Here is a 112,363-nt window from a genome sequence, read left to right as displayed (position 1 = left end):
CGCCGAGGGGCTGCCCGTCCTGGCCACCGTACGGTCCTGGGCGTCCGTCGGGGTGGACCCGGCGGAGACCGGGCTCTCACCGGTCAAGGCCATCCCCAAGGCGCTCTCCCGCGCCGGCCTCACCACCGCCGACGTCGACCTCTACGAGATCAACGAGGCCTTCGCCTCGGTGACCGTGGCCGCCGTCCGCCGCCTCGACCTCGACCCCGACCGGGTCAACGTCAACGGCAGCGGCTGCTCGCTGGGCCACCCCGTCGCCGCCACCGGTGCCCGCATGCTGGTCACGCTCGTGCACGAACTGCGGCGCCGCGGCGGCGGCATCGGCGTCGCGGCGATGTGCGCCGGCGGCGGGATGGGCTCGGCGATGGTCGTGGAGGTGCCGGTCCCGTAGCGCACGTCTCGGCGCCGCGGGTCCGGCGTGCTCACCCCAGCGCCGCCGTGACCTGCGGCAGATCGAGCGTCGTGCGGATCCCGGGAGCCGCCGCGCACACGAACGGCACGGCGTTGACCGCCCGGTGCGCCGTGTACGACGGGGACACCTCGGCCATCCGGTCGAGCGGCACCGGCAGCCTGACGCCGACGTCCAGCGGGGTGTCGCCCTCGACCGTGAGATGCCAGCCGGTGTCGTGCAGGTCCCAGGCCGGGTCGAGGTCCCTCGTGCAGTACCAGGTGGCACGGAAGCGCAGGAGCGGACGGCCCGCGCGCAGCCCGGTCACCGTGAGCCGCTGGGCCGCGACCGAGCCCGCGGCCAACTCGCCCGCCGCGATGCGGACACGGCTGCGCGCGGTCGACAGCTCGCCGGTCGGTTCGAGGGAGTCGAGCGGCAGCCGCAGGGCGTCCGCGACCAGCCGCAGCGACGGGCCGAAACTGGTGCGCGCGTGGGACAGCCGCCGCTCGTCGAACGCCGCCGGTGCGCTGCCGAAGCCCATCACGCCGAACAGCAGCTCGGGGGACGGCCGCCGGGACAGGTCGGCGTACTCGTCGATGGTGAGGAGATCCAGGCGGCGTGCGAGGGACGTCAGCACGAGCGGCACCGCCTCGGTGATGAACCCGGGGCTGCTGCCCGTGCTGTGGATCGAGGTGCCGCCCCGCTCGCAGGCCTCCGCCACCTGCTCGCGGACGACGGGATCCATGCTGCCGGGGTGGTGGAACTCGCCGCGCGTGGTCACCACGTTGGCGCCCGACGCCAGCAGCCGGCACACCTCCTCGACATCGCACCGCAGCGGCATGTACAGCACGCAGTCGGCACCCAGGGCCAGGACGTCCTCGACGTCGTGGGTGGCCCGGACGCCGGTCGGGCCGCTCCCGCACAACTCGCCCGCGTCGCGGCCCGCTTTGGCCGGCGTGTGGACGTACACGCCGGCCAGGGTCAGGCCCGGGTGCTCGACGACGGCACGCAGTGAGCGGGCGCCGATCGTGCCGGTGGCCCACTGGACCACCCGGTACGGCGTCACGGCGCCTCCTTCGTGAAGCGCAGCAGGGCCTCCTGGGCGTAGGACGCGACGAGGGTGCCGTCCTCGGTGAGGACGTCGCCCCGGCCGAAGCAGCGGCCGTGCGCCAGGAGCGGGCTGTGCTGCCGCAGCAGCAGCCAGCCGTCCGCGCCGAACGGGCGGTGGAACCAGACGGTGTGCGAGGTGACCGCGGAGGTGAACGCCGTTCCGGAGTCGTGCTGGGTGACTCCGGGCACCGGGCGCAGGGCGGTGCCGATGAGCGTGAGGTCGGTGGCGTAGGCGGTGAGTGCCGGGGCCAGGTCCGCCTCGGTGGCCGGGGTGCGCATCCACACGTCGAACTCGGGGGGTTCGGGTGCGGCGGTGTCCAGGTCGGCGGTGGTGCGCGTCTCCCAGGGGATCGGGTGCAGGTCCGTGCGGTGTTCGGGGCCGGGCAGGGCGGGCACGGCCGGGACCGCCTGCCGGGCGGGGCCGTCCTCCGGGACGTGCAGGGACACCGACGCGGTGGCCACCACGCCCCTGGGCTGCCGGGCGACGATCGTCAGCGCGGCGAAGGAGGCCCCGTCGTGGTGGCGCCGCACCTCGTAGCGGACGGGTTCCTGCGGGCGGCCCGCCCGCGCGAACAGGGCGTGCAGGGACTTCACGCTCTTGTCCGGGCAGCCGAGCTGTGCCGCCCGGACGAACTGGGCCAGCAGCTGCCCGCCGAACAGGCGGTGGTAGCCGAGTCGTTGGTTGCCCGCCTCGTAGACGGGACCGGTCTCCTCCTCGCGCCCCCTCAGATCGAGGCAGTGCAGGAGATCGTCCCAGAGTTCACTCACGGCAAGTGGCATGCCAGCGAGGGTAATGGAAATATTCAGATGTGAGAATGTCGCTCTCGTGATGGGTTCCCCCGGGCCGGCCGCCGGTGCGGCGGCCGGCCCGGCTCGGACTAGTCCTCGCCCGTGATCCCGTTCGCGCAGTAGTCCCAGATCTCGTCCGCGGTCAGCGGATGCGCCGCGTCCTGGGCGCTGGACTGGGCGTTGAACATGACGGTCTGCATGGTCAGCGCCGCCACCCGCTTGGGCTTGAAGCCCGAGCGCAGCAGGTTCGCGTCCTCCAGATCCTGCATCAGCTCGGTGAACAGCGCGAGCAGCGGAGCGTTCGCGACCCGCATCTCGGCCGGGTGTGACATCAGCAGGCGCAGCGCGAAGTCGGTGAACAGCGGCTGCTGCTGGGTGGCCAGGTCGGGGCGGGAGCTCTCGAACAGCTCCTGGACGACCACCCTGAGCCGGTCCAGGGGGTCGGACTGCCCGGCGGCGAGGGCCCGCAACTGTTCCGCGGACTTGCTCATCGCGTCCTCGAACAGCGCGAGCAGCAGCTCGTGCTTGCCGTCGAAGTGCTGGTAGAAGCTCCGCAGTGACTGTTTGGAGCGGTCGACGACCTCCTGCACGGTGAAGTCGGTCGTGCCCTTCTCCGCCATGATCGCCTGGGCCGCGTCGAGGAACCGCTCCACCCTCTGTTCGGCCCGGCGTTTCGCCGCCTGGGTGGAGCGCTCCACGGCGCGCTGCTTCCAGGCCGGTTCCTCGGTCGGGGTGCTCACGGGCTGATCCGCCTTCTGTGCCATGGGAGAACATTACTGCACCGCATCGGGAAGCGGTCGATGCCGAGTCTGGACAGCACCGGAGATATGGAGAAGACTGCTGATTGCCAATTCGGAGAATGACATTCTCGTCAAGGAGGCTGTTCGTGGCATGGGGCGTGCAGGGGGCGGCACCGGCAGGGGTCTTCGTGCGCGGAGGCGCCGATGCTGTTTGAGTTCGACGCCGAGCAACGGCTGTGGCAGGACACCGTGCACAAGGCCGTCCTCAAGGAGTGCCCGCCGGCGCTGGTGCGCGCGGTGGCCGACGACGGCGCCGACCCGGCACCGCTGTGGCGCGGTTACGTGGACCTCGGCTGGACCGAGCTGACCGATCCGGCCGACGCGGTCGAGCTGGCGATCGTCCTGGAGGAGCTGGGCCGGGCCACCGACCCCACGCCCTACCTGGCGACGCTGACCCAGTTCGCCCCGCTCGCACCGGAGTTCGCCGACCCCGCCCGGTCCGGCACCGCCGTCCACTCGGGCGTCACGGCGACCCCCGCCGACGGCGGCTGGATCCTGGAGGGCACCGCCCGGCACGTACTCGACGGCGACCGCGCCGACCGCCTCGCCGTGGTCACCGACGCGGGCGTCTTCGTCGTTCCCGCCAGCGCGGTGACCGCCGTACGCACCCCGGCCTTCGACCCCGTCCTGCACCTCGCCGAGGTCACCCTCGCCCGGGTCCGGGTCGGCGCGGGGGACCGCAGCAGCGCGGACCCGGCGCGCGCCCGCCACCTCGCCCTGACCGGCATGGCCCTGACCATGGTCGGCGCCTGCCGCCGGGCCCTCGACCTGGTCCTCGACCACGCCCGCACCCGCCGCCAGTTCGACGCCCCCATCGGCTCCTTCCAGGCCGTCCAGCACAAGGCGGCCGACATGCACGTGGCCGTCGAACGGGCCCGCGCCCTCGCCTACTTCGCCGCCCTGACCCTCGCCGAGGACGACCCGCGGCGCCCGCTCGCGGCCGCCATGGCCAAGGCGTCGGCCGGTGAGTGCCAGGCCCTGGTGTTCCGTAACGCCGTGCAGTTGTTCGGCGCGATGGGGCACACCTGGGAGAACGACCTGCAGTTCGCGATCAAGCGGGCCAAGGCGGGCGAGCTGATGCTGGGCGGGGCCACCGAGCACCGGGCGTCCATAGCCGAACAGTGGGCTGCCGGGGGAGTGTCATGAGACTGTCCTTCGACGACGAGGTCGAGGCCTTCCGCGCCGAGTTCGCGGCGTTCCTGGCGGCCAACCTGCCCGCCGAGGCCGAGGCCGCCGAACGCTCCCGCTCCACCGCGCACCTGCCCGAGTGGGCCAGGCGCTGGCAGCGCCTCCAGTTCGACGAGGGCTGGCTGCTGCCCGGCAATCCGCCCGAGTTCGGCGGCCGGGGCGCCACGGTCATCCAGCAGTACGTGCACCGCGAGGAGCTGTCCCGGCGCCGCATCTGCCACAGCTTCAACCCTCAGGGCGTCGGCATCATCGCCGCCTCCCTGCTCTCCTTCGGCACCGAGGAGCAGAAGCGCCGCTGGGCCGTGCCCATCCTGCGCGCCGAGATCACCGCGGCCCTCGGCATGAGCGAGCCCGGCGCGGGCTCCGACCTCGCCTCCCTGCGCACCCGGGCCGAACGCGACGGCGACCACTTCACCGTCAACGGCCAGAAGGTCTGGACGTCCGGCGCCCACGACGCCGACGTGCTCCTCGCCTTCGTCCGCACGGACCCGGACGCCCCCAAGCACAAGGGCATCAGCGTCCTGCTCATCCCCACCGACACGCCTGGCGTGACCCGCCGCCCCTTCGCCTCCTACACCGGCCCCGACGACAAGGACTTCAACGAGGTCTTCTTCGAGAACGTCAGGGTGCCCGCCGAGAACCTCGTCGGCCCCCTCAACCAGGGCTGGCGGGTCGCCAACGGCTCCCTCGGACACGAGCGCACCCTGATGTGGCTGGGCGAGGCCGAACGCCTGGAGGCCGTGGCACACGACTTCCGGCCCGCCGGCGACCTGCAGAAGGACTGGTACGCCACCCTGCTCATGGACCTCCAGGCGCTACGGCTGCTCGGTTCGGCCGCGCTCGCCCGCGCCGCCCGCGGCGAGCAGGACGTACCCGCGCTGTCCGTGCTGAAGGTGTTCGGCTCGGAGGCGGCACAGCACGCCCTGGAACACGTCCTGGAGGCGTCCGGCCCGGACGGACTGGTCCATCCGGCAAGGACGGCGCCGTACTTCCACATGAGCTTCGACGACGACTCCGCCAGCTGGTTCAACCGCTTCGCCCGCAGCTTCGGCGGCACCATCGCCGGCGGCACGTCCGAGATCCAGCGCACGATCATCGCCGAGCGGGTGCTCGGTCTGCCCCGACGCTGAGGAGAGGTCCGTGCACATCCTGTACGAGGTGAAGGACGGCATCGCCACTCTCACCCTCAACCGGCCCGAGGTCGCCAACGCCCAGAACGCCGCTCTTCTCGACGAGCTCGACGCCGCCTGGACACGGGCCGCCGAGGACGAGGAGGTGAAGGTGATCGTGGTGCGTGCCGAGGGGAAGCACTTCTCCGCCGGGCACGACCTCAAGGACCGCTGGCCGGGCCCCGACGAGATCACCCTGGAGTGGATCTACCGCGCCGAGAACCGCCGGTACCTGGAGTACACACTGCGCTGGCGCAATGTGCCGAAGCCGTCCATCGCCGCCGTGCAGGGCCGCTGCATCGCCGGCGGGCTGATGCTGTGCTGGCCCTGCGACCTGATCGTGGCCGCCGAGGACGCCCTGTTCTCCGACCCGGTCGTCACCATGGGCATCGGCGGCGTCGAATACCACGGGCACACCTGGGAACTGGGCCCCCGCAAGGCCAAGGAGATCCTGTTCACCGGCCGCCCGCTGACCGCCGAGGAGGCCGAGAAGGTGGGCATGGTCAACCGGGTCGTCCCGCGCGCCGAGTTGGACACGGCCACCCGGGAACTCGCCGAACGCATCGCCGCGATGCCCGCCTTCGGGCTGCGCCAGGCGAAGCGCGCCGTCAACCAGACCCTGGACGTGCAGGGCTTCTACGCCGCGGTCCAGTCCGTCTTCGACGTCCACCAGACCGGACACGGCAACGCGCTGAGCGTCAGCGGCTACCCGATCCTGGCGAAGCTGGACGAGATGAAGGAGAAGCTGCGCTAGTGCCGCTCGGCCAGGCTCTGGGTGCCGAGCACCGAGATCAGCGCCAGCTTCTCGGCGTCCTCGGTGCCGGGCTCGGCCGAGTACACGAGGATGTGCAGGTCCTGCTCCTCGATCCGGAGCTGGTCGCAGTCCAGGGTCAGCAGGCCCGCCTGCGGATGCTCGATCGTCTTGCGCGAGGCCTCGAGCCGGCCGACGATCCCCGCGTCCCACAGCTCGGCGAACCGCTTGCTCCCGGCACGCAACTCGGCGATCAGTCGATGCAGTTGGCGGTCGCCGGGATAGCGGGCGGCCGTGGAGCGCAGCTCGGCGACCATGCCGGCCTCGAAGGCGCGCCGTTCCTCCGGGGTGTGCCGCACCCGGGTCGGCCAGTCCAGGAAGTTCCGCCACACGCCGTTGCGCTGGAAGCCGCGCAGCTGGGACGGGTCGCCCATCAGCGCCGCGTACATCGGGTTGGCCACCAGCAGGGTCATGGCCGCGTCGGAGACCGCCACCGGAGTGCCGGCCAGCCGGTCCAGCAGCCGTTGCACGCTGGGCGTGATGTACCCGGGCACCATGTCCGGACCCGGCGGCACCAGTCCCGCCAGCCCGAACAGATACCTCCGCTCGTCGGCGGAGACCCGCAGTGCCCGGGCCAGCGCCTCGACGACCTGCACGGACGGATTGGCCGCCCGGCCCTGTTCGAGGCGCGTCACGTAGTCGACCGAGATGCCGGCCAGCAGCGCCAGCTCCTCGCGCCGCAGCCCGGCCGCCCGCCGCTGGCCGCCGGCCGGCAGCCCCGCCGCGTCCGGGGCGACGCGGTCCCGCCAGCGCCGCAGCGCCTGCCCCAGTTCCGTCGCCGTCATGCCCCCAGTCAACACCGTCTGCCGTCGCCGTGCCTGGTACCGGCAGTCATAGGCTGCCGGGTCCGCCACACCACCCTTACCCTGGTCAGCGCGTTGAACTGCTCTGTGCGCACCCACTGGGTCGAATTTTAAGGGGGGTGGCCACCCGGCGCACTGGGCCATGCCGCAGAGCATCGGCACCATCCGGCGGGGTGGTTTGCCCAGAGCTCTCACCGATCGGCCGTATGACCCCACCTATCTTCGGAGCGTAGTCGATTGGCTACGTTGAGTGAAAGGGGATCAGGGATGCGTCCGACGTCCATGGGCCGGCTGGCGGCCGTCGCCTCTACGGGCCTGCTGCTGGCCGGAGTGGTGAGTGCCGGATCGGCTCAGGCACAGTCCGCTGCGCAGGCGCGGTACCCCGGTGGGCTCGTCACCTACTCGATCGAGTTCTCCAACCCTCAGGAGAAGGACGACAACAACCTGCCCGAACCCTACGGGCGGGTCTTCGTGAAGGACTTCGGCCCCCGGCAGACCACCCTGTGGGAGCACCCGGACCTGGACATCAACACCCCCACCGTGCCGCGCTACCCCGAGGCCGGCGTCACGCACAGGTTCGCCGACCACCTGATCACCGAGGTGTGCGCCTACGTCGGCGAGGACGACACCGGCTACAACGCCGACGACATCCTCGCCCAGGGCTGCGAGCTCTTCCACGGCCCCGGTGCGTACACCATCCCCGGCCCGGACGGAGAGGTGACCGTCACCGTCCACCACATCAACTGATCCCCTCGGCGCAGGGATGCCCTACCCTCTGCCCGGGGGTGGGGCACCCACCCATCAGCTCGTCGACGTCCTGCCAGATCGAAGTTCCGAGACGCTGGCCGCTTGGCTCCGTGACCATGCCGGTGCCGAGGTCGTGTGCCGGGACCGGGCGAGCGCCTACACCCGTGCCGTCAAGGAGGCCGCCCCTGGCGCCACTGAGGTGGCTGATCGCTGGCACCTGCTGCGCTACCTGTCTCTCGCAGTCGAACGGGTCTGCCACGAACACCGCGCCTGCCTGCGGAAATACGCTGAACAACGGCGGCAGGCTCAACCGCGGCAGTCCGCCTTGGAGCTCGTGCCGACCACGCTGATCGTGGACCGGGTCCGACGCCGACACGAGGTGATCAGCAGCATGGTCGAGACCGGCTGCCCGATCAGTGAGATCGCTCGCCGTCTCGGACTCGACCGCAAGGCCGTCCGCCGTTACCGCGACACCGACTTCGACGTTCTCCTCGACTCAGCCCGCGACCGGCGGAACGTGCCCCTCGACCGCTTCAAGTCTTACCTCCAGGCCCAGTTCGCCGCCGGCCACACCAACGCCAAAGACTTGTACGACCAGATCTGCGAACGCGGCTTCTCCGGCGGCTACTCAACGCTCTCCCGCTACGTGCGAACACTGCGCGAGGGCTCCGCCGTCCCTGCCCCCGCACCGATCCCGAGCCCACGCACCATCAGCGGATGGATCATGCGGCCACGCGAAAAGCTCTCACCTCGTCAAGCCGCTGAGTTGGAACGCGTCCGGCTGGCATGCCCGGACATCACCGAAGCGTGCAATATCGCCCGTGCCTTCACCGACCTGGTCCGAAACCGCCGGGGCCATCTGCTCACCGAGTGGATCCGCCAGGGCGAACGATGCGGTCAGCGGTCGATCCGGTCCTTCGCCGGCTTCCTCCGTCAGGACCTTGACGCCGTCACTGCCGGACTTACCCTTGCCTACAGCTCGGGCGTAGTCGAGGGACATGTCTGCAGAGTCAAGCTCCTCAAGAGAAGCATGTACGGTCGCGCGTCCTTCGCGCTCTTGCGAGCTCGCATCCTGGCACGGCCCTGACCTCGGCTTTCATGAGATCGCTGCCAGAACCCTGAATGGCCGGCTCTGCTCGCCCCCCTCGCTTGGTTGAGATTTCAACCGCGGGTAGGTCCCGGTGGAGCGGCGTGGCCGCCTTCTGCTCCGCAAAAGGCGGACAACTCCCGTACAGTGCACGGTAATCTCGGCGAGGTGAATGGTCTCGCACCCATCGGTCCACCGGAGATCCTCGCTTCGCTCGGTGTGTCCTTCCGGCTGCAGGAGCACCCTGACGCGACCGGTCCGGTGGAGGCCTGTGCCACGTTGGGCGTTCCGTTGGAGCGAACCGTCAAGACCTTGGCATTCGTCACCCCCGAGGACCGTCTCCTGCTGGCGGTGCTGCCCGGCCATGCGCGGCTGCGGTACGGCGCCCTCGCCCGCGCGACCGGGATCCGCCGAGGCGACCTGTCTCCCGCCGATGCCGGGCGGCTGGCGCGGGCGGGGATGCAGCCGGGCGGGGTGTGCCCCGTGTCCGCGGACCGGGCTGCGGTGGTGGTGTTCGACTGGACGGTCAGCAGCCTGGGACGTGTCCACTGCGGCAGCGGTCGGCCCGGCAGCAGTATCGAGATCGAGGCGGCGGAGCTCATGGCTGCCGTCCCAGGGGCCGCTACGGCGTCGATCGTCGACCTCCCGGCGGACGGGCCGACATGACGATCATCCGCTCGGCTACGCCCTCGGACGCCGACGACATCTACCGTCTGCTGAGCGGGTTCGTGACGAGCTACCGGCCCGACCGAGCGGTTTTCGACGAGGCCACGTTCCCCCGGATTATCGAGGCCGCCTCGGACGGCAGCGCCGAGTTCCTGGTCGCCGAGCAGGACTCGTGTGTGGTCGGGTACCTGCTTGCGCTGCGGATACCCACCCTGTTCGCCGGCGGAACGATCCTCGAACTGCTCGAACTCACCGTGGCCGAGCCACAGCGGGGCCGCGGTGCGGGTTCTGCGCTGATCCGGGCCGCACAGGCAAAGGCCCGGGAGGCGAAAGATGTCGAGGTGACCGTGCCGACCCGCAGAGCGGCCGATTTCTATCGCGCTCTGGGGTTCCACGAGACCGCCGTTCATCTCAAATGGTCCATCACATGATCGGGAATCTGTCGACCAACCGGCCGGGCGAGACGGGGAAGCCATGCAGATCCAGGGGGCGACGGCACTGGTGACCGGCGCGAACCGGGGACTTGGGCAGATGATGGCCCGGCTGTTTCTGCAACGCGGCGCACACCGCGTCTACGGTGGGGCCCGCGACCCGCGGTCAGTCCGCGAGCCCGGCGTGATACCGGTCCGCCTCGACATCACCGATCCCGCTCAGGTAGCCGCGGCGGCCGAGACGTGCTCCGACGTGACCTTGCTGGTCAACAACGCCGGCGTCCTTACCGACAGCCCCCTGCTGGCCGCGCCCGACCTTGACGCCGCCCGCGCGGAGATGGAGGTCAACTACTTCGGCACGCTCGCCATGTGCCGCGCCTTCGCCCCGCTGCTCAAAGGCAACCCGCCCGGCGCCATCGTCAACGTACTGTCCATCGCGAGCTGGTTCACCAACCCTGCGATGGGCTCCTACAGCGCTTCCAAGGCCGCCGCTTGGGCCCTGACCAATGGGATTCGCGGTGAACTCCACGGCACTGGCGTCCTCGTCATCGGCGTGCACTGCGGATACATCGACACGGATATGGCCGCCCATGTCACCGGTCCCAAGAACACCCCGGAAGCAATCGCCGAGCAGACGTTCGCCGCCGTCGAAGCGGGTCGGACGGAAGTCCTCGCCGACGAACGCACCCGGCAGGCCAAGGCAGCCCTGGGACTCACTCCCGGCACAACAGCTTCCGCCCGGCGCCCGTAACACCCCCTCGCAACGGCGTCCCCCGCCACGGACCACCGAGAGGAGAGGCGGAGAAACTTCACGAGATCGCTGACAGCACCCTGAACCTCCCCACCAGATGCTCGGGGCAGCCTCAATGTTGCTCGGCTTCATTCCCCGGGCAAACCATGCGGGCTGGTGCAGGGTGCGCGAGTCATATCGCGTGAGCGAGTCCAAGGCGCTCTTGCGGGCCCAGTGTTGCTGGGCACACTTGAGTCGGCGCCGCCTGCTGGACGGAGTGCACGAGGACGGGGCCCATCCGTCCGGCGCGAGGCCAGTATCAACGACGTACCGATCGAGGAAGTCGACCTACAGCTCCGGGAGTAAGCATCCCGACTCCGGGAAGGGAGGTGAGCGTCGGCACGGGAGCAGGGGGATTCCGCAGTATGCGCTATTACGTCTATGTCTCGGACGTCAAGCTCAACCTGCTCCTCGGGCAGATTCCTCCCAAGCGGCTGTCCCGGTTCGCGGCCGAGTTCAAGATCGACCTCAAGCTCGTCAGTATGACCGTCCAGACCGGGGCGGCACCCGAAGCCACCAGGTATCAGCGGTTGGCTGTCGTCGAGCGCGCTATTGAACGGGACGAGGATGTATCAGGGCTAGAGGAGCCCTCTGCCTGGTTCCGGGGGCGGCTCGGGCTCCGTTCGATGATCTACGGCGACGAGTCAACCGGGCTGCTGTTATTCACAGGTGCGTGGCAGGGGACAGTGATCGCCCTGATCGGGTCGGCGCACCATCTCATCGGATCCGGGGCGGCTCCCGAGGCGGTCCCGATCGGCTACTCCGGGTCGATGCTCCCGACGCTCTTCACCCTCCTCGAGCGGGACCAGGCGGAATGGGACGACCGTCACCAGGTCCAGGAGTCGAACTCTCCCCTCACTCGGAGTGCTCGTCCGTCCGACCAGGATTCGCTGCGGCAAGTCATCGGCTGCGCCGACCAGATCACGGGGCCGAGCCAGGAATGCGAGTTCCTCGCTCGGCGCCTCCTGGTAGGGGCGACGCAGGATCCCAACGGCCGGCCCGTCAGAGTACTCATCGGCACACCCCTCTATGTCGCGCTCTCCGGGGAGGGCCAGTGAGCGCGCACCGCCGGCCCGAAAACCGCGCGGTTTCCAGAGCCGGCCGGCAGAGATTAATCGTGTTGCCGCAGGCCGACGTCGCGTTGATGCGGCTCCACCAGGATATCGACGGCCTCTGCCGGACCCTCGAACGCGCCGACAGACACACCGCGCAATACGCGGCAGAATTCCTTTCTGACATCGGCGGCCGGACAGCGGCGGACGCCCTACTGAGGTGCCTGCAAGACCCTGCCGAGCACCCACTGATCGTCGAGACCGTCGCCCGGTGCCTGGGACAGTTGGGTGAGCGGCGCGCCGTACCTGACCTGATCGCCGTCCTGCGCCGGGGCGGCTCACCCCGTGAGGCGGCGGCCCGGGCGCTCGGCGACATCGGTGATCCACGCGCAGTACAGCCGCTGCTCGACATGCTGGTCCCCTACACGCCCTGCTGGAGGGCGGTGCTGGGCGCTCTCGCCGGCATCGGAGACGCCAGCGCCGTCCCGGGCCTCCTCGCAGTGCTGTGGGACCTGCTACCCAGGGCCGACAGTTCCCGGGACGACGGCCTTGGAACCGAGGCGGTACGCACGCTCGGCCGTTTGAGCTCCGCACGGGCGGCAGCGGCGCTGGACTTCCTGGTCGGGACGGGCACGATGCCGTCGGAACTGCGCCGGGCCGCTGCCGAGGCCCTGCGGCAGCTCGACCTCACCAGCGTGAGAGGCTACGGCCGCCCCACCTTCGCCGAAGCCGCCTTGGGCGACCCCGACCAGCGGATCTCCGAAGCGATCGCTGAGGTTTTCGCCAGCACCCCGTACGGGCTCCGGCACCTGCGGTGGTTGGTTACAAACGCCGATCCGGCTGTGCGCGCCAGCGTCTGCCTCGGCCTCGGCACGCAGGGCGATCCGGAGGACCTGCCCGCCCTGCGGATCCGATTGAGCGAGGACCCTGCCCCAACCGTGCGGCGTGCGGCGGCGCACGCGATCGCCCGGATCGGTGGTCACGAAGCCATGACGGCACTGGTCGGGGCACTGACCGACGACGAGATTGATGAGAACCTTGCGCACGCACTGGCCGCTCTGCAACCTTCGCCCGCACTTTGGCTGTTGACCCTGCTCACCGACGGAACGAACCAACAGCAGCGTGGCGCGGCCACGGCACTGGGCCTGCTCGGCGACCGGCGCGCGGCGCCCAAGCTCCTCGACCTGCTCACCGAGGCCAGGACCCTACCCGTACGGACCGCCGCCGTGGACGCCGTGGGCCGCCTTCGTCACCTGCCCGCCACGGCACCCCTGATCGGACTGCTCACCGACCCAGAGACCCCTGGGCGCCTCCGGGCCCGCGCAGCCTGGGCGCTCGGGCAGCTGGGCACCCCCGAATCCGAACCGGCGCTGAGGGAAGCACTTGGCGAACCGGTCGAGTCGATCCGGCTGCGCGCGGCCGAGGCTCTCGGCAGGCTGCCCGGCTCGCCTCAAGCAGTGGAATCGCTCACGCAGGCCGCCACCGACCGCAGCCCAGACGTCCAGGCAGCCGCACTGCAAGCCCTCCGAAACCACGGTGCCACCGCCCGCCCTGCCCTGCGTATTCTGCTCGCCACCGCCGTGGGCCAGCTCCGCACGGATGTGGTGTCGTTGCTCGCCCGATGCGCAGACATAGCCGACCTTGACACCCTGACGGCCATCGCCGTCGAGGACGACACGCAGGCCGCGCTGCACGCGGTCGACGGTATTGCGCGATTGTGTGACCCGCGCACGGTCAACGCCCTGTGCCGGATCATTGAGCGTCCGGAGAAACTGGGTTCCACACCCATCCGGGACCTCCCCGGAGCCGCTCTGCGTGGGCTCTCCCACATCGACGACCCGGCGGCCGCCCGCGCCGTCCTGAAGTACTACATGTCGGACGTCGGCTACCTCTCGCACGACGCAGCTCGTGAAGCGGTCAACACTCTCGCTGGCCGAGCCGGCTCCGCCTGACCGAAGGCATATCCGGGGTCTTCGGACAGATCAAGCGAGCGGCATCGGCTCATCACGTACTCACGGCTAATCCCACCTCCCCACTCGCTTGAGAGCCGGATCAAGTGGGGCGAGGAATACGGGTGCCCGTTTTCAGGAAGCGCCATCAACGTCGGCTCGTACGGGTGGCGGTGTCCGAATGCGGCCGTCGGGGTCAGGGACACGAACGAACTGGCCCGCAGCGAGGCGACCAGCACCAGCCGACAGACCTGGACCCTGGACGCGGCACAGCGCCAGGCGGTCACTGACGTGGCCGGCGTCCTGGGCGCCACCACCTCGGCGAGCGGTTCCGTCACCCTCCAGCTGGCCGACCTGCACGGCGACATCGCGGTGACCCTGGCCACGGCCACCACCACCGCGACCGCCTACTCCTACGACGAGTACGGCAACACCACCAACACCTCGCGCTACGGCTGGCTCGGCACCGCCCAGTGGGCCAGTGACACCCCCACCGGTGTCACGCTGATGGGCCAGCGCCTCTACAGCCCGGAGATCGGCCGCTTCCTCCAGACGGACCCCATCCAAAACGGCAGCGCCACCGCACACGATTACTGCAACGGTGACCCGGTCAACTGCACCGACATCAATACGTCTCTTCGAGTGTACGAGGGGATCCAGCATCAGCAGAGTTGGTCTCAGGTCCTCCTCAAGATCGCGATAGGAGCGATATTGGTACTGGTGGCCCCCGTGATAGTCCTCCTCGTGATCCGAGCACGGAATCGGAAGAAGAATTCAAGCCCTGCACTTGATGACGATGGCATAGAGACGTCGCTTCTTGACGATGATCGGCATCACGGTCCGCCGCCTGATTCGAAAATCCCCCGTCCCGTGTCCGTAGCCGCTGGTCAGGCAGCTCCTTCTGCTTGGAGGGTCACTTGGTAGCCGAGTTGGTCAGCACGGACGTACCTTCCCCGGCCGGTGCTGCGAACACCGGTCTTGCTCGGTGACCTATCGATCAATCACCCGGGAAGGTACGTCCTTCCCGGACTGATCCGCAGGTTCTGAGCATTGCTCACCCGCTGACTGTGAAGCATCCTGATCTGATTGGTCTTCCCGCTCGAGCGCGGTTCTCCTGCCTGACCCCCGCGGTGTCTGCGGGCGAACGAGGCGCACGTGTCACCGCTCTATCTCACGCCGAGGCCCCGTTTTAAAAGTTCGTTGAACTCCCGTGTGTACAGGTCGACAACAGCTACCGTGTCGACGTGCAGTTGCTGAACCATCCCGTGCGTCTGAGGATCGAGAAACGGGGTGAACCGCGCCTGGTGTGCCGGAATTCGCTCATCCAGATAGTGGGCTTTTCTTCGCATTTCATGCGGAAATTGAAAGAGTCTCTGTGGGCTGAGGCACATAGGTGCCCATGGAGGTGGAATGTTCGGTAGTTCCGGCATGAGGGGACGCCATGGCACTTCTGGGGTGGCACCCGACAGGGCCGGTTGCAGGCGGAAACCGGCTGCCACGTAGGGGTTGCAAAAGTTCGTCAGGCCAGCCTGGTACGAGTTTATTTGGCTCAGAAGTGCGGCGTTGAAGGTGGCATCTCCGGTGAGTTTGCTAGCTAACGCCACAGCCGCGGCTCCGACGACCGCACCCCCCAAACCGACCAGCGCAACAGGGATTCCTGAGTCAGCCACCCGCCCCCCTACGGTCATCGCTTGGAACTGATTGTGCACATGCCACAGCTGTGGGGGAAGAGCGACGAATGAGGGCAGACCTTGGAGTGTTGCTCGTGGACATCGAGACCTACCTGATCATCCGCGGCGGCCCCGTTCGTAGGGTGACGGTACCGATGGCTATTTCGAGGGCGTGCACGCCGCAGATGCCCGTCGTCCCTGCGGGTCAGACACGCAGGGACGACCGCCCGGCTTGGCTCGTTTGGCACTGCGGCCGTGAAGGGCCGGCGTGCCGTTCCGGTCTGATGTGCCGCGTCGGTTGAGGCATGGGCGTGAGAGGGCGGCGGCGCGTCCTGCGTGCCGCCGCCCCTGTCCCGCGTCCGGCCTGGTCAGTTGCTGAAGTAGAAGTAGTTCCAGGTGCCGTATGTGGTGGTGTTGACGTTGTCGCCCGAGGACGGGTCGATGTAGGAGGTGCGCACCCGGGCGCGTATGCCCGAGGTCCCGGGGTGTCCGAGGTTGACGACGGACTTGCCGTTGGTGCCGAGGGAGAAGTACTCCGAGTCCGTGGTGTACCACTTGCCGCCTGAGTAGACCTGGAGGTCCAGGCGCTCCTTGCGGCCCTTGTGGTAGGTCATCGTGGTGGTCAGGACGGCGTCGGTGTTCTTGTGGTAGAAGCGGTACCGGGTCGAGCCGATCGTGCCGGTGCGGTAGTACTTGGACAGTGAGCTGGCGGTTTTCACGTGTGCGTAGGCGGTGGACTTGACGGTGCGGCCGGCGTAACGGGCGTCGCCCTTGAAGACGGCGGTCACGGCGGTGTCGCGGGACATGGTGACGGTGGCGGAGAGGTTGCCGTGTGCGTCGGTCTTGCCGGTCTTGAGGAGCTTGTTCGGCTTGTCGCTGCCGTAGGGGTCGGCCCAGATCTCCACCGTGCGGTTGCTGTAGGTGGTGCCGAGGTGTGCGGTGAAGACGACGTTCTTGCCGTAGGCGTAGGTCTTCTTGTTGTTGGTGAGCGTCAGGGCGGGCGTGGCGCGGGGGACGGTGACGGTGTCCGAGGCGGATGCCGGGGTGTGCGCGGCGTCGCCGGCGTAGGTCACCGTGTAGCGCACCTTGCCGCCGGCGGGCGGCGCGTCGGTGAAGGAGAAGGTGCCGTTCGCGCCCAGCGGCCTGGTGCCGAGCGACTTGCCCGAGGGGGACAGCAGGTCGGTGCGCGTGACGTTCAGTGGTGTCCCGGCGGGCACCTGCAGACCGGCCGTGAGGGTGCCCTTGACGGTGAGCGCCTTGCCGCGCGTGCCGGTGGCCGGGGCGTCGACGGTCAGCTTCGTCACGTACTTGCGCGGTTCGGTGACGGTCTGCAACTGTCTGAAGTCCGTCGTTCCGGTCAGCACGAACAGCTTCGTGCCGTCCGCCGACCAGGCCGTCGAGTGCCCGCCCCACGGCATCCACGAGTCCGACAGGTTGCGGACGCTGGCCGGGGCGTCGGCGCCGCCGGGGAAGACGTAGGTGTCACCGGTGTTCTCGGTGTCGAGCGAGGTCGCCGCGACCGTGCCGTCCGGGGCGACGCTGACGGTCTCCGACTCGCTGTTGACCGGGTACTCGTGCACCTCCTGGAGGTCGGAGAGCCGGTATTCGACGACCGCCCGGTGCCCCTGCCCGACCACGAGGACCGATTGGCCGTCCGGCGTGAGCGCGGCGTCCCGGTAGAAGCCGCCCTCGTTCGCGGTGACGCGGATGACCGGAGTGCCCGACGACACGTCGTAGACGACGATCGGCCCGGTGCTGATGCCGCCGTCCAGGGCGACCAGGGTGTCCGGGTTCGCCGGGTCGGCGTAGAGCATCGGCGTGCTGGCGAAGTCGTGGGCGCCCGCGAGGTCGAGGGTGACGGTGGCCGGGTCGGCGGTCAGGTCGACCTCGCCGAGTCCGGAGTCCCACTGGTCGCCGTAGCCGAACCAGATCCGGCCCTCGGTGAGGGCGATCCGGCGCGGCGCCGTGCCGGCGCCGGTCGGGTACTCGGCGGTCTGTGCGAGCGTCGCGGTGTCGAACGCGACGATCTTGTCCGCTCCGGTGACCGCGGCGTACAGGGTGCTGCCGTCCGGGCTCAGCTGGAGGTCGGACACCTGGGGCAGGCCGGAGAGCTTGCTGAGCACCTTACCGTCGTAGCCGACGACGGAGATCGTGTCGTCGCCGCTGATGTAGAGGTGCTGGTGGGCGCCGTCGACGACGGTGTCGTTCACGGTGCCGACGCTGATCGGCACGCTGGTGTCGGCGGCCGCCGGGCCGGCCGTCGCCAGCACCGCGGAACTGAAGAGGGCTGCCGTCGCGACGGCAGCCGGAAGTGTGCGGATACGCACGGTAATTGAAACCCCCCAACGACGTGCGGCCGCTGTGTGCGGCCGCTACCGGCCCTGCAGCCGGTGAGCGAAGGTTAGGCCACAGCTCCGACACCCCACCCAGCACCCTCGGTTCTGCGCTTGACAGACCGGTGCGACGGCTCACTTCGTTCAGCCTGGCTCTCGCTTGGACGTCAGATGTCCCCGCTGGTCAAAGCTCTAACTCGTCGACGCGCCTGGTCAATCGGGGGCGGCATCTACTGAGGATCCCCAGCGCGTCGACGTGAGACATCGCACTCATAGGGTGCGGTGGTCCGCCCATGCCAGCGGTGAAGTCGACCGTCATCGGAGACGTACTACCTCGTGCACCCGAGGTGACGCCTCCCGTGACATCGGCCGATCAAGGGTTGCTTCCTGCAAGATGGCGTTGGAGGTCGAGGTGGCGGAACTGGTACACCGCTCCTGCCTGCCGTAGTACACCTCGCTGCTCATGTGCGTCTTCTAGGAATTTCATGAACCGCCAGGGCACACATCCTCGTGCGGCCAGGTGGATCCGCGCTTCCAGGTACTCCATCCACACCGACCGTGCGAGGCCCAGCATGAATCCGACAGGGAGGCCCAGAGCCAGCCCGAACGGGAGCACGATCGCAAGTGAGACCAGAACCCCCTCCGCCGTGAACCCCCACCAGAGAGCAAGACGTCGTCTCATTTGGAGTGCTGGGTATTCTGCACCGTGTGGTGATGGTCGAGCGCATGGTGCCGGACGAACTGTGGGACCTGTTTCAGCGAGTGGTCCCACCCGCTCCTTCAAGGCCGCAGGGCGGCGGCCGACGCCGGTACGGGGATCGTGAGGTGCTGGCCGCGATCATTTTCGTGGCTACGACGGGCTGCACCTGGCGGCAGCTGCCGCTGGTCTTCGGCCCGTCGGGGCCGACCGCGCACCGGCGCTTCACCGAGTGGACCGCCGCCCGGGTCTGGGCGAAGCTGCACCGCCTCATCCTCGACGAGCTGGGCTCGCGCGGAGATCTGGACTGGTCGCGCTGCGCCATCGACTCGGTGAACATGCGGGCCCTGAACGGGGGGACCTGACAGGTCCGAATCCTGTAGACCGGGGCAAGAAAGGCTCGAAGATCCACTTGATCACCGAGCGGACCGGTTCACCCCTCTCGATCGGGATCTCCGGCGCGAACCTGCACGACAGCCAGGCACTCGAGCCGCTCGTGCGCGGCATCCCGCCGATCCGATCCCGCCGCGGCCCGCGCCGACGACGGCCCGCCAAGCTGCACGCCGACAAGGGCTACGACTACGACCACCTGCGCCGATGGCTGCGCAAGCGCGGCATCCGGCACCGCATCGCCCGCAAGGGCATCGAGTCCTCCACCCGGCTGGGCCGGCACCGCTGGACGATCGAGCGCACGATGTCCTGGCTGGGCGGCTGCCGCCGTGTGCACCGCCGCTACGAACGCAAGGCCGAACATTTCCTGGCCTTCACCGCCATCGCCTGCAGCCTCATCTGCTACCGCAGACTCGCCAAATGAGACGTCCTCTAAGGCCCGCTAAAACCAGCGGTGGTGTCCGGAACCGACCTCCCATCGGTGCCAGCGAAGCCTCCAGGATTGCCGTCCTGGGGGCTTTCGTGCGCTCTGGCAGCGGTCAGAGGCAGGCGTCCCCATCGCGGCTCGACCCGAGACGACCGGAGGCCTGTCAGAGTCGCCACCCTGGATCCGTACCGGGCAACGCCGGTCGCTCAAGGGGCAGTTCGGGAGGCTGATGCCTCTGACTGCCTCTGAGCGACCCGGGTCGAACCGGGGTCGAATCAGAGTGTTTTCCTCTGACTGCCTTCGATCGCCTCTGCAACCCGACCTAGCAGGTCGCAGCCGATTCAGCCTCAGTAAGCCCAGGTCAGAGGGGTGCGTCGGTAGTACCGGCAGTCCCAGGAAGAAGGGTCTGCTGGCTGACCCATCGGCTGGGGCGCAGGGTGGAGACATGACGACAACACTGATCACCGGAGCCAACAAGGGCATCGGGTACGAAACCGCCCGCCAGCTCATCGCCGCAGGTCACACCGTGTACGTGGGAGCCCGGGACGCCGGGCGCGGACGCCGGGCCGCTGGGGAGCTGGGCGCCCGGTTCGTCCTGCTCGACGTCACCGACGACGCCTCCGTGGAGGCCGCGGCCAAGACCGTGGCGGCCGACGGCGGACTCGACGTCCTGATCAACAACGCCGGGATCGAGAGCAGGACCCCGGACAACAGCGTGCCCACGGCCGAGACCGTCACCGCCGACCAGATGCGCAACACCTTCGAGACCAACGTCTTCGGTGTCGTCCGCGTCCTGCACGCCTTCCTGCCCCTGCTGCAGCGTTCGGCCGCGCCGGTCGTGGTCAACGTCAGCAGCGGCCTGGCCTCGCTGACGGCCCTCTCCGACCCCGACCACCCCGCCCACTTCTACCCGGGCATCGCGTACCCGACCTCCAAGACGGCGGTCAACATGCTCACCGTGCAGTTCGCGAAGGCGTTCCCGGCCATGCGGATCAACTCCGTCGAGCCCGGCTTCACCAAGACGGACCTGAACGGCAACACGGGCACGCAGACCGTAGAGCAGGGCGCCGAGATCATCGTGCGGATGGCACAGATCGCCCCGGACGGACCGACCGGCGGCTACTTCGACGTCAACGGACGGCTGCCCTGGTGAGTCGCGGCCGACGGGGGTCTGCGCCCCGGTGAGTCGCGGCCGACGGGGGTCTGTGCCCCGGTGAGTCGCGGCCGACCAAGGCCTGTGTCCCGGTGAGTCACAGCTGAACCAGCCGGGGCGCGGTGCCCTTCGCCCGCACCAGCGCCCCGGCCTCGCGCGTCAGCTCCCGCGTGCTGCCGAGGAGTCCGTCCAGGACGAGCGCCCGGCGGACGTGCCGGTGCAGCGGGTGCTCGGCGGTGAACCCGATCCCGCCGAGCACCTGCTGGCAGTGCCGGGCCGCGGTCAGCGCCGCCTGCCCGGCCGCCGCCTTGGCGAGCAGCGACCCCAGGTCGTCCCCGGCCGCCGCGAGGGCGGCCTCGGCACCCTCCAGGGCGACCAGGGTCTCCGCGAGCCGGTGCCGCACCGCCTGGAAGGCGGCGAGCGGACGGCCGAACTGGACCCGGTCCAGCGCATGCGTCCGGGCAAGCCCCAGCATGGCGTGGCCGCTGCCGAGCAGCCACCAGCCGACCGCCCGCCGGCCCGCCGCGAGCGGTACGGACGCCCTGGTGGAGTCCGGCCGCAGCAGCAGGTCCGTGGCCGCCTCCGGGCCGTCGGCCGGCACCGGTCGCAGCGGCAGGTCCTCGTCCAGTGTCCGGCCCGTGGCCGCCGCACCCCGCTCCCACACCACCCACGAGCCGCCGGTGTACGGCAGTCGCGCGGTGCCGCCGCCCGGCCGCCCGGCGGCCGTGAGCACCACGTCGTTCAGCACCGGGGCGTGCGCACCCGTCTCGCCCAGCAGCCGGAACACCGTCGGTAGGGCCACCTCCGGGAACTCGGCCAGCAGTTCGGCCCAGCCGAGCCCGGCCAGAGCGGCGTCGAGGGCGGCGCCGGAGGCCGTGCTCGTCATCGTCTTGCGCAGGGTCTGCGCGAGCAGCTCCACCTCGGCGTTGTCCACGGTCACTCCCTCCCCAGGTCCAGGAGCCGGCGGGCGATGATGTTGCGCTGGATCTCGGCGGTGCCGCCGTAGATGGTGGCCGCCTTCGCGTAGAGGTACTCCGACCGCCAGGGCGTCCCGGTCAGCTCCACAACCCCCGGCAGCAAGTCCCGAACCGTCTCCAGGAGTTGCTGCTCGGCGGTGGCCAGCAGCACCTTGTCGACCGAGGTCTCCGGGCCGAGCCGGACCCCGTCCGCGAGCCGGCGCTGCGTCGCGTGGGAGCGGCAGCGGACGGTGTGCAGGGCGAGGTAGGCGGCGCCGAGGGCCGCGTCGTCCGGGACCTCGGTCTCGGCGAGCAGGCGGTCGAGACGGGTGTAGAGGTGCGCGATGCGGTGCCAGAAGCAGGTGGAGCGCTCGTGCGGGAGCAGGTCCATCGCCAGGCGCCAGCCGTCGCCGGGGCGGCCCAGCATCCGGTCGGCGGGCACGGTCACGTCGTCGAAGAAGACCTCGGCGAACTCGTCCACGCCGTGCATCGTGCACAGCGGCCGCACGGTGATGCCGGGGGTGTCCATGTCGACGAAGAACGCGGTGATGCCCTCGTGGCCGGGGGCGGTGCGGGTGAGCAGGACACAGCGGGCCGCGTACTGGGCGAGGCTCGTCCACACCTTCTGGCCGTTCACCACCCAGGTGCCGTCGTCCCGCGGCGCCGCCCGGGTGGTGAGGGAGGCCAGGTCGCTGCCCGAACCCGGCTCGGAGAAGCCCTGGCACCACTGCTCCCGGCCGCTCAGCAGCAACGGGACCATGTCCGCAGCCAGTTCGGGACGGGCGTACGAGACGAGGGTCGGGGTCAGGACCTCGACCATCGAGTAGATGCCGGGCTCCGCGAGTCCCCGGGTCGCCACCTCCTCGCCGAGCACCGCCCGGAGCACCGCGGGCCCGCCGAGGCCGCCCACCTCCGGCGGCCAGCCGTACCGCATCCAGCCCGCGTCGAACAGGGCCCGGCGCACCCGCGCCAGCTGGGCGACCTGGGCGTCGAAGGAGTGGTCGGGGCCGGGGGAGAGGTCGTTGTCGTCCAGCCAGGCCCGCAGGGCCGTGCGGAAGTCCGCCGCCGTGGTGAAGGCGCTCATCCGGCCGGGCGCTGATACGCGTGCGGGCGTCCCGAGTCGTGTGCGCCGCTGCGGCGGATGAAGGTCATCGACCGGGTGCGCAGCCGCCAGCCCTCGGCGGTGCGCAGGTAGGTGTCGTCGTAGTAGCCGATGCGCAGGTCGTGGGTGGCGTGGTCGACGAAGCACAGTGGCTGGGTGCCCCTCGCCGTGTCGCCCGACAGTTCCACGGCGGGCGTACCGGTGAGGAACAGCCCCTTGGGGGCGGCCGCGACCAGCGCCGGGAACTCCGCGAGGGGGTACGTGTCGCCGAACGCGCTGTAAGTGCCGTCCGGTGTGAAGACCGCGAGCAGTCCGTCGATGTCGCCGCGGGTGATGGTCACCGCGTAACGGGCGAGGAGCTGCTGGATCTCCACGAGATCTTCGGTGGCGTCGGCGGTGGTGTGGTCAGTGGTCACGGGCCCGCCTCCTTTCCGCACGCTCGCGCGCGTCGTGTTCGGGACGGATGCCGAAGGCGTTGAAGGCCATCGCCATGAGGGCGTAGGTCCCCACGGTGAACACCAGGTCCATCAGCTGGCGTTCGTCGAGGTGCTCGGCGAGGGCGGCCCAGGTGCGGTCCGAGACGTCGGAGCCCTCTTCCAGCTCGTCCACGGCGTCAAGAACCGCGCTCTCCAGCGGGTCGGCCGCCTTGCCCTGTCCTGCCGCCTCGACCTCGGCCTCGGTCAGGCCGGCCTGCTGGGCGGCGTAGAAGTGGTGCGTCCACTCGTACGCGCAGTCGCGGCGCCTGGCGATCCGCAGGATGACCAGTTCACGCAGCCGGGCCGGCAGGGTCGAGCCGACCAGGAGGTAGGTGCTGTACGGGAGGAAGGCTGCGGTGAGGTCCGGGTGCCGTACGAGAGTGGACATCGCGCTGCCCGCCGCCGCGGCGTTGCGCATGCTGCGGGGAAGCAGGGCGGAGAGCACCTCGCGGGTGCGGTCGTCCCACTGGTCGTCCGGCAGCGGAGGCAGACGAGGCGGCATGCGGGCTCCCTCGGGCACAGGATCTGTGAAGTCGCGATCTTGAATTGCGAGAATGCTGTTCTCAATTCTGAGTTTCAGATTTCCACCTGGTGTGGCCCCGCGTCAACCGTCAGGCGCGCAGCTTGCCGAAGTCCCAGCTGGCGATCCGCTCCGGGCGCAGCCGCAGCCAGCCGTGCCGGCCGTCGTACCGGAAGGTTCCGCCGCCCATGTACTTGTCCGCGAAGAGGCGCTCCGGATCTGTGAGTTCGGCCACCTGGCCGCCCTTGCGGGGGGTCTCGCCGACGACCTCGGCCCGGCCCAGCAGCTCGACCCCGCGCAGTCGCAGGAAGTCGAAACCGCCGTCGTCGACCAGCACGCTGAGCCGTGGGTCGCGGCCGAGGTCGGTCCAGCGCTGGCTGTGCGTCAGCGAGTTGAGCCAGAGTGCCGTTCCGTCCCAGACGAACCAGAGGGCGCCGTTGTGCGGATGGCCGCCCGGGCCGACGGTCGCCACCCGGCAGACGGGCTGGGTGCGGAGAAAGGTGTCCCGCTCCCCTTCGTTCATGGCGATCGCGGTTCCCCTGCGCTGACCGGGCATGATTCCTCCCACTCTCGCGTGAATGCCTAATTCTCCTGCGCGACAGGTTGCTTCTCATCTAGCGAGAAGCTACTTTCCACCGCAGGCAGGGCCGTGGCAACAGGACCTGTGACACCCAGAAGAGATGGGGAGCCGTGAGTCTTTTCCATGAGGACCGGCTGTTGATCGACGGAGATCTCGTACTCGCGGGACGCAGCTTCGAGACCGTCGATCCGTCCACCGGGAAGGTGCTGGGGACGGCATCCGACGCGGACTCCGGCCATGTCGATGCGGCCGTCGCCGCCGCCCGCCGGGCGTTCGACACGACCGGCTGGATGCGCGACCGCGACCTGCGGCTGCGCTGCCTCCGCCAGCTCCACGCCGCGCTCCACGCGCACCGCGAGGAGCTGCGCGACCTGACCATCGCCGAGGTGGGCGCCCCCCGCGCCCTCACCCACGGACCCCAGCTCGACGAACCGATCGAGATGGTCAGGTACTACGCGGACCTGCTGGAGCGTTACGAGTTCTGCGAAGAGCTCGGCACCGTGGAGAGCCGGGGACGGCGGCACCGCCGCTGGGTGGAGAAGGAGGCCGCCGGAGTCGTCGCGGCCATCCTGCCGTACAACTTCCCCAACCAGCTGGCCCTCGCCAAGCTCGCCCCCGCACTCGCCGCCGGCTGCACCGTCGTGCTCAAGGGCGCCCCCGACACCCCGTGGACGACCCTCGCGCTCGGCCGGCTCATCGCCGAGGAGACCGACATCCCCGCGGGTGTCGTCAACGTCCTCACCTCGTCCGGCCCCGAAGCCGGCGAACTGCTCACCACGCACCCCGGCATCGACATGATCACCTTCACCGGCTCCACCCCGGTCGGCAAGGCCATCATGTCCGCCGCCTCCGCCACCCTGAAACGGGTGTTCCTGGAGCTCGGCGGCAAGTCCGCGATGATCGTGCTCGACGACGCCGACCTCGCGAACGCCGCGATGTTCGCGGCCTTCAGTATCTGCTCGCACGCCGGCCAGGGCTGCGCACTCACCTCACGCCTGCTCGTCCCGCGCGAGCGGCACGACGAGATCGTCTCCCTGGTCGCCGCCATGCTCGGCAAGGTCCGCTACGGCGACCCGGCCGACCCGGCCACCCACATGGGCCCCCTGATCAGCGAGAAGCAGCGCACCAAGGTGCACGGCATGGTCGAGCGGGCCGTCGCCGCCGGCGCCCGCCTGGTGACCGGCGGCCGCCCCGCCGACCGCGAGGGCTTCTTCTACGAGCCCACGCTGCTCGCCGACGTCGACCCGGCCGCGGAGATAGCCCAGGAGGAGGTCTTCGGACCGGTGCTCGCGGTCATCGCCTACGACGACGAGGACGACGCCGTCCGGATCGCCAACGGCACGGTGTTCGGCCTGTCCGGCGCGGTGCTCGGCGCCGACGACGAGCGGGCCACCGCCGTGGCCCGGCGGATCCGCAGCGGCACGTTCAGCATCAACGGCGGCAACTACTTCGCCGCCGACGCCCCGTTCGGGGGGTTCAAGCAGTCCGGCATCGGCCGGGAAATGGGTGTTGCGGGGCTGGAGGAGTTCCTCGAGCTCAAGACCTTCGCCGTGCCGGCCGGTTGACCGTCGGCGCTCAGCAGTTCGGGGACACCACCGAGGAGGAACCCCGTGAGAGTCCATGCACTTCCCGCCGTGCTGGCGGTGACCGCACTGCTGGCCGTCGCCGGATGCGGCGGCCACAGCGGCTCCGGCGACACGAGCGACGGCGGCGCGACCCCGACGAAGGCCGCAGAGCAGGCCGCGTCCGGAGACTTCGGAGACCTGAAGAAGGTCTGCGGACCGGGCACCGCCAAGAGCGCGCCCGCCCAGGGCGTCACCGCCGACTCGATCGACATCGGCGTCTTCTCCGACGTCGGCTTCACCAAGAACTCCGAATTCGCCGACACCGCCAAGGTGTTCACCTCCTGGTGCAACGCGGCCGGCGGCATCAACGGCCGCAGGCTCGTGGCCACCACCCGCGACACCAAACTGACGCAGGTCCGCCAGCAGATGCTGGACGCCTGCAAGCAGGACTTCGCCCTGGTCGGCGGCGGCGCGGCGCTGGACGCCCTCGGGGTGCAGGACCGGCTGAACTGCCTGCTGCCCGACTTCCCGGCACAGGTCAGCCAGATCCAGAACAACGGGTCCGGCCTCCAGCTGAACGAGACCGGTGGCGCCTCCTACGCTCGCTACGAGGGGTACTACTCCTGGGTGCTGAAGCAGGGCTACCCGGCGTCGGCCGCACATGTCGGGACGATCGGCGGCGACTCTCCGGTGACGAAGGTCATCAACGCCGAGTCCCAGGAGACGCTGCAGGCCTCCGGAGCGAAGATCGTCTACAAGGACCTCTACCCGGCGGGCGGCGTCTCGGACTGGACGCCCTACGCCCAGTCGATCAAGAGCAAGGGCGTCAAGGGCCTGGTCTTCAACGGCGACTTCGCGAGCCTGGCCAAGCTGGAGCAGGTCCTGACCGGAATGAACTACAGGCTCGACTGGATCGACGCCAACAACAACGCCTACGGACCGGCGTTCCTCCAGCTCGCGGGCAAGTCCCTCGCCGTCCAGAACAACCTGGCCGATCTCGGCGGTGTCCACCCGCTGGAGAAGGCGGCCGACAACCCCGCCACCGGGCAGCTGGTCGCCCTGTTCAAGAAGTACGACCCGAACGCGCAGATCACGATGCCGGGCATCCGCGGCTTCGCCGCCTGGCTGCTGTTCGCCAAGGCGGCCTCCTCCTGCGGCGACGACCTCACCCGCAAGTGCGTCTACGAGGCCGCGGCCAAGGAGAACGCCTGGACGGGCGGCGGACTGCTGGCCCCCGTCGACCTGTCCCAGCAGGACGCCCCGCTGAAGTGCTTCAACGTCGAGCAGGCCACCCCCAAGGGCTGGCAGCCCGCCGCCTTCGAGCCCGACAACGGCGCCTACCGCTGCGACACGCCCCCGTACAAGCTGAAGGGCAGCTACGGCAAGCCCCTCACCCTCGCCGACGTAGGCAAGAGCATGAGCGATGTGAAGTAGATGGAGCAGTTCCTGACCTTCGGGATCGTCGGACTGAGCACCGCGGCCGTCTACGCGGTCATCGGCAGCGGCCTGGTGCTCACCTACGTCACCACCGGCGTGTTCAACTTCGCGCACGGCGCGGCGGGCATGCTGGCGGCGTTCTGCTACTGGCAGTTGACCGTCGGCTGGGGCTGGCCGGTCCCGGTGGCCCTGGCGGTGGTGCTGCTCGTGCTCGCGCCCGCGTTCGGTCTCGCCGTCGAGCGGGTCCTGATGCGGCCCGTGCAACGGCTCGGCGAGGCCGAACGGCTGGTGATGACGGTGGCGCTGCTCAGCGGCGCCATCGCCGCCGCCCGCTGGATCTGGGACCCCGACGTGCCCCGGCCGCTGTCGGTGTTCTTCGCCGACAAGCAGCCCTTCCACCTCGGCCCTGCCACCCTCACCTGGCACCAGGCGATCACCATGGCCGTCGCGGTGGCGGTCGCCGCCGGCCTCTGGTTCCTGCTCAACCGCACCCGTACCGGCGCCGAGATGCGCGCCACCGTCGACGACCGCGCCCTGGTGCGGCTCACCGGAGCCGACCCGGTCCGGGCGAGCCGCGTCGCCTGGATCCTCGGCACCCAACTCGCCACGATCGGCGGCATACTGATCGCCCCCACCGTCGCCCTGGACGCCTCCCAGCTCTCCCTCCTGATCGTCAGCGCCTACACCGCGGCCGTCTTCGGCCGCCTGCGCAGCCTGCCGCTCACCTTCGCCGGCGCGGTCGTCGTCGGCTGCATGGAGAGCTACCTCGCCGGCTACCTCCCGCAGAACCCCTACCTGCCCGGCCTGCGCCTGGCGGCCCCGGCCCTGCTCCTCTTCCTCGCGCTGCTCCTGTTCCGCCACCCGGGCCTGCGCCACCGCGACCGGCGGCTGGTCCAGGTCCCGGCACCCGGCCTGCGCGGCACCGCCGTCTTCGCCGCCGCGACGGTCGTGGCCGGGGTGGTACTGGCCACCGTCCTCGACGAGGCCGACCTCGTCAGCTACGGGCCGGTCTTCTCCCTCGGCATCGTCGCCCTGTCGTACGTCCCGCTCGCCGGGTACGCCGGGCAGATCTCCCTGTGCCAGCTGAGCATGGCCGGTATCGGCGCCGTCGTGTGGGGACACCTCGGCGCGCACGGCGAACTCTGGGCGCTGGCCGCCGCGATCGCCGCGTCCGGCGCGGCCGGGGCGCTGATCGCGGTGCCCGCGCTGCGGTTCTCCGGCGTCTACCTGGCGCTCGGCACGGCCGCGGTCACGGTGGTCCTGGACCGGTGGATCTTCACCCTGCCGGCCTTCCACCTGTTCGGCCTGCGCATCTCGCTGTTCGACCAGGGCTCGGTGGACATGAGCGGCCCCGACCTGTTCGGCCTGCACCTCGACTCCGCCGCCGACCTGACCGTCCTCGCCGCCGTCTGCCTCGGCCTCGCCTCCCTCTCCGTCGCCCGGCTGCGGCGCAGCGGCTTCGGGCGGCGCCTGATCGCGCTGCGGGACAGCGAGGCCGCGTACGCGACGCTCGGCGGCAACCTGCTGGTGACCAAGGTGGCCGTGTTCGCGCTGTCATCGGGCATCGCCGGACTCGGCGGCGCCCTCTACGGCATGCAGCAACGCGCCGTCACCGCCGAGCAGTTCAACCTCGTCGCCGGACTGCCGATCTTCCTCGTCGCCGTCATCGGCGGCCTCGGCGCGGTCGGCGACGGCCTGTTCGCCGGCACCGCCTACCTCGGCCCGAACGCCCTGACCGGTGTGGCCTCCTGGACGCAGAACATCGTCACCGTCCTGCCCGCCCTCGCCGGGATGGGGCTCGGGCACAGCCCCGAGGGGATCGTGGCCAGGTTCCGCCGCCAGTGGGAACCCCTCGGCCGGGACCTCGCCGCCCTGCCCGTGCTGCTCGGCGCCCTGGCCCTGGGCTGGGTGCTGCGGCTGACCGGCGCGATCGGCGGCCGGACGTTCCTGATCGGAGCGCTGGCCGCCGGGTTCGCGCTGCGCGCCTGGGCCGCCGCCCGCCAGGCCCCGGAGGCCGAGGCGGACGTACCGGTCGAGTGGTGGGGCGTTCGACGGCCCTGGCGGCCCGAGGACGGGGAGGTGCTGACCCGTGCCACTGCTGGACGTTAGCGGCGTCACCGTCACCTTCGGCGGCAACCGCGCGCTGGACGGGGTCGGCATGAGCGCCGACCGGGGCCGGATCACCGGCCTCATCGGGCCCAACGGGGCCGGCAAGAGCACCCTGTTCGACGTGGTGTCCGGGCTGCGCCGGCCCGCGGCGGGCTGGGTCGCCCTCGGCGGCCGGGACGTCACCCGTCTCGGCCCCGCCCGGCGCTGCCGGCACGGACTGGCCCGCACCTTCCAACGCCTCGAACTCTTCGGCCGGCTGAGCGTCCGCGACAACCTCCTCGTCGCCGCGGAACTCGGCCCCGACCGGCGGCGGGCGGCCCCGGTGGCCGACGGCCTCCTCGACCGGCTCGGCCTGACCGGCATCGCCGACACCCCCGCCGACAACCTCCCCACCGGCGTCGCCCGCCTCGTCGAGGTCGGCCGCGCCCTGGCCGTACGGCCCGCACTCCTGCTCCTCGACGAACCCGCGGCCGGACAGGACGGCGAGGAGACCGAACGGTTCGCCGCCCTGCTGCGCTCGCTCGCCGCCGAAGGCACCGCGGTCGTCCTCGTCGAACACGACATGGGGCTGGTCATGGGCGTCTGCGACGAGGTGTACGTGCTCGACCTCGGCAAGGTCATCGCCGCGGGACCGCCCGAGGTGATCCGCAACGACGAGACGGTGCTCGCCGCCTACCTGGGGGACGTGTGAACGCTCTGCTCGAACTGCGCGCCGTCCGCGCCGCCCACGAGGGCATCACCGTCCTGCACGGCGTCGACCTGAGCGTCGGCGCCGGGCAGGTCGTCGCGCTGCTCGGCCCGAACGGCGCCGGCAAGACGACCACGCTCCACGTCGCCGCCGGACTCCACCCGCCGCGGTCGGGGCAACTCCTGCTCGGCGGACGGGACATGACCGGTGTGGACCCGCGTGACCTGGCCCGGGCCGGGGTCTGTCTCATCCCCGAGGGACGCGGTGTCTTCCCCAACCTCTCGGTGCGCGACAACCTCCTGATGATGACCTTCACCGGCCGCACCCGCCAGGAGATCGAGGAGGTCGCCTACGCCCGCTTCCCGGTCCTCGGCAAACGACCGGGCCAGGCGGCGGGGACGCTCTCCGGCGGCGAGCAGCAGATGCTCGCCCTCGCCCGCGGCCTGGCCACCGACCCGGCCGTGCTGCTCCTCGACGAACTGTCCATGGGACTCGCCCCGTTGGTCGTCTCCCGGCTCTACGAACAGGTCGCCGAGATCGCCCGGCAGGGCGTCGCGGTCCTGGTCGTCGAGCAGTTCGCGGCCGCCGTCCTCGGCATCGCCGACCACGCCGCCGTCCTCGTGCGCGGCCGCATCGAACGCCAGGGCCGCCCCGACGGCGGGCTGCGCGACGAACTGTCCGCCCTCTATCTGGGGAGTTCCGCATGACATCCACCGAGCCGGCTCCAGACTCCCGTGCGGACCGGTTCGTCCGCGAACTCGCCGACCTCCGGATCCCCGACCCGGCCGCCACCCGCGCCGGCCTCTGGCTGCGCCTGGGTGCCGCCCTGATGACCGTCGGCCTGGTCCTCGCGGTCTCCGCGTACGTCGTCTCGCACAACACCCAGAACCCGCTCGACCAGAACGACGCCCTCGCCCTCGGCCTCGGCGGCATCGCGGCGACGGTCGTCGGCGCGGCCCTGTTCCTGCGCTACTCGCTCACCGGCTTCCTGAGGTTCTGGATGGCCCGCCAGTCCTACGACCTCGCCGTGCTCGCCGACCGCCTGTCGGAAAGGGACCTGAACCATGACCTCACCAGCACCGACGCCGCGCCCCGGTGACCAGCTCGCCAGCACGGTGTGCGGCACCCGGGTCGTCGTGGTCCGCGCCCCGGCGGACCGGCAACCGGCCCTGACCTGCGGCGGCGCCCCCATGACGGCCGCCGCCGACGCCCCGCCCGCCCCGCCCGCGGACGGCGCCCCGGTCACCCTCCTCGGCAAGCGCTACGTCGACGCCGACGGCACCCTCGAACTGCTCTGCACCAGCCCCGGAACCGGCGAACTCGCCTGCGACGGCGTCCCCATGACCCTCAAGGCCGCCAAACCCCTTCCCGCCTCCGACTGAACGCGCCTCCAGCGAAAGGGACCGCGCATGAACAAGGACGACCTGATCCTCATCAGCGTCGACGACCACGTCATCGAGCCGCCCGACATCTTCGTGAACCACCTGCCGAAGCGGTATCTCGACGACGCGCCCAAGCTGATCCACCGCGAGGACGGCAGCGACGTGTGGCAGTTCCGCGACAACACCGTCGGCAACGCCGCGCTCAACGCGGTCGCTGGCCGCCCCAAGGAGGAGTACGGCCTCGACCCGCAGGGCATGGACGAGATCAGGCCCGGCTGCTACGACGTCCACGAACGCGTCAAGGACATGAACGCGGGCGGCGTGCTCGCCCAGATGAACTTCCCGTCCTTTCCCGGCTTCTCGGCCCGCATGTTCGCCACCGAGGACTCCGACTTCTCGCTCGCGCTGGTGCGGGCGTACAACGACTGGCACATCGACGAGTGGTGCGGCTCCTACCCCGGCCGCTTCATCCCGATGGCCCTGCCCGCGATCTGGGACGCCGAGGTGTGCGCCGCCGAACTGCGCCGGGTCGCGGCCAAGGGCTGCCACTCCATGACCTTCCCCGAGAACCCGGCAGCGCTCGGCTACCCGAGCTTCCACGACCCGTACTGGAACCCGGTGTGGCAGGCCGCCTGCGACACCGGCACCGTCCTGTCGGTGCACATCGGCTCCTCCGGCCGCCTGGCCATCCCGGCCGTCGACTCCCCGCCGGACGTGATGATCACCCTCCAGCCGATCAACCTCGTCCAGGCCGCCGCCGACCTGCTCTGGTCGCGCACCCTCAAGGACTTCCCCGCGCTGAAGATCGCCCTCTCGGAGGGCGGCACCGGCTGGATCCCCTACTTCCTGGAGCGCGTCGACCGCACCTTCGAGATGCATGCCGCCTGGACCCTCCAGGACTTCGGCGGCAAGCTGCCCTCCGAGGTCTTCCGCGAGCACTTCCTGACCTGCTTCATCACCGACAAGCTCGGCGTCAAGCTGCGCCACGACATCGGCATCGACAACATCTGCTGGGAGGGCGACTACCCGCACAGCGACTCCCTGTGGCCCGACGCCCCCGAGCAGCTGCACGGCGTCCTCACCGAGTGCGGGGTCCCGGACGCGGACACCGTGAAGATCACCCACGAGAACGCCATGCGCTGGTACTCCTTCGACCCCTTCGCGCACATTCCGCGCGAGCAGGCCACGGTCGGCGCCCTGCGCCGGGCCGCCGACGGGCACGACGTCAGCATCCGGCCCCGCAGCCGCCAGCTCAAGGAACCGGTCGACAAGCTGGAGGCCTTCCGGCAGCGGGCCCGCGCGGCCGTAGCGGCGGCGAGCAAGTAGTGGCACAGGACAACGAGCTGTTCGACCTGACGGGACGCTCGGCGCTGGTCACGGGAGCCGCGGGCGGCATCGGCGCCGCCGTCGCCCACGCGCTCGCCCGGGCCGGCGCAGCCGTCCTCGTCACCGACGTCGACGCGGCCGCCGCGGCGGCCGTCGCCGGGAAGATCACGGCGGCGGGCGGCACCGCCGACAGCACCGGACTCGACGTACGGGACCGGAGGGCCGCGGAGGCCGCCGTGGACCGGGCCGCCGCCCTCGCCGGCGGGACCCTGCACATCCTGGTGAACAACGCCGGCGTGACCGCGCCCGCGATGTTCCCCGACCTCGACGAGAACGCGTTCCGCCGGATGCTCGACATCCACGTCCTCGGCACCTTCACCTGCTCCCAGGCCGCCCTTCCGTTCCTGCCGACGGACGGCACCGGACGCATCGTCAACGTCACCTCGTCGGCCGGGCTCGTCGGCACCCTCGGCCAGGTCGACTACTCGGCGGCCAAGGCCGCGATCATCGGCATGACCAAGTCGATGGCCCGGGAGCTGGCCCGGAGACAGATCAAGGTCAACGCCCTGGCGCCGCTGGCCGCCACCCCCATGACCGAGACCATCCGCACCCATGAGAAGTTCGCCGCCACCATGCTCGCCCGCATCCCGCTCGGCCGCTGGGCCGAGCCCGAGGAGGTCGCCGGGGCCTTCGTCTTCCTCGCCTCGGACGCGGCCTCCTTCGTCACCGGCCAGGTCCTGCCGGTCGACGGCGGCCTGGTGATCTGATGACACCGGGACCTCTTTCCGGGGTGACGGTGGTGGCCCTGGAACAGGCCGTCTCGGCGCCCCTGTGCACCCGGGTCCTGTGCGACCTCGGGGCCCGCGTGATCAAGGTGGAGAACCCGGACGGCGGCGACTCCGCCCGCCACATCGACGACGTGGTGAACGGCCTGGCCGCCCACTTCGTGTGGACCAACCGCGGCAAGGAGTCCGTCGCCCTCGACCTCAAGTCCGAGGCGGGGATGGCGATCCTGCACCGGCTGCTGGACCGCGCCGACGTCCTGGTCTCCAACCTCGCCCCGGGCACCACGGCCAAACTCGGCATCGCCCCCGACGACCTCGCGACCAGCCACCCCGACCTGATCGCGGTGGAGATCGACGGTTACGGTCCCGGCGGCCCGCTCTCCCACAAACGGGCCTACGACCTTCTCGTCCAGGCCGAGTCCGGGGTCTGCGCCATCACCGGCCATCCCGGCGCCCCGGCGAAACCGGGCCCGCCCATCGCGGACGCGAGCACCGGCCTCTACACCGCGCTGTCCATCGTGGCGCTGCTGTACGCCGGTGAGCGGCGGGGGGAGCGCGGCGGCGCCGTCGCGGTGAGCCTGTTCGACACCATGACCGAGCTGATGGGCTACCCGCTGACCTACACCCGGCACTCGGGCGAGGAGCAGCAGCCGATCGGCATGAGCTCGCCCGCCGTCGCCCCGTACGGCGCCTACCGCACCGCCGACGGGCACACGGTGGTCCTCGGCACCATCAACGACCGCGAATGGCAGCGTCTGGCACGGGAGTTGCTGGAACGCCCGGACCTGGCCGACGACGAACGCTTCCGGACCAACCCCGACCGCGTCCGGCACCGAAGCCTGCTCGACGCGGAGATCGGCGCCTGGTGCGCCCGGCACGACCTCGCCCACGTCCAGCGGCGCGCCGACGAGACCGGCATCGGCAACTCCCGCTACAACACCCCGGCCGACGTCCTCGCCCACCCGCACCTCGCGGCCCGCGACCGCTGGCGCACCACCGACACCCCCGCCGGACCGGTACCGGCCCTCCTGCCCCCGCCGGTGATCGCCGGGTACGAGCCCCCGATGGGCGCCGTACCGGCCCTCGGCGAGCACACCCGGAAGGTGCTGGCCGAACTGGGCATCACCGCAGCCGAACCGGGGGACGCCACGTGACCGGTGACCCCGTACTGCTGTCCGGCGACAGCGGCGGCGTACGGACGCTGACCCTCAACCGCCCGCACCGCAGGAACGCCGTCGACCGCGAACTGTGGGCGGCACTGCGCCGGGCCCTCACCGAGGCCACCCACGACCGGACGGTACGGGCGCTGGTGCTCACCGGCGCCGGCGGGGCGTTCTGCTCCGGCGCCGACCTCACCAGCGGCGCCGCGGACCTCCGGCACCCGCTCGACAAGGTCCGCGACCTCAACGAAGTCGCCGTCCTGCTGCACGAGTTGCCCATTCCCACGGTGGCCAAGGTGGACGGGGTGGCCGTCGGCGCGGGCTGGAACCTCGCGCTCGGCTGCGACCTGGTGGTGGCCACACCGGAAAGCCGGTTCTCGCAGATCTTCACGCGCCGCGGGCTCTCCCCGGACTGCGGCGGCACCTGGCTGCTGCCCAGGCTCGCCGGCCTCCAGCAGGCCAGGAGACTCGCCCTGCTGGCCGAGACGATCGACGCCGAGGAGGCCCGGTCGCTGAACCTCGTCACCTGGGTGGCGCTCGCCGAGGAGATCGACAGGTTCGTCGCCGACCTCGTCGACCGCCTGGCGGCCGGACCGCCGGTCGCCCTCGCGCAGACCAAGGCACTGCTCAACGAGAGCACAGGCCGCACCCTGCGCGAGGCGCTCGCCGCCGAGGCCCGCGCGCAGGCGGTCAACTTCGCCTCGCCGGACGTGACGGAGGCCTACGCCGCGTTCGCCGGGAAACGCGAGCCGCGCTTCACCGGCCGCTGGTTCCGACAGCCCCCTACGGAGGACCCGTCATGCGCGAAGCAGTGATCGTCGAGGCCGTCCGCACACCGGTGGGCAGACGCGACGGCGGCCTGTCCGGCGTGCACGCGGCCGACCTCTCCGCCGTGGTCCTGACCGCCCTCGCCGAGCGCACCGGCCTCGACCCGGCGCTCGTCGACGACGTCGTGTGGGGCTGCGTCTCCCAGGTCGGCGACCAGTCCAGCAACATCGGCCGGTACGCCGTCCTCGCCGCGGGCTGGCCCGAGACCGTTCCCGGGACCACCGTGAACCGGGCCTGCGGATCGAGCCAGCAGGCCCTCGACTTCGCCGCGCAGGCCGTCATGTCCGGCCAGCAGGACGTCGTCGTGGCCGGCGGCGTCGAGGTCATGAGCCGGGTGCCGCTCGGCTCGGCCCGCGCCACCGGGACGCCGTACGGCCCCCAGGTCCTCGCCCGCTACCACGACTTCTCCTTCCACCAGGGCATCTCCGCGGAGAAGATCGCACTGAAGTGGGGCTTCACCCGCACGCGGCTGGACGAGTACGCGGCGCTGTCCCACGAGCGCGCCGCCGCGGCCCAGGACAGCGGCGCCTTCGAGGCACAGACCGTGCCGGCGGCGGGGGTGAGCGCCGACGAGGGGATACGGCGCGGCACCAGCGTGGCGAAGCTCGCGGGGCTGAAGCCGGCCTTCCGCGACGACGGGGTGATCCACGCCGGCAACGCCTCCCAGATCTCCGACGGCGCCGCGGCCCTCCTGGTCACCACACCGCAGCGGGCCCGGGAGCTGGGGCTGACCCCGCTCGTGCGCTACCGCGCGGGCGCGGTGGTCGGCGCCGACCCGGTCCTCATGCTGACCGGCCCGATCCCGGCCACGGAGAAGGTGCTCGCCAAGGCGGGCGTCGGCCTCGCCGAAGTGGGCGTCTTCGAGGTCAACGAGGCCTTCGCGCCCATCCCGCTCGCCTGGCTCGCCGAGACCGGCGCCGACCCGGCCCTGCTCAACCCGCTCGGCGGCGCCATCGCGCTCGGGCATCCGCTGGGCGCGTCCGGCGCCGTCCTGATGACCCGGATGGTCCACCACATGCGCGACCACGGGATCCGGTACGGACTGCAGGCCATGTGCGAGGGCGGCGGCACGGCCAACGCCACCCTCGTCGAACTCACGTCCTGACGAAGGGGTTTCGGTGCGCCGAGAGATCTACACACCCGACCACGAGGAATTCCGCAAACTGGTCAGGGAGTTCGTGGCCAAGGAGGTGGTCCCGAACCACGCCTCCTGGGAGCGGGCCGGCCGGCTGCCCCGTGAGATCTTCGAACAGCTCGGCTCGCTCGGCGTGCTGGGCATCGCGATCCCCGAGGAGTACGGCGGCGCCGGCCTCGACGACTACCGCTACAACGTCGTCCTCCAGGAGGAGGCGGCCCGCGCCCTGGTCACCCTGGGCACCGTACGCACCCAGCTCGACGTCATCCTGCCCTACTTCCTCGCCTACGCCGACTCCGCGCAGCGGCGGCGCTGGTTCCCCGGCCTCGCCGCCGGCAGTCTGCTGACCGCGGTCGCCATGACCGAACCCGGCACCGGGTCCGACCTGGCCGGCATCCGCACCACGGCCGTACGCGACGGCGACAGCTACCTCCTGAACGGCGCCAAGACCTTCATCACCGGAGGTCTGCTCGCCGACCTGGTGATCGTGGTCGCCCGCACGTCGAGCGACCCCGCCGACCGGCGCGCGGGACTGACGCTGCTGGTCGTGGAGGACGGGATGCCCGGGTTCACCCGGGGGCGGGTCCTCGACAAGATGGGCATCAAGGTCCAGGACACCGTCGAGCTGGCCTTCGACGACGTACGCGTCCCGGTGGCGAACCGGCTGGGGGAGGAGGGCGCCGCCTTCGGCTACCTGGGCCACAACCTCCCGCAGGAGCGGATGACGGTGGCGGTCGGCTCGGTCGCGCAGGCGCGGGCCGCGCTGGACACGACGCTCGAGTACGTCAGGGAGCGCGAGGTCTTCGGCAGGACCGTGGCGTCCTTCCAGAACACCAAGTTCGAACTCGCCGCCGTCGCCGCCGAGATCGAGGCCGCCCAGGCCATGCTCGACCGCGCCGTCCTCGACCTCGTCGAGGGGGAACTCTCCGGCGCCGACGCGGCGAAGGTGAAGCTCTTCTGCACCGAGATGCAGGCCCGAGCCGTCGACCGCTGCCTGCAGCTCTTCGGCGGCTACGGCTACATGACGGAGTATCCGATCGCCCGGCTGTACGCCGACGCCCGGATCACCCGGATCTACGCCGGCACCAGCGAGGTCATGAAGGTGATCATCGCCAAGTCGCTGGGGCTGTGAGAACACGTCCGGGAAGGCGAGAGCGCCGCGGCCGCCGGGAGCGGCCGCGGCGCTCAGGTGGTCACTTCCCGTAGGGCGTCGTCTCCGCCAGGTCGGCGGCGGACTTCATCAGCTGCAGCACCATCGGGCCGAACGCCTGCAACTTCTCGTTGTCACCGGCTCGTTGGAAACCCTGTTCCAGGACGATGGCGAGCTTCCACTGGGCGAGGACGTCGTAGTAGTCCATGTCGTCGACCTGGCGGCCGGACACCTCGGCGTAGCGCTGGATCAGCTGCCCGCGCGAGGGCATGCCGAACAGGTCGACATAGGACGCGGTGGCCGCCTCGGGGGCGCTCGTGTCCTCGGGCCAGCCGCGGAGCATCCAGGCGAGGTCGAGCTTGGGGTCGCCGACGGTGCCCATCTCCCAGTCGACGACGGCGGCGAGCCGTGCCGGGCCGCCGTGCCGGAACATGACGTTGGCGAACTGGTAGTCGCCGTGCATCAGGCCCGGGACGTAGTCGAGCGGCCGGTGACCGCGCAGCCAGGCCGAGGCCTCGTCGAAGCCGGGCAGCTCACGGCCCTTCACCCGCTCCAGGTAGCGGGTCCAGCGGTCCACCTGGCGCTCGTGGAAGCCCTCGGGGCGGCCCAGGTCCTCCAGCCCCTTCGCCCGCCAGTCCACCCGGCCCAGCAGGGCGGCGCCCTCGGCCAGCTGGTACGCCAGCCCCGCCCGCGCGGCCAGGTCCGTGCCGAACGGGTCCGGCCAGCCGCGTCCGCCGGTGGTGGACATGGGCGACCAGCCGTCGACGAACTCCATCAGGTAGAAGGTGCGGCCGAGGACGGCGGTGTCCGTGCAGACGGCGATCGCCTCGGTGTGCGGGACGTCCGTGCCGTTCAGCGCCGCGGTGATCCGCCACTCCCGAAGGATGCCCTCGTCGCGGGCGGCCGGCGCGGTGGGCGGCGGGATGCGCAGGGCGCAGTGCAGTTCGCCGCGCCGGATCTCGTATATCTCGTTCTGCGCGCCGCCCGAGACGTACCGCTGCTCGACCGGCTCGCCCTTGCCGGGCAGTGCGGACTCGTCCAGCCAGTCGGCCAGCCGCTCGACGTCGATCACCGGGCCTCCGTCTCCGGGGCCAGGAACTCCGCGTACTTGGCCCGCGCCGCGGCCAGCCGCGTGGGCAGGTAGCCACTCGGCCACAGGTCCTCGCTGGGCCTGTGGTCACGCAGCACCTGCCGGGCGACGGTCACCTTGTGCGCCTCGGTCGGACCGTCGGCGATGCCCAGGACGCTGGCGCCCAGGAGCATCCGGAACAGCGGCATGTCACCGCTCACGCCGAGGGCGCCGTGCACCTGGATCGCGCGGTGGGCGACGTCGTGCAGCACACTCGGCAGCACGACCTTGATCATCGCGATGTCCTTGCGGACTCTGCGGTAGTCGTTGTACTTGTCGATCTTCCAGGCGGTGTGCAGCACGGCCAGCCGGAACTGCTGGATCTGGGCCCACGAGTCGGCTATGTGGCCCTGCACGAACTGCTTGTCGGCCAGGACCGTGCCCTGCGTGTGCCGGCTCAGCGCCCGCTCGCACATCATGTCGAACGCCTTGCCCGCGAGCCCGATCGTCCGCATCGCGTGATGGATCCGCCCGCCGCCGAGGCGGGTCTGGGCGATGACGAACGCCTGCCCCTCGCCGCCCAGCAGCGCGTCCCGGGGCACCCGTACGTCCTCGTAGTGCACCAGCGCGTGAGAACCCCGTTCTTCGGGCTCACCGGCCAGCGCCACGTTCCGCTCGATGACGATCCCGGGCGTCTCGGCCGGGACCAGGAGCATCGACATGCTCTTGTACGGGTCCCCGTCCGGGTCGGTCACGGCCATGACGATGAAGAAGGCGGCCGTTTTGGCGTTGGACGAGAAGTACTTCCAGCCGTTGACGACCCACTCGTCCCCGTCCCGTACCGCCCGGGTGGTGAACTCCTTGGGGTCGGAGCCGGCCTGGGGCTCGGTCATCGAGTAGCAGGAGAAGATCTCGCCGTCGAGCAGCGGGCGCAGGTAGCGCTCCTTCTGCGCCGCCGTGCCGTAGTGGGCGAGGATCTCCGCGTTGCCCGTGTCCGGGGCCTGGCAGCCGAACACGATCGGCGCCCAGGAGGAGCGCCCCAGGATCTCGTTGAGCAGGCACAGCTTGACCTGGCCGTGTCCCTCACCGCCCAGGTCGGGGCCGAGGTGGGTCGCCCACAGGCCGTGCGCCCGCACCTCCTTCTTGAGGGGGTCGAGGACCCGGCGGAGGGTGTCGTCGGGCGGGGTGAACTGCAGGCCGTCCCACAGGAGGTCGAGGGGCTCGACCTCCTCGCGCACGAACCGGTCCGCCCAGTCCAGCTGCGCCTGGTAGTCCGGCTCTGTCTCGAAGTCCCACGGCATTGTGTCTCCTTCCGGCGGATGTCAGAATAACGTTCTCGTGGATGAGAACACAATTCCCTCGTCGCGGAACGCGACTTCTGACGACGTGCCGGACCGGCCTCCGGACGGCATCGCCGACCGGATAGCCCAGCGTGCCCTGGCCCGCCGCGCCGACCAGTACGCCGACGAGGTACGGGCCCTCCTCGACGCGGCACGTGCGGTCATGCGCCGCCTCGGCACGACGGCACGCCCGCGCGTCGCCGACATCGTGACGGCGGCCGGACTGTCCAACGAGGCCTTCTACCGGCACTTCCGGTCCAAGGACGCCCTGGTCGCCGCGATCATGGAGGACGGCGCCGAGCGGCTGTGCGGCTACATCGCCCATCAGATGGCGAAGGAGCCCACGGCGCGGGGCAAGGTGCGCCGCTGGGCCGAGGGCGTCCTGTCGCAGGCGATGGACCCCGACACGGCCGAGACGACCCTCGCGGTCATGTGGAACGCCCAGAGCGTGGGGGAGGGGTTCCTCGCCGGGCCGCCCTCGATCGCCGGCCTGCTCGCGGACCTGCTCCGCGCGCCGTACACCGAACTCGGCAGCACAACCCCCGACCTGGACGCCGCCCTGGCCGCCCACGCCGTGGTCGGCCGGCTCGCCGACCACCTGTGGCGGCGGACGCCCCCGACGGGCGCCGACGTCGAGCACATCACCCGCTTCTGCCTGCGCACGGTCACACCCGAAGGAGCGTGAGAATGAAGCCGACCGATCAGTTCCATGTCGGCCTCGTCGTCGACGACATCGCCGCCGCGGCGGCCGAGTTGACGGCCGTGTTCGGCCACCGGTGGTGCGAGGAACTGGGCGCGCCCGCCCGGGTGAGCCTGCCCGGCGGCGACGCGGTCCTCGACCTCAGGTCGACCTACTCCATGTCCGTGCCCCGGGTGGAGCTCGTCCGGAGCGTCCCGGGCACCCTGTGGCAGCCGGCCGCCGACTCCGGCATCCACCACCTCGGCTACTGGTCCGACGACGTGGCCGCCGACTCCGCCGAGCTGGCCCGGCGCGGTTACGCGTCCGAGGCCGTCGGCCGCCGCCCGGACGGTACCCCGTACTGGGCGTTCCTCCACGGCGAGGCCGGCCCGCGCATCGAACTGGTGGCCCGCACGCTCCGGCCCGTCCTGGAGCGGTACTGGACGACAGGAAGGAGGCCGTCGTGACCGTCGAGAAGGAGGCAGGCCCTATGACGAGCGTGGGAATCGTGACCGGAGCCGGGCGCGGCATGGGGCTGGAGTGCGCGCGGCGCCTGGTCGGCACGGTGGACCGGCTGCTGCTGGTCGACCTGGACGAGAAGACGGTTGCCACGGCCGCGGAGGACCTCTCCACCTCCCCGCACGCGACCGTCGTGGAACCGCACACCCTCGACATCACCGACCGCGACGCCCTGGCCGGCCTCGCCGCCCGGGCCCGCGAACTGGGCACCCTGCGCGCCGTCGCCCACGCCGCCGGCATCTCGCCCACCATGGCCGACTGGCGCCGCATCCTCACGGTCGACCTCGTCGGCACGGCCCTGCTGGCCGAGGCCCTGCGCCCGCTCTTCACCCGGGGCACGGCGATGGTGTGCTTCGCGTCGATGGCGGCCCTGTTCGGCGACACCGAGCCGCGGCCGGCGACCGAGGCGGCCCTGGCGGATCCGCTCGACGAGCACTTCCTCGACCGCATCCGGGAAGCCGTGGGTCCGGACATCGAGGACCCCGGCATGGCCTACACGTGGGCCAAGCGCGGAGTCCAGCGCTTCGTGCAGCGGGAAGCCGTGCGCGTCGGAGCGGCCGGGGCCCGCGTCTGCTCGGTCTCACCCGGCGTCGTCGCCACCCCGCAGGGGCGTCAGGAGGCCGAACACCACCCGTCGATGCGGGCGCTGGTACGGCAGTCCGCCCTCGGCCGCGAGGGCCGCCCCGGGGAACTGGCCGCCGTCGTCGCCTTCCTGCTCTCGGACGAGGCGTCCTTCCTCACCGGCACCGACATCCTGGTCGACGGCGGGGTACGGGCTGGCCTGGCGGCACGCTAGCGGCACCGGGGCATGACTCCCGGGCCGGGGGAGCCCGACTTGCCTCCTGGTGAAGGCGAGTCGGGCGAAGCCCCGGCCGTGTTCACTCGGCGTCGGTCGTCCGTGGGGCGAACCCGGCCACGATCACGGCGTTGGTACGGGCGGCCGCCTGCCGCAGCGACTTCGCCTTCGCGTAGGCGGCCGACTCGTACCATGCCCGGGCCGCCGCCACGGACTCGAATTCGAGTACCACGGTCTGGTCGCCGTGCCAGGCGCCCTCCAGAACCTGCGGACGGGGATCCGCGGCCAGCACGGCGGCGCCGCTCTCGGCGATGGAGAGCCCGGCCGCCCTGCCGTAGGCGGCCATGCCGGCGGGGTCGTCGACGGCCTCGGTGAAGATGACGTAGCCCTTCGGCATGGCGCTCCTCGGCGTCAGGTCACGGTGATGGCGTGCTCGGGGCACAGGGCGGCGGCCGAGCGGACCGCCTCCTCGTGCTCGGCGGGCACCTCGGGTGTGTCCGCCACGGCGTAGCCGTCGTCGCTCAGGTCGAAGACCTCGGGGCAGACCGAGCAGCACACCCCGTGCCCGCGGCAGCGGTCGTCGTCGACGGTGACCTTCATCGGGCCGTGCTCCACTCCAGGTCGAGGTGGGTGAGGCCGCGGAGGATGAAGGTGGGCACGTACTCGTAGCGGCGGGCGTTCGCCGGGCCGTGCACCCGCTCGGCGATCCTGATGTCGGACGTGAGGTCCAGCAGCCGTTCGAGGGTCACCCGGGCCTCTGCGCGGGCGAGCGGCGCGCCGGGACAGGTGTGGGCGCCGCGGCCGAACGCGAGGTGGCGGCGGACGTTCGGACGGCCGACGTCGAAGGTCTCCGGGTCCTCGAACTGGCGCGGGTCGCGGTTCGCGGCGCTGTTGAGCACCATGAGCGTGGTCCCGGCCGGGATGTCGACGCCGCCCACCGTGGTCGGCACCTTCGACAGCCGGAAGTCGCCCTTCACCGGGCTCTCGGCCCGCAGCGTCTCCTCGACGAAGTTCGGGATGCGGTCGCGCTCGGTGCGCAACAGCCGCTGGAGCTCGGGGCGTTCTGCGAGGATCCTGAGCGCGGAGCTGAGCAGCCGGACGGTGGTCTCCTGGCCGGCGGCGAACAGGTTGGCCGCGACCCGGACGACGTCGATGACCTCCGGCGTCGAACCGTCCGGGAAGGTCGCCGTCGCCAGGCCCGTCAGCACGTCCGCGCGCGGCTCGCGGCGGCGCTCCTCGATGTATGCGGCGAAGCGGCCGTAGAGGAACTCCAGCGGCGAGTGGTGCAGGGTGTCGTCGCCCGTGCTGCCGATGCCGCCGCCGTCCTGCGGGCGGCGCTGGAGCCGGTCCATGAACTCCTGCTGGTCCTCGCCGGGCACCCCGAGCAGGTCGGCTATGACGAGCAGCGTGAACGGTCCGGCGAACCCGCTGATGAACTCCCCCTCGCCCGGCGCCAGGAACGTCTCCAGCAACCCGTCGGCGAGGTGCCACATGGACGCCTCGTTCTCCTTGAGGCGCTTCGGCGTGATCAGCCGCATCAGCAGGGCGCGGTGGTCGGTGTGCACCGGCGGGTCCATGGTGGGCAGCTGGTCGCTCATCGGCAGCTCGTGCCGGTGGCGTTCGATCAGCTCGCTGACGTCGTCGCCCTCCAGCGGGACCGGGAATCCGGGGAACGGGCCCGTGACCGAGATGCAGGCGGAGAACGCGTCGGTGTCGTTGTAGACCTGCAACGCCTCGTCGTACCCGGTCACCATCATCACGTCGTGGTGGTTCTCGCGACGGACCGGGCACTGTCTGCGCAGGGCGTCGAAGTAGGGATAGGGGTCCGCGACGACCTTCTCGTCCCGGAAGAAATCGATCGCCTCGAAGTCGTTCACGGCCTGTTCGGCTCCCTCTCACCGGCACCCTGACGATCGGGAACGGTAGCACAATTCTCAACTTGCTGGAATGCTGAATGATGTTTAGGAGAGTGGCATTCTCGCCCTCTGTCGGGGAGATTCATGGAAGAGACAGACGAACTGCGCGCCGCGCGCGGCATCCGCCGGAAGGTCCTCGGCGACGCCTGTGCCGGCGCGACGACCGCCGGTCCCGCTCCCGTCGCCGTCGAGTTCCAGGACTACCTCACCGCGGCGGCCTGGGGTGTCTGGGCCCGCGGCGGTGCCCTCGGCACCCGGGACCGCGGCCTCCTGGTCCTGGCCGTGACGGCGGCCCTCGGCCGTATGGAGGAGTTCCGCCTCCGTACCGGCGCCACGTCGCGCACCGGAGTCACCGACGCCGAGGTCGACGAACTGCTCTTCCGGATCGCGGCCTACTGCGGAGCCCCCGCCGGCAGTGCCGCCCGGCGGGTCGTCAACGGCGTGCGCACGGAGCGGGAGGCGGGGGAGTGACCGGCGGGAGCGTCGGGTTCGTCGGGCTCGGCAACATGGGCAGCGTTCTCGCCGGGAACCTCGTGGCGGCCGGGCGCGCGGTCGTGACGCACGACGCGCTCGGTCCGCGGCGGTCGCCCGAGGGGGCCGTGCACGTTCCCGCGGTCGCCGAAGTGGCCGGCCGTACCGACGTGCTGGTGCTCAGCCTTCCCGACGGCCGGGCCTGCGAGCAGGTGGCCCGGGAGATCCTGGCTGCGCCCGAACGGCGCGTCCGGTGCGTCGTCGACACCTCCACCGTCGGTCCGGCCGCCGCCCGGGCCGTCGCCGCACTGCTGGCCGGGGGTGGCATCGGCTACGTCGACGCCCCCGTCTCCGGCGGGGTCGCCGGAGCCCGCGCCCGCACCCTCACCGTCATGTACGCCGGGGAGGACGAGGCCTGTTCGCGCGCCGAGGGCGTACTGGCCGGGCTCAGCGACCGTCGCCGCCGGGTCGGCGACCGGCCCGGCCCGGCCCAGGCCCTCAAGCTCGCCAACAACTTCCTGGCCGCGACCGCGCTCGCCGCCACCAGCGAGGCCGTCGCCTTCGGGCTCGCGGCCGGACTCGACATGGCCACCATGCTCGACGTCCTGAACGAGTCCAGCGGCCAGAGTGCGGCGAGCCGGGACAAGTTCCCGGCCCAGGTCCTCACCGGCCGCTATGCCGCAGGCTTCACCAACTCCCTGATGGACAAGGACGTACGGCTGTACCTGCGTGCCGTGGCGGAGCAGGGCGGCGCGACCGCGATCGGCGAGGCGACCGGGAACGTGTGGGAGCGGTTCGCCCAGGCCGAGCCCGGGGCCGACTTCACCCGGATCTTCCCCTTCGTGGACGGATCCTGACGAGCCCGCCCACGAGCCCCGCGGGCTCGTGGGCCGATCCCGGGCGACCGGCCGCCGAGTCCGCCGCGACCTCCCGCGCCTTTCCTGACAGGCGGCTGACTTGACGGCCGATCTCGGGTGAGAATAGCATTCTCGTTAGGGGAGACTGAGATTATCGTAGGCCTCCTCCGAACAAGCGACTGGAGGACCAGACCCCATGGCGCACTTCAAGAAGCCCGAGGCGGGCAGCTGGACCGCACACCTGAAGATCGGCACGGAGCCGGTGTCGTACGAGGACTCGATCACGCCGGCCCACTACGAGCTGGAGCGGGACGCCATCTTCAAGCGCACCTGGCTGAACGTCGGCCGAGTCGAGAAACTCCCCAAGCGCGGCAGCTACTTCACCAAGGAACTGGACGCGGCGGGCACCTCGGTCGTCGTGGTGCGCGGCATGGACGACGAGGTGCGTGCCTTCCACAACATCTGCCGGCACCGCGGCAACAAGCTCGTGTGGAACGACTTCCCGCGCGAGGAGACCAGCGGGGTCTGCCGCCAGTTCACCTGCAAGTACCACGCCTGGCGCTACGACCTCGAGGGCAAGCTGGCCTTCGTCCAGCAGGAGCAGGAGTTCTTCGACCTGGACAAGTCGCAGTACGGCCTCAAGGACGTGCAGACCGACATCTGGGAGGGGTTCGTCTTCGTCAACCTCGACCCCGAGAACAGCACTCCGCTACGGGAGTACCTGGGTGAGTTCGCCAAGGGCATCGAGGGCTACCCGTTCCACAAGATGACCCAGGCACACACGTACCGCGCCGAGATCGGCGCCAACTGGAAGCTGTTCATCGACGCGTTCGCCGAGTTCTACCACGCGCCGATCCTGCACGCCGGCCAGTACGTCTCCGACGAGGCCCGCAAGATCCAGAAGTACGGCTACGAGGCGCTGCACTACGACGTCGACGGCCCGCACAGCATGGTCTCCTCCTGGGGCGGCATCGCCCCGCCGCACGACCGCAAGATGGTCAAGCCCATCGAAGGCGCCCTGCGCAGCGGCCTGTTCGGACCGTGGGAGGCACCCGACATCGGTCTCACGACCGAGGAGCTGCCGCCCGCCGTCAACCCCACCCGGGACCCGCGCTGGGGCATGGACTCGTTCCTGTTCTTCCCCAACTTCATGCTGCTGATCTGGCGGCCGAACTGGGTCCTGACGTACCACTACTGGCCGACCGCGTACAACACCCACATCTTCGAGGCGACCTGCTACTTCGTGCCGCCGGAGAACGCCTTCCAGCGGCTTCAGCAGGAGCTGGCCGTCGTCTCCTTCAAGGAGTACGGCCTGCAGGACGGCAACACGCTGGAGGCCACGCAGACCATGCTGGAGTCACGCACGGTAGGGGAGTTCCCGCTCAACGACCAGGAGGTTCTCCTGCGTCATCTGCACGGTTCCGCCCGGCAGTACGTCCGTGAGTACCAGCAGCGCACCTCCGGCGCTCCCACCGCGAGCTGACCCTAGGAGACCGAACCATGGCCACCGTTTTCCCCGCCGAGTTCGCCGCGCTGGAACCCTTCGCCGACTGGGCGGTCCCCACCGAGAAGGCCCGGTACGCCAAGCGCATCGCCAGCACCATGGACGAGCTCGACGCCTTCTACAGCGCCGCGTTCCCGCTGCTCGCCTCCGGCACGGACTACCTGCAGCGGGTCACCATGGCGGACATCTCCGAGGAGGACAAGCACCTGCTGTGGCTGTTCTGCGCGCTGGTGACCGTCGCGTTCTCGGTGGAGGCCTGGCGACAGCCCAAGGTGCCGGACACGGGCGCGGCGAGCATCGACTCCGTCGTGGAACCGGCGGTGTGAACGGCATGCGAGTCAGCCGCGTCCCGGGAGGTGCCTGATGCCGCGTCCGCGCACCCCGCAGCCGCCGGTGCGGCTGCGGGCCGCCCGCATGCTGGACATCGACAAGGGCGAACTGGTCGAGGCGGGCGACCTGCTGATCGAGGGCGAGCACATCACGGCCGTCGCACCGGCCGCCGTTCCGCCCGACACCGTCGAGCTCGACCTCGGCGACGTCACCCTCCTGCCCGGCCTGATGGACATGGAGGTCAACCTGCTCCTCGGCGGGCCCGACCACCGCAGTCCCCTCAACCCCGTGCAGGACGACCCCGCCGTGCGCACCCTGCGGGCCGTCGCCAACGCCCGCCGCACGCTGCGGGCCGGCTTCACGACCGTACGCAACCTCGGTCTGTTCGTGCAGACCGGCGGCCTGCTGCTGGACGTGGCGCTGAAGAAGGCGATCGACCTCGGCTGGATCGAGGGGCCGCGGGTCGTCCCGGCCGGCCACGCCGTCACGCCGACCGGCGGGCACCTCGACCCGACCATGTTCCAGGCGCTCGCGCCGCACATCATGCCGCTGACGGTCGAGGAGGGGGTCGCCAACGGGGTGGCCGAGGTGCGCAAGGCGGTCCGCTACCAGATCAAGCACGGCGCCCGGGTCATCAAGGTGTGCGCCTCCAACGGTGTCATGTCGCACACCGGCCCGGCCGGTGCCCAGCAGTACTCCGACGAGGAGCTGCACGCCATCGCCGACGAGGCCCACCGGGCCGGGCTCAAGGTCGCCGCGCACTGCATGGGCGACCGGGCCGTCCGGGCCGCGCTGGACGCGGGCATCGACTGCATCGAGCACGGCTTCCTGGCCGGCGACGAGACCCTCGACCTGATGGTGGAGCGCGGCACCTTCCTGGTCGCCACCACCTACATCGCCGACGGCATGGACGTCTCCAAGGCCGCGCCCGAACTCCAGGCCAAGGCCGCCGACGTGTTCCCGCGCGCCAAGGCGACGACCAGACGCGCGATCGAGCGCGGTGTCCGGGTGGCCTGCGGCACCGATGCCCCGGCCATCCCGCACGGCCGCAACGCCCGTGAGCTCCTCGCCCTCGTCGACCGGGGCATGACCCCGCTCGCGGCGCTCCGGGCGGCGACGACCACCGCCGCCGCGCTGATCGACGCCGAGGACCGGGGCCGCCTCGAACCCGGCCTCCTGGCCGACGTCATCGCCGTCCCCGGCGACCCGCTGGCGGACATCGGGGTCACCGAGGACGTGCGGTTCGTGATGAAGGGCGGCCAGGTCTTCCGGCACGAGGAGACCGCCCGGTCCTGAGCGGATCGGGGGGAGGGGGACGGGAGGGCGGTGGCTCCGGCCGGAGCCCCCCCCCCCCCCCCTGCCGTGCGGGTTCACACCTTCCGTGTGATGCCCCCGTCGACCCGGACGATCGCGCCGGTCGTGAAGCTGGACGCGGCACTGGCGAAGTGCAGCGCCAGCGGCGCCACGTCGTCCGGCAGGCCGAGCCGGCCCAACGGCACGAAGGACGGGTCGAAGTCCGCGGCCGCCCAGGCCTGGTGGGCGTCGGTGAGCACCGGCCCGGGGAGGATGGCGTTCACCCGCACCTTCGGCGCGTACGCCTCCGCGAGCCCCACCGTGAGGGCGTTGAGTCCGGCCTTGGCGCAGGCGTACGGCAGTTCGTGGACGCTCGCCATCAGCGACCCGGCCGTACCGATGTTCACGATCGAGCCGCCGCCGTGGTCGGCCATGTGCTTCGCCGCGAGGACCGCCAGCCGGAACGGCCCCTTCAGATTCACCGCGAGGGTCTTGTCGTAGAGCTCCTCGCCGACCGCGTCGAGACTCTCGTACACGGGGGACATCCCGGCGTTGTTGACGAGCACGTCCAGCCCGCCCAGCCGCTCCAGCGTCTCGGCGACGAGCCGCTCGCAGTCGCCCCAGCGGCCGACGTGGCAGGCGATCCCGACGGCCCGCCGCCCGGTCGACGCCCGCACCTGTCCGGCCACCGCCCGGCACGCCTCGCCCTTGCGGGAGGCGACGACGACATCGGCGCCGGCCTCCGCCAGCGTCTGCACGATGGCCCGCCCGATACCGCGTGAACCACCGGTGACCACGGCCACCTTGCCCGTCAGATCATGAAGCTCAGCGAAGGTCGTCACCCGCGTCAGCCTTTCCGTATCGTCGTCAGCAGCTCGCGCCTCAGCAGCTTTCCGGTGGGCGTGTACGGCAGTTCCGCGCGGAACACGACCACGTCCGGTGTCCTGGAACCCCGCAGACGCCCCCGCACCCAGTCGCGCAGCGTCTCGGCGTCGACGGCCGCCCCGTCGTGGACGACCACGAACGCGGCGATCCGCTCGCCCCACTCCTCGTCCGGCACGCCCACCACGGCCGCCTCACGCACGGCCGGATGCCGCAGGAGAACGTCCTCCACCTCGGCGGGAGCGATGTTCTCGCCGCCGCGGATGATGGTGTCGTCGGCGCGGCCCTCGACGAACAGGTAGCCGTCGGCGTCGAAGCGGGCCAGGTCGCGGGTGGGGAACCAGCCGTCCGCGTCCAGCGGCGCGGCGGCCCCCTTGTACTCGCCGGACACCTGGGGACCGCGCACCCACAGCTGCCCCGGTACCCCGGCCGCCGCCACGGCCCCGCTCTCGTCCCGGATCTGCGCCTCGACGCCCGGCACCATGCGCCCGGCCGAGCGCAGCCGGTCACGGACGGCGGGATCGTCGGAGGCCAGCGCGGCGCGGTGGTCGTCGGGGCCCAGCAGCGCGATGGTCGAGCTGGTCTCGGTGAGGCCGTACGCGTTGGTGAACCCGGTGTCCGGGAAGGCCCGCAGGGCCGCCTCCAGGACGGGGTGGGGCATGCGCGCACCGCCGTACGCCAGCGAGCGCAGCGTCGGCACCCCGGCCGGGCGGCCGTCCAGGTGCTCCACGACGCGGGCCAGCATGGTCGGTACGACCATGGCGGAGGTGACGCCCTCGGAGCGGACCAGCTCCAGCCAGGCGCCCGGTTCGAAGGCGCCGAGGTGCACCATCCGGCGGCCGGCGTAGAGGTTGCTGAGCACGGAGCCGACACCCGCGACGTGGTAGGGCGGGACCGCGGCCAGGACGGTGTCGCCCGGAGCGGCTGCGGCGAACTCCACGGTCCCGAGGACATAGCCGGTCAGGTGCCGGTGACGCAGGACGGCGGCCTTGGGCGCGGCCGTGGTGCCGCTGGTGAACAGCAGTACGGCCGGGTCGTCCGCGGCGCCCTCCAGACCCTCGGCCGGCTCGGCCGCGAGCGCCTCGGCCAGCAGGTCCCCGGGGGTGTGCACCCGCGGCCCGGCCCCGGCGAACACCCCCGCGACGGCCTCGTCCGCGACCACCAGCGGACGCTCGGTGTGGGTCAGCAGACCGGTCAGCGCATCCGCCGAGAGCCGGTAGTTGACGGGAACCAGCGGCACCCCCGCCAGCGCCGCGCCGAACAACAGCGCAGGAAACGCCGGACCGTTGACCCCGGCGAACACCAGCTCCCGTGCCCCGGACCGGTGGACGACGGTCGCGACCCCGGCGGCGGTACGGCGGAGCTGCGCCGTGGTCGTCCCGGATCCGCGCGGCCCGATCGCCACCCGGTCCGGATCACCCGCCACAGCCATGTCGAGCAGCATCGCGATGTTCAAGGCACGCCCTTTCTTCCGCTCCCCCGCTGCGAACGATATTCTACTGATATGGAAACCTCATTCTCCAGAGGTGGGTTCCGGGTTGTCTTCCGTCCAAGGCCGTGTCCCAGGGGGGCCATGTGGATTTCGAGCTGACCGAGCAGCAGGAGGACATCCGCGCCGCCGTCCGCGAGCTGGCCGCCTCCTTCGGGCCCGGGTACTGGGCCGCGCAGGACGAGCGGGCCGAGTTCCCCTGGAGCTTCTACGACGCCTTCGCCGAGGCCGGCTGGCTCGGGATCGCCGTCCCCGAGGAGTACGGCGGCGGCGGACTGGGCGTCCTGGAGGCCTCCCTCCTGCTGGAGGAGGTGGCCGCCTCCGGTGCCGGCATGAACGGCTGCAGCACCATGCACCTGACCATCTTCGGCCTCAACGTCCTGGCCCGGCACGGCAGCGAGCAGCTGCGCCGCGAGGTGCTCCCACAGGCCGCCGCCGGCGACCTGCACGTCTGCTTCGGCGTCACCGAGCCCGACGCCGGCACCGACACCACCAGCATCTCCACCTTCGCCCGCCGCGACGGCGACCACTACGTGATCGACGGCCGCAAGATCTGGATCACCAAGGCGGGCGACTCCCAGAAGATGGTCCTGCTCGCCCGCACCACCCCGCGCGACCGGGTCGACAAGCCCACCAAGGGCATCTCGGTGTTCCTGGTCGACGTCGACCGCACGGCGATGGACATCCGTCCGATCCCCAAGATGGGCCGCAACGCCGTCGCCTCCAACGAGATCTTCATCGACGGCCTGCGCGTGCCGGCGAGCGCCCGCATAGGCGAGGAGGGGGAGGGCTTCCGCTACCTCCTGGACGGCCTCAACCCGGAGCGCATCCTGCTCGCCCACGAAGCCCTGGGCCTGGGCCGGGCCGCCCTGGACGCGGCCACCCGCTACGCCCGCGACCGGGTCGTCTTCGGCCGCCCCATCGGCCAGAACCAGGGCATCGCCTTCCCGCTCGCCGAGGCCCTCACCCGCCTCGACGCCGCCCGCCTGATGGCCCGCAACGCGGCCTGGCGCTACGACCGGGGGCTGGAGTGCGGCCGCGAGGCCAACATGGCCAAGTTCCTGTGCGCCGACGCCGGCTTCCAGGCCGCCGACCGCGCCGTGCAGACACTGGGCGGCATGGGGTACGCCCGCGAGTACCACGTGGAACGGTACTTCCGCGAGTCGCGGCTGCTGCGGCTCGCCCCGATCAGCCAGGAGATGGTGCTGAACTACGTGTCCCAGCACGTACTGGGACTGCCCCGGTCGTACTGAGCAGCGCCCGCGCGGTACGTGACGTCACCCGCCGTCACGGCACGGCCGGATCCCCGGTTCGTTGCGCGTGCCCGTCGGCCGTGCTTGGCTCGCCCGATGAACCTTCTGCTGACGGCGAGTGGCCTGCGCAACGACACACTGAGGGATGCGCTGCGGGACATGCTGGGAAAGCCGTTCGGATCGGCGAACGTCGTGTACGTTCCCACGGCATCGGTCGCCGAGCCCGGGGACCACGGGTGGTTCGTCGAGGACCTGAACCGGCTGTACGGCCTGGGCTGGCGGGAGTTCGACGTCCTGGAGCTGAACGGCCTGCCCCGGCAGCTGGTGCTCGACCGGCTGCTGCACGCCGACGTCGTCCACGTCGAGGGCGGCAGCCACTACCACCTCGCGCGCAGCATCACCGGCAACGGCCTGGCCGACGGCTTCCTGGAGGCGCTGGAGAACCGGGTCTACGTGGGGGTCAGCGCCGGATCAATGATCTTCAGCCGCAATCTCACCGGACACTCCGCCGACGTCATCGGGGACACCGCGGACCTCCACGTGCTCGGCGCGACGACCGTGGAGCCGCCGTTCGGCCTCTTCGACTGGTATCTCAAGCCCCACCTGTACTCGCCGAACTTCCCCGAGCGGGACGACGCCTGGGCCGACCGCATCGCCGCGCGGGCGGACTTCCCGGTCTACTTCATCGACGACGACACGGCCGTCCGGGTACGGGACGGCAAGGTGGATGTCGTCACGGAAGGCCGGTGGCGGTTCCACCCGTGACCCGACGCGCGGCGGGGAGCCCCGGACAGGGGTTCCTGAGGCTCCAGGAACCTTTCTTCAGTCCTCGCGGCTGGGGTCGCACAGCACCATGACCGCACGGGCGACGAGTTCGCCGGCGCCGCCGAGTTCCTGGCGGTAGCGGTCCGTGATCCCCCGGACGGTCTCCGCGAAGGCCGGGTCGGCGGCGCGGGCGCGGGCGGGCGGCGGAAGCTCCTGGGCCATCGCGCGACGGCGGGCCAGGAGCGCGATGATCTCGTCGTCGAGCCGCTCGATCCGGGACAGTGACATCTCCGCCGTCGGTGCGGCAACGGGGTAGGTGGTCACGTGAGATCTCCGTTCTCCAGGAGGAACCGGGGCCCGGTTCCCGTCCGCGGTCATCGCAGTTGGTCCTTCATCACTTTGCCCGTGGCGTTCGTCGGCAACTCCTCCCGGAACTCCACGGACCGCGGAACCTTGAACCCGGCCATGCGCTCACGGCTCCAGGCGATCAGCTCCGCCTCGGTCACCGGCCCGTGCCGCACCACGAACGCCTTGCCCACCTGCCCCATCCGAGGATCCGGCACACCGATCACCGCGACCTGCGCCACCGCGGGATGCCCGAGCAGGAAACCCTCGATCTCGGCCGGGTAGGCGTTGAAGCCGCCGACCAGGAACATGTCCTTCTTGCGGCCCACGATCCTCAGGTGCCCGCGCTCGTCCAGGGTGCCGAGGTCGCCGGTGTGCAGCCAGCCGTCCCCGTCGACGGCCTCGGCGGTCGCCCGCGGGTCGTCGAGGTAGCCGCGCATCACGCTGTAGCCGCGCACCAGCACCTCCCCGTCGCCGGCGATCCGGATCTCCACGCCGTCGCAGGGGGTGCCCACGGTGGTGGCGATGTCCTCGAAGGAGTCGCCGGGGCGGGAGGCCGTCACCGTGCCGGCCTCGGAGAGGCCGTAGCCGGTCATGATCGACCGGAAGGGGAGTTCGTCGCGCATCCGGCGGATCAGCTCCACCGGGATGTCGGCCGCGCCGGTGACCGCGCACCGCAGCGAGGACAGGTCCCGCCCGCCCTTCTGCCGGGCTTCCAGAAGGGAGTGGTAGAGGGTCGGCGGCCCCGGAAGCATGGTCACCCGCTCGCGCTCGACCAGGTCGAGCACCCGCTCCACCTCGAAGACCGGCACCGGCAGGATCGTGGCCCCGCGGATCAGGGAGGCGATGCAGCCCGCCTTGTAGCCGAAGATGTGGAAGAACGGGTTGACGATCAGATAGCGGTCGCCCTCGCGCAGATCGGCCAGGTCGCACCACTCGGCGTACAGGCGGAGCGTCTGGGCGTGCGTCATCATCACGCCCTTGGGCCGGCCGGTGGTCCCCGAGGTGAAGACGATGTCGGCCACGTCGTCGCCGCGCACCTCCCGCTCGAACGGCGAACCGCTCTCCAGGAAGCCGGACTTGAGGTCGATCACCGCGACGCCGGGCGGCCCGGTGAACTCCAGGCCCAGGAAGCCCTGTTGTACCAGTACGGCCTTGGCGCCGCTGCGTACGACGATGTCGTGCGCCTCGTCCGCCTTGAACCGGGTGTTGACCGGGACGAGCACCCCGCCCGCGGTCAGCAGCCCGAACGCGGCCACGATCCACTCGGCGGAGTTGGGCGCCCAGATCGCCACCCGGTCGCCCTTGCCGACCCCCAGCGACGCGAAGGCGCCCGCCGCCACCCGGACCCGCTCGGTGAGCTGGGCGAAGGTGAGCCGCAGGGGGCCGTCGACGACTGCCTCGGCGTCACCGAAGCGGTCGGCCGCGCTCAGCACCATCCGGGGGATGGTCTCCCACGTGGTACGAGCCGTCATGTCAGGCCGGGATCAGCCGGGACAGGTTGCCGCCCATGATCTTCGCCTGGTCGGCCTGGCTCAGTCCCTGGATGGCGTCGACGTACGAGGTCGGCTGCGCCAGGCCCTCGGGGTGCGGGTAGTCCGAGCCGAAGAGCACCCGGTCCACGCCGATGAGGTCGACGAGATCGCTCAGGTTCTCCTCGTAGAACGGGCTGACGTGGATGCTGTCCTTGACCGCCTGCACCGGGTCGCCGAGGAACTGCTCCGGCATCTTCTTGTACACGTCGGCGAGCTGGTCGAGCAGGGGGGCCACCCAGGAAGAGCCGTTCTCGATCAGTGCGATCTTCAGTTCCGGGAAGCGGAACAGGGCTCCGTGGCACACCCAGGAGGCCACCGCGTCCTGGATCGGCCGCCACTCGTTCACCTGGCGGAAGGCGTTCGACTTGAACGGCAGCATCTCGGCGCTGTTGCCCTCCCAGTCGTTGGCGTAGCGGGAGTACCCGCTGTCGGACGAGTGCATCGCCACCAGCACACCCGTCTCCACGACCCGCTTCCAGAACGGGTCGAACTCCTCCATCGCGAAGGACCGCGAGCCGCCGTACCCGGGCACCGGGGCCGGCCGGACGAGAATCGCCCTCGCGCCGCGCTCCACGGCCCAGTCGAGCTCCGCGATCGCCTTCTCGACGATCGGCAGGGTGATCACCGGGGTGGTGAGGATCCGGTCCTTGTAGTTGAACGACCAGGTTTCGTGCAGCCACTCGTTGAGCGAGTGGATGACGGCGTGGATGAGCTCCGGGTGGTGCCGCATCCGCTCCTCGATGAGGCTCGCGAGCGTCGGGAACATCAGCGTCCGCTGCACTCCGAGTTCGTCGAGCAGCTCCAGTCGCGGAGCCGGCTCCCGGAAGGCCGGGACGGAGCGCATCGGCTCCCCGAAGATCTCCCGGCGGGACTTGCCGTCCGGGTTGCCGACGCGGAAGTACTCCTCCATGGCGCCGGGCCGGGCGACCACCTCGAAGGTGGGGTTCGGGATGTAGTCGCTGATCTGGCCGAGGATCGCGATCTTGGTACGGCCGCGGACCTGCACGTACTCGATCGCACCCGCGTACTGCTTCGGGAGGAACTTGGTCAGCGCCTCCTCGGTCTCGTACAGGTGGTTGTCCGCGTCGAAGAGCGGATACGGCAGCGCACGCGAAGACATGAGACTCTCCTTTGCGATTTGAGAGAATCCTATTCTCTTCAGCTGCGTACGGCAATGTCCTGACGGAGCCGGAACTTCTGCACCTTGCCGCTCGCCGTCCGTGGGAAGTCCGCCACCTCGTGCAGCTCCTCGGGCCACTTCTGCCTGGCCAGGCCGGCCCGCTCGAAGTGGGCGCGCACCTCGGCCGGTCGGGGCATCGGGTGTCCGGGCAGCATGCGCAGGAACCCGGCCGCGTGCTCGCCGAGGCGGGCGTCGGGGGCGGCGACCACCGCGGCCTCCGCGACACCCGGCATCGTGAGGAGCACCTCCTCGACCTCCGGCGCGCTGATGTTCTCGCCGCCCCGGATGATCACGTCGGCCTTGCGGCCGGTGATCGTGAGGTAGCCGTCCTCGTCCACCTCGCCGAGGTCGCCGGTGCGGTACCAGCCCTGCTCGTCGAACGCCCGCGCCGTCAGGGCCGGGTCGGTGTAGCCGAGGCACAGGTCCGGTCCCCGGCTGAGGATCTCGCCGTCCTCGGCCAGCCGGATCTCGACGCCCGGGAGCGCGGTGCCGTCCGTGAACAGCCGCTTGGGTTCCGGGGCGTCGTACCGGGACGAGGTGATCGAGGGATGCTCGGTGCTGCCGTACGCCCGGAAGACCCGGATCCCCAGACCGGCCAGCCGCGTGGTGACCGCCGCCGGCACGGACGAGCCGCCGAGCCCCGCGTAGCGCAGGTACCGCAGATGGCCCTCGGTGAAGTCGGGGTGGTCGAGGAGGCTGGTGACGTAGTACGGCGCCCCGCCCCCGATGTGGAGCCCGTGGCCGCTCATCAGCCGCAGGGCCCCGGCCGGGTCCCAGACGTCGGTGAGGTGCACGGGGGTGCCGTCCAGGACGGGGATCAGGAACGCGTTGACCATGCCGATGAAGTGGCCCACGGGGGCCGCGGTGAGCTGCCTGCCGCGGTCGGGCGGGTAGCTAGCGGCGAGCTGCCGGGTCTCGTGGCCGAGGGTCTGGTGACTGTGCACGACGCCCTTCGGGTCGCGGGTCGTGCCGGAGGTGAAGGCGACCAGGGCGGTGCCGGTGGGGTCCGCCGGGAGCGTCCCGGCGAGCGGGGTGCCGCCGAGCAGGTCGTCGAAGGGCTCGGTGTGGGCCCGGCGCCGGCCCGCCTCGCCCACCACGCCCACCACCGGCACGTCGGCGCACAGGTCCGGCAGGAACTCCAGTTGGCCGAACCGCTCGGCGGTGACGAAGACGCGCGGCCGGACGGCGTCGAGGATGTAGCCGACCTCCTTGCGCCCGTAGAAGTGGACGACCGGGACGACCGTCGCCCCCAGGAACGCCGAGGCCCAGAACACCGCGGCGGCCTCCATCCAGTTGGGCAGCTGGAAGACCACCGTGTCGCCGGGCCCCACCCCCCGCTCCCGCAGCCCGGCCGCGAGCCGGCGCGCGACCGTCTCGACCTCCCGGAAGGTGCCCGCCCAGGGCCGGACGGCCGAGTGGACCCGGAACTCGGTGTCCGGCGCCGCCGCCAGACCCCGGGTCAGCAGGTCACCGACCGTCTCCCGGGTCCACCAGCCCTCGGCTTCATAGCGCTCCACCAACTCGACGGGGATCTTTCGCATCTGCGGCTACCTCCACTGCGGCGGGCGGCTCTTCGAGGCATCGGACTGTGCTGATCAGTGGCGTATACGCTATTCTCGCAAAACGAGAATGCCAATATCTCCAGAGGGGAATCGCGTGATCGACCTGGAGCTGGACGACGGCCTGGCCGTCCTCACGATCGACCGCCCGCACGCCCGCAACGCCATCTCGCTCGCCACGATGGACGAGTTGGAGAAGGCGCTCGACGCGGCGGCGGGCGCGCGGGCCCTGGTGATCAGGGGAGCCGGGGACCGGGCGTTCGTCTCCGGGGGGGACCTCAAGGAACTCGCCGCGATCCGCACCGAGGACGAGGCGGCGGCCATGGCCTGGCGGATGCGGGGCCTGTGCGACCGGATCGCCGGCTTTCCCGCCCCCGTCGTCGCCGCGCTCAACGGCCATGCCCTGGGCGGCGGGGCCGAGGTGGCCGTCGCCGCGGACATCCGTGTCGCGGCCGACGACATCAGGATCGGCTTCAACCAGGTGACCCTCGCGATCATGCCCGCCTGGGGTGGCGCCGAACGCCTCGCAGCCCTGGTCGGCCGCGGCAGAGCACTGCTGCTCGCGGGCACGGGGGCCGTGCTCGGCGCCGCCGAGGCGGAGCGGGCCGGCCTGGTCGACCGGGTGGTGCCGCGCGCCTCCTTCGAGACGGAATGGCGTACGCTGGCGCGTTCCCTCGCCGCCCGCCCCGCGGCGGAGATCAAAAGAGTGGTGGGCGGCGGCACTTCGGCGGACGAGGCGGTGCACGCCTTCGCCCGGCTCTGGGCCGCGGACGCGCACTGGGAGGCCGCGGACCGGGCGCTGCGCCGCGGGAAGTGACCTGCGAAGTGACCTGCCCGGTCCCGGGGTCCGTCCCGCCACGGCGCCATCATCGACTCGGCGACGGACGCGCGCGACGGTCCGGACGCGCCGGATGCGTCACATGCGCGGAAGAGGGCGGGGCGCGCGCACCCGATCGCCGGTCGCCGGGGACGCGCACACCGGACCGCGGGGGAGGCGCGCACCGCGCGTCCCCCCGCGTGACTTCCCCCGGGACTCAGGTGTTCCGGCCCCCGTTGACCCCGATCACCTGTCCGGTGATGTACCCGGCCTCCTCCGACACCAGGAACGAGCACGCGGCCGCGATGTCCTCCGGGCGCCCCGGCCGCCGTACCGGGGTGAGCTCCGCGTGGTGGTCCACCGACCCGCCGAGCAGACCGCGTTCCTCGGAGTCGCGCAGCATCGGCGTGTCGATGAAACCGGGCGGAATGGTGTTCACCGTGATCCCGTCCGGACCGAGCTCCAGAGCCAGGGACTTGGTGAGCCCGACGAGCCCGGACTTCGAGGCGACGTAGTGCGTCATGTACGGCTGCCCCGAGTGCGTGCTCGACGAGGAGATGTTGACGATCCGGCCCCAGCCCGCCTCCCGCATGCCGGGCACGACCGCCTGGCAGAGATAGAACGGCCCGTTGAGGTTCACGGCCATGATCCGGTTCCAGGTCTCGTCGGTGATCTTCAGGAACGGGCCGACCTCGCTGATCCCGGCGTTGTTGACCAGCACCAGCACGGGCCCGCCCAGTGTCTCGCGCACCCGCCGCACGGCCGCGTCCACCTGCCCCCGGTCGGACACGTCGACGCCCCCGAAGGAGACCGCCTCGTGCCCCTTGCGCCGGGACTCCTCGGCGACCTCCTCGGCCGTCTCCCCGTTCAGATCGAGGACGGCGGTGGCGAAGCCGTCCTCGGCCAGCCGCTGTGCGATCGCGCGCCCGATGCCCGAACCGCCGCCCGTGACGAGGGCCGTACGCCGCTCGCTCATGCGACCGCCTCCTCGCCGAGCAGCGAGGTGCGGTGCATCAGCCGGGAGGACGCCGGGCCGTACGGCAGGGCGCGGTGCAGCATCCCGGTGTTGTCCCAGATCACCAGATCGCCCTGGCGCCAGCGGTGGCGCAGGGTGAACTCCGGCCGGGTCGCCCGGTCCAGGAGCCGGTCGAGCAGCTCGCGGCCCTCGGCCGCCGGCCGGCCGGTCACCTCGCCCGCCGTCGCGCCGATGAGCAATGACCTGCGTCCGCTGCCGCGGGTCCACACCAGGGGGTGCTCGCGAGCCGGGTTGCGGTCCCAGGCCGCCCGCTCCCGCGGCGACGGGTGCGGTGTCACGAGCAGTTGCGAGGCGGCGAAGCTGTGCACGACGCGCAGGCCGACCAGCTCCTCGCGCTCGGCCCGGGGCAACGCCTCGTACGCGGCGAAGGTGTTGGCGAACTCCGTGTCGCCGTCGCCGTCGTCCGACACCTGGCGTGCCGTCAGGAGCGTCGCCTTGTTGGGGACCTGTTCCGTCGTGCCGTCGATGTGCCAGAAGAAGGTGGACTCGCGGTAGGCGGCCAGCGGGCTCTTCGACGGGTCGCGGGTGATCCGCTGGATCTCGCCGTGGGTCGGGTGACCGCCCATCGGCAGCGGTACGACCTCGCCGAGCAGCCTGCTGAACGCGACCAGATCGGCGTCGTCGACGTCGGCCTCGCGGTAGATCACCACTCCGCGCCGCTCCAGCGCGGCCAGGCATTCCTCCGCGACACCGCGGTCGACCAGCCGGCTCCCGGAGAGCCCGGTGATCTCCACGCCGGTGGCGGGAGTGAGTTCGGTGACGGTGACGGGCATTCGGGTGCAGCCCTTCTCTCGGTTCCTGCAAGATCATTCTTGATGGCTGAGAATCTCGTTCCGCCAGTGGGCGGCTCGGCCGGGACACCTGCCGCGCCGTCTCCCCGGGCGGTGCCGGCTACGTCACCGCCCCCGCCGCCTTCAGCGCCAGGATCCGCTCCCAGTCCAGCCCCAGCTCCAGCAGGACCTCCTCGGTCTGTGCCGCGAACTCCGGCGCGGGACCCGGCCGCGGGGCCGTGACGTCGAACTGCACCGGGTTCGCGACCAGTTCGAGCTCGCCGGCCCGCACGACGTACTCGTTCGCCCGGACCTGCGCGTCGTGACCGACCTGCAGGGAGTCCTGCACGGGCGCCCACGGCCCGGCCAGCGTCGCGAAGCGCTCGGACCACTCGGCGAGGGTGCCCGTGGCGATCACCTCGCGCAGGATCCTGACGGCCTCCTCCGTGTTCGCCGCGAGCTGCTCGCCGGTCGCGAAACGCGGATCGTCCGCCAGTTCCGGGCGGCCGATGTGCCGGCACACGTCCGCCCAGAACTTGCCGGGCTGCATCATCACGAACGCGAGATAGCGGTCGTCGGCCGTGCGGTACAGCCCGGAGAGCGGGTTGGTGGGGGAGCCGTGCGCCCCGGTGGGCGGCGCGACCATCGGCCGGTCGAGATGGAGGGACAGGGCGATCCCGTGCCCCAGGGCCCACACACCGCTGCCCAGCAGGGAGACGTCCACGACCGACGGTTCGCCCGTGCGTTCGCGCTTCAACAGGGCCGCGGCGATGCCCCCGGCGAGGTTCGTGCCCGAGATCGTGTCCCCGTAGGCCGGTCCGGGCGGCGGGACCATGCCGGGCGTGCCGGGCGGCGTGAGGCTGGCCGCCGTACCGGCCCTGGCCCAGAACGCCGTCATGTCGTACCCGCCCCGGTCCGCCTCGCCGCCCCGCGGGCCGAGCGCGCTGCCGCGGGCGTAGACGATCCTCGGGTTCACCGCGCGGATGTCGTCCACGTCGATGCCGAACCTCCGCCGCGCCGAGGGCAGGAAGCTGGTCAGGAACACGTCCGCGCGCCGGACCAGTTCGTACAGCACCTCCCTGCCCTCGGGCCGCGCCATGTCCAGGCCGATGCTGCGCTTGCCCCGGTTGGCGTGCTCCACGTTGGGGTTGGGGTCGCCCTCCACCTTGAACGTGCCGGTCTGCCGCAGCCCGCGCTGCGGATCGCCGTCGACGGCGTGCTCGACCTTGACGACGTCCGCGCCCCAGTCGGCGAGCACCGCGCCGGCGGACGGGACGAACCCGTACATCGCCACTTCCAGGACCCGTATTCCGGCCAGCGGGCCGTCGCCGCTCATCCGACCACTTCCCCGAAGGTCTTGCGCTCCATGAACTCCTCCAGACCGTCGACGCCCTTTTCCCTGCCGATGCCCGACTGCTTGCAGCCCCCGAAGGGGGTGTCGGCGAAGAAGTAGTTGCCGCCGTTGACGCTGAACGTGCCGCTGCGGATCCGCCGCGCCACCGCGAGGGCCCGCTCCCGGTCGGCGCCGTGCACCGCCCCGGACAGGCCGTAGACCGAGTCGTTGGCGATGCGCACGGCATCCTCGTCGCCGTCGTACGGGATGACCGCGAGGACCGGTCCGAAGACCTCCTCCTGGGCGATCTCGCTGCCCGGCCCGACCCCGGCGAGCAGCGTCGGCGTGTAGAAGAACCCGGGGTCCACACGCTCGCCCCCGGTCACCAGCGTGGCGCCCGCCGCCACCGCCCGCCGGACCATGCCGTCGACCTTGTCCCGCTGCCGCTCGCTGATCAGCGGGCCCATGTACGTCCTGGGATGGGCGGGATCGCCGTACCGCACCCGTTCCAGGCTCGCCGCGACCAGTTCGACGATGGCGTCGTGGTGCCGGCGCGGCACCAGCATCCGTGAGGTGATCGCGCAGCTCTGGCCCGCGTGCAGGCAGACCAGGTACGCCGCGTACCGCGCGGCGGCGGCGAAGTCGGCGTCGTCCAGGACGACCAGGGCGGACTTGCCGCCGAGTTCGAGGAACACCTTCTTCACCGTGCCGCTCGCGGCGGCCATGATGCGGCGGCCGGTGGCGGTGGACCCCGTGAAGCTGACCATGTCGACGTCCGGATGCGTGGTGAGCAGTTCGCCGGCCGAAGCGTCCGAGGAGGTCAGTACGTTGACCACGCCCGCGGGTATGCCGGTGTGCTCCGCGACGAGTTCGCCCAGGGCCAGGGTGATCAGCGGGGTGTCCGGGGCGCCCTTGAGGACGACCGTGCAGCCCGCGGCGAGCGCCGGGGCCAGCTTCGCCAGGGCGAGCTGGACCGGGTAGTTGTACGGCACGATCGCGGCCAGGACGCCGCCGGCCTCCTTCTCCACCCAGCGGTGGTGGCGCCGGCCCAGGTACTCGACCTCGCCGAGGTCCTCGGTCAGCGGATGTGTGCGCAGCAGGTCGGCGTAGTAGCGGACCAGCTCCACCGGTTCGTCGAGCTGCTGGCCGTGCGTGAGCATGCGGGGGGCGCCGACCTCGGCGATCGTCAACTCCCGCAGTTCTTCGAGGTGTTCGGTGAGCGCGCGGTGCAGCTGGTCGAGACAGCGGACGCGCAGGTCCCGGTCCGTCGGCCAGCCGGTCGTGTCGAAGGCGCGCCGGGCGGCGGTCACGGCGGCCTCGGCCTGCGCGGCGGTGGCGTCCGGAGCGTGCCCGAGCACCTCACCGGTGGCGGGGGCGACCGTGGTGAACGTCCGTTCGGCGTCGACGAGCCGGCCGTCGACGAGCAGCCGGCGTGCGGCGCCGACGCCGGTCCGGGCGCTGTTCGGGAGTGGCATCCCGTTCCCTTCCAGGCGTTGAAAATCAAGTTCTCGATTTTGAGAACCATACCTGTCCGGGCATCGCGCGTCACGACGTCGGAAACGTGGTCTTGGTGCTGTCGCGCAGTGACACAAAGTCGCCAGAAGGGGGTTACGGCCCCAGCTCTCTGAAAGTATGGTTCTCGCATCCGGAAGGGAGATTCTTGTGATCGGAGTCGTGGGCGCCGGTCGGATGGGCCTGCCGATGGTGCGGCGGCTCGCCGAGGCGGGCCACCGGGTACGGGTGACCGGCAGGACACCCGAGACCCGCCGCGCCCTCACCCGGGAACCCGTCCAGGTCGTCCCCGACGTCGCCCGGGTCGGCGAGGGGGCGGACGCCGTCCTGGTGTGCGTCCACACCGACGGGCAGGTGCGCGAAGTCTGCCTCGACAGCGGGCTGCTGACCACGATGCCGAGCGGCAGCACCCTCGTGCTCCACACCACCGGAAGTCCCCGCACCGTCGAGGCGGTGGCGGACCGGGCCGCGGCGGGCGGGATCGGCGTCGTCGACGCACCGGTCAGTGGCGGCCCGCCCGATGTGGCGGCCGGCCGGATCACCCTCTACGTCGGAGGCGACGACGACACCGTCGCCCGCGTCCGGTCCGTACTGCGCAGCTACGGAGACCCCGTGCTGCACGTCGGCCCGCTGGGCTCCGGCCAACGGGTCAAGCTCGTCGACAACACCGTCTTCGCGAGCCAGATCGGACTGCTCACCCACGCCGCCCGCCTCGGCCGGCAACTGGGCCTCGACGAGCGGCTCCTGCTGGACGCCCTCACCCACGGCAGCGCATCGGGCCGCGCGCTCGCCGGCGTCGTACGCCACGGCTCGGTCACCGGATTCGCCCGCTCCACGAGGGAGTTCCTCGGCAAGGACATGGACGTCGTGCGTGCGGTCGCCCGCGAGCTCGGCGCCGACCTCGGCGCCCTCGCCCCCGCCCTCGATGCCCTGTCCGACGCGACCGTACCGGAGAACGGCGGCTGAGGAGGCGACCCGCGCACCGGAGCCGAGGCGGCGACGCGACCGCGACCACCGGCCACCCCGCGACCCGGGAACGAAGTACCACCACGGAAGAAGGGACACCGCCCATGGGACGAGTCGAGGGCAAGGTCGCGTTCATCACCGGCGCGGCGCGCGGCCAGGGGCGCAGCCACGCCCTGCGGCTGGCCGAGGAGGGCGCCGACATCATCGCGGTGGACATCTGCCGCGACTACGAGACGGTCCGCTACCCGATGGCCACCCCCGAGGACCTCAAGGAGACCGTCCGCCTGGTCGAGGAACAGGGCCGGCGCATCGTCGCCCGCCAGGCCGACGTACGCGACACCGCCCAGCTGCGCGCCGCCCTGGACGCGGGCCTCGAACAGTTCGGCCAACTGGACATCGTGGTGGCGCAGGCCGGCATCGCCCCGCTGCGCGGCGAACCGAAGATGCAGGCCTGGTGCGACGCCGTCGACGTCGACCTGATCGGCACCATCAACACCATCCAGGTCTGTCTGCCGCACCTGCGGGAGGGCGCCTCGGTCATCGCCACCGGCTCCACCGCCGCCCTCATGGACCACGGCATCGTCCAGAACCCGGGCTCCAACCCGGGCGGCGCGGGGTACGCCTTCGCCAAGCGGGCCCTGTCGGAGTACGTCCACGAACTCGCCCGCAACCTGGCCCCGTTGAAGCAGCGCGCCAACGTCCTGCACCCGACCAACGTCGACACCCGCATGCTGCAGAACGAGTCGATGTACGAGTCGTTCCGGCCCGACCTCGACCATCCCACCCGCGCGGACGCCGAGCCGTCCTTCGCCGTGCAGCAGGCCATGCCGATCCCGTTCGTGGAGCCGCGCGACATCAGCAACGCCCTGCTGTTCCTCGCCTCCGACGAGGCCCGCTACATCACGGGAACCCAGCTGCGCGTGGACGCGGGCGGCTACATCAAGTGGTACGACTGGCGCCGCTGAAACCGGGAAACCCCCAGGTCAACAGGGAGAACTAACGTGAAGGTCCGGGTCGATCCGGAGCGCTGCCAGGGCCATACGCTCTGCGCGATGATCGCTCCGAAGGCATTCCAGCTCGACGACATCGACGGCCACTCCTCGGCCGTGAGCGAAGACGTTCCCGCGGACCGGGAGGAGCAGGTCCGGGAAGCCGCGCAGTCCTGCCCGGAACGGGCCATCCAGCTCTTCTGAGCCGGCCGACTTCCCCGAACGTAAGGACAGAGCCATGAGCGAGACCGGCACCGACGACGAACGCAAGAAGAACCGGGTGCACTTCGACCGGCACACCCCGCAGTACCGCCACCGGTTCGAGGAGATCACCCACGAACTGCACGGCACGTGCCCCATCGCCTGGACCGACGCCCACGGCGGCCACTGGGTCGCCAGCGGCAACCGCGAGGTCTTCGAACTGGCCCGGTCCGCCGAGTTCCTCTCCAACGACCACGACGTCAGGGGCGAACGCCGCGGCTACAAGGGCATCACCATCCCCTCGCCCCCGCGCGCCCGCGAAGCACAGGGCGGGTTCCTGGAGATGGACCCGCCCGACCAGCGCCACTACCGCCAGACCCTCAACCCCTACCTCTCCCCGGCGGCAGTCGCCCGCTGGATCCCCTTCGTCGACGAGGTGGTCCGCGCCTGCCTCGACGAACGGATCGAGGAGGGCCGGATCGACTTCGTCGACGACCTCGCCAACATCGTCCCGGCCGTCCTCACCCTGGCGATGATGGGCATCCCGCTGGCGGACTGGACCGTCTACAACGAACCCGCCCACGCCTCCGTCTACACCCCGCCGAACTCACCCGACATGCCACGGGTCGCCGAGCTGAGCCGCGCCATGGGCCGCGGCCTGTACACGGCACTCCTGGAGATCCGCGACAAACCGAGGCCCGGCCTGATCGACGCCCTGGTCCACGCGGACATCGACGGCAGGACCCCGCCCGACGAGGAATTGGTCGGCGTCCTCGCCCTGCTGATCGGCGGCGGCTTCGACACCACCACGGCGCTCACCGCGCACGCGCTGGAGTGGCTGTCCGACCATCCCGGTGAACGGGACCGGCTCAGCCGGGAGCGGGAAACCCTGCTGGACTCGGCGACCGAGGAGTTCCTGCGCTTCTTCACCCCCGCCCCGGGTGACGGCCGTACGATCTCCGCCGACTGCGAGATCGCCGGCCAGCGGTTCGAGGAGGGTGAACGCCTGTGGCTGTCCTGGGCGATGGCCAATCGCGACCCCGCCGTCTTCGCCGACCCCGACCGGGTCCACCTGGACCGCAAGGGCAACAGGCACAGCAGCTTCGGCCTCGGCATCCACCGCTGCATCGGCTCGAACGTCGCCCGTACGGTGTTCAAGCGGATGGCGACGGCCGTGCTCGACCGGATGCCGGACTACCGCTGCGACCCGGGCGGCACCGTCCACTACGAGACCATCGGCGTCATCCAGGGCATGCGTCACCTCCCGGCGGTCTTCACCCCGGGCAGGCGCCTCGGCCCCTCCCTCGACGAGACGCTGGCGACGCTCCAGCAGGTCTGCGACGAACAGCGCCTCGCCGAACCGGTGACCGTACGCCCGGGCCGGGCCCGTACCGCGGACTGAAGGGAAGTCGCACAGTGGCCGCATCCTCGGGGCGCCCGCTGCCCCTGATCACCGACCAGAACGAGTTCTTCTGGATGTCGGGGGCGGACGGCCGGCTGCGCATCCAGGAGTGCGCCTCCTGCACCGCCCTGATCCATCCGCCGCAGCCCGTCTGCCGGTACTGCCGTGGACGGGAGATGGGTGTACGGGCGGTCTCCGGACACGCGACCCTCGTCGGCTTCACCGTCAGCCACCGCTTCAGCCTCCCCGGCCTGCCGGCGCCGTACGTCGTCGCCCAGGTCGCGCTCGAGGAGGACCCCCGGATCCGGCTCACCACCAACGCCGTCGAGTGCGACCCCGGCGAACTCGCCCTCGGCATGCGCATGGAGGCCGTCTTCGAGCAGGCCGGGGAGGACGTGTGGCTGCCGCTGTTCAGGCCGGCCGCGGAGCAGGCGGAACCCGCGCCGCTGCCCGCCGACGAGACCGACCCGGGCTCAGTGGTATGTCACATACGACCGATGCGGACCGCGGAGAAGTTCGAGGACAAGGTCGCCCTCACCGGCATCGGCGCCTCCCCGCTCGGCCGCCGGCTGAGGGTCCCCCCGCTCTCCCTCACCGTCCAGGCCTGCGAGGCCGCGGTCGCCGACGCCGGACTCACCCTGGACGACATCGACGGTCTGGCCAGCTACCCGGGCGCCGGCGCCTACGGCGGCTTCGCCGAGGGCGGCGTCACCGCCCTGGAGTCGGCGCTCGGCATCCGCCCCACCTGGTACAACGGCGGCAGCGAGACCTTCGGCCCCGGCGGCTCCCTCATCGCGGCGATGCTCGCGGTGGCCGGCGGCCTCGCCCGGCACGTGCTCTGCTTCCGCACCGTGTGGGAGTCCAGCTTCGCCGAGCTCGTGAAGGAGGGCAGGATCCCCGTGGCCGGCGGGGCGGACGCCGGCTGGCTCAAGCCCTTCGGCGCCACCTCCGCCGCCCACACCCTCGCCCAGAACGCCCAGCGGCACATGCACCGTTACGGCACCACCCGCGAGACCCTGGGCTGGATCGCCCTCAACCAGCGCGCCAACGCGGCCCTGAACCCCACCGCGATCTACCGCGCCCCGATGACGATGGACGACTACCTCCAGGCCCGCCCCATCACCACCCCCTTCGGCCTCTACGACTGCGACGTCCCCTGCGACGGATCCGTCGCCGTCGTCGTCTCGGCCCTCGACACCGCGCGCGACCTCGCGCGGCCACCGGTCCTCGTCGAGGCCGTAGGCACCCAGATCACCGAACGCATCGAGTGGGACCAGAGCACGCTCGCCCACGAACCCCAGACCCTCGGCCCGTCCGCCCACCTGTGGACCCGCACCTCCTTGCGCCCAGCCGACGTCGACGTGGCCGAGCTCTACGACGGCTTCACCTTCAACTGCCTGTCCTGGATCGAGGCGCTGGGCTTCTGCGGCATCGGCGAGGCCAAGGACTTCCTGGACGGCGGGAAGAACATCGCCCGCGACGGCGTACTGCCCCTGAACACCCACGGCGGCCAGCTCTCCCACGGCCGTACCCACGGCATGGGCCTCGTGCACGAGGCGGTCGTCCAGCTGCGCGGCGACGGCGGCGCCCGCCAGGTGCCCGGGGCCCGGGTCGCGGTGGTCAGTACCGGCGGGCTGGCGCCCGGCGGGGCCATTCTCCTCAGGACGGACACGTGACAGACAGTCATCCGGACGTGGTGCCCGGCGCGGTGAGCGTCGACGGTATCTCCCTCTCGTACCGGGCGAGCTGGGTACGACAGCCACGCGCCGTCGTCCTCGCCCTGCACGGCGGCGGAACCGACTCGGCCTACTTCGACTGCCCGGGCCGGCCACGGCTCTCGCTGCTGCGCACCGGAGCCGCCCTCGGCTTCACGGTCATCGCGCTCGACCGGCCCGGCTACGGCGCCTCCCTGCCCCACGCGCCCCGGCTCACCGACCCGGCACGGCGGGTCGACCTCGCCTACGCGGCCCTGGACCGGCTGCTCGCCTCCCGCCCGGCGGGCGGCGGTGTGTTCCTGGCGGCCCACTCCGCCGGCGGTGAACTCGCCGTGCGGATGGCCGCCGACGAGCGCGGACACACCCTGCTCGGCCTGGAGATCGCCGGCACCGGACGGCATCACCACCCGCGCTCGGTGAGCTTCCTGGAGAACGGCGACGAGGAGCTGCGCCGCCCCGGCCGGGCCCGCGACCGGCTCCGCGAAGCCCTCTGGGGCGCGGGCCACCTCTACCCGCCGGAGGTCCACGGCGGCGCGAGCATCGCCGCCGCCTCGCCCGCGTACGAGTCCGCCGCCCGCGGCTGGCGGCACGAGTTCCCGGAGCTGGCGGCCCGCGTACGCGTACCCGTGCACTTCACCCTGGGCGACCACGAGGAGGTGTGGAGCTCCGGCCCCGCCGCCCTCGCTGACATCGCCTCCCTCTTCACGGCGTCGCCTCGCGTCCGGGTCCACGAACAGCCCGACACCGGACACAATCTCAGCCTCGGGTACTCGGCCCGGGCCTACCACCTGAGGGTGCTGTCGTTCGCGGAGGAGTGCGCGGTGACCCGGGAGGCGAGTGTCGCCGCACCCCCACGACAAGGGAGAGCGGGATGAACCACACCGATGCCGTCGCACTGCTGCTGCGCCTGGTCCTGGGCGTCGTCATGATCGCGCACGGGCTCAACCACTGGCGCGGCGGCGGCCGTATCGCGGGCACCGCCCGCTGGTTCACCGGCCTGGGCCTCACCCATGGCACGCTCCAGGCCTGGCTGAGCGTGGCCACCGAGACGGGCGCCGGGCTGCTTTTGCTGGCCGGCCTGCTCACCCCGCTGGCCTGCGCGGCCGTCATCTCGGTGATGCTGGTGGCGGGCCTGCTCGCGCACCGGCCCAACGGCTTCTTCGTCTTCAAAGAGGGCTACGAGTACGTCCTCACGCTCGCCGTCGTCGCCCTGGCGCTGGCCGCGCTGGGACCGGGCAGCGCCTCCGTGGACGACGCGGCCGGCCTCGACCGGGCCGGCTGGACGGGCGCCGGCATCGCCCTCGGGGCTGCCGTGCTCGCCACCGCCGGTCTGCTCGCCGCCTTCTGGCGTCCCCGGCCCGCGCCGGAACCGGCGCCCGCCCCCGAACCCCTTGAGCAGGAGGCCGGCTGATGCGTGTCGGATTCATCGGACTGGGCAGTCAGGGCGCCCCGATGGCCCGTCGGATCGTCGAAGCGGGACACGAGACGACCCTCTGGGCCCGCCGCCCCGCGACCCTCGTCCCCTTCGCGGACACCCCGGCCGGGCGCGCCGCCTCGCCTGCGGACCTGGCCGCGGCCAGCGACCTGGTGTGCGTCTGCGTCGTCGACGACGCGGACGTCGAGGAGGTCCTCACCGGCGAGCACGGTGTCCTCGCCGGACTGCGCAGGGGCGGGGTGGTCGCCGTGCACAGCACCGTCCACCCCGACACCTGCCGTCGCCTCGCCGACCGCGCCCGCACCCACGGCGTCACGCTGATCGACGCCCCGGTGAGCGGCGGGGGCCCGGCGGCGGCCGAGGGACGACTGGTGGTGATGGCGGGCGGTGAGCCCGGCACGGTGGCCTACTGCCGTCCGGTGTTCGCGACCTACGCGGACCCGGTGGTCCACATGGGTCCGCTGGGCACCGGCCAGCTGGCGAAACTCCTGAACAACGTGCTGTTCACAGCCAACCTGGGCACCGCCGCCGACACCCTCGCCCTCGGCCGGGACCTGGCGATCGACCCGGTCGCCCTCGCCCGGGTCCTCGCCCATGGCAGCGCGGCCGGGTTCGCGCTCGAGCGGGTCGCGGCCGCCGGGGGCACGCTGGACCGGTTCGCCGGTCACGCCGGGCCGCTGCTCCGCAAGGACGTCCGCCTGCTCACCGACGTCTCCGAGGCCGCCGGTGCCGAACCGGACATCGTCCTGACGGCCGCCGGAGCCGCCCTCGCCCGGATGGCCGGACAAGGGACAACGGACAACGGCCGACGGCCGGTTCAGGACCGGAGGTAGCGGATCCGCCCCCCGACGAGAGTCAGTCGCACGAGGTCTGCCGACGGATCCGACAGGGCCTCGGCCGGCGGCACGGTGAGCAGGACGAGGTCGGCGGGCACGCCCGGCCCCGGCCGCGGGGGCCCCGAGCCGGGGGAGTGGGGCGGCGAGAGATACGCCGCCAACGCCTGGGCCGCGGTGACGCGTTCGGCGGAGTTCGCGGTCCGCCCGCCGGGGACCTCGCGGGTGGTGGCCGCGCGGATCACGGACCAGGGGTCGAGCGGCCCGTACGGGGCGTCGCTCGACAGCGCCAGCGGGACGCCGGCGCGCAGGAACGAGGCACAGCGGTACAGGTCGGTGTGCTCGTGGGGCGGGGTGGCGTCGAGGAAGTCGTCGCCGCGGTCGGCGAGGAAGCCGGGCTGGGTGACCACGCTCAGTCCGAGGCGGCGCACGACGGGCACGGCCTCCGCCGGAACCACGGCCGCGTGCTCGATCCGGTCACCCCGCAGCACCCCGGTCCGTTCCAGCGCCGCGAGCAGCAGGGCGAGGGAGACGGCCGTGACCGTGTGCACGGCGACGGGACGGTTCCGCCGGTGTGCGGCCCCTATCTCCTCGGTCAGCCCGGTGAAGTCCGGCAGCTTTGAGTCGGCGAGGACGATCTTCCAGGGGCCGGGCGCCGGGCGGGCCGACGACGGTGTTCCGAGTGGCGCCCCGAGCAGCAGCAGCCGTTGGGGCAGGCGACCGCTGCGCGCCTCGTCGGTGAGCCTCTCGACGGACTCGGGGGTCAGGCGCGGGGTGGCGTCGGTGACGGCCGTGATGCCGTAACCGGCGAGTCGGCGGCCCACCGCCGCCAGGGACGGGGCGGGGGCCTCGGGCAGCCGTTCGCGCAGCCAGTCGTCGGCCCGCCACAACCGCCCCGTGGGCCGTCCGGCGTCGTCGCGTTCGATGCCGGGATGGCGTCCGGGTGCCAGGCCGGTCCGTTCGGCGGCAAGGGAGTTGAGCATCCACAGGGCGCCGCTTCGGTGCTGCACCCGTACCGGGACGTCCGCCCGCAGTGCGTCGAGGCCGGCGGCGTCCAGTGGGCCGGCGACCCGTTCGTCGTAGCCGACGCCCCTGACCCAGCCGTGCCGGTCCGGAACCGCCTGGTGCAGTGCCGCCCGCAGCGCCGGGCGGTCGCCGACGTCCGGCGGGCCGCACCGTACGGAGGCGACCGCGGCCGCCAGTGCGAACAGGTGCAGGTGATGGTCGGTCAGGCCGGGCAGCAGGGCACCGCCCGCCGCGTCGATCTCCTCCTCACGGGGCGCCCGCACCAGCCCCGTGCCGAGTTCCGCGACCACACCGCCCCGGACGCGCACGGAGCACCGTCGGCCCTCGACCTCCGCGTCCCGGATCAGCAGCCCGCTCACGGCACCCGGATCCCCAGCTCGCGCAGTACCGCGGCGGTGTCGGCGCCGCTCGCCGGGGCGGTGGCGGCCGGACGGCGCGGACGCGGCGCGGACAGCGGATACGCCGTGCCCCCGGTGTCCACCAGCCAGCCGTCCCCGTGCCCGACCACTCGGGCTTCGCGGGCGGTCGGCACGGACAGGCAGGCCGTCACCACGTCCGCCATCGACACGTCCAGCACCGCGCCGCCGCCCCCCGGTCGTTCGGACAGGGCGAGCGCCGCGGCGAGCAGACCGGTGAGCGGGTCGGCCACGGCGTCACCGGCGAACACGGGCAGCCCGTCCGCGTCCGCGCCGAGGAGTCCGCGGGCGGCGGCCACGTCGTCGCCGAAGCCGACGCGGCCCGAGGCACGCCCGTACGCCGTGATCGAGATCCAGGTGCAGCCACGGGCCGCCTCGGCCTCGGCGTCGAGCCCGAACCCCGCCAGAGCGCGGGGCCGGGAGGCCTCGATCACCACGTCCGCCCGGCCGACCAACTCGTGGAGAGCGGCACGGCCGTGCGGGTTCGCCGGGTCGAGGACGACCGAGGCATGGCCCGCGTGGAGCAGGTCGTAGAAGGCGCGGTCGCCGAAGCGGGCGCCGTCCGGGCGGGTCGGGGTCTCCACCTTGACCACCCTGGCTCCCGCCGTACCCAGCAGATGCGCGCACAGCGGGCCCGCCCACAGCGCGCTGAAGTCGACCACCAGCAGCCCCGCCCCGGCGCGCGGTGTGCCGGGCACCGGGCAGGTGCGGTCCGGACGGGGGCGGACCGCACCGCCCGCCAGACCGAGGAGTTCCACCCGCTCGTCCAGATCGGCGCCGTCGTGCGCGGCGAGCCAGTCGGTCAAGCGCCCCGGCAGCGCCCCGGCGTCCAGCTCCCGGCCGATCAGCGCGCTCCACAGCAGGGGGTCGTCCGGACGCGCGTCGGACACGGCCGCCCAGCCGTCCCCGGTGGGCAGGAGCCGGCAGCTGCCGCCCACCGACAGCCGGCCCCGCCGCCCACGCCCGTTGAGCGCGGCCCGTTCGGCCGGCAGCCGGGCCCCGTCGAGCCGCGCCCCACCGGCGGCGGCGACGTGGTCGGCCAGCCAGGAGGCGAAGGTGGCGGCCGCACCGGGAGGCAGTAGCGGAGGCCCGTCGGCGTGACCGGTCAGCAGGGGGACACCGCTGCGGGCCCAGTCCTCCGCGATGCGGGCAGGGCTGGTGTCGGGGCCGGTGTCGGGCCAGGGACGCGCCGGCCGTGCCGGGGACGGCGGCGGCGAACCGCCGGGTGCCCGGCGGTTCGCCGCCGAGGACCCTGTCGTACTGCCGGATGCCCGGTCGGCCATGCGGGGATGGTAGATCAGAGAGGTGCCTGCGACCACAGCGATCTCCCTCACCGAACTCGCGGCCGGGGCGGCGGACGCCGACCTCCTGGACGCGCACGCCGAGCCGTCCCGGCCGCTGACGGTCGTCGACCTGGACCCGGCGACCACGCCCAGCGCCGCCGACCTGGAGCGGGCCGTCCGCCGGGCCCGGGACGGCGACCGGCTGCTCGTCGGACGCACCCGCCGACCGGAACCCACCTGTCCCGACGCCCTGTTGAACGCCCTGGACCTGACCCTGGTACGCGCTCCCCGCGACCGCCTCGACGCGACGGACACCGCCGGTCACCCGGCCACGGTCGCGGTCACGGACCCGGCCGCCGAGGCGGAGTTCCTGCGCGCGCGGGCGGCGGAACAACCCCAGGCGGCCCTGGTGCTGCGCCAAGTCCTGGGCATGACCGGGCAGTTGCCGACCCGGCAGGCCCTCGACCTGGAGTCGCTGGCCTACTCCACGTTGCTCGGCGGTGCCGGGTTCGTCGGATGGCTCGCGGCACGTGGGCCACGGTCCGCGCCGCCGCCCGCGACGCACGACCCCGTGACGGCACGCCGCGAGGGCGATCTCCTGCGGATCACACTCGACCGGCCCGAGCGGCGCAACGCGCACGGTGCGGAACTGCGGGACGCCCTGGTCGCGGCCCTCGACATCGCCGTCTGGGACGACACCGTGCGCCGGGTGGTCCTGGACGGCAACGGCCCCTGTTTCAGCTCGGGCGGCGACCTGGACGAGTTCGGCACCGCCGCGGACCTGGCGGCCGCGCACCTGATCCGCACCCGGGCCGGCGCGGCGGCCCGCCTGCACGCCCTCGGCGACCGGCTCACCGCACGCATCCACGGGGCCTGCGTCGGCGCGGGCATCGAACTCCCGTCCTTCGCCGCCCGGGTCGTCGCAGCCCCCGGCACCACCGTCCGGCTGCCCGAACTGGCCATGGGCCTGATCCCGGGCGCCGGCGGCACGGTCGGCATCCCGCGCCGGATCGGCCGCTGGCGCACCCTGTACCTGGCCCTCGACGGCCGCGCCGTCCCCGCCGAACGCGCCCTGGCCTGGGGGCTGGTGGACCGGATGGAGGAGTGAGACGGGGCCGGGCGCAGCGGCACCGCGGACCGGAGTCAGCCGATGCAGATGACCAGCAGGCAGAGCTGCGAGGGCGAGGTCGCGGACGCGGCCGGTGTGGGGCTCGCCGACGATGCCGACGTGTCCGCGCCGGTGGTCGCCGTGGTGGTGGTGGCGGTGGGGGTGGGCGTGGCAGTCGCCACCGTCGCCGCGCCGGTGGCGGTGCCGGACACCGTGGCGGCGGACCGTGACCGGGCGGCGGAGACCGTCGTGCGGGTCGGCGAGGTGGCGGTGTCCTGACCGGGAGTCGCCGTGGCGTGCGGCACGCCGGCGGTCTGCTCGTGCGGGGCGTTCGCCGTGGCCGCGCCGGCGGAGGCCGTCCGGTCCGGGGCGCGGTGCCTGCCGGTGGGTGCCGACGCCGCCGGGTCGGCGACCGTGGCCTGCTCGTCGGCGAGGCCCATGGGCCTGTTGTCGGGGGCCGTGGCCGCCTGCGCCCGATCGGTGCCCTGCCGGTCCAGGGAGGCGACGGTCAGCCCGCCGCCGACCAGGGCGACCGCGGTGGCCACCACGGCCCGCCGCTGGTTCTTCTTCCAGCGGGCCCGCTGGCGGCGCCGGGCCGCCCGGCCCACCGGTGCGGCAGGGGCGGCGTCCGGACCGTCGTCCGGACCCTCGGCCGTCTCTTCGGTGGCGCGGGCGTCCGTGTCGAACCACGCTTTGTTGGCCGGATCCTGCCAGGATGCCACGCCGGTCGACGCCGGAGCGACGGTGGCGCGCGCGGCGACTTCCGGGGCGTAGGCGCCGCATCCGGGGCACGCCAGGGCGCCGTTGAGGTGCCGACGGCACGATGCGCAGTAGTCCATCCGCGGTCTTCCTGACTCGACTGCGCCAGCGGCCCCATGAGCCGTGGCCTGATCTCGTTCGTACGTGGTATCGAACGGCCAGAACGGTAGCGAGCCTTTGGCCAGGCAGTGTGCAGCCTGTGTGTCGCTTCTGCGCAGATCAGGGGTTGTCGGCGATCCGGTACCGGGTGGCGGCCCCGCCGCCCCAGTACACGCCCGGGCGGCCGCCAGGGGATCATCAGCAGCGCGGTCGCCGCGGCGGACGTCCCCAGGGCCCGTACCGCTCTTCTTCCTCGCGTTGTCACTCCAAGTCGATCAGTCGAAGAGTCGATCAGTCGATCAGTCGATCAGTCGATGCCGGCGGAGACGAGGACGCGCACGTCCCACGGGCCGAGGTCCACCGCCGTGCCCGCGGCGAGTGACGTGCCGTCGAGGACGTCGGTGAGGTGGACCGGGGCGGAGACGTGCGCGGGCTCCCAGCTCCAGTTGTGGACGATGTGCACGCGGCGCCCGTCGGGTGCGGTGCCGGTCGTCGCGGTGACCGTCGCGGGGAGGTCCCGCCAGCCGTGCCGGGCCGCCGGCGAAAGCCACTCGGCCAGCGTCCGGGCGAGGTCGCGGCCCGGCACCGTGCCGACGTACGTCACCCGGCCCGCGCCGTGCCGGCGGGTGGTGACCGCGGGCCAGCGCCCGAAGTGCGGGTGGTCGTACTCGACGAGCACCTCGGCGTCCGCGACGGTCAGGCCGTCCGCCCAGCGGGTGGCCGTGGCGCCCTCCGGCAGGCGGAGCGGGCCGCCGGGCACGGACCGGACCGGCAGCTCCCGAAGCAGGTTGCTGAACTCGTCGTACGACACGCCCGCCGCGTCCGTGAGCCGGCCGGGCGCCGGTTCGGTGCGGGCCCGGCCCTCCTGGTCGGCGTAGCCGGTGCGCGGGCCGAGGACCAGATGGCCGCCCGCGTGGGCGTAGGCCGCGAGCCGGTCGAGGGTCGCGTCGTCGGCGAGGTACAGCGCGGGCACGACCAGCACCGGGTGCCGGCGCACCGTCTCCTCGGGAGTCTCGCCGTCGCGCAGTCGGCGGGCGTGGACGATCCGCACCTGGCGGCCGGCGTCGAAGGCGCCCCGGTGGAAGGCGTCGAAGATCCGGTGGTAGGCGGCCGGGTCGGGGCCGCCGTCGGGTGTGGCCAGCGGCGGGTACTTCTGCATCAGCCACTTGCTCGGCGTCGAGTACACCATCGTGAGGTCGGCGTCCGGCTCCAGACCGGCGACGAGCCCGCCCGCGGTGTCGAACTCGGCGCCCAGCCGGGCGAGTTCGGCGTAGACCCGGCCGGGGCGGCCGGTGTGGGGGAGGATGCCGCCCCAGTAGGTCTCGGCGCCGAAGTGCAGCGTGTGCCAGTGCCAGTACTCGATCATCCTGGCCCCGCGCCCGACCAGTGCCCAGGCCGCCTGGCGCCACTGGCCGTCGTAGGCGGGCCGGTTGTCCCAGGGGAAGCCGATCGAGCCGGCGTTGGTCTCGGTGACCAGGAACGGCGCCTGCCGCGAGGAGAACATCCAGTCGGCGGTGCGGTACAGCGCCCACACCCCGGTGGTCTTCCACTGCTGTTCGTGGGTCTCGGGTGTGGCGTCGGGCAGCAGCAGACCGTCCTGCATGTCGTAGTACGGGTTGCCGGCGGCGATGTCGAGGCGGTCGGTCAGCTCGTCGTCCTCGACCGCGGGGCGGGTGTAGGAGATGCAGGTGGTGACGAACTGCTCCGGGCGGGCGTACTCGCGGACGATGTCCGCCTGCCAGCCGATGAACTCGGTGACCTGGCGGGCCTGGAACTCCCGCCAGGCGATGTCGTACTGGGGCTGCGCGTTGCCGTCCGGGGTCCACAGGTCGGCCCAGGTGGAGAGCCGGTGGGACCAGTACACCAGGCCCCACTCGCGGTTGAGGGTCTCGACGTCTCCGTACTTCTCGCGGAGATGGTCGACGAACCGCTCGAACACGCCCCGGTTGTACAGGAGTTCGTTGCCGGGCTCGTTGTCGACCTGGAAGCCGATGACCGACGGGTGGTCCGCGTACCGGGCGACGATCCGGCGGACGACCCGCTCGGCGTGGAACCGGAAGGCGGGGTGCGTGAAGTCCACCTCCTGCCGGGCGCCCCAGCCGATCCGCTCACCGGTGCGGCGCTCGCCGGTGATCTCCGGGTACTGGCGGGCCAGCCACGGCGGGACGGCGTACGTCGGGGTGCCCAGCACGACCGAGATCCCGCGCTCGTGGGCGCCGTCGAGCACCGGTTGCAGCCAGTCCAGGTCGAAGCGGCCGTTCTCCGGCTCCCAGGTCGACCAGACCGACTCGCCGATCCGGATGACGGTGACATGGGCGTCGGCCATCAGGTCGAGGTCGGTCTTGAGGCGTTCGGCGGGACGCTCGTACGGCTGGTACTCGTGGTAGTACGCGGCACCGAACAGGACACGGGCAGGCAGAGCCGCCATGAAGGAGACCTCCGAAGGAGAGTGAGGGGAAGTTGCCGGAAGGGGGTCACTGCTTGACGCCGCCGGCCGCCAGGCCGCTCTGCCAGTACCGCTGGAGCAGCAGGAAAGCGGCGACGAGCGGCACGATCGAGAGCAGGGAACCGGTCACGACCAGCGCGAGCATGTCGCTGCTGGCACCGGCCCCGCCGTTCTGGGCCTGCGCGGCCCAGGAGGCCAGGCCCACCGTCACCGGGTACAGGTTCGGGTCGTTGAGCATGATCAGCGGCAGGAAGTAGTTGTTCCAGGTCGCCACGAGCGTGAACAGCAGGACCGTCACCAGGCCGGGGCCCAGCAGCCGCAGGGCGATCCGGAAGAAGATGCGGGCCTCGCCGGCACCGTCGATGCGTGCGGCCTCCAGGATGCTGTCCGGGACGGCGTCGGCCGCGTAGATGCGCATCAGGTAGAGGCCGAACGGGTTGACGAGGGACGGCAGGATGACGGCCCAGGGGGTGTTGACCAGGCCCGCCTTGGCGAACAGCAGATAGGTCGGGATGGCCAGCGCGGTGGTCGGGACCATGACGGCACCGAGGACCAGGTTGAAGGTGAACCGGTCGCCGCGGAAACGGAACTTCGCGAATCCGTAGCCGCCGGCCGCCGCGAGCAGCGCGGCGCCGACCGCGCTGACGGCGGCGTACAGGACCGTGTTGAGCAGCCAGTGCACGAAGACGCCGTCGTCCTGGGTGAAGGTCGCCCTGATGTTGGCAAGGAGCTGAGGGGTGTGCGAGAACCACAGGCCGAAGCTGTTGAAGAGGTCCTGGGTGCTCTTGGTCGAGGCGATCAGCAGCCAGCACAGGGGGAGCAGGAAGTAGGCGAGCGCCGCCAGCATGGCGATGGTCAGCGGGGTGCTGCGGCGGGTCGTCATGCGGTCCTCCTGCGGCTGTCGCGGCTGCTGCGGCTGTCGCGGCTGCCGCGGTTCGCGGTGAGCAGCACGCCGTAGGAGGCGATCACGATGACGAGGCCGAGGAGGAAGGACACCGTGGCCGCGTAGTTGACCTGCTGGCCGGTGAACGCGAGGGAGTAGGCGTACAGGTTGGCGGTGTAGGAGCTGGTGATGACGTCCGGGGCGATCTTCATCAGCAGGTTGGGTTCGTTGAAGAGCTGGAAGCTGCCGATCACCGAGAAGAGCAGGGTGAGCAGGAGCGCCGGCCGCAGCGCGGGCAGTTTCACCGACCAGGCGATGCGCCAGGCCCCGGCGCCGTCCACCGCAGCCGCCTCGTACAGCTCCTGCGGGATCGTGCGCAGGGCCGCGTACAGGATGATCATGTTGTAGCCGACGAACTCCCAGGTCACGATGTTCGCCAGGCTGCCCAGCATCCAGCCGTCGCTGAGGAAGTGCGGGGCCGGAAGGTCCAGTTTCCGGCTCAGCTGGGCGAACGGGCCGAAGTCCGGCCCGTACAGATAGCCCCACATGAGCGCGGCGACCACGCTCGGCACGGCGTACGGCACGAAGATGCCCAGCCGGATCACCCGCGCCAGCCGCAGCAGCCCGCTGTCGAGCGCGAGGGCGAACAGCAGCGCCAGCAACAGCATCACCGGCACCTGGATCACGAAGAACAGCGCCACCCGGCCCACACCGTGCAGGAGTTGGGGGTCGCCCAGTGCCTGGGTGTAGTTGTCGAGGCCGACGAACACCGTCCCGCCGATCAGGCGGTTCTGGAACAGGCTGAGATAGGCGGCGTAGCCGAGCGGGGCGAGGAAGAGCAGGAGGAACAGCGTCAGGAACGGGGCGACGAAGAGCGGTCCGGCGGCCCGGTGGCGGCGGGTGCCGGTCATCTCAGCTCCCCTTGACCGTGAAGCCCTGGCTCTTCGCGTACGTCGTCAGCCGTGACTGCCAGCTGCCGAGCGCGCGGACCGTGTCGGTGTGGTCCGCCAGGGACTTGCCGACGGTCTCGGTCCAGTCGGTGGCCGCCTGGTCCAGGAACGGGGGCCACTGGAAAGAGGAGTTGACCGTGGAGCTGATGTCGGCGAAGACCTGGTTGACCTTCTGCCCGCCGTAGAAGGAGGGGGCGTCGCCGGTGAACGACGCGTCCGTGAGCAGGGCCTTGGTGGCGGGGAAGAAGAACTGCTCGGTGGCGAACATCCTCGCGCTGGCCGGGTCGCTGTTCAGGAACTGCGCGAACACGGCGGCGGCGACGGGGTTCTTGGTGGAGCGGACCACCGCGGTGGTGGAGCCGCCCCAGTTGCCGGAGCTGGGCTTGGCCGCGTCCCACTGCGGCAGCGGGGCCGCCCGCCACTTGCCGGCCGTGGCCTTGGCGGAGCCGGACAGGAACACCGGCCCCCACGCGGCGGTGATCCAGGTGGCGTACCTGCCCTTGTTGAGGGCGGCGTACCAGGAGTCGGTGAAGTCCGGCTCGACGCCGATGACCCCTTCCTTCGCGAGCCCGCCCCAGTAGGCGCCGAGCTTCTGCGAGACGGTGTCGTCCACGCTGATGGTGATGTCGCTCTTGCCGGAGGTGACATAGGGCTTGGCGCCCGCCTGCCACAGCAGCCCGTGCCAGGCGGCGACCTGGTTGGCGGCGAGGTTGGTCAGGTAGACGTCCGGGTCCGCCTTGTGCAGCTTGCGCGCGGCCGCGGCGAACTCGTCCCAGGTGCCCGGGACTTCGATGCCGTGCTTGTCGAAGATGTCGTGCCGGTACAGCATGCCCATCGGGCCGGTGTCCTGCGGTATCGCCCAGATCTCGCCGTTGCTGCCGCTGACCTGGCCCCAGGTCCAGTCCACGAAGGCGGACTTGAGCGCCGAGGCGCCGTACGGCCGCAGATCGAGCAGGCTGTTGGTGATGGTGAAGGTCGGGATGGCCTGGTACTCGATCTGGACCATGTCCGGAGCGCCGCTGCCGGCCTTCAGCGCCGTACGCAGCTTGGTGTACTGGGGCGTGCCCTGACCGGCGTTGACGATCTTGATCTTGACGGCCGGGTACTTCTTCTCGAAGAGCGCGACCTCCTTGGCGATGTTCGGGACCCAGGTCCAGAACGTCAGCTCGGTCGGGGTCTTCATGGCCTTGTCGATGTCGGCCTGGCTCACGGGCTTGGCCGAGGCGGAGGAGCCGCCGGAGTCACCGCCGCCGCAGGCGGTGAGGGCGGCGCCGAGCGACAGGGCGCCCGTGGTGGCGAGGAAGAGCCGGCGGCTCACGGGGACGGTGCTGGACGTGGAGGTGGATCTGGGCATGGTGAACTCCCGCCGATGGCGAAGGGACGGCACGCCTGGCGAGGGCGTGCGGGGATGGGGGAGGAAGGAAGGCGAGTAGCAGGCGCGCAGGCCTGACTCGGGGCCCTCTGGGGGCGCGGTGCGGCTCTGGGAGCGCGGGTGCGAAGCGGGCGCGCTCAGGGAAGTGCGGAGGCGCGCGCGGTCGGCGCGGCGTCGGGCGTCGGCACGGTGGCCCGTGCCGGGATCGCGTCACCCGGGGTGGTGCGGGGCCGGACGATGGGTCAGTCGGCGGCGGTGGTACCTCCGTTCGCGGATGCGGGACCTGATGCCGGACCGCGCCGGGCCCGGGCCGGTGTCCTGCGGCCCGGCGGTGACGCGGTCGAGGCGCGAACGACGAGGTCGACCGGCGGACCGCTCGACGGCAGCGGATCCGCCGCCGGGTTCTCGATGGCGTGCACCAGGCGTTTGAGACCCTCCTGCGCCACGGCGTCGAAGGGCTGGCGCACCGTGGTGAGCGGGGGAGTCACGTAGGCGGCGACCGGGATGTCGTCGAAACCGACCACGCTGACGTCCTCCGGCACGCGCCGGCCGGCCTCCGTCAGCGCGCGGATCAGACCGATCGCCATGTCGTCGTTGGCGGAGAAGACCGCGGTCACCCGGTCGTCGGCGGCGAGTCCGCGCCCCGCCGCGTACCCGGAGGCGGCCGACCAGTCGCCCCCGGCGACCGGGGGCACCTCCCTGCCCTCGGCGGTCAGGGCGGCCCGCCAGCCCTCCAGCCGGTCCCGGGCCGCGTACCAGCGCTGCGGACCGGCCAGGTGATGGACCGTCACATGGCCGAGCGACAGCAGGTGTTCGGTTGCGGTGCGGGCCATCAGGTCCGCGCCGTCCCCGGCGGTCAGCACGGTCGGCGCGGTGACCGGCGGCGGCGCGCCCATGACGAGGACCGGCACGTCGACGCGCAGGGACACGTCGCCCTGCTCGTCGATGGGCTCGGAGATGACGATGCCGTCCACGCCCTGGTCGAGGAGCGAGTCCACGGCACCGGAGAGGCCCGCCGGGTCGCCCTCCACCGTGTTGACCACGCGCAGCGCGTATCCCGTGTCCCGGACGACCCGCTCGACGCCCATGAGCAGCGAGGCGGGCCCGTACAGGGCCGTACCGAGTGTCACCACGCCGATCGAGCGGGTGCGTCCGGAGGCCAGCGCCCGGGCGGCGTTGTTGCGCCGGTAGCCGAGCTGTTCGGCGGCGTCGAGCACCCGCCGGCGCACGTCCTCGGAGACGTACGGCTCGTCGTTGAAGACCCGGGAGACGGTCTTCTGCGAGACACCGGCCAGCCGGGCCACGTCCACACTGCGTGGCGCGGCGGTGCTCCTGCCGCGTCCCGTCCCTGGTGTCATGGCATCTCCCGGTGACCGCCCGACCGCTTGATCGAGGCCAATCATGTCATGCGCGGTCTGACTGACTGCGCTGTCATGTCTGCGTAGTCATGTCTACGCAGACATAGGAGTCGCGTCAAGACTCCGGAACGCATCGATTGCGGAGAGCCTGCGCGCGAGCCCGGTCCACGCGGCCGGTGCCCCGCACCGGGGGGCGGGCGCCGTCTCCGGTGCGGAGCACGGGCGTTCGCCACCGGCAGGTGTGGTTCGCGGCCGCCGTGGCCGGGCCGTGCCCGGCGCATCGGTCGCACGGCCCGGCATCCGGATCACCGGTGGCCCGTGCCGTTCGTCGCCCGTGGGGGCGTCCGCGCGCTACTGCGAACGCGGTAGCCCCTGCTGATACCGCGGTACGTCGTCGCGGCGGCGCGTACTGCGCCCTGAGGCCGCCGTTTGCCCACAGCGGGACGACGACGGGACGCCCCCCGCCCCGCGAGGCTGAACCGGTGTCGGAGACCGGGGGCGCACCGCCTCGCGCGGCCCAGCCCAGTGCCGGTCGGATCCCCAGCAGGAAGCAGGGCACTCGGATGAGGACTCGTACCGGGCTCGGGCTGGCGGCGGTCGCCTCGTGCGTCGCGCTCGCCGCAGCCGTGACCGTCGGCCGGGAGGGCGGCTCGGCCGCGTCCCCGCACACGCTGCCGAAAGGGCCGTACGTGGCGCTCGGCGACTCCTACACGGCGGGCCCGGACATCCCCGACCGGCACGGGCGCCCCGCGGGCTGCGAGCGCTCCGACCGGAACTACCCCTCGCTGGTCGCCGCCGGACTCGGCCTGCGGTCGGCCGGGTTCAAGGACGTCAGCTGCAGCGGGGCGGTCACGGCCGATCTGGCCGCCCCGCAGACGACGGACGACGGCGTCAACCCCGCGCAGCTGTCGGCTCTGACCGCCTCGACGCGGCTGGTCACCCTCGGCATCGGCGGCAACGACATCGGCTTCGGCCCGCTCCTCACGACCTGCGTCAAGTACGGCGTGGCGTACCGGCTGGCGGAGCGGATCGCGAGCGGGGCCGCCGACCGGGCACCGTGCCGCGGCCGGTACGTGGCGGACGGCACCGACGAGATCGACGGGAGGATCGGCGCGGTCGGCCGGCGGCTGTCCGGCGTGCTGGACGACATCAGGCGCCGTGCGCCCGCGGCCCGGGTCTACGTGGTCGGGTATCCCGCGATCCTGCCCGCCGAGGGGACCGGCTGCGCCGCGCTCGGACTGGCGCCGGGCGACGTGGGGTTCCTGCGCGAGAAGGAGCAAAGGCTCAACGCCGTGCTCCGGCGGCAGGCGCAGACGGCCGGGGCCGGCTACGTCGACACCTACACGCCCTCCGCGGGGCGCGACGCCTGCGCGGACGCCGCCGTGCGCTGGATCGAGCCACTGGTCCCGGCGGCCCCGGCGGCCCCGGTCCACCCCAACGAGCGCGGCGAGCGCGGCATGGCCGACGCCGTGCTCCGGGCGGTCGCGGCGACGCACTGAGGCGGGCCTGCCGTCGTACCGGCGCACGATCCCGCGGCCCGGACGCGTACTGCGGTTTCAGTAGGCCGTCCTCCGAATTCAGTAGGCGGCAGTGCCAGTTGCCGCACGACGACGAGGGGGCCCTCGCCGGGACAGCCTGGGTGACCCACCGCCGTGCTCCTCGACGCCTTCGTCGTCCGGATGGCGATATCGTGCCCGCGGTCCTCGCCCTGCTGGGCGACCGGGCCTGGTGTTTGCCGAAGTGGCTGGACCGGCTGCTGCCCAGGTTGGACATCGAGGGTGAGGCCCTCACCCGGGGTGCGGCCACCGCAACGGTCACCGACCCGGATCCGACCCCGGACGAGCCCGTCGAGGCACGCCTGTGACCGTCCTCCCCGGCCCCGGCGGGCCGCCTGTGGCACAGGTCACGGGCGACCCGACGGGGCGTTCCCCCGCCGACGTCGGCCACCGTGGACCCAGGCCCCGCACGCGGAGAGACACACATGACCACCACCTTGGACGGGAGAACGGGACGCTACCGCCGCTTCGTGGACGCGGCCACGGTCCTCTCGCTCCTCGGCTGCGTGGCCGGCCCTGGGTGCCCTGCTCCGCTTCCCCGGCCTCAGCCAGCCGCGGGAGCAGTGGCCCGCCGTGGTCATCGCGGCCGCCACCTGCCTCGCCCTGCTGCGGGCCCGCGACCACCCGCGCGCCGTCGCCGCCGTGGCCATGGCCGGTACGGTGGCCACCCTCGCCCAGGGCTACCTCCCCACGCCCCTCATGCTGGCCCCCCTCATGCTGGCCCTGTACTGGTTGGCCGCCGAGACCGACCGGGAAACCGCGCGGGTGTTCGGGCTGGTGGCCATGGCCGTGGTGGTGATCGCCACCATGCTCGACAACCCCACGACCGACATGCTGCTGCGCACCGTCGGCCCCGTCCTGTGGCTGCTGCTGCCCCTCGTCGTCGTCGGCGGCTGCGCCCGGCTGCGCACCGCCTACCTGGAGTCGGTACAGGCCCGGGCCGCGTACGCCGAACGCACCCGGGAGGAGGAGGCCCGGCTGCGGGTCGCCGAGGAACGGATGCGGATCGCCCGCGAGCTGCACGACGCCGTCGCCCACCACATGGCCGTCGCCAACGCCCAGGCCGGCACCGCCCGCCACCTCGTGCCCACCCGGCCCGAGCAGGCGCTGGCGCTGCTCGACGAACTGACGGCCACCACGTCCTCGGCACTGATCGAACTCCGGGCCACCGTCGGGGTGTTGCGGCGGTCCGGCGACCCGGACGGCGAGTCCCTGGAACCCGCCCCCGGCCTGGACCGGCTGCCCGACCTGGTCTCGACCTGCGCCGGCGCCGGGCTCTACGTCACCCTCACCACCGAGGGCGACCCCGCCCGCTGTCCCCGGGCGTGGACCTGACGGCGTGCCGGATCATCCAGGAAGCCCTCACCCACGTCACCAGACACGGGGCCGGCCAGGGCGCCGACGTCCGGCTCGCCTACGAGCGGACCCGGCTGCTCATCTCGGTCACCAACGACGGCACTCCCACCGCCCCGGCGGCCGCCGACGGAGGTTTCGGCCTGATGGGCATGCGGGAACGCGCCCACTCCGTCGGCGGCGACCTGCGGGCCGGACCCCGCCCCGGGGGCGGCTTCGAAGTCACCACCGCCCTTCCGCTCCACTCCCTCGCACCGGAAGAACCAGAGGCCGCCGCGTGAGGGTCCGAGTCCTGCTCGCCGACGACCAGGCCCTGCGCGCGGGGCACGTTCCGGCTGCCGATCGACTCCTGCCCGGACCTGGAGGTGGTCGCCGAGGCAGCCGACGGCAAGGAGGCGGTGGACCTGGCCTGCACCCACCGCCCCGACATCGTCCTCATGGACATCCGCATGCCCGGCACGGACGGCCTCGCCGCCACCGCCGCCATCTGCGCCGACCCCGAGCTCGCCGGCACCCGCACCGTCGCCGCGGGCGAGGCCCTGCTCTCCCCGGGCGCCACCCGCGCCCTCATCACCCGTTTCCCGCCGGCCCCGCACCCGGCAACCTCCTGGCACCTCCGGAGCGCCTGAACGCCCTCACCCCGCGCGAACGGGAGGTCACCGCGCTCGCCGCCCGCGGCAGGTCCAACGACGAGATCGCCGCGGAACTCGTCCTGAGCGTCCTGACCGTCCGCAGCCACATCCAGCGCGCCCTGACCAGACTCGGCGCCCGCGACCGCGCCCAGCTCGTCGTCATCGCCTACCAGACCGGCCTCGTACGCCCGGAGTCACGGCAGATCTGAGCGCGAGCCCGCCCCGCCCCTTCCACACGACCGGCTCACCGAGCGCACCTGCCCGGCCGCGACACGATCGGCTGTCGGAACACGCTGGTACGTCGGCCTCGCCGCAGACACCGCCGCCCGTGGCAGGCCGAGTGCCGGATCCCCGGCAGCCGTGCGGGCGGAGCTCAGCCGGTGCCGCCCATGCGGATCAGCGTCTGCTGGCCGTTGGCCACCAGGGTGCGCTCGCCGTCGTCCCGGACGCCGTACACCTCCAACCGGCACACGGTCAGGGTGCGGCCGGACTTCAGCACCGTGCCGATCGCCTCGATGTGGTCGCCGACGGCGGGCGCGAGGAGGTTGATCTTGTACTCGACGGTGAGGACGTCGCAGTCCTCGGGCAACAGCGTGAGCGCCGCGTAACCGCCGGCACTGTCCGCGACCGCGCTGGTGGCGCCGGCGTGGATGTAACCGTGCTGCTGGGTCACCTCGGGGCGGGCCGGAAGCACGATGTGCACACGGCCCGGTGCGATCTTCGTGATCCGCGCGCCGAGATGGGCCATCAGCCCCTGCGCGTCGAAGCTGTCCTGAACACGTTTGCGGACCACGGGGCTCGCCTCTTCCTGCTGCGTCCGGTCGTTCACGTACGTGCTCTCCCTCCGGGGGCCGCGCCTGCTTCGCCGCGTGAGGAAGGCCAGGCCGGACCAGCCGGGAAGTGTTCCCCGGATCCACCCCGCCAATACAGTTGCCCGGCCGCGGGACGGTCGTGGAGGCTTGCGCGGTGAAGTCCGTGCTGTGGCCGTTCGACCTGTCCTGGGGCGAGGTGGACCCCGTCCGTCATCCGTTCGACCACGCGGCGGCGGAGCGGGTGGTGCGCTCGCTCGGTCCGGCCCGATGCGTTCCGAGCCGTCCTGACCTGTCCCCCGCCGATCCGGCGATGAGTGCCTGGAGCCATGGCGAGGGCGGTCTCTGGGCGAGTTCCATGTCGTACGCCCTGATGAGGCGTTACGGCCGCTGGGCCGTGGGCTGGCGCTGGGCGCACGACGAAGGGGACCTCGGCGGCGGGCCCGTCGGGAGCTGGTGCTGCCCGCGGGATTCGATCAGCACACCGGAGGAGACACTCGACCGGGTCGTCGCGGCACTGTGCGAGTGGCGGACGTGGCTGGAGAGCCTCGCCGGGCGGTTCGAGGCGTACCCGCTGGATCCGGCCGGCATCGAGGACCAGCGGATCCTGTGGGAGCGCGCCGCCCGGAACCTGATCCTGCAGGTCGTCGACCGTACCGGCTGCGGCAGTGGCTGGTACGGGCACTGCCGGCAGGTGCTCGGCTGGTTCCTCGACCGCTGGGGAGTCGCACCGGGCAACGCGCGCGAACTCGTCGACGAGGCGGTCGGCGGTCGGTTCCACAGCTGGATCACCCCGGACGGAGTGGTGGTCGACGACATCGCGGAGCGCCTCGCGCGGTCGCTGCCGGCGTCCGGCGGACCGCGGCCGACCGCCGGGCCGGCCGTCGACCACCTGGCACGGTGGCTCGCCGTACGCGAGACCGTGGCCTGGCAGGAGGCCTCGAACCGTGGCGGGGAAGGACCGGTGACACCGGCACGCGACGGTGCGGCCGAGGACGTCCGCGCCTTCGACCGCGCCCTGGACCCCGCCCGCGCCGAGGGACTGCTCGCCGCGCTCGGACGGCTCCGGGCCGACGCGGCGCACGGCGCGCCGCTCGACTTCGCACTGCTCCAGGGCTGGCAGCAGCACGTCCTGGGCACCGCACGGCCGCCCGGGTTCCGCGCCCTGCCCGCCTTCGCCAAGCGCGGCCGGGAGCGCTACGGCATCGCCCCGGACACCCGGGCCCGCCTCGACGCCTGCCTGGCCGAGAGCGCCGGGAGGGCAGACAGCGCCGGGAGCGCCGAGGACGCCGGCGCACCGCTCCCGCTGACCGCCCGGGCCGCCCGCGCCTACCTCGACGTGTGCTTCTTCCACCCCTTCGACGACGGGAACGCCCGCTCCGCCTTCCTCGCCCTGGTCTTCGTCCTCGCTCGCGAAGGCGTCACGCTCGACAGCGTCAGCCTGCTGCGCCGCGTCACCTTGCAGGCCGACTCTGCTCGGGACGCCCTGTCGCTCGCCAACTACGTCGACGTCCACCTCGCGGAGACCCGGCGCCGAGCCGCCGCCCCGGCCTCCTGACCGGATCCCCTCCGATCAGGGAGAGGTGCCGTCGTCGGCCTTCCAGCCCCAGACGGTGAGCATGCCGGCCGACAGCGCGGCACACTCCTCGGAGTCCAGGTAGCGGATGGCCGCGTCCACGGCGGCGTCGTCGACCAGGGCGGTGGCGAGCATCGCGGCCCGGCTCCGCTCCCAGGTGTCCGCCCAGAAGCGGCTGACGGGACTGCCCGGCACCAGCGGCGGCACGTGGATCTCGGCGGCCACGGACCCGAGCCCCGCACCGCGCAGCAACTGCGGATACGACGGCACCCAGGAGACGTCCGTGCCGATGGCGGCCCGCAGCCCCTGCCACATGGCCCGCATCACCGTGGTGTACGGCGTGTCGGGCGTCCGGTCGCTCGTCAGGTCGACCGCGTCGCTGAGCACCAGCACACCGCCGGGCGCGACGAGTCCGGCCAGCGTCGTGATCAGTCGCTCGTGCTCGGGCAGGTGCATCAGCACGAAGCGCGCGTGGACGAGCCGGAACCGGCCGGGCGCGACGTCCTGGGCGGTGAGGCCGGTGGTGATGTCGGCTTCCAGCACGTCGAGCCCGGGCCGCTCGATGAGGAACCGTACGTCGCGGTCCACGGCGAGCACGCTCTCCACCCCGGCCTCGTCCAGCAGCCGGCCGGAGACCGTGCCCGTGCCGGCCCCCACGTCGAGGCAACGCCACCCCGGCCCGGCGCCGAGGGCCCGCAGCCGCGCCATGGTGATGTCGTCGTAGACGAGTGCGCCGACGTCGATCCGCCGGCCCTCACCGGCCTGTTCGGGACGGAAGACGGCCTCGCCGTAGCGGCCGCCGCCCGGCGCGGCGGTCACACCGCCGCCCTGGTGATGCCGGGACTGCCGTCGAACTCGGTGAGCCGGAACAGCGGGGCGTCGAAGAGTTTCATCGCCGGGCCTTCGCACGTGGTGGGGGTACCGGGCGGCCCGTCCCGGGGCCGCCCGCCCCACCGATCCTCCACCGGCGCCCGCCCGCACCGCCGAGGCGCGCCGCGCGAGCGGCCGATCGGCCGAAGGGCCGGGCGCCCTCCACCGGGGCTCCACCGGACCCCAGCAGATCGATGGCTGATACAACTGACTTCGCCGCACACGAGCACACGAGTCGTGCCGGGGGTGACCGGCACAGCGGAACACGGTCGGGGAAGCCGGCCGGCCAGGAGGATCGGGATCGCCATGCCGCACGTCACCGTCGACTACTCCCCGCGGCTCGCGGACTCCTTCGACCTGCGGGTCTTCGCGGCGGAGCTGCAGCCGACCGTGCTGGAGGGGAGCGGTTCGGCGGGCACCTGCAAGATGCTGTTCCGGCAGGCGGCCGAGGCCCGGGTGGCGGACCGGCACGGCGCTGCGGCGGCGTTCGTGCACGTGGAGGTCGGGCTGCTCCCCGGGCGGCCCGACGCGGTCAAGGCCCTGCTGTCCGAGGACGTGCTCGCCCTGCTGGAGAAGCACCTGGGGGTGGGCACGCCCCAGGCCGTGGTCTGCTCCGTGGAGGTACGTGACCTGGGCGGCTCGTACCGTCTCCGGACCCTCTGAACCGCGTCCGACGTGCCACGTGCCGCCACCGGCGGCCGTCAGGCGGTGTGGAGGGCGGTGTGCAGGGTGCGTGCGGCCAGGGAGATGGCGGCTTCGGCGGCGTGGGTCTCGCGCAGGGCGTTGAGCATCACGAAGTCGTGGATGATGCCCTGGAAGCGGACGGCGGTGACGGGTACGCCGGCTTCGCGGAGCTTGTTGGCGTAGGCCTCGCCCTCGTCGCGCAGGACGTCGGCCTCGGCGACGATGACGCAGGCGACCGGCAGCACCGGTGCCCCGGTGTACGGCTTCGTCGGGCTCGGGGTGATGGGGCAGCCCATGGCGCTCAACCTCGCCCGGGCCGGCACCCCGCTCGTCGTGTGGAACCGGACGCCCGGGCGGGCGGAGGCGCTGCGGGCGGCCGGGGCGCGGGTGGCGGCGAGCGCCGAGGAGGTCTTCGCCCACGCCCGTGTCGTGTTCGTCATGCTCGTCGACGAGACGGTGACGGACACCGTCCTCGGCCGGGGCGGCCCGGAGTTCGCGAAGCTGGTCGCCGACCGGGTCGTCGTGTCGACGGGCTCGACGGCGCCGGAGTGCGCGCGGGGACTCGCCGCCGACGTCGAGGCCGCCGGCGGCCGTTTCGTCGAGGCGCCGGTCTCCGGGTCGCGCAAGGCGGGCGAGCTGGTCGCGATGCTCGGCGGCGACCCCGACAGGGTGGCGGAGGTACGGCCGCTGCTCGCCCCGATGTGCCGGGAGACCGTCTACTGCGGTGCGGCCGGGTCCGGCGTCCTCATGGAACTGGCCGTCAACCTGTACCTGGACATGACGCTCGCGGCACTGGCCGAGTCCGTCCACTTCGCCCGGCTGCAGGGTCTGAACCTGGAGATCTTCCGCGCCGTCGTCGACTCCGGCCAGCTGGGCAGCGGCATCACCCGGGTCAAGGTCCCGATGCTCGCGGCCCACGACTTCACGGTGCAGGCCGCCACCGCCGACGCCTACGCCAACACCCGGCTGATCGCCGACGCGGCCCGCGCGGCCGACATCGCCACCCCCATGCTCGACCTCAGCGGCGAGCTCTACGGCGAGAGCGTACGGCTCGGTAACGCCCGCCTCGACATGTCCTCGGTCCTCACCGCGATCGAGGCCCGCACGGACACCGCGGCGCCGCCGGTGACCGGCTAGGCTCCGGGACATGCGGATCTCCGTCTCCTCCGACATGGACGAACCCGTCGCCCGCCTCCTCGTCGAGGAGCTGCGCAGCCGCGGCCACGACGTGCGGACGTACGGCGCGCTGGAACCCGGGGCCGACCCGCAGTGGGCCGTCTGCTCGGAGGCGGCCGCCCGTGACGTCGCCGCCGGCGCCGCGGACCAGGCCGTGGTGTGCTGCTGGACCGGCACCGGTGCCTCGATCGCCGCCAACAAGGTGCCCGGCGTGCGCGCCGCCCTCTGCGCCGATGCCTACACCGCCGACGGCGCCCGCCGCTGGAACGACGCCAACGTCCTCGCCATCGGCCTGCGGCTGACCTCGCAGCCGGTGCTCAAGGAGATCCTCGACGCCTGGTTCGCGGCCACGCCGAGCAAGGACGCCGAGGACCTCGGGAACGTGGCCCACGTCGGTCGCCTCGACGCGGGCCACGGGGCCGTCTAGGGAGTGTCCGGGGTCAGTGGGCGCCGAGCCCGCCGCCGCCGAACGAGCCGCTGGAGCCCTTGCTCCAGCGCGGCCGGTCCTTCGACGCGCTCGGCCTGGTCTGCTGGTTGCTGAGTTCGTACGGGGTGAGCGGACGGCCGCCCTTGGGCATCAGCGGGATCTCCTCCGATTCGCGGTTCTCCCGGATCTCGTGCACAGCACCCTCCGGTGGCAGCTTCGGCTGCTCCTCGGGGCGCGGCCGGGGCGACTCGCGGTACTTGACCCGGTTGCCCAGCCAGAAGCCCCCGGCGAGCATCGCCAGCACGGCCACGGCCACCAGGAAGAGCGCGAGACTCAGTAGGCCGCTGGGAGCGGCCAGCTGCATCGGTTCCGTACTCATAGCCAAGGGATACCCCTCTCATAACGGTGTGAACCGGACGTAATCGGTGGCTGATCGTGCACAGCGGGCGACAGGAGGTCAGTGCGGATCGTCGCGTACCGAGACCGGGCAGAGGCGGCAGCGGACGTCGACCACGCCCTCCACGGCGCGGGTCAGCCGCTCGGCGACCGGTGCCGGTTCCGGGCTGTCGATCCAGCCCGTCAGGGTGACGACCCCCTCGGTGACCTCGACCCGGATGTGGTCGGCGGAGAGCGGGAACAGGCGGTCGACGACCTCCCGGCGCACCTCCTCGGTCAGCTCCTCGTCCGCACGCAGGAACACCTTCAGCAGGTCCGCCCGGCTGACGATGCCCCTGAGCACGCCCGCACCGTCGACGACAGGCAGCCGCTTGACCCCGCGCCGGGCCATGACGCGTGCCGCCTCCGCCACGGTGGCGTCGGCGCGCACGGTCACCGCGGGCGCGTTCATCAGCTCCCCGGCGGTCACCCCGCGGGCCCTGGCCAGATCGGCCTCGGACACGACGCCGATCACCCTGCCCCCGCCCTCCAGCACGGGCAGGGTGCTGACCTTCCACCGGTCCATCAGCGTGACGACGTCCTTGAACGGGGCGGCGCGGCCCACGGCCACGGGGTTGGGGGTCATCACGTCGCCGACGGTGTGCGGGCTGTCGTGCATGGTCGCCTCCTCGGATCCCACCGATCACGAGAGGGCGGGAAGGACGCCATCCACTTCTCGCGGATCCTGATTGCGCGGTGCGCGACCGTGGCCGGCCGCTTCCCCGCGTCACTGCGGGTCCTTCCCGTCACCTCCAGCACACCACGGGAACGCCCATGCCACCAGGGGCCACCGGTCCGGAATTCACCGCTCCCCACCCGTGCGGCGGGCGGCGGGCGGTGTCATGCCCCCGGCCGCACTTCTCTGGCGGTGCGGCCGCCCGTCGCGCAGCGTGGAGGTGGAGGGGGCCTGCCGAACGCCCGAGGAGAGGTGGAACGGATGGACAGGGATGTCACCGAGCGGCGGGTCGTGGTCGGCGTCGACGGATCGCCGTCCTCGTACGCGGCCCTGCGCTGGGCCCTGCGGTACGCCGGCCTCGTCGGCGGTGTCGTGGAGGCGGTCGCCGTGTGGGAACTGCCGGGGCTGTACGGCTGGTCGGGGCCCGCCGTCGACATGGACATCGACGCGGAGGAGGCCCGGGTCAGGATGCGGCAGGAGCTCACCGACGTACTCGGGGCGGACGCGGCGGGTTCGGTCCGTTCCCACCTGGTGCACGGCAACACCACCGACGTCCTGCTGCGGGCCGCGGAGGGCGCCGAGGCCCTCGTCGTCGGCAGCCGCGGCCGGGGCGGGTTCGCCCGCGCCCTGCTCGGTTCCGTCAGCCAGCAGGTGTCCCAGCACGCCACCTGCCCGGTCGTGATCGTCCGCGCGGCGCAGGACTGAGCAACCGCCGGCAGCAGGCGGCGTTTGCCCGGGCCGCGTGCTGGTTACCCGGGCCGTATGACTTGGACGTCTTCTCAGCAGGACCTGTACCGGTTCCTGGAAGACCGGTTCACGTGCGCGCAGGCGTGCACGGAGTGCGCCCGGATGTGCGCGTTGCGTGCGGGGGTGCTGGATCCGGGCGGGACCGCCGACGCGGAGGCGGACCGGCTGCGCCGCACCGGCATCATGTGCGCCGAGGTGTGCGACACCACCTGCCGGGCACTGACCGAGGAGACCGACCGGGACGCGGAGGGGCTGCGCGTCCAGCTGGAGTGGTGCCGCACGGTCTGCCTCGACTGCGCGCGGGCCTTCGACGCCCGTCCGGGCGCCGAACAGAGCGCGGCCGCCTGCCGGGCGTGCGCCGCGGCCTGCACGGACTTCATGGCGGCACTCGGCTGACCCCATCGGGGCGTTCGCCGGGGTGGCGTGGCCTCCTTCGGCCCCGGTTCGGGCGCCGGTCGCCGCGCTCGCCCTGGCGCCGAAGCAGATCCGCGCGGCGGCGGCCCGGGCCGGCGCGAACCGCTGACCCGATGGCTGGCATCGCCGATACGCGTTTCCGCCGTACCGCCGGGCTGCCTAGCGTGACGTGGGTACCGCCCACCGTTCCCAGCCGCGTCCGTGCTACAAGAGGAGCACTCCCATGAGCCAGCCGCCCCGCCGGATCGTCACCGGTCACGACGAGACGGGTACCTCCGTGTTCCTCTCCGACGGTGAGCCGCCCGTCATCCGCGCCGCGCCCGACGGCGCCGCCTTCTACGAGATGTGGAACACCGACTCCGTCCCGGCACCCGTCGCGGCGGACGAGCCCGAGCCCACGCAGCGCGACCTGACCGTGCCGCCGGCCCCTGGAGGCACCAAGATCCGCGTCAACGAGTTTCCGCCGGGCTGTGTCTCCCCGACCCACCGGACCCAGACCGTGGACTACGGCATCGTCCTGACCGGCGAGGTCGTCCTCGTCCTCGACGACTCCGAGCGGCTGCTGCGCGCCGGGGACGTGGTGATCCAGCGCGGCACCGACCACCGCTGGGAGAACCGCACGGATACGGCGGCCCGGATGGCCTTCGTCCTCGTGGACGGAGCCTTCACCGAGCCGCTGCTGAAGGTCCTGGGCCCCGAGGTGCTCGGCTCCCTGCACGGCAGCCCGCTGGCACCCGGCCAGAGCTGACACCGGTCACGGCGGGCCGCCGCCATTCCCAATTTCTGGAACACGTTCTACGGTGTGCGCCGTCAGGACCGCCCTTGGGGAGCCTGGAGGCGCCGTGCACCTCGACCACACGCCCGAGCAGCAGCGGCTGCGCACCGAACTGCGCGCCTACTTCGCCGGCCTGGTGCCGGACAACGCCTACGCCCGCTACGCCGACCCGGCCGCGCAGAAACGCTTCTACCGGGAGACCGTCCGCCGCCTGGGCACCGACGGCTGGCTCGGCGTGGGCTGGCCCAAGGAATACGGCGGCCGCGGCCTGACCGCGATGGAGCAGTTCATCTTCTTCGACGAGGCCGCCCAGGCCGGCGTACCGCTCCCGCTGATGGCGCTGAACACCGTCGGCCCGACGATCATGCAGTACGGCACCGCCGAGCAGAAGTCGTACTTCCTGCCCCGCATCCTCTCCGGCGAGATCGACTTCGCCATCGGCTACAGCGAGCCCGACGCCGGCACCGACCTCGCCGCCCTGAAGACCCGGGCCGTGCGCGACGGCGACGAGTACGTCGTCAACGGCCAGAAGATCTGGACGACGAACGGCGACACCGCCGACTGGGTCTGGCTCGCCACCCGCACCGACCCCGGGGCCCCGCCGCACAAGGGCATCACCATGCTCCTGGTGCCGACCACCGACCCCGGCTACTCCTGCACCGTCATCAACACCCTCGCCTCGCACGACACCACGGCCAGCCACTACGAGAACATCCGCGTCCCCGTCGCCCGCCGGGTCGGCGAGGAGAACCACGGCTGGCGGCTGATCACCAACCAGCTCAACCACGAGCGCGTCACCCTCGCCGCCCACGGCACCATGGCCATCCGCGCCCTGCACGACGTGCAGCGCTGGGCGATGGAGACCAAGCTCGCCGACGGCCGCCGCGTCGTCGACCTGCCCTGGGTGCGGCGCAACCTCGCCCGCACCCACACCCGCCTGGACGCCATGAAGCTCCTCAACTGGCAGATGGTGAGCGCCGTCCAGGAGGGCAGCCTCACCCCGCAGGACGCCTCCGCCGTCAAGGTCTACGGCTCCGAGGCCCGCCGCGACGCCTACGCCTCGCTGATGGAGGTCGTCGGCGCGGCCGGGCCGCTCAAGGAGGGCTCGGCCGGCGCGGTCCTCCACGGCGACCTGGAACGCGGCTACCGCTCGGCGGTCATCTTCACCTTCGGCGGCGGCAACAACGAGATCCAGCGGGAGATCATCTCCTGGATCGGGCTGGGGATGCCACGGGTACGGCGTTAGCCTGCCGGTATGGACGGTGATGCCGGGCTCTTCACCCCCGACTCCGTGACCTGGCAGATGCACGGTGACCCCATGATGTGGGTCGCCGGCATCCGGGCGCTCTATCTCCAGGCCCTGCATCCTCGCGCGCTGCGCGGTGTCATGGAGAACTCCGACTTCCGCCGTGACGCCTGGGGCCGGCTGATACGGACCGCGAACTTCGTCGGTACGACGACCTACGGCACCACCGAGGCCGCCGAGCGCACCGGAGCGCGGATCCGGAAGCTCCACAGCATGCTGGGCGCGACGGACCCGGACACCGGCGAACGGTACGGCGTGGACGAACCCGACCTGCTGCTGTGGGTGCACTGCGCCGAGATCGACTCCTACCTGCACGTCGTCCGCCGCTCCGGCTTCCCGCTCACCGACGCGCAGGCCGACCGCTACATCGCCGAACACCGGGTCAGCGGCCGCCTGGTCGGCCTCGACCCCGCCGCCGTGCCGGGCGACCAGGAGGAGATGACCGCCTATTTCGAGAAGGTACGACCGCAACTCGCAGTCGGCGCCGACGCACGCGCGGTGGACGACTTCCTGCTGCGCCCGCCGACGCACCCGCTCCTGATACCGGCGCGCGAAGTACTGTGGCGGCGCGTGGCCAGGCTGGCGTACGCCTCCCTGCCGCCGTACGCCCACGAGCTGTACGGCAGACCGGCCCCTCGGCCCGCGGTCGTCACCCGCCGACTGCGCGCCACCGGCACCCTGCTGCGCTGTGTTCCCGCACGTCTGCGCTGGCAACTCCCGCCCAAACACATCCTGCGCGCCATGGCGAGGCTCGGTCCGGACGCACGCCCCGCACCGTACAAAGTCGGGCGATAGACAGCCATACTGGGCGAGCAAGGGGGTGTCACGGACCGCGACGGGGGGCGACGGCGCGCGATGGCTGACAGCAGGCTGGTCCAGGGGAGGTACCGGCTGCTCGACCTGATCGGGCGGGGCGGCATGGGCGAGGTGTGGCGGGCCCGCGACGAGTCACTCGGCCGGCAGGTCGCCGTCAAGTGCCTCAAACCGCTGGGCCCGCACCACGACCAGGCGTTCACCCGCGTCCTGCGCGAACGGTTCCGCCGTGAGGCGAGAGTCGCCGCCGCCCTCTCCCACCGCGGGGTCACCGTCGTCCACGACTTCGGCGAGTACGACGGCATCCTCTACCTGGTGATGGAGCTGCTGAACGGCCGCAACCTCAGCCAGCTCATGGAGGACGACAAGCACCATCCCCTGCCCGTCGGCGACGTCGTCGACATCGCCGAGCAGGTCGCCGCCGCCCTCGCCTACACCCACCAGCAGGGCATCGTGCACCGGGACCTGAAACCGGCGAACATCATGCGGCTCACCGACGGCACGGTGAAGATCTGCGACTTCGGCATCGCCCGCCTCGGCCACGACATCGGCTTCACCTCCCGGCTGACCGGCACCGGCATCGCCATGGGCACCCCGCACTACATGTCCCCGGAGCAGATCGGCGGCACCGAGGTCGACCAGCGCAGCGATCTGTACTCACTGGGCTGCGTCCTCTACGAGATCGCCACCGGGGCACCGCCGTTCGACCTCGACGACGCCTGGGCGATCCTCGTCGGCCACCGCGACACCCCGCCCGCCCCGCCGCGCTCCCACCGCCCCGAGCTGCCCGGCTGGTTCGAGAAGGTCGTCCTCGACCTGCTGGCCAAACGGCCCGAGCAACGGCCCTACGACGCCCGGGAGCTGGGCCGCCGGATCACCTCCGGGCGGACGACCCCCGCCTACGTCCCCACCGTCGTCACCGCGCAGCCCCGGCTCCGGCCCACGGAACCGGCCGCCCGGGAGCCCCGGCTGCCGTCCTGGACCCGGTCCATGACCACCGGCCACAAGGCCACCGGCGCCGCCCTGCGCACCACCCCGCCCGACCCCGGCGCCGGACTCACCGGCGAGTGGATCGCCCGCCCGGCCACCGGCGTCGCGGAACCGCTTCCCGCGGTACCCGTCCCCTCCCCGGAGACCCTCGCCGCCCTCGCCGGCCGCCACAACGCCGGGCTCAGCCTGGGACGGCTCGGCCGCTGGGCCGAGGCCGGCGAGGTGCACCGCGCCGTCGCCGCCGAACGCACCCACCTCCTCGGCCCCGACCACCCCGACACCCTCGCCAGCCGCTACGAGATCGCCTTCACCCTCTCCCGCACCGGCCGCGCCGCCGACGCACTGCGCGAGTACACCGAGGTCGCCGTCGCCCGGGAGCGCGCACTGGGCGCCGACCATCCCGACACTCTCGCCACCCGTCAGGAAACGGCTTACGTGCTGGGCCAGTTGGGCCGCCACTTCGACGCCCACCAGGTGTACACGGCCGTCCTCGCCGCCCGGCAACGGCTGACCGGCCCCGACCATCCGGACACCCTGCGCTGCCGCCACAACCTCGCCTTCAACCTCAGCAGGCTGGGCCGCCCGGAGGACTCGTACCGCATGGCCCACGACGTGGCCGCGGCCCGCGCCCGGGTGCTCGGTCCGCTGCACCCCGACACCCTGGTCACCCGCTACGAAGTCGCCTACGCGCTCGGCCAGTTGGGACGTTGGGAGGAGGCCCTGCAGACCTACCGCGAGGTCGCCGAGGCCCGTGGCCGCGCCCTCGGCGCCGACCACCCCGACACCCTCGCCGCCCGGTACGAGGTCGGCATCAGCCTGGGTCGCCTGGGCCGCAGCGCCGACGCGCTCACCCTCTACCGCGCCCTGATCGACGACCGCACCCGCGTCCAGGGCCCCGCCCACCCCGAGACCCTGCGCGCCCGCCACGGCCTCGGCGTCAACCTCGGCCGCCTCGGCCGCTGGGAGGAGGCCCTCGCGGAGTCCCGCGACGTGTGCGCGATCCGCGACCGGGTCCTGGGCCCGGACCACCTCGACACCCTGGTCAGCCGCCGCGAGGTCGCGGTGGGCCTCGGCTGGCTGGGCCGCTGGCCGGACGCGCTGACGGAGTACAGGAGGGTGGCCGGCGCACGGGAGAGAGTCCTGGGCCCGGACCACCCGGACACCCTCGCCAGCCGCAACGACGAGGCTCACTGCCTGGAGCAACTGGGGCGGGGCGCCGAGGCGGTGGAGTTGTACCGGAGGGTGGCGGTACTGCGCCAGCAGCGCGCGTCCGGCGGAGGGCTCTGAAGCGCGCCCCCAGAGGGGCGCGGGGAACTGCGCGATCAGCCCCCACCGGCCGGTACATGCAAACCGACCCTCCCCGCGAAGCGCACCGGCATGCCTCTTACTTGCCTAGATCATCATGTGTTACGAAGAACCATGCCCCCTGCCACCGAAGCAACCCGGAGCTACGACGCCATCATCGTCGGCGGCGGCCACAACGGCCTCGTCGCGGCGGCCTACCTGGCCCGGGCCGGCCGCACCGTACTGGTGCTGGAGCGGCTGGGCCGCACCGGCGGCGCCGCGGTCTCCACCCGCCCCTTCGCCGGCGTCGACGCGCGGCTGTCCCGCTACTCCTACCTGGTCAGCCTGTTGCCGAGGAAGATCGTCCGCGACCTCGGCCTGGATTTCCGGGTCCGCGGCCGCACCATCTCCTCGTACACCCCCGTGGAACGCGACGGGCGGCCGACCGGGCTGCTGGTCGGCGGTGGCGAGCGGCGGATCCGCGAGGCGTTCGAACGGCTGACCGGGGGCAAGTCGGAGTACCAGGCCTGGCAGCGGTTCTACGGCACGACCGGCCGGGTCGCCGAGCGCGTCTTCCCGACGCTCACCGAGCCGCTGCCCGCGCGTGAGGAACTGCGCCGCCGGATCGACGACGAGGCGGCCTGGCGGGCCCTGTTCGAGGAGCCGATCGGGGTCGCGATCGAAGAGAACTTCACGGACGACCTGGTGCGCGGGGTCGTCCTCACGGACGCCCTGATCGGCACCTTCGCCGACGCCCACGACGCGTCGCTGCGCCAGAACCGCTGCTTCCTCTACCACGTCATCGGCGGCGGCACCGGCGCCTGGGACGTACCGGTCGGCGGCATGGGCGCCCTCACCGACGCGCTGGCCGCCGCCGCGCGCTCGGCGGGCGCGGTGCTCGCCACCGGGCACGAGGCGGTGCGGATCGAGACCGACGGGCGGGCCGCCGAGGTCGTCTACCGCACCGCGGACGGCGAGGGCGTCGCCGCCGCCCGGCACGTCCTGGTGGGCGCCTCCCCGCAGGAACTCGCCGCCCTCACCGGCGACCCGGCCCCGGAGCCCGCCGAGGGCGCCCAGCTCAAGGTGAACATGCTGCTCAAGCGGCTGCCCAGGCTGCGCGACACCGCCGTCGACCCGCGGGAGGCGTTCTCCGGCACCTTCCACATCGCCGAGGGCTACGGGCAACTGGCCACCGCCCACGCCCAGGCGGCGGCCGGCAGGCTGCCCGCCGCCCCGCCCTCCGAGATCTACTGCCACTCCCTGACCGACCCCACGATCCTCGGCCGTGACCTGGCCGAACGCGGCTACCAGACGCTCACCCTCTTCGGCCTGCACACCCCGGCCCGGCTCTTCGCCGCCGACAACGACGCCGTACGCGACGAACTCCTCAAGTCCACCCTCGCCCAGCTCGACGCCCACCTCGCGGAGCCGATCACCGACTGCCTGGCCCTGGACGCCGACGGCCGCCCCTGCATCGAGGCGAAGACCCCCCTGGACCTCGAACGCGACCTCCGCCTTCCCGGGGGCAACATCTTCCACCGCGACCTGTCCTGGCCCTACGCCCAGGACGGCACCGGCCGCTGGGGCGTGGAGACCCGGCACGCCAACGTGCTGCTCTGCGGGGCGGGCGCGGTGCGCGGGGGAGGGGTGAGCGGGGTGCCGGGGCACAACGCGGCGATGGCGGTACTGGAGCAGCCGGAGGGCTGACCCCCGACCGGGACGCCGTCAAAGAATCTGACGGAGCATCAGAAAACCTCTTCCGTCGGCCGCACGACTGCGGCATCCTGCGCCCATGCAGACGGAGCTGAGCAAGACCCTGGGAGTCGAGCACGCCGTCTTCGGCTTCACGCCGTTTCCCGCCGTGGCCGCGGCCATCAGCCGGGCCGGCGGCTTCGGAGTGCTCGGTGCGGTCCGCTACACCGCCCCCGACGACCTCAAACGCGACCTCGACTGGATCGAGGCGCACGTCGACGGCAAGCCGTACGGGCTCGACGTCGTGATGCCCGCCAAGAAGGTGGAAGGCGTCACCGAGGCCGACGTCGAGGCGATGATCCCGGAGGGGCACCGGCAGTTCGTGCGGGACACCCTCGCCAAGTACGGCGTGCCCGAGCTGGCCGACGGCGAGGCGTCCGGCTGGCGCATCACCGGGTGGATGGAACAGGTCGCCCGCACCCAGCTCGACGTCGCCTTCGACTACCCGATCCGGCTGCTCGCCAACGCCCTCGGCTCCCCGCCCGCCGACGTCGTCGACCGCGCCCACGACCAGGACATCCTCGTCGCCGCACTCGCCGGCAGCGCCCGGCACGCGATCAAGCACAGGGACGCGGGCATCGACATCGTCGTGGCCCAGGGCTACGAGGCCGGCGGCCACACCGGCGAGATCGCCACCATGGTCCTCACCCCGGAGGTCGTCGACGCGGTCGCCCCGCTGCCGGTGCTGGCGGCGGGCGGGATCGGCAGCGGGCAGCAGGTGGCCGCCGCGCTCAGCCTCGGCGCGCAGGGGGTGTGGCTGGGCTCCATGTGGCTGACCGTCACGGAAGCGGACCTCTCCTCGCCCGCCGTGACCCGCAAACTGCTCGCCGCCGGCTCCGGCGACACCGTCCGCTCCCGCGCCCTGACCGGCAAACCGGCCCGCCAGCTGCGCACCGAGTGGACCGACGCCTGGGACGACGCGAACGGCCCCGGCACCCTCCCCATGCCCCTGCAGGGCCTGCTCGTCGCCGAGGCACTGACCCGCATCCAGAAGTACGAGGTCGAGCCCCTGCTCGGCACCCCCGTCGGCCAGATCGTCGGCCGCATGACCGCCGAACGCAGCGTCCAGGCCGTCTTCGACGACCTCACCCGGGGCTTCGAACAGACCGTCGACCGCATCAACCGCATCGCCGGAAGGAGCGGCAAGTGACCAGCACGCCCCCCGCCGGATTCTGGGCCCAGGCCACGAGCGATCCCGACCGCAAGGTGCTCGTCGCACCCGACGGCGAGGAATGGACCGCAGGCCGCCTGCACGCGGCCGTCAACCAGCTCGTCCACGGACTCCGGGCCGCGGGCCTGGAGCGCGGCGACGCCTTCGCGGTCGTCCTGCCCAACGGGCCCGAGTTCTTCACCGCCTACCTCGCCGCCACCCAGGCCGGCCTCTACCTCGTCCCGATCAACCACCATTTCGTCGGTCCGGAGATCGCCTGGATCGTCGCCGACTCCGGCGCCAAGGTGCTCCTCGCCCACGAGCGGTTCGCCGGGCCGGCCCGCCTCGCCGCCGACGAGGCCGGCCTCCCGGCCACCCACCGGTACGCGGTCGGCGACGTCGAGGGCTTCCGGCCGTACGCCGAACTCCTCGACGGACAGCCGGAGTCGGCGCCCGCGGACCGCGAACTCGGCTGGGTCATGAACTACACCTCGGGCACGACGGGCCGCCCCCGCGGCATCCGCCGCCCGCTGCCCGGCAAACTCCCCGAGGAGGCCTACCTCGGCGGCTTCCTCGGCATCTTCGGCATCCGCCCCTTCGACGACAACGTCCACCTGGTCTGCTCGCCGCTCTACCACACGGCCGTACTCCAGTTCGCGGGCGCGTCCCTCCACATAGGCCACCGCCTGGTCCTCATGGACAAGTGGATCCCCGAGGAGATGCTCCGCCTGATCGACACACACAAGTGCACCCACACCCATATGGTCCCGACCCAGTTCCACCGCCTGCTCGCCCTCCCCGAGGAGGTGCGCGCACACCATGACGTCTCCTCCATGCGGCACGCCATCCACGGCGCCGCGCCCTGCCCGGACCACGTGAAGCGGGCCATGCTCGACTGGTGGGGCCCCAGCGTCGAGGAGTACTACGCGGCCAGCGAGGGCGGCGGCGCCTTCGCGACCGCCGAGGACTGGCTGAAGAAGCCAGGTACGGTCGGCAAGGCCTGGCCCATCAGCGAACTCGCGGTCTTCGACGACGACGGCAACCGGCTGCCACCGGGCGAACTCGGCACCGTCTACATGAAGATGAACACCGGCGGCTTCGCCTACCACAAGGACCGGGCCAAGACGGAGAAGAACCGCATCGGCGACTTCTTCACCGTCGGCGACCTCGGCTACCTCGACGAGGACGGCTACCTGTTCCTCCGCGACCGCAAGATCGACATGATCATCTCGGGCGGGGTCAACATCTACCCCGCCGAGATCGAGTCCGTGCTCCTCTCCCACCCCGCCGTCGCGGACGCCGCCGCCTTCGGCATCCCGCACGACGACTGGGGCGAGGAGGTCAAGGCCGTCGTCGAACCCGCCCCCGGACACGAACCCGGCCCGGACCTCGCCGCCGCCCTCCTCGCCCACTGCGCCGGACAACTGGCCGGCTACAAGTGCCCCAAGACCGTCGACTTCATCGCCGAGATGCCCCGCGACCCCAACGGCAAGCTGTACAAGCGGCGGCTGCGGGACCCGTACTGGGAGGGCCGCACCCGGCCGGTGTGACCGGCTGGGACCCCGCGCTTCAGGAGCGCGGCCGGTGCCGGGCCTCCAGGAACCCGGTGAGGCCGGCGGCATCGGTGCCGAGCTTGCGGTAGACGCTGGACAGCAGTTGCCGCACACCCTGCTCGGTGAGGTGCAGCTCCTTGGCGACCACACCCACCGCGTGTCCCCGGACGGTCAGTTCGGCGGTCCGCAGTTCCTGCGCGGTGAGCGTGTCCACCTGCGCGTAGCGCAACGGCAACGGCCGCAGCCCGGCCGCCGACAGCTCCTCCCTGGCCCGGGCGGCGAGGGCCTCGGCCCCGCAGTGGACGGCTCCCTCCAGCCCCTGGTAGAGCCGGTCGGCGGCCTCCTGGAGCCGGCCGGCCAGGGACAGCGCGGCACCGTGGCCGATCTGCGCGCGGGCGAGTTCGTAGGCGGCCGGCGACTGCTCCAGCTGCTCGACGGCCTGCGCGTACAGGTCGACCGCAGCCGGTCCGCGGGTCACCTCGGCGAGCGTGTGCAGGGCCTGCCCCACGGTCGAGCCGGCACCGAACTCCCGGGCCCTGCGTACGGCCTCCTCCGCATGACCCACCGCCTCCTCGGGAGCGGTGGGGGCCAGCGCGGTCGCGAGCCGCAGCTGCCACGGACACCAGGCCGGGTTCCGCCAGCCCCGCCCGTCCAGCCACTCCCCGACCTCGGACAACAGCCGCGCCGCCTCGGCGTGCCGCCCCTCGGCGAGGAGGAGTTCGGCGTAGACGGTGCGGGGGTCGGGGTAGATGACGGCGTTGACCGGCGTCGCGCCGAAGTGGTGATCGTCGGCGAACGCGCGTGCCTCGGCGATGCGCCCGCGGGCCAGCAGGGTCTTGATGAGGATGCTCACGCCGAACCACTGGGCGGCCACGACCCCGTCCACCTTGTCGGCGATCCGCAGACCCTCCCGTACGGCGTCCTCGGCCTCGGCCAGGCTGCCGCGGCGGTAGCGGATGTACCCGGCGATGGTCTGGCCGAACGCCAGGTGGGAACCGTGCCAGCCCTTGGCCACGCATTCGGCGATCCCCTTGCTGAACAGCTCCTCGGCCCGTCGCGGCTGGTCGCCGTACATGTACACCAGGGCGACGGAAAGGGGTACCTCGAACCCCCGGTTCTCGTCGGTCCAGCTCATGCCGCCGTCCAGGGCCTTGTCCGCGTACGCGAGGGAGGTCTCCCTCGGTTCGCCGCGCATGGCCGCGTCCCAGGCCCGCAGTCCCAGGATGTAGCGCTCCTCCAGGCTGCGGCCGGGCAGTTTCCCGGCCAGGCGCGCCAGCGTCCGGGAGCGGGTGGGCGAGTCGTGGTCGTCCGGCCGCACCATGCTCCAGACGAACTGGTCGGCCTGCATGCGCAGTTTGACGCGCGGATTCGTGGCCTGCCGGGCCTCTTCGGCCGCCACGTCCACAGCCTCGGCCAGTTGATCGGTGTGGGCCATGGCCGTGGTCAGCCGGTAGACGATGGAGGCGCGCAGATCGGGGTCGACGTGCGGCTGGGCCAGCGCCTGGCGCAGATGCCGCACCGTCGCCGTGGGCTCGATCAGGAACGTGGCGCAGGCGAGTTCGTGCAGGACCGCGGCACGGTCCTCGGGCAGGGGTGGTTCCTGCAGCGCGCGGGTCAGCAGACGCCGTGCCGCCTCGGTGGCACCGGCGCGAAGGTATGCGCGGGCGGCCTCGCGCAGACACGCCACGGTCTCGGGACGCTCTTCGCAGGGGACTTCCAGCAGATGCCGGGCGGCCTTGGCGGGTCCGTAACCCGCGGCGAGCACGGCCTGCGCCGCGGCGTTGTGCAGACCGGTCCGGAAGCCCGTGCGGATGGACCGGTAGATCGTCGTGGCGATCAGCGGGTGCACGAACTCCAGCTCGCCCTCGTGGCCGTGCCCCTGCGCCAGGATCCGGGCGGCGCGCAGCTTCCCGGTCGCCTCGGCGACCGCCTCGTCACCGAGCACGGCGATGGCCGCGGCGAGCTCCGGCGAGAACGGCGAACCGAGCACGGCCGCGGTCTGCGCGAAGCGCACGGTCGTGGTGCCGAGCCGTTCCAGGCGTTCGATCAGCCCCGGGCCCTTGATCGCGGCGGCCAGTTCACGCATCGCGGGCAGGTCGTCGTCGGTGCCGCCCAGTTTCCGCTCCGCCAGTCCGATGGCGAGTTCCACCGACTCGAAGGGGCTGCCACCGGTGGCCGACCAGCACTCCTTGCAGAACCGGTCCCCGGCCGCCTCCCCGATCTCGTTCCTGACGATCTGTGCGACGCCCTCCGGGGTGAGCAGGGCCAGGTTGTGGGGGCGGTTCCCGTGGTCTCCGGCGAGCGTGCGGAGCCGGCCCGCCTCGGGGGGCAGTTCGTCGGGCCGGTAGGTGACGACGATCTGCAGGGGGAGATCCTCGACCCGTGGCGCGAAGGAGGCGAGCCAGCTCAGTGACTCGGGGTCGGTCCAGTGGAGGTCGTCCAGGACCAGGACGACGGGGGCCTTCTTCACCGAGAGCCGCGTCATGACCCAGTCGAGACCCTCGCGGACTCCGGTCGGGTCCGGTGCGGGGGCAGGCCCGGTGGCTTCGAGTCCGAGGACGGCCGCGACGGTGTCGTACCAGCTGCCCAGGAAGACGCGGAGTTCCGCCTCGTCCATTCGTGCCAGCGGGGGCTGCATCAACTGGCGTACCACGTGGAACGCCGAGCCCTGCTCCGTCTCGCTGCCCCTGCCCGACAACACCGTGAACCTGTGTGCGGCGGCTCGGGCGCGTGCTTCCGTGATGAGTGCCGTCTTGCCCAGTCCGGCCGCCCCGGAAAAAGCGAGCAGCCCTTTGCTCCGCGTCCGCGGAACGCCGCCCGTGGTGCGCCGCAATTCCCGGAACGCCGCGTCGAGGGCCTGAAGTTCCCGTCGGCGCTCGATCAAGGTCTCCTGGCCCGTGATCGATTGCCGCGGCTCCGTCGCCATATGCCGTACCGCTTTCTTTCGTTCGGCCCGGGGACAGCCGAGCGTACGCCCTGTCGCGGTGCGAGCAGGCCGGACTGAGTACTGTCGGGTGAATCATGAACTGGAGAAGGGATAATGTCCCCCTTCCGGGTAAGGGGCTCTGATCGCCACCTTCCTCGGGCGCGGTCGCGGGAGTGCGCCGGACGCCGCTACGTCACGGCGGGCACCGACGCCACGTCCGCATACCGGGGTACGGTTCGGGACCAGTGGTAACACCCGCGGATCCAGCCGATCATGCCCTCCACATAGACGACGCCCGCGGGACTCAACTCCGGTTCGACCGCGGCGTGGAGCCTTTCGAACTCGCGGATCGTGCTGTTGACCCGCCGGACGGCCAGGACGACGGCGGCCTGCAGGGAGCAGTGGTGTTCGCGCTGGTAGGCCAGGGCCAGGTTGATCATTTCGCCCGCGCGCTGTTCTTTCACGGCGGAGAACAGATCGGCTGTCCACACCGCGGCGTCGGCCGAGAGCCGGCTGAGCCGCTCCACGGCCGGATGGTGGAGTTCCGCGGCGGGCAGTTCGTCCGGCGCCGCGGCCTCGTACAGCGGGTGGAACGGCTCGACACCCGCGGTCAGCGACCGTATCGAGGCGCACTCTCCCGTGCGCAGGGCGACGGGGTGGGCCTGGGCCACCGCCTCGTACAGCAGACCGTGCACGTACTCCCGGCTCTTCCAGGCCCAGCGTGCGGCCTGACCTGGTGTGCACCGTTCCCGGACCTGCCGGTACAGGTCGGTCAGGGCCGCTCCGAGCGGTGTGGTGGGCGGGCGGCCGTCCCGCAGAACGGCGATGCTCTCGCACAGCATGGGCACGAGCCCGGCCGGGGAGTGCCGCCCGACGTCCTCCGCCCGGTCGTCGAAGACGAACTGATAGGCGATCTGGTGGGCCACGATGCGCAGGAGCCCGGGGTCCACGGCGGGACTGGTGAAGGACGCGAGCTGGGCGGGGCGGGTACGGGCGATCATCGCCGCCACACCCGGCTCGGCGGTCAGCCCCCACGTACTCAGCCATGCGTCCACACTGGCCGAGGCCTCCGGTTCATGGCGGTTGCGCCGGAACGGGAAGGGCATGTGCAGGTGGGTGTCGATGAGGTCCTTGAGACTGGCCACCGCAGGTCCGTCCGCCACACTGACCGCGACTTCCTCATGTGTTGTCGACACAGTGGTCACCTGCCGATCGGGAGTCCGGTGCCTGTCGGGTGCAGACCGCGCCGTGCGTGAGCGGAGCGCGGGACGACGACGCCTCTGACGGACTGTGCGAGCGTGTTTCGCGGATCATGACCAGTGAGCGCGGCCCCAGCGTGATCGCGGGGCGTGGTGTCCGTGCGACGTATCCGGGGAGATGGCGCAGGCGCACCCGGCCGGCGATGGTCGCGAGTGCCACGGTGACCTCCACCATGGCGAACTCGTCGCCGAGGCATTTGCGGTTGCCCGCGGAGAACGGCATCATCGCGCGCCGCTGTCCGGGGGTGGGGCGCCCCGGCAGCCAGCGGTCGGGGTCGAAGTGTTCGGGGTCGGGGAACGACGACGGGTCGTGGTGGAGGAGGTAGGGGCTGTAGAGCACGGTGGCTCCGGCGGGCAGCCGGCGTCCGGCGAGTTCCGTCTCCCGGGTGGCGACGCGGGTGAACAGCCAGCCGGGGGACGAGTGCCGCAGCGTCTCGGAGACCACGCACCGGGTCCGGACGAGGTCCGGGAGATCGCCGGGGCCGGGCCTGCGGCCGCCGGGCAGGACGGTGTCGAGCTCGGCGTGCAGGCGCTGTTCGGCCTCGGGATGGCGGGCCAGCAGGCTGAAGGCCGCGGCCAGGGTCAGGGCCGAGGTCTCGGCGCCCGTGAGCAGCAGGGTCATCAGGTGGTCGTGGATCTCCTGGTCGGTGCGGGCGGTGCCGTCGCCGTGGGCGGCCGCCAGCAGGGTCCCCAGGACGTCGTCACGCGCGGGGCCCCGGCGGCGTTCCGTGATCACCGCGTCGATGATCGCGTGCAGGCGGGCGAGCGCCCGCTGATAACGGCGGTTGGCGGGGGTCGGCAGCCGGAACAGCGCGTCGATCGGGACGACCGTGCGGACGAAGAGGCCGCGGACGACGTCGGCGAGACAGTCGCGCACCTGGGCGGCGGTCGTGTCGTCCAGCGAGTCGGAGAGCAGCACCCGGCTGATCACGCGGGTCGTGAGGGTCGTCATCGCCTCGGTGACCGGAACCGCCCGGCCCGCCTGCCACCCTTCGCACACCGACTCGGCCTCCTCGGCGACGAGTTCTGTGTACGCGGCGGCGTGGGACGGGCGGAAGGCCGGCTGCAGCAGCCTGCGTTTGTCCCGGTGCGCAGGCTGACGGCAGGTGACCAGTCCGTCCCCCATCAGCTTGCCCAGCCTGTCGTACAGAGGGCCCCCCTTGTCGAAGGTGTGCGGGTCCATGAGCACCTCGTGGGCCAGCTCCGGGTGGCACACCATCCAGGCGCGCTGGGGGCCCAGCCGTATCTCGACCAGATCCCCGTGCGCGGGCAAAGAATTGAGAAACGCCAGCGGGCGACGGTATAAGGCGATACCGTGACCCAGGAGTGGGAATATGCCGGGAGCAGAACCTGCTGTCCACGTTCGTTTTTGTTCAGGCACAGCGCCGTTCATGAAAACCTCCTGCCCAGTGCGACACGTGAAATGAGCGGACCTGCTTCGAGGCTGACAGCCCGAGACAAGTCCTGCCCAGTTCAATCATGTGCGGGTTTCCGGAAACCTTTCTCCAACGGGGGCGCACAGGGGCACGTTGAAGCAGAAATCCCATGGGATGAGCGCCTCTTGATGCATGGCGCACCGATGGTGATTCTTCTTGCCGCTCTCGTGCGGTCCCATCCCGTCCGGCCGCCCGACCGCGATCGGCGGGAAAGCGGAAGCGGCCGGGCGGGCCCGTCGGAGTTCGGCGTCGGCCTCCGCGGTCGCTTGACCTGTCCGCGCGACAGGCCGAGGATCATGAGTCATGACGCAGGGACAGGGCAGCACGGTGGACGGGGTACTGCGGCGCAGCGCCCGCCGCACCCCCGCACGGGTGGCGGTGCGGTACGGCGAGCGACGCTGGACGTACCAGGAACTCGACGACGCCGTCTCACGCGCGGCGAGCGTCCTGCTCGGCCAGGGCCTCGACCGCGGTGACCGGGTCGGCGCCTACGGACACAACTCCGACGCCTACCTGATCGCCTTCCTCGCCTGCGCCCGCGCCGGCCTGGTGCACGTCCCGGTCAACCAGAACCTGACCGGCGACGACCTCGCGTACATCATCGGCCAGTCGGGCAGCTCGCTGGTGCTGGCCGACCCGGATCTGGCCGGCCGGCTCCCCGACGGCGTACCGGCGCTGCCGCTGCGGGACGCCGACGGCTCGCTGCTGGCCCGGCTCGCGGACGCGGCGCCCTGCGACGGCCCCGAGCCGCGCACCGAGGACCTGGTGCAGCTGCTGTACACCTCGGGGACCACGGCGCTGCCCAAGGGCGCGATGATGACCCACCGGGCCCTGGTGCACGAGTACCTGAGCGCGATCGCCGCCCTCGACCTGAGTGCCGGGGACCGGCCCGCACACGCGCTGCCGCTCTACCACTCCGCCCAGATGCACGTGTTCCTGCTGCCCTACCTCGCGGTGGGCGCCACCAACATCATCCTCGACGGGCCCGACGGCGACACCCTCTTCGACCTCGTCGAGGCCGGGGACGTGGACAGCCTGTTCGCGCCGCCCACCGTGTGGATCGGACTCTCCAACCGGCCCGACTTCGCCACCCGCGACCTGAACGGACTGCGCAAGGCCTACTACGGGGCGTCGATCATGCCGGTGCCCGTCCTGGAGCGACTGCGCGAACGGCTGCCGGAACTCGCCCTGTTCAACTGCTTCGGGCAGAGCGAGATCGGACCGCTCGCCACCGTGCTCGCCCCCGAGGAGCACAAGGGGCGGCTGGACTCCTGCGGCCGTACCGTCCTGTTCGTGGAGGCACGTGTGGTCGGCGAGGACGGCGCCGACGTCCCCGACGGCACCCCCGGCGAGATCGTCTACCGCTCACCGCAGCTGTGCGAGGGCTACTGGGACAAGCCCGAGGAGACCGAAGAGGCCTTCCGGGACGGCTGGTTCCACTCCGGCGACCTCGCGGTGCGCGACGGCGACGGCTACTACACGATCGTCGACCGTGTGAAGGACGTCATCAACTCCGGTGGCGTACTGGTCGCTTCGCGGCAGGTCGAGGACGCCCTCTACACCCACGAGGCGGTCGCCGAGGCCGCCGTGATCGGCCTGCCCGACGAGCGGTGGATCGAGGCGGTCACCGCGGTCGTCGTACCGCGCGGCGAGATCGACGAGGCCGGGCTGATCGCCCATGTGAAGGAGAAGCTGCCCGCCTTCAAGGCACCCAAGCGGATCCTGTTCGTGGACGCGCTGCCCCGCAACGCCAGCGGAAAGATCCTGAAGCGGGAGCTGCGGGAGCGGTTCGGCCCCGCTTCGTGAGGACCGGGAGGCGGCTCTCGCGAGTCCCCGGGACGTGAGCGTCGGCACAACGCCCGCCCAGGACCCAAGAAGTCTGGTTCCATACCGAGTGCGGCTTCCGACACCACGTCCGCCGTTCACCGCCGGCGAGCACACAACCGACATGCGCTGTTGCCTCCCCGTCCCCCTCGGCGCGGTCGCGGGCGTCCCCGGCCCCTGCGAGATGCTGCGCTCCGGCTTCCTCCTCGCCCCCGCCCTGCTCCGCTCCGCCCCCCGCCCCCGCCACCCCCGCTCGCTCGCCGCCGTCCACCTGGAACTGGTCACCCTCACCGAGGACCGCGCCGTCATCACCTGGCACACCGCCCTGCCCGGCACCGACGACGGCACCGGCCGCATGCTGGCCGCCGCCACCGAGGGCGAGATCATCTACGGCACCCACCCGGCCCGCCTCAACCGCACCGCAGGCGAGGACCGGCCCACCGCGCACCACCACGTCGAACTCACCGGCCTGGAGCCGGGCCAGACGTACTACTACCAGGCCCGCTCCCGCGGCGTCCCCGCCACCCCCACCGCGCTGCACCTGGTGCGCGGCAACGCGGCCGGGACCTCCCGCCACGGCCTCGACACGCCCGGCGGCCCCTACTCCTTCACCACCCCGCAGCCCCCGCCCGGCCGCCACCTGTTCTCCGTCGCCCTCTGTAACGACCTGCACATCGGCGAGACCGTCGCCGGTCTCGTGGCCGGCGTCCCCTTCCTGCGCGGAGTGGCGCAGCGGACGGGACAGACCCCCTACCCCGAACTCATGAGCCGGGCCGTGGTGGACGAGGCGCGCCGCCGCGGTGCCCAGCTGCTGCTGGCCGCCGGCGACATCTCGGCCGGCGGCGGACCGCGCGACCTGGCGGAGGCCAGACGGATCCTCGACGGCTTCGGCACCCACCGGCGGGACTACTTCACCGTCCGGGGCAACCACGACCGCGCCGCGGGCGAGGACGACGCCTTCCACCACGTGTTCGGCGTACCGGACGGGCCCGGCTGGTTCGAGCACGACGTGGCCGGACTGCGGATCATCGGCCTCGACACCTACGACAAGCGCGGCCACGGCGGTGACACGGGCGGCCTCGGCGCCGAGCAGTTCTCCTGGTTCCGGCGCCGGTTGCGGGCCCACCGGGAACAGCCCACCGTCGTCTTCGGCCACCATCCGCTGACCGTCCGGGAGGCCCTCTTCCCGGTGAGCCCGGCACAGCGCCTCGGCCGCCGCCAGGCCCGCGCCATCCTCCGGGCCTACGCCACCGCCCCGGGCGTGTTCCTCCACCATGTGGGCCACACACACCGCAACAAGCGCACCCATGTGCCCCTTGCCCCGCAGGTGACCCAGCAGGAGGTCGGCGCCGCCAAGGAGTACCCCGGCGGTTTCTTCCTGCTGCGGATCCACAGCGGCGGCTACGCCCTCAACTTCTTCCGGGCCCGCGCCGCCGAGGCCCTGGAGTGGAACGAGCGCAGCCGCCGGCAGGCCGGGGGACTGTGGCCGTACCACGCACTCGGCCGTACGGTCGCCGACCGCAACAGCGTGGCCGCCCGCGACCTGTCCGGCATCGGCCGCCTGGTGCCGCCGTCCGCACAGTCCCGTTCCTCCCCAGGGATGACGGCCCTCCCGAACCCCCGCCTGGATGTGGCCTAGCGAGGGGCACCTCCGTAGCGTGGGGACATGTCGACCCTGTGGGAACTCATGCACGACTGCATCCCTGACGACCACGCTCGTCAGGTCACCTCCCGCTACTACCTCGACGAAGCCATGAGCTCGCCGCGGGCACCGGACCGGGTGGTCGACCTCGGCTGCGG

The 112,363-nt window shown here is 71.9% G+C and carries 107 protein-coding genes and 3 pseudogenes (2 of these 110 only partly in view); 68 read left to right on the top strand and 42 right to left on the bottom strand.

The window, feature by feature from the left end; all coding sequences use genetic code 11:
• Positions 1-391: the 3' end of a thiolase family protein gene (locus ACFY6U_RS17695; RefSeq protein ID WP_390039122.1), read on the top strand. The gene continues 764 nt to the left of window position 1, outside the view; only the last 391 of its 1,155 coding nucleotides appear in the window; its start codon lies off the left edge, out of view; its stop codon occupies positions 389-391.
• Positions 392-422: 31 nt separating this feature from the next.
• Here ACFY6U_RS17695 and ACFY6U_RS17690 read toward each other — a convergent pair whose 3' ends face one another.
• The 3 genes from ACFY6U_RS17690 to ACFY6U_RS17680 all read right to left on the bottom strand — a co-directional run bounded on the left by ACFY6U_RS17690 (position 423) and on the right by ACFY6U_RS17680 (position 3,027).
• On the bottom strand, positions 423-1,454 hold the full coding sequence (locus ACFY6U_RS17690; protein ID WP_390039120.1) for a dihydrodipicolinate reductase: 1,032 nt from the start codon (positions 1,452-1,454) through the stop codon (positions 423-425).
• A complete protein-coding gene (locus tag ACFY6U_RS17685) occupies positions 1,451-2,278 on the bottom strand; it encodes an acyl-CoA thioesterase (protein WP_390039118.1) in 828 nt (275 codons plus the stop codon). Before ACFY6U_RS17685 ends, ACFY6U_RS17690 begins: the two co-directional genes overlap by 4 nt.
• 98 nt (positions 2,279-2,376) lie before the next feature.
• Complete coding sequence (locus ACFY6U_RS17680) at positions 2,377-3,027, bottom strand: TetR/AcrR family transcriptional regulator (protein WP_390039116.1); 651 nt, start codon at positions 3,025-3,027, stop codon at positions 2,377-2,379.
• Positions 3,028-3,231: 204 nt separating this feature from the next.
• On the opposite strand from ACFY6U_RS17680, the gene ACFY6U_RS17675 reads away from it, so the two are divergent.
• From ACFY6U_RS17675 to ACFY6U_RS17665, 3 genes are read left to right on the top strand one after another with little or no spacing between them, the layout of a single operon-like run.
• Positions 3,232-4,233 (top strand): acyl-CoA dehydrogenase family protein, encoded by a 1,002-nt coding sequence (locus ACFY6U_RS17675; protein WP_390039114.1) that lies wholly within the window; start codon positions 3,232-3,234, stop codon positions 4,231-4,233.
• A complete protein-coding gene (locus ACFY6U_RS17670) occupies positions 4,230-5,405 on the top strand; it encodes an acyl-CoA dehydrogenase family protein (RefSeq protein WP_390039112.1) in 1,176 nt (391 codons plus the stop codon). Before ACFY6U_RS17675 ends, ACFY6U_RS17670 begins: the two co-directional genes overlap by 4 nt.
• Positions 5,406-5,415: 10 nt before the next feature.
• Positions 5,416-6,198 (top strand): enoyl-CoA hydratase, encoded by a 783-nt coding sequence (locus tag ACFY6U_RS17665; RefSeq protein ID WP_390039110.1) that lies wholly within the window; start codon positions 5,416-5,418, stop codon positions 6,196-6,198.
• On the opposite strand, the gene ACFY6U_RS17660 is transcribed toward ACFY6U_RS17665, so the two are convergent.
• Positions 6,195-7,040 (bottom strand): helix-turn-helix domain-containing protein, encoded by an 846-nt coding sequence (locus tag ACFY6U_RS17660; protein ID WP_390039108.1) that lies wholly within the window; start codon positions 7,038-7,040, stop codon positions 6,195-6,197. The genes ACFY6U_RS17665 and ACFY6U_RS17660 overlap by 4 nt on opposite strands.
• A gap of 285 nt (positions 7,041-7,325) precedes the next feature.
• On the opposite strand from ACFY6U_RS17660, the gene ACFY6U_RS17655 reads away from it, so the two are divergent.
• The 8 genes from ACFY6U_RS17655 to ACFY6U_RS17620 all read left to right on the top strand — a co-directional run bounded on the left by ACFY6U_RS17655 (position 7,326) and on the right by ACFY6U_RS17620 (position 14,704).
• Positions 7,326-7,805: a hypothetical protein gene (locus tag ACFY6U_RS17655; RefSeq protein ID WP_390039106.1), complete on the top strand. Its 480-nt coding sequence runs from the start codon at positions 7,326-7,328 to the stop codon at positions 7,803-7,805.
• Between the two features lie 16 nt (positions 7,806-7,821).
• The gene (locus ACFY6U_RS17650; protein ID WP_390039104.1) at positions 7,822-8,892 is read left to right on the top strand and encodes an ISL3 family transposase; all 1,071 of its coding nucleotides are present in this window, start codon (positions 7,822-7,824) and stop codon (positions 8,890-8,892) included.
• A 147-nt stretch (positions 8,893-9,039) separates the two neighbouring features.
• The gene (locus ACFY6U_RS17645) at positions 9,040-9,558 is read left to right on the top strand and encodes an aminoacyl-tRNA deacylase (RefSeq protein WP_390039102.1); all 519 of its coding nucleotides are present in this window, start codon (positions 9,040-9,042) and stop codon (positions 9,556-9,558) included.
• Positions 9,555-9,989, top strand: coding sequence for a GNAT family N-acetyltransferase (locus tag ACFY6U_RS17640; RefSeq protein WP_390039100.1), 435 nt, complete (start codon positions 9,555-9,557; stop codon positions 9,987-9,989). The genes ACFY6U_RS17645 and ACFY6U_RS17640 overlap by 4 nt, the downstream gene beginning before the upstream one ends.
• Before the next feature lie 43 nt (positions 9,990-10,032).
• Complete coding sequence (locus ACFY6U_RS17635; RefSeq protein ID WP_390039098.1) at positions 10,033-10,740, top strand: SDR family oxidoreductase; 708 nt, start codon at positions 10,033-10,035, stop codon at positions 10,738-10,740.
• Positions 10,741-11,144: 404 nt separating this feature from the next.
• Positions 11,145-11,837 carry a DUF7019 family protein gene (locus ACFY6U_RS17630; RefSeq protein ID WP_390039096.1) on the top strand — a complete coding sequence of 231 codons (693 nt, stop codon included), beginning with the start codon at positions 11,145-11,147 and terminating at the stop codon, positions 11,835-11,837.
• On the top strand, positions 11,834-13,783 hold the full coding sequence (locus tag ACFY6U_RS17625; protein WP_390039094.1) for a HEAT repeat domain-containing protein: 1,950 nt from the start codon (positions 11,834-11,836) through the stop codon (positions 13,781-13,783). Before ACFY6U_RS17630 ends, ACFY6U_RS17625 begins: the two co-directional genes overlap by 4 nt.
• Positions 13,784-14,071: 288 nt before the next feature.
• Complete coding sequence (locus ACFY6U_RS17620; RefSeq protein WP_390039092.1) at positions 14,072-14,704, top strand: RHS repeat-associated core domain-containing protein; 633 nt, start codon at positions 14,072-14,074, stop codon at positions 14,702-14,704.
• 1,114 nt (positions 14,705-15,818) lie between these two features.
• Here ACFY6U_RS17620 and ACFY6U_RS17615 read toward each other — a convergent pair.
• Positions 15,819-17,777, bottom strand: a complete 1,959-nt coding sequence (locus ACFY6U_RS17615; protein WP_390039090.1) for an Ig-like domain repeat protein — start codon at positions 17,775-17,777, stop codon at positions 15,819-15,821.
• Between the two features lie 720 nt (positions 17,778-18,497).
• Between ACFY6U_RS17615 and ACFY6U_RS17610 the strand changes: the two genes are divergently transcribed.
• Positions 18,498-19,294, top strand: a protein-coding gene (locus tag ACFY6U_RS17610; protein ID WP_390039088.1) for an IS5 family transposase whose coding sequence is annotated in 2 segments (ribosomal slippage) — positions 18,498-18,830 and positions 18,833-19,294 — 795 coding nt in all. Because the reading frame shifts where the segments join, the coding sequence is not laid out codon by codon here.
• A gap of 448 nt (positions 19,295-19,742) precedes the next feature.
• Positions 19,743-20,450, top strand: coding sequence for an SDR family NAD(P)-dependent oxidoreductase (locus ACFY6U_RS17605; protein WP_390039086.1), 708 nt, complete (start codon positions 19,743-19,745; stop codon positions 20,448-20,450).
• Positions 20,451-20,547: 97 nt separating this feature from the next.
• Here ACFY6U_RS17605 and ACFY6U_RS17600 read toward each other — a convergent pair whose 3' ends face one another.
• From ACFY6U_RS17600 to ACFY6U_RS17580, 5 genes are all read right to left on the bottom strand, one after another.
• Positions 20,548-21,384: an acyl-CoA dehydrogenase family protein gene (locus ACFY6U_RS17600; RefSeq protein WP_390039085.1), complete on the bottom strand. Its 837-nt coding sequence runs from the start codon at positions 21,382-21,384 to the stop codon at positions 20,548-20,550.
• 2 nt (positions 21,385-21,386) lie between these two features.
• A complete protein-coding gene (locus ACFY6U_RS17595) occupies positions 21,387-22,490 on the bottom strand; it encodes an acyl-CoA dehydrogenase family protein (protein WP_390039084.1) in 1,104 nt (367 codons plus the stop codon).
• Positions 22,487-22,924 carry a nuclear transport factor 2 family protein gene (locus ACFY6U_RS17590; RefSeq protein ID WP_390039083.1) on the bottom strand — a complete coding sequence of 146 codons (438 nt, stop codon included), beginning with the start codon at positions 22,922-22,924 and terminating at the stop codon, positions 22,487-22,489. Before ACFY6U_RS17590 ends, ACFY6U_RS17595 begins: the two co-directional genes overlap by 4 nt.
• Positions 22,914-23,486, bottom strand: coding sequence for a carboxymuconolactone decarboxylase family protein (locus ACFY6U_RS17585; protein ID WP_390039082.1), 573 nt, complete (start codon positions 23,484-23,486; stop codon positions 22,914-22,916). Before ACFY6U_RS17585 ends, ACFY6U_RS17590 begins: the two co-directional genes overlap by 11 nt.
• Before the next feature lie 109 nt (positions 23,487-23,595).
• On the bottom strand, positions 23,596-24,060 hold the full coding sequence (locus tag ACFY6U_RS17580) for a pyridoxamine 5'-phosphate oxidase family protein (protein WP_390039081.1): 465 nt from the start codon (positions 24,058-24,060) through the stop codon (positions 23,596-23,598).
• Between the two features lie 134 nt (positions 24,061-24,194).
• On the opposite strand from ACFY6U_RS17580, the gene ACFY6U_RS17575 reads away from it, so the two are divergent.
• From ACFY6U_RS17575 to ACFY6U_RS17515, 13 genes are read left to right on the top strand one after another with little or no spacing between them, the layout of a single operon-like run.
• Positions 24,195-25,649, top strand: coding sequence for an aldehyde dehydrogenase family protein (locus ACFY6U_RS17575; protein ID WP_390039080.1), 1,455 nt, complete (start codon positions 24,195-24,197; stop codon positions 25,647-25,649).
• A gap of 45 nt (positions 25,650-25,694) precedes the next feature.
• Entirely contained in the window at positions 25,695-27,083 is a 1,389-nt protein-coding gene (locus tag ACFY6U_RS17570; protein ID WP_390039079.1) for an ABC transporter substrate-binding protein, read from the top strand.
• Positions 27,084-29,195: an ABC transporter permease gene (locus ACFY6U_RS17565; RefSeq protein WP_390039078.1), complete on the top strand. Its 2,112-nt coding sequence runs from the start codon at positions 27,084-27,086 to the stop codon at positions 29,193-29,195. It abuts the gene before it with no gap.
• Positions 29,176-29,886, top strand: a complete 711-nt coding sequence (locus ACFY6U_RS17560) for an ABC transporter ATP-binding protein (protein ID WP_390039076.1) — start codon at positions 29,176-29,178, stop codon at positions 29,884-29,886. Before ACFY6U_RS17565 ends, ACFY6U_RS17560 begins: the two co-directional genes overlap by 20 nt.
• Positions 29,883-30,590, top strand: coding sequence for an ABC transporter ATP-binding protein (locus tag ACFY6U_RS17555; protein WP_351496030.1), 708 nt, complete (start codon positions 29,883-29,885; stop codon positions 30,588-30,590). Before ACFY6U_RS17560 ends, ACFY6U_RS17555 begins: the two co-directional genes overlap by 4 nt.
• A complete protein-coding gene (locus tag ACFY6U_RS17550; RefSeq protein ID WP_390039074.1) occupies positions 30,587-30,982 on the top strand; it encodes a hypothetical protein in 396 nt (131 codons plus the stop codon). Before ACFY6U_RS17555 ends, ACFY6U_RS17550 begins: the two co-directional genes overlap by 4 nt.
• The gene (locus tag ACFY6U_RS17545; RefSeq protein ID WP_390039072.1) at positions 30,948-31,265 is read left to right on the top strand and encodes a hypothetical protein; all 318 of its coding nucleotides are present in this window, start codon (positions 30,948-30,950) and stop codon (positions 31,263-31,265) included. Before ACFY6U_RS17550 ends, ACFY6U_RS17545 begins: the two co-directional genes overlap by 35 nt.
• A 27-nt stretch (positions 31,266-31,292) precedes the next feature.
• Positions 31,293-32,591, top strand: a complete 1,299-nt coding sequence (locus tag ACFY6U_RS17540; protein WP_390039070.1) for an amidohydrolase family protein — start codon at positions 31,293-31,295, stop codon at positions 32,589-32,591.
• A complete protein-coding gene (locus ACFY6U_RS17535; protein WP_390039068.1) occupies positions 32,591-33,358 on the top strand; it encodes an SDR family NAD(P)-dependent oxidoreductase in 768 nt (255 codons plus the stop codon). The genes ACFY6U_RS17540 and ACFY6U_RS17535 overlap by 1 nt, the downstream gene beginning before the upstream one ends.
• Positions 33,358-34,530, top strand: coding sequence for a CaiB/BaiF CoA transferase family protein (locus ACFY6U_RS17530; protein ID WP_390039066.1), 1,173 nt, complete (start codon positions 33,358-33,360; stop codon positions 34,528-34,530). The genes ACFY6U_RS17535 and ACFY6U_RS17530 overlap by 1 nt, the downstream gene beginning before the upstream one ends.
• Positions 34,527-35,351, top strand: coding sequence for an enoyl-CoA hydratase/isomerase family protein (locus ACFY6U_RS17525; protein ID WP_390039064.1), 825 nt, complete (start codon positions 34,527-34,529; stop codon positions 35,349-35,351). The genes ACFY6U_RS17530 and ACFY6U_RS17525 overlap by 4 nt, the downstream gene beginning before the upstream one ends.
• Complete coding sequence (locus ACFY6U_RS17520; protein WP_390039062.1) at positions 35,336-36,469, top strand: thiolase family protein; 1,134 nt, start codon at positions 35,336-35,338, stop codon at positions 36,467-36,469. Before ACFY6U_RS17525 ends, ACFY6U_RS17520 begins: the two co-directional genes overlap by 16 nt.
• Positions 36,470-36,482: 13 nt before the next feature.
• On the top strand, positions 36,483-37,631 hold the full coding sequence (locus ACFY6U_RS17515) for an acyl-CoA dehydrogenase family protein (RefSeq protein ID WP_390039060.1): 1,149 nt from the start codon (positions 36,483-36,485) through the stop codon (positions 37,629-37,631).
• A 61-nt stretch (positions 37,632-37,692) separates the two neighbouring features.
• On the opposite strand, the gene ACFY6U_RS17510 is transcribed toward ACFY6U_RS17515, so the two are convergent.
• Both ACFY6U_RS17510 and ACFY6U_RS17505 read right to left on the bottom strand, forming a co-directional pair.
• Positions 37,693-38,721, bottom strand: a complete 1,029-nt coding sequence (locus tag ACFY6U_RS17510; RefSeq protein ID WP_390039058.1) for a phosphotransferase family protein — start codon at positions 38,719-38,721, stop codon at positions 37,693-37,695.
• Positions 38,718-40,019, bottom strand: a complete 1,302-nt coding sequence (locus ACFY6U_RS17505; RefSeq protein WP_390039056.1) for an acyl-CoA dehydrogenase family protein — start codon at positions 40,017-40,019, stop codon at positions 38,718-38,720. Before ACFY6U_RS17505 ends, ACFY6U_RS17510 begins: the two co-directional genes overlap by 4 nt.
• Before the next feature lie 85 nt (positions 40,020-40,104).
• Between ACFY6U_RS17505 and ACFY6U_RS17500 the strand changes: the two genes are divergently transcribed.
• From ACFY6U_RS17500 to ACFY6U_RS17490, 3 genes are read left to right on the top strand one after another with little or no spacing between them, the layout of a single operon-like run.
• Positions 40,105-40,743, top strand: a complete 639-nt coding sequence (locus tag ACFY6U_RS17500; protein ID WP_390039054.1) for a TetR/AcrR family transcriptional regulator — start codon at positions 40,105-40,107, stop codon at positions 40,741-40,743.
• A gap of 2 nt (positions 40,744-40,745) precedes the next feature.
• Complete coding sequence (locus tag ACFY6U_RS17495; protein WP_390039052.1) at positions 40,746-41,204, top strand: VOC family protein; 459 nt, start codon at positions 40,746-40,748, stop codon at positions 41,202-41,204.
• 23 nt (positions 41,205-41,227) lie between these two features.
• The gene (locus ACFY6U_RS17490) at positions 41,228-42,052 is read left to right on the top strand and encodes an SDR family oxidoreductase (RefSeq protein WP_390039050.1); all 825 of its coding nucleotides are present in this window, start codon (positions 41,228-41,230) and stop codon (positions 42,050-42,052) included.
• A gap of 82 nt (positions 42,053-42,134) precedes the next feature.
• Here the strand turns inward: ACFY6U_RS17490 and ACFY6U_RS17485 are convergent, their stop codons facing one another.
• From ACFY6U_RS17485 to ACFY6U_RS17475, 3 genes are read right to left on the bottom strand one after another with little or no spacing between them, the layout of a single operon-like run.
• Entirely contained in the window at positions 42,135-42,449 is a 315-nt protein-coding gene (locus ACFY6U_RS17485; RefSeq protein ID WP_390039048.1) for a DUF1330 domain-containing protein, read from the bottom strand.
• Positions 42,450-42,463: 14 nt separating this feature from the next.
• Complete coding sequence (locus ACFY6U_RS17480) at positions 42,464-42,652, bottom strand: ferredoxin (protein WP_390039046.1); 189 nt, start codon at positions 42,650-42,652, stop codon at positions 42,464-42,466.
• Positions 42,649-43,929, bottom strand: coding sequence for a cytochrome P450 (locus ACFY6U_RS17475; RefSeq protein ID WP_390039044.1), 1,281 nt, complete (start codon positions 43,927-43,929; stop codon positions 42,649-42,651). Before ACFY6U_RS17475 ends, ACFY6U_RS17480 begins: the two co-directional genes overlap by 4 nt.
• A gap of 123 nt (positions 43,930-44,052) precedes the next feature.
• On the opposite strand from ACFY6U_RS17475, the gene ACFY6U_RS17470 reads away from it, so the two are divergent.
• The 5 genes from ACFY6U_RS17470 to ACFY6U_RS17450 all read left to right on the top strand — a co-directional run bounded on the left by ACFY6U_RS17470 (position 44,053) and on the right by ACFY6U_RS17450 (position 48,426).
• The gene (locus tag ACFY6U_RS17470; RefSeq protein WP_390039042.1) at positions 44,053-44,439 is read left to right on the top strand and encodes a carboxymuconolactone decarboxylase family protein; all 387 of its coding nucleotides are present in this window, start codon (positions 44,053-44,055) and stop codon (positions 44,437-44,439) included.
• Complete coding sequence (locus ACFY6U_RS17465; protein ID WP_390039040.1) at positions 44,436-45,296, top strand: NAD(P)-dependent oxidoreductase; 861 nt, start codon at positions 44,436-44,438, stop codon at positions 45,294-45,296. The genes ACFY6U_RS17470 and ACFY6U_RS17465 overlap by 4 nt, the downstream gene beginning before the upstream one ends.
• Before the next feature lie 196 nt (positions 45,297-45,492).
• Positions 45,493-46,779, top strand: a complete 1,287-nt coding sequence (locus ACFY6U_RS17460) for an aromatic ring-hydroxylating dioxygenase subunit alpha (RefSeq protein WP_390039038.1) — start codon at positions 45,493-45,495, stop codon at positions 46,777-46,779.
• Between the two features lie 17 nt (positions 46,780-46,796).
• Complete coding sequence (locus ACFY6U_RS17455) at positions 46,797-47,126, top strand: hypothetical protein (protein ID WP_390039036.1); 330 nt, start codon at positions 46,797-46,799, stop codon at positions 47,124-47,126.
• A 37-nt stretch (positions 47,127-47,163) separates the two neighbouring features.
• Complete coding sequence (locus tag ACFY6U_RS17450) at positions 47,164-48,426, top strand: amidohydrolase family protein (RefSeq protein ID WP_390039034.1); 1,263 nt, start codon at positions 47,164-47,166, stop codon at positions 48,424-48,426.
• A gap of 74 nt (positions 48,427-48,500) precedes the next feature.
• Here the strand turns inward: ACFY6U_RS17450 and ACFY6U_RS17445 are convergent, their stop codons facing one another.
• Together ACFY6U_RS17445 and ACFY6U_RS17440 are read right to left on the bottom strand one after the other, a co-directional pair.
• Complete coding sequence (locus ACFY6U_RS17445) at positions 48,501-49,265, bottom strand: SDR family NAD(P)-dependent oxidoreductase (protein ID WP_390039032.1); 765 nt, start codon at positions 49,263-49,265, stop codon at positions 48,501-48,503.
• Positions 49,266-49,270: 5 nt separating this feature from the next.
• Complete coding sequence (locus ACFY6U_RS17440) at positions 49,271-50,761, bottom strand: class I adenylate-forming enzyme family protein (protein ID WP_390039030.1); 1,491 nt, start codon at positions 50,759-50,761, stop codon at positions 49,271-49,273.
• A 119-nt stretch (positions 50,762-50,880) separates the two neighbouring features.
• On the opposite strand from ACFY6U_RS17440, the gene ACFY6U_RS17435 reads away from it, so the two are divergent.
• Positions 50,881-52,047 (top strand): acyl-CoA dehydrogenase family protein, encoded by a 1,167-nt coding sequence (locus ACFY6U_RS17435; RefSeq protein WP_390039028.1) that lies wholly within the window; start codon positions 50,881-50,883, stop codon positions 52,045-52,047.
• A gap of 96 nt (positions 52,048-52,143) precedes the next feature.
• Positions 52,144-52,812 carry a Type 1 glutamine amidotransferase-like domain-containing protein gene (locus ACFY6U_RS17430; protein ID WP_390039026.1) on the top strand — a complete coding sequence of 223 codons (669 nt, stop codon included), beginning with the start codon at positions 52,144-52,146 and terminating at the stop codon, positions 52,810-52,812.
• Positions 52,813-52,869: 57 nt separating this feature from the next.
• On the opposite strand, the gene ACFY6U_RS17425 is transcribed toward ACFY6U_RS17430, so the two are convergent.
• From ACFY6U_RS17425 to ACFY6U_RS17410, 4 genes are read right to left on the bottom strand one after another with little or no spacing between them, the layout of a single operon-like run.
• Positions 52,870-53,136 (bottom strand): hypothetical protein, encoded by a 267-nt coding sequence (locus ACFY6U_RS17425; RefSeq protein ID WP_390039024.1) that lies wholly within the window; start codon positions 53,134-53,136, stop codon positions 52,870-52,872.
• A 50-nt stretch (positions 53,137-53,186) separates the two neighbouring features.
• Positions 53,187-54,632 carry a FadD3 family acyl-CoA ligase gene (locus tag ACFY6U_RS17420; protein ID WP_390039023.1) on the bottom strand — a complete coding sequence of 482 codons (1,446 nt, stop codon included), beginning with the start codon at positions 54,630-54,632 and terminating at the stop codon, positions 53,187-53,189.
• Position 54,633: 1 nt separating this feature from the next.
• The gene (locus tag ACFY6U_RS17415; RefSeq protein ID WP_390039021.1) at positions 54,634-55,812 is read right to left on the bottom strand and encodes an amidohydrolase family protein; all 1,179 of its coding nucleotides are present in this window, start codon (positions 55,810-55,812) and stop codon (positions 54,634-54,636) included.
• A 38-nt stretch (positions 55,813-55,850) separates the two neighbouring features.
• A complete protein-coding gene (locus ACFY6U_RS17410) occupies positions 55,851-57,413 on the bottom strand; it encodes an AMP-binding protein (RefSeq protein WP_390039019.1) in 1,563 nt (520 codons plus the stop codon).
• 115 nt (positions 57,414-57,528) lie between these two features.
• Between ACFY6U_RS17410 and ACFY6U_RS17405 the strand changes: the two genes are divergently transcribed.
• Positions 57,529-58,248, top strand: a complete 720-nt coding sequence (locus ACFY6U_RS17405; protein WP_390039017.1) for an enoyl-CoA hydratase/isomerase family protein — start codon at positions 57,529-57,531, stop codon at positions 58,246-58,248.
• A 217-nt stretch (positions 58,249-58,465) separates the two neighbouring features.
• On the opposite strand, the gene ACFY6U_RS17400 is transcribed toward ACFY6U_RS17405, so the two are convergent.
• From ACFY6U_RS17400 to ACFY6U_RS17385, 4 genes are all read right to left on the bottom strand, one after another.
• Complete coding sequence (locus ACFY6U_RS17400; protein WP_390039015.1) at positions 58,466-59,224, bottom strand: SDR family NAD(P)-dependent oxidoreductase; 759 nt, start codon at positions 59,222-59,224, stop codon at positions 58,466-58,468.
• Positions 59,221-60,057, bottom strand: a complete 837-nt coding sequence (locus ACFY6U_RS17395; RefSeq protein ID WP_390039013.1) for a TauD/TfdA dioxygenase family protein — start codon at positions 60,055-60,057, stop codon at positions 59,221-59,223. The genes ACFY6U_RS17400 and ACFY6U_RS17395 overlap by 4 nt, the downstream gene beginning before the upstream one ends.
• Before the next feature lie 118 nt (positions 60,058-60,175).
• A complete protein-coding gene (locus tag ACFY6U_RS17390; RefSeq protein ID WP_390039011.1) occupies positions 60,176-61,390 on the bottom strand; it encodes a CaiB/BaiF CoA transferase family protein in 1,215 nt (404 codons plus the stop codon).
• Complete coding sequence (locus ACFY6U_RS17385) at positions 61,387-62,862, bottom strand: aldehyde dehydrogenase family protein (protein WP_390039009.1); 1,476 nt, start codon at positions 62,860-62,862, stop codon at positions 61,387-61,389. Before ACFY6U_RS17385 ends, ACFY6U_RS17390 begins: the two co-directional genes overlap by 4 nt.
• A gap of 187 nt (positions 62,863-63,049) precedes the next feature.
• Between ACFY6U_RS17385 and ACFY6U_RS17380 the strand changes: the two genes are divergently transcribed.
• From ACFY6U_RS17380 to ACFY6U_RS17345, 8 genes are all read left to right on the top strand, one after another.
• The gene (locus ACFY6U_RS17380) at positions 63,050-63,865 is read left to right on the top strand and encodes an NAD(P)-dependent oxidoreductase (protein WP_390039007.1); all 816 of its coding nucleotides are present in this window, start codon (positions 63,050-63,052) and stop codon (positions 63,863-63,865) included.
• Between the two features lie 104 nt (positions 63,866-63,969).
• Positions 63,970-64,830 (top strand): mycofactocin-coupled SDR family oxidoreductase, encoded by an 861-nt coding sequence (locus ACFY6U_RS17375; protein ID WP_390039005.1) that lies wholly within the window; start codon positions 63,970-63,972, stop codon positions 64,828-64,830.
• 36 nt (positions 64,831-64,866) lie between these two features.
• On the top strand, positions 64,867-65,058 hold the full coding sequence (locus ACFY6U_RS17370) for a ferredoxin (protein ID WP_390039003.1): 192 nt from the start codon (positions 64,867-64,869) through the stop codon (positions 65,056-65,058).
• Between the two features lie 34 nt (positions 65,059-65,092).
• Entirely contained in the window at positions 65,093-66,457 is a 1,365-nt protein-coding gene (locus ACFY6U_RS17365) for a cytochrome P450 (RefSeq protein WP_390039001.1), read from the top strand.
• Between the two features lie 14 nt (positions 66,458-66,471).
• A complete protein-coding gene (locus ACFY6U_RS17360) occupies positions 66,472-68,133 on the top strand; it encodes an OB-fold domain-containing protein (RefSeq protein WP_390038999.1) in 1,662 nt (553 codons plus the stop codon).
• On the top strand, positions 68,130-69,047 hold the full coding sequence (locus ACFY6U_RS17355) for an alpha/beta fold hydrolase (RefSeq protein ID WP_390038997.1): 918 nt from the start codon (positions 68,130-68,132) through the stop codon (positions 69,045-69,047). Before ACFY6U_RS17360 ends, ACFY6U_RS17355 begins: the two co-directional genes overlap by 4 nt.
• Positions 69,044-69,583, top strand: coding sequence for a DoxX family protein (locus ACFY6U_RS17350; protein WP_390038995.1), 540 nt, complete (start codon positions 69,044-69,046; stop codon positions 69,581-69,583). Before ACFY6U_RS17355 ends, ACFY6U_RS17350 begins: the two co-directional genes overlap by 4 nt.
• Positions 69,583-70,440, top strand: a complete 858-nt coding sequence (locus ACFY6U_RS17345; RefSeq protein ID WP_390038993.1) for an NAD(P)-dependent oxidoreductase — start codon at positions 69,583-69,585, stop codon at positions 70,438-70,440. Before ACFY6U_RS17350 ends, ACFY6U_RS17345 begins: the two co-directional genes overlap by 1 nt.
• On the opposite strand, the gene ACFY6U_RS17340 is transcribed toward ACFY6U_RS17345, so the two are convergent.
• Together ACFY6U_RS17340 and ACFY6U_RS17335 are read right to left on the bottom strand one after the other, a co-directional pair.
• On the bottom strand, positions 70,425-71,825 hold the full coding sequence (locus tag ACFY6U_RS17340; RefSeq protein ID WP_390038991.1) for an amidohydrolase family protein: 1,401 nt from the start codon (positions 71,823-71,825) through the stop codon (positions 70,425-70,427). The two genes, ACFY6U_RS17345 and ACFY6U_RS17340, sit on opposite strands and share 16 nt — an antisense overlap.
• Positions 71,822-73,165 (bottom strand): CoA transferase, encoded by a 1,344-nt coding sequence (locus ACFY6U_RS17335; RefSeq protein WP_390038989.1) that lies wholly within the window; start codon positions 73,163-73,165, stop codon positions 71,822-71,824. The genes ACFY6U_RS17340 and ACFY6U_RS17335 overlap by 4 nt, the downstream gene beginning before the upstream one ends.
• Positions 73,166-73,187: 22 nt before the next feature.
• Here ACFY6U_RS17335 and ACFY6U_RS17330 point away from each other — a divergent pair, with 22 nt between their 5' ends.
• Positions 73,188-74,273, top strand: coding sequence for an enoyl-CoA hydratase/isomerase family protein (locus ACFY6U_RS17330; RefSeq protein WP_390038987.1), 1,086 nt, complete (start codon positions 73,188-73,190; stop codon positions 74,271-74,273).
• Positions 74,274-74,308: 35 nt separating this feature from the next.
• On the opposite strand, the gene ACFY6U_RS17325 is transcribed toward ACFY6U_RS17330, so the two are convergent.
• The 6 genes from ACFY6U_RS17325 to ACFY6U_RS17300 all read right to left on the bottom strand — a co-directional run bounded on the left by ACFY6U_RS17325 (position 74,309) and on the right by ACFY6U_RS17300 (position 82,140).
• Positions 74,309-75,112, bottom strand: a complete 804-nt coding sequence (locus tag ACFY6U_RS17325) for a hypothetical protein (RefSeq protein WP_390038985.1) — start codon at positions 75,110-75,112, stop codon at positions 74,309-74,311.
• Between the two features lie 326 nt (positions 75,113-75,438).
• Positions 75,439-77,559, bottom strand: coding sequence for a beta-galactosidase (locus tag ACFY6U_RS17320; RefSeq protein WP_390038983.1), 2,121 nt, complete (start codon positions 77,557-77,559; stop codon positions 75,439-75,441).
• A gap of 46 nt (positions 77,560-77,605) precedes the next feature.
• Positions 77,606-78,460, bottom strand: a complete 855-nt coding sequence (locus tag ACFY6U_RS17315; protein WP_390038981.1) for a carbohydrate ABC transporter permease — start codon at positions 78,458-78,460, stop codon at positions 77,606-77,608.
• Positions 78,457-79,371: a carbohydrate ABC transporter permease gene (locus ACFY6U_RS17310; protein WP_390038979.1), complete on the bottom strand. Its 915-nt coding sequence runs from the start codon at positions 79,369-79,371 to the stop codon at positions 78,457-78,459. Before ACFY6U_RS17310 ends, ACFY6U_RS17315 begins: the two co-directional genes overlap by 4 nt.
• Position 79,372: 1 nt before the next feature.
• Positions 79,373-80,764, bottom strand: coding sequence for an ABC transporter substrate-binding protein (locus ACFY6U_RS17305; RefSeq protein WP_390038977.1), 1,392 nt, complete (start codon positions 80,762-80,764; stop codon positions 79,373-79,375).
• Positions 80,765-81,024: 260 nt separating this feature from the next.
• The gene (locus ACFY6U_RS17300) at positions 81,025-82,140 is read right to left on the bottom strand and encodes a LacI family DNA-binding transcriptional regulator (protein WP_390038975.1); all 1,116 of its coding nucleotides are present in this window, start codon (positions 82,138-82,140) and stop codon (positions 81,025-81,027) included.
• 563 nt (positions 82,141-82,703) lie between these two features.
• Here ACFY6U_RS17300 and ACFY6U_RS17295 point away from each other — a divergent pair.
• The 5 genes and pseudogenes from ACFY6U_RS17295 (at position 82,704) to ACFY6U_RS17275 (ending at position 85,890) form a co-directional block, all read left to right on the top strand.
• Complete coding sequence (locus tag ACFY6U_RS17295; RefSeq protein WP_390038973.1) at positions 82,704-83,639, top strand: SGNH/GDSL hydrolase family protein; 936 nt, start codon at positions 82,704-82,706, stop codon at positions 83,637-83,639.
• A gap of 147 nt (positions 83,640-83,786) precedes the next feature.
• Positions 83,787-84,004 (top strand): annotated as a pseudogene (locus ACFY6U_RS17290) (hypothetical protein); the annotation flags it as partial.
• A gap of 265 nt (positions 84,005-84,269) precedes the next feature.
• A complete protein-coding gene (locus ACFY6U_RS17285; protein ID WP_390038971.1) occupies positions 84,270-85,031 on the top strand; it encodes a sensor histidine kinase in 762 nt (253 codons plus the stop codon).
• Positions 85,022-85,330: an ATP-binding protein gene (locus tag ACFY6U_RS17280; protein WP_390038969.1), complete on the top strand. Its 309-nt coding sequence runs from the start codon at positions 85,022-85,024 to the stop codon at positions 85,328-85,330. Before ACFY6U_RS17285 ends, ACFY6U_RS17280 begins: the two co-directional genes overlap by 10 nt.
• Positions 85,327-85,890: pseudogene (locus ACFY6U_RS17275) on the top strand (response regulator transcription factor). Before ACFY6U_RS17280 ends, ACFY6U_RS17275 begins: the two are co-directional and overlap by 4 nt.
• 164 nt (positions 85,891-86,054) lie before the next feature.
• Here the strand turns inward: ACFY6U_RS17275 and ACFY6U_RS17270 are convergent.
• A complete protein-coding gene (locus ACFY6U_RS17270) occupies positions 86,055-86,510 on the bottom strand; it encodes a PaaI family thioesterase (RefSeq protein WP_390038967.1) in 456 nt (151 codons plus the stop codon).
• Positions 86,511-86,647: 137 nt separating this feature from the next.
• Between ACFY6U_RS17270 and ACFY6U_RS17265 the strand changes: the two genes are divergently transcribed.
• Complete coding sequence (locus ACFY6U_RS17265) at positions 86,648-88,048, top strand: Fic family protein (RefSeq protein WP_390038966.1); 1,401 nt, start codon at positions 86,648-86,650, stop codon at positions 88,046-88,048.
• 15 nt (positions 88,049-88,063) lie between these two features.
• On the opposite strand, the gene ACFY6U_RS17260 is transcribed toward ACFY6U_RS17265, so the two are convergent.
• A complete protein-coding gene (locus ACFY6U_RS17260) occupies positions 88,064-88,885 on the bottom strand; it encodes a class I SAM-dependent methyltransferase (protein WP_390038964.1) in 822 nt (273 codons plus the stop codon).
• The gene (locus ACFY6U_RS17255; protein ID WP_390038962.1) at positions 88,882-89,031 is read right to left on the bottom strand and encodes a hypothetical protein; all 150 of its coding nucleotides are present in this window, start codon (positions 89,029-89,031) and stop codon (positions 88,882-88,884) included. The genes ACFY6U_RS17260 and ACFY6U_RS17255 overlap by 4 nt, the downstream gene beginning before the upstream one ends.
• Before the next feature lie 211 nt (positions 89,032-89,242).
• On the opposite strand from ACFY6U_RS17255, the gene ACFY6U_RS17250 reads away from it, so the two are divergent.
• Positions 89,243-89,599, top strand: coding sequence for a 5-carboxymethyl-2-hydroxymuconate delta isomerase (locus ACFY6U_RS17250; protein ID WP_351500824.1), 357 nt, complete (start codon positions 89,243-89,245; stop codon positions 89,597-89,599).
• 38 nt (positions 89,600-89,637) lie between these two features.
• Here the strand turns inward: ACFY6U_RS17250 and ACFY6U_RS17245 are convergent.
• Positions 89,638-89,904, bottom strand: a pseudogene (locus ACFY6U_RS17245) (alpha/beta hydrolase fold domain-containing protein); the annotation flags it as partial.
• Positions 89,905-89,914: 10 nt separating this feature from the next.
• Between ACFY6U_RS17245 and ACFY6U_RS17240 the strand changes: the two are divergent.
• Together ACFY6U_RS17240 and ACFY6U_RS17235 are read left to right on the top strand one after the other, a co-directional pair.
• A complete protein-coding gene (locus tag ACFY6U_RS17240; protein ID WP_390038960.1) occupies positions 89,915-90,757 on the top strand; it encodes an NAD(P)-dependent oxidoreductase in 843 nt (280 codons plus the stop codon).
• Between the two features lie 10 nt (positions 90,758-90,767).
• A complete protein-coding gene (locus tag ACFY6U_RS17235; protein WP_390038958.1) occupies positions 90,768-91,223 on the top strand; it encodes an RpiB/LacA/LacB family sugar-phosphate isomerase in 456 nt (151 codons plus the stop codon).
• 13 nt (positions 91,224-91,236) lie between these two features.
• On the opposite strand, the gene ACFY6U_RS17230 is transcribed toward ACFY6U_RS17235, so the two are convergent.
• Together ACFY6U_RS17230 and ACFY6U_RS17225 are read right to left on the bottom strand one after the other, a co-directional pair.
• Positions 91,237-91,602, bottom strand: a complete 366-nt coding sequence (locus ACFY6U_RS17230; protein ID WP_390038956.1) for a DUF6479 family protein — start codon at positions 91,600-91,602, stop codon at positions 91,237-91,239.
• A 78-nt stretch (positions 91,603-91,680) separates the two neighbouring features.
• Complete coding sequence (locus ACFY6U_RS17225; protein WP_390038954.1) at positions 91,681-92,277, bottom strand: CBS domain-containing protein; 597 nt, start codon at positions 92,275-92,277, stop codon at positions 91,681-91,683.
• Positions 92,278-92,595: 318 nt separating this feature from the next.
• Between ACFY6U_RS17225 and ACFY6U_RS17220 the strand changes: the two genes are divergently transcribed.
• The 9 genes from ACFY6U_RS17220 (at position 92,596) to ACFY6U_RS17180 (ending at position 103,115) form a co-directional block, all read left to right on the top strand.
• A complete protein-coding gene (locus tag ACFY6U_RS17220) occupies positions 92,596-93,039 on the top strand; it encodes a universal stress protein (RefSeq protein WP_390038952.1) in 444 nt (147 codons plus the stop codon).
• A gap of 57 nt (positions 93,040-93,096) precedes the next feature.
• Positions 93,097-93,477: a ferredoxin gene (locus tag ACFY6U_RS17215; RefSeq protein ID WP_351494920.1), complete on the top strand. Its 381-nt coding sequence runs from the start codon at positions 93,097-93,099 to the stop codon at positions 93,475-93,477.
• Positions 93,478-93,718: 241 nt separating this feature from the next.
• Positions 93,719-94,243 (top strand): cupin domain-containing protein, encoded by a 525-nt coding sequence (locus ACFY6U_RS17210; RefSeq protein ID WP_390038950.1) that lies wholly within the window; start codon positions 93,719-93,721, stop codon positions 94,241-94,243.
• Positions 94,244-94,337: 94 nt separating this feature from the next.
• Positions 94,338-95,516, top strand: coding sequence for an acyl-CoA dehydrogenase family protein (locus ACFY6U_RS17205; protein WP_390038948.1), 1,179 nt, complete (start codon positions 94,338-94,340; stop codon positions 95,514-95,516).
• A 9-nt stretch (positions 95,517-95,525) separates the two neighbouring features.
• Positions 95,526-96,371: an oxygenase MpaB family protein gene (locus ACFY6U_RS17200; RefSeq protein WP_390038946.1), complete on the top strand. Its 846-nt coding sequence runs from the start codon at positions 95,526-95,528 to the stop codon at positions 96,369-96,371.
• Positions 96,372-96,431: 60 nt separating this feature from the next.
• Positions 96,432-98,666, top strand: a complete 2,235-nt coding sequence (locus ACFY6U_RS17195) for a tetratricopeptide repeat protein (RefSeq protein WP_390038944.1) — start codon at positions 96,432-96,434, stop codon at positions 98,664-98,666.
• Between the two features lie 132 nt (positions 98,667-98,798).
• Positions 98,799-100,370, top strand: a complete 1,572-nt coding sequence (locus ACFY6U_RS17190; protein WP_390038942.1) for a phytoene desaturase family protein — start codon at positions 98,799-98,801, stop codon at positions 100,368-100,370.
• Positions 100,371-100,455: 85 nt separating this feature from the next.
• Positions 100,456-101,565, top strand: a complete 1,110-nt coding sequence (locus tag ACFY6U_RS17185; RefSeq protein ID WP_390038940.1) for a nitronate monooxygenase — start codon at positions 100,456-100,458, stop codon at positions 101,563-101,565.
• Complete coding sequence (locus tag ACFY6U_RS17180) at positions 101,562-103,115, top strand: acyl-CoA synthetase (protein ID WP_390038938.1); 1,554 nt, start codon at positions 101,562-101,564, stop codon at positions 103,113-103,115. Before ACFY6U_RS17185 ends, ACFY6U_RS17180 begins: the two co-directional genes overlap by 4 nt.
• A gap of 19 nt (positions 103,116-103,134) precedes the next feature.
• Here ACFY6U_RS17180 and ACFY6U_RS17175 read toward each other — a convergent pair whose 3' ends face one another.
• The 3 genes from ACFY6U_RS17175 to ACFY6U_RS17165 form a co-directional block, all read right to left on the bottom strand.
• Positions 103,135-106,002, bottom strand: coding sequence for an ATP-binding protein (locus tag ACFY6U_RS17175; protein ID WP_390038936.1), 2,868 nt, complete (start codon positions 106,000-106,002; stop codon positions 103,135-103,137).
• Between the two features lie 230 nt (positions 106,003-106,232).
• Complete coding sequence (locus ACFY6U_RS17170) at positions 106,233-107,189, bottom strand: (-)-alpha-amorphene synthase (RefSeq protein WP_390038934.1); 957 nt, start codon at positions 107,187-107,189, stop codon at positions 106,233-106,235.
• A gap of 34 nt (positions 107,190-107,223) precedes the next feature.
• The gene (locus ACFY6U_RS17165) at positions 107,224-108,696 is read right to left on the bottom strand and encodes a cytochrome P450 (RefSeq protein WP_390038932.1); all 1,473 of its coding nucleotides are present in this window, start codon (positions 108,694-108,696) and stop codon (positions 107,224-107,226) included.
• Positions 108,697-109,042: 346 nt separating this feature from the next.
• Here ACFY6U_RS17165 and ACFY6U_RS17160 point away from each other — a divergent pair, with 346 nt between their 5' ends.
• The 3 genes from ACFY6U_RS17160 to ACFY6U_RS17150 form a co-directional block, all read left to right on the top strand.
• Positions 109,043-110,545 carry an acyl-CoA synthetase gene (locus ACFY6U_RS17160; protein WP_390038930.1) on the top strand — a complete coding sequence of 501 codons (1,503 nt, stop codon included), beginning with the start codon at positions 109,043-109,045 and terminating at the stop codon, positions 110,543-110,545.
• Positions 110,546-110,687: 142 nt separating this feature from the next.
• Positions 110,688-112,202 (top strand): metallophosphoesterase, encoded by a 1,515-nt coding sequence (locus ACFY6U_RS17155; protein WP_390038928.1) that lies wholly within the window; start codon positions 110,688-110,690, stop codon positions 112,200-112,202.
• 27 nt (positions 112,203-112,229) lie between these two features.
• On the top strand, positions 112,230-112,363 hold the start of the coding sequence (locus tag ACFY6U_RS17150) for a class I SAM-dependent methyltransferase (RefSeq protein ID WP_390038926.1). The gene runs 586 nt beyond the window's last position; 134 of the gene's 720 nt are visible here — the first part of the coding sequence; its start codon is at positions 112,230-112,232; the stop codon falls past the right edge of the window.

Source organism: Streptomyces sp. NPDC013157, from assembly GCF_042899865.1.
GTDB lineage: Bacteria > Actinomycetota > Actinomycetes > Streptomycetales > Streptomycetaceae > Streptomyces.
This window is presented reverse-complemented; position numbering and strand designations above follow the sequence as displayed.

Coding starts and splice junctions, on each gene's coding strand:
- ACFY6U_RS17310 (WP_390038979.1), bottom strand. CDS start 79,371: ATGACCGGCACCCGCCGCCACCGGGCCGCCGGACCGCTCTTCGTCGCC.
- ACFY6U_RS17630 (WP_390039096.1), top strand. CDS start 11,145: ATGCGCTATTACGTCTATGTCTCGGACGTCAAGCTCAACCTGCTCCTC.
- ACFY6U_RS17540 (WP_390039070.1), top strand. CDS start 31,293: ATGAACAAGGACGACCTGATCCTCATCAGCGTCGACGACCACGTCATC.
- ACFY6U_RS17605 (WP_390039086.1), top strand. CDS start 19,743: ATGACGACAACACTGATCACCGGAGCCAACAAGGGCATCGGGTACGAA.
- ACFY6U_RS17635 (WP_390039098.1), top strand. CDS start 10,033: ATGCAGATCCAGGGGGCGACGGCACTGGTGACCGGCGCGAACCGGGGA.
- ACFY6U_RS17385 (WP_390039009.1), bottom strand. CDS start 62,862: ATGCCACTCCCGAACAGCGCCCGGACCGGCGTCGGCGCCGCACGCCGG.
- ACFY6U_RS17490 (WP_390039050.1), top strand. CDS start 41,228: ATGACGAGCGTGGGAATCGTGACCGGAGCCGGGCGCGGCATGGGGCTG.
- ACFY6U_RS17545 (WP_390039072.1), top strand. CDS start 30,948: ATGACCTCACCAGCACCGACGCCGCGCCCCGGTGACCAGCTCGCCAGC.
- ACFY6U_RS17350 (WP_390038995.1), top strand. CDS start 69,044: ATGAACCACACCGATGCCGTCGCACTGCTGCTGCGCCTGGTCCTGGGC.
- ACFY6U_RS17220 (WP_390038952.1), top strand. CDS start 92,596: ATGGACAGGGATGTCACCGAGCGGCGGGTCGTGGTCGGCGTCGACGGA.
- ACFY6U_RS17295 (WP_390038973.1), top strand. CDS start 82,704: ATGAGGACTCGTACCGGGCTCGGGCTGGCGGCGGTCGCCTCGTGCGTC.
- ACFY6U_RS17660 (WP_390039108.1), bottom strand. CDS start 7,040: ATGACGGCGACGGAACTGGGGCAGGCGCTGCGGCGCTGGCGGGACCGC.
- ACFY6U_RS17565 (WP_390039078.1), top strand. CDS start 27,084: ATGGAGCAGTTCCTGACCTTCGGGATCGTCGGACTGAGCACCGCGGCC.
- ACFY6U_RS17335 (WP_390038989.1), bottom strand. CDS start 73,165: ATGGCCGACCGGGCATCCGGCAGTACGACAGGGTCCTCGGCGGCGAAC.
- ACFY6U_RS17160 (WP_390038930.1), top strand. CDS start 109,043: ATGACGCAGGGACAGGGCAGCACGGTGGACGGGGTACTGCGGCGCAGC.
- ACFY6U_RS17460 (WP_390039038.1), top strand. CDS start 45,493: ATGGCGCACTTCAAGAAGCCCGAGGCGGGCAGCTGGACCGCACACCTG.
- ACFY6U_RS17345 (WP_390038993.1), top strand. CDS start 69,583: ATGCGTGTCGGATTCATCGGACTGGGCAGTCAGGGCGCCCCGATGGCC.
- ACFY6U_RS17520 (WP_390039062.1), top strand. CDS start 35,336: ATGCGCGAAGCAGTGATCGTCGAGGCCGTCCGCACACCGGTGGGCAGA.
- ACFY6U_RS17300 (WP_390038975.1), bottom strand. CDS start 82,140: ATGACACCAGGGACGGGACGCGGCAGGAGCACCGCCGCGCCACGCAGT.
- ACFY6U_RS17315 (WP_390038981.1), bottom strand. CDS start 78,460: ATGACGACCCGCCGCAGCACCCCGCTGACCATCGCCATGCTGGCGGCG.
- ACFY6U_RS17165 (WP_390038932.1), bottom strand. CDS start 108,696: ATGAACGGCGCTGTGCCTGAACAAAAACGAACGTGGACAGCAGGTTCT.
- ACFY6U_RS17195 (WP_390038944.1), top strand. CDS start 96,432: ATGGCTGACAGCAGGCTGGTCCAGGGGAGGTACCGGCTGCTCGACCTG.
- ACFY6U_RS17685 (WP_390039118.1), bottom strand. CDS start 2,278: ATGCCACTTGCCGTGAGTGAACTCTGGGACGATCTCCTGCACTGCCTC.
- ACFY6U_RS17325 (WP_390038985.1), bottom strand. CDS start 75,112: ATGGACTACTGCGCATCGTGCCGTCGGCACCTCAACGGCGCCCTGGCG.
- ACFY6U_RS17155 (WP_390038928.1), top strand. CDS start 110,688: ATGCGCTGTTGCCTCCCCGTCCCCCTCGGCGCGGTCGCGGGCGTCCCC.
- ACFY6U_RS17395 (WP_390039013.1), bottom strand. CDS start 60,057: ATGCCCGTCACCGTCACCGAACTCACTCCCGCCACCGGCGTGGAGATC.
- ACFY6U_RS17250 (WP_351500824.1), top strand. CDS start 89,243: ATGCCGCACGTCACCGTCGACTACTCCCCGCGGCTCGCGGACTCCTTC.
- ACFY6U_RS17485 (WP_390039048.1), bottom strand. CDS start 42,449: ATGCCGAAGGGCTACGTCATCTTCACCGAGGCCGTCGACGACCCCGCC.
- ACFY6U_RS17585 (WP_390039082.1), bottom strand. CDS start 23,486: ATGCCGCCTCGTCTGCCTCCGCTGCCGGACGACCAGTGGGACGACCGC.
- ACFY6U_RS17640 (WP_390039100.1), top strand. CDS start 9,555: ATGACGATCATCCGCTCGGCTACGCCCTCGGACGCCGACGACATCTAC.
- ACFY6U_RS17480 (WP_390039046.1), bottom strand. CDS start 42,652: ATGAAGGTCACCGTCGACGACGACCGCTGCCGCGGGCACGGGGTGTGC.
- ACFY6U_RS17655 (WP_390039106.1), top strand. CDS start 7,326: ATGCGTCCGACGTCCATGGGCCGGCTGGCGGCCGTCGCCTCTACGGGC.
- ACFY6U_RS17200 (WP_390038946.1), top strand. CDS start 95,526: ATGGACGGTGATGCCGGGCTCTTCACCCCCGACTCCGTGACCTGGCAG.
- ACFY6U_RS17305 (WP_390038977.1), bottom strand. CDS start 80,764: ATGCCCAGATCCACCTCCACGTCCAGCACCGTCCCCGTGAGCCGCCGG.
- ACFY6U_RS17505 (WP_390039056.1), bottom strand. CDS start 40,019: ATGCCGTGGGACTTCGAGACAGAGCCGGACTACCAGGCGCAGCTGGAC.
- ACFY6U_RS17580 (WP_390039081.1), bottom strand. CDS start 24,060: ATGCCCGGTCAGCGCAGGGGAACCGCGATCGCCATGAACGAAGGGGAG.
- ACFY6U_RS17320 (WP_390038983.1), bottom strand. CDS start 77,559: ATGGCGGCTCTGCCTGCCCGTGTCCTGTTCGGTGCCGCGTACTACCAC.
- ACFY6U_RS17455 (WP_390039036.1), top strand. CDS start 46,797: ATGGCCACCGTTTTCCCCGCCGAGTTCGCCGCGCTGGAACCCTTCGCC.
- ACFY6U_RS17235 (WP_390038958.1), top strand. CDS start 90,768: ATGCGGATCTCCGTCTCCTCCGACATGGACGAACCCGTCGCCCGCCTC.
- ACFY6U_RS17420 (WP_390039023.1), bottom strand. CDS start 54,632: ATGACGGCTCGTACCACGTGGGAGACCATCCCCCGGATGGTGCTGAGC.
- ACFY6U_RS17450 (WP_390039034.1), top strand. CDS start 47,164: ATGCCGCGTCCGCGCACCCCGCAGCCGCCGGTGCGGCTGCGGGCCGCC.
- ACFY6U_RS17495 (WP_390039052.1), top strand. CDS start 40,746: ATGAAGCCGACCGATCAGTTCCATGTCGGCCTCGTCGTCGACGACATC.
- ACFY6U_RS17240 (WP_390038960.1), top strand. CDS start 89,915: ATGGCGCTCAACCTCGCCCGGGCCGGCACCCCGCTCGTCGTGTGGAAC.
- ACFY6U_RS17595 (WP_390039084.1), bottom strand. CDS start 22,490: ATGAGCGCCTTCACCACGGCGGCGGACTTCCGCACGGCCCTGCGGGCC.
- ACFY6U_RS17230 (WP_390038956.1), bottom strand. CDS start 91,602: ATGAGTACGGAACCGATGCAGCTGGCCGCTCCCAGCGGCCTACTGAGT.
- ACFY6U_RS17225 (WP_390038954.1), bottom strand. CDS start 92,277: ATGCACGACAGCCCGCACACCGTCGGCGACGTGATGACCCCCAACCCC.
- ACFY6U_RS17550 (WP_390039074.1), top strand. CDS start 30,587: ATGACATCCACCGAGCCGGCTCCAGACTCCCGTGCGGACCGGTTCGTC.
- ACFY6U_RS17390 (WP_390039011.1), bottom strand. CDS start 61,390: ATGAGCGGCGACGGCCCGCTGGCCGGAATACGGGTCCTGGAAGTGGCG.
- ACFY6U_RS17430 (WP_390039026.1), top strand. CDS start 52,144: ATGAACCTTCTGCTGACGGCGAGTGGCCTGCGCAACGACACACTGAGG.
- ACFY6U_RS17670 (WP_390039112.1), top strand. CDS start 4,230: ATGAGACTGTCCTTCGACGACGAGGTCGAGGCCTTCCGCGCCGAGTTC.
- ACFY6U_RS17530 (WP_390039066.1), top strand. CDS start 33,358: ATGACACCGGGACCTCTTTCCGGGGTGACGGTGGTGGCCCTGGAACAG.
- ACFY6U_RS17675 (WP_390039114.1), top strand. CDS start 3,232: ATGCTGTTTGAGTTCGACGCCGAGCAACGGCTGTGGCAGGACACCGTG.
- ACFY6U_RS17470 (WP_390039042.1), top strand. CDS start 44,053: ATGGAAGAGACAGACGAACTGCGCGCCGCGCGCGGCATCCGCCGGAAG.
- ACFY6U_RS17400 (WP_390039015.1), bottom strand. CDS start 59,224: ATGAGCGAGCGGCGTACGGCCCTCGTCACGGGCGGCGGTTCGGGCATC.
- ACFY6U_RS17185 (WP_390038940.1), top strand. CDS start 100,456: ATGCAGACGGAGCTGAGCAAGACCCTGGGAGTCGAGCACGCCGTCTTC.
- ACFY6U_RS17375 (WP_390039005.1), top strand. CDS start 63,970: ATGGGACGAGTCGAGGGCAAGGTCGCGTTCATCACCGGCGCGGCGCGC.
- ACFY6U_RS17650 (WP_390039104.1), top strand. CDS start 7,822: ATGCCCTACCCTCTGCCCGGGGGTGGGGCACCCACCCATCAGCTCGTC.
- ACFY6U_RS17365 (WP_390039001.1), top strand. CDS start 65,093: ATGAGCGAGACCGGCACCGACGACGAACGCAAGAAGAACCGGGTGCAC.
- ACFY6U_RS17410 (WP_390039019.1), bottom strand. CDS start 57,413: ATGCGAAAGATCCCCGTCGAGTTGGTGGAGCGCTATGAAGCCGAGGGC.
- ACFY6U_RS17215 (WP_351494920.1), top strand. CDS start 93,097: ATGACTTGGACGTCTTCTCAGCAGGACCTGTACCGGTTCCTGGAAGAC.
- ACFY6U_RS17190 (WP_390038942.1), top strand. CDS start 98,799: ATGCCCCCTGCCACCGAAGCAACCCGGAGCTACGACGCCATCATCGTC.
- ACFY6U_RS17415 (WP_390039021.1), bottom strand. CDS start 55,812: ATGTCTTCGCGTGCGCTGCCGTATCCGCTCTTCGACGCGGACAACCAC.
- ACFY6U_RS17210 (WP_390038950.1), top strand. CDS start 93,719: ATGAGCCAGCCGCCCCGCCGGATCGTCACCGGTCACGACGAGACGGGT.